100 protein-coding genes, 5 tRNA genes and 40 pseudogenes (1 of these 145 running past the window's edge) are annotated in these 115,343 nt (G+C 50.5%); 70 read left to right on the top strand and 75 right to left on the bottom strand.

Annotation, left to right across the window (positions count from 1 at the left end; genetic code table 11):
* The 3 genes in view from fliP to fliR are tightly spaced (at most 19 nt apart) and all read left to right on the top strand, a layout consistent with a single transcriptional unit that may run on beyond the window.
* Positions 1 to 112: the 3' end of a flagellar type III secretion system pore protein FliP gene (fliP, locus tag ACMZI0_RS12885; protein WP_415673242.1), read on the top strand. It extends 662 nt beyond the left edge of the window; 112 of the gene's 774 nt are visible here — the last part of the coding sequence; the start codon falls outside the window, past its left edge; it ends in the stop codon at positions 110 to 112.
* Between the two features lie 19 nt (positions 113 to 131).
* Positions 132 to 401: a flagellar biosynthesis protein FliQ gene (gene fliQ / locus ACMZI0_RS12880; protein ID WP_415673241.1), complete on the top strand. Its 270-nt coding sequence runs from the start codon at positions 132 to 134 to the stop codon at positions 399 to 401.
* 2 nt (positions 402 to 403) lie between these two features.
* Positions 404 to 1,192, top strand: coding sequence for a flagellar biosynthetic protein FliR (gene fliR / locus ACMZI0_RS12875; RefSeq protein WP_415673240.1), 789 nt, complete (start codon positions 404 to 406; stop codon positions 1,190 to 1,192).
* A 173-nt stretch (positions 1,193 to 1,365) separates the two neighbouring features.
* Here fliR and flgL read toward each other — a convergent pair whose 3' ends face one another.
* From flgL to flgB, 11 genes are all read right to left on the bottom strand, one after another.
* On the bottom strand, positions 1,366 to 2,328 hold the full coding sequence (flgL, locus tag ACMZI0_RS12870; RefSeq protein WP_415673239.1) for a flagellar hook-associated protein FlgL: 963 nt from the start codon (positions 2,326 to 2,328) through the stop codon (positions 1,366 to 1,368).
* A 30-nt stretch (positions 2,329 to 2,358) separates the two neighbouring features.
* On the bottom strand, positions 2,359 to 4,047 hold the full coding sequence (flgK, locus tag ACMZI0_RS12865; RefSeq protein ID WP_415673238.1) for a flagellar hook-associated protein FlgK: 1,689 nt from the start codon (positions 4,045 to 4,047) through the stop codon (positions 2,359 to 2,361).
* 119 nt (positions 4,048 to 4,166) lie between these two features.
* Entirely contained in the window at positions 4,167 to 5,126 is a 960-nt protein-coding gene (gene flgJ / locus ACMZI0_RS12860; RefSeq protein ID WP_415673237.1) for a flagellar assembly peptidoglycan hydrolase FlgJ, read from the bottom strand.
* Positions 5,126 to 6,235 carry a flagellar basal body P-ring protein FlgI gene (locus ACMZI0_RS12855; protein WP_415673236.1) on the bottom strand — a complete coding sequence of 370 codons (1,110 nt, stop codon included), beginning with the start codon at positions 6,233 to 6,235 and terminating at the stop codon, positions 5,126 to 5,128. Before ACMZI0_RS12855 ends, flgJ begins: the two co-directional genes overlap by 1 nt.
* A gap of 20 nt (positions 6,236 to 6,255) precedes the next feature.
* On the bottom strand, positions 6,256 to 6,969 hold the full coding sequence (locus tag ACMZI0_RS12850; protein ID WP_415673436.1) for a flagellar basal body L-ring protein FlgH: 714 nt from the start codon (positions 6,967 to 6,969) through the stop codon (positions 6,256 to 6,258).
* Positions 6,970 to 7,098: 129 nt separating this feature from the next.
* On the bottom strand, positions 7,099 to 7,881 hold the full coding sequence (flgG, locus tag ACMZI0_RS12845) for a flagellar basal-body rod protein FlgG (RefSeq protein ID WP_415673235.1): 783 nt from the start codon (positions 7,879 to 7,881) through the stop codon (positions 7,099 to 7,101).
* Positions 7,882 to 7,909: 28 nt separating this feature from the next.
* Complete coding sequence (locus ACMZI0_RS12840) at positions 7,910 to 8,662, bottom strand: flagellar basal body rod protein FlgF (protein WP_415673234.1); 753 nt, start codon at positions 8,660 to 8,662, stop codon at positions 7,910 to 7,912.
* 20 nt (positions 8,663 to 8,682) lie between these two features.
* Complete coding sequence (gene flgE, locus ACMZI0_RS12835; RefSeq protein ID WP_415673233.1) at positions 8,683 to 9,906, bottom strand: flagellar hook protein FlgE; 1,224 nt, start codon at positions 9,904 to 9,906, stop codon at positions 8,683 to 8,685.
* An 85-nt stretch (positions 9,907 to 9,991) separates the two neighbouring features.
* Positions 9,992 to 10,669 carry a flagellar hook assembly protein FlgD gene (gene flgD / locus ACMZI0_RS12830; protein WP_415673232.1) on the bottom strand — a complete coding sequence of 226 codons (678 nt, stop codon included), beginning with the start codon at positions 10,667 to 10,669 and terminating at the stop codon, positions 9,992 to 9,994.
* Positions 10,670 to 10,686: 17 nt separating this feature from the next.
* Entirely contained in the window at positions 10,687 to 11,091 is a 405-nt protein-coding gene (gene flgC / locus ACMZI0_RS12825; RefSeq protein WP_222157446.1) for a flagellar basal body rod protein FlgC, read from the bottom strand.
* Positions 11,092 to 11,119: 28 nt separating this feature from the next.
* Positions 11,120 to 11,539, bottom strand: coding sequence for a flagellar basal body rod protein FlgB (gene flgB / locus ACMZI0_RS12820; RefSeq protein WP_415673231.1), 420 nt, complete (start codon positions 11,537 to 11,539; stop codon positions 11,120 to 11,122).
* A gap of 158 nt (positions 11,540 to 11,697) precedes the next feature.
* Between flgB and flgA the strand changes: the two genes are divergently transcribed.
* From flgA to ACMZI0_RS12805, 3 genes are all read left to right on the top strand, one after another.
* Positions 11,698 to 12,357, top strand: a complete 660-nt coding sequence (gene flgA, locus ACMZI0_RS12815) for a flagellar basal body P-ring formation chaperone FlgA (RefSeq protein ID WP_415673230.1) — start codon at positions 11,698 to 11,700, stop codon at positions 12,355 to 12,357.
* A 150-nt stretch (positions 12,358 to 12,507) separates the two neighbouring features.
* On the top strand, positions 12,508 to 12,804 hold the full coding sequence (gene flgM / locus ACMZI0_RS12810) for a flagellar biosynthesis anti-sigma factor FlgM (protein ID WP_415673229.1): 297 nt from the start codon (positions 12,508 to 12,510) through the stop codon (positions 12,802 to 12,804).
* 5 nt (positions 12,805 to 12,809) lie between these two features.
* Positions 12,810 to 13,247, top strand: a complete 438-nt coding sequence (locus tag ACMZI0_RS12805) for a flagella synthesis protein FlgN (protein ID WP_415673228.1) — start codon at positions 12,810 to 12,812, stop codon at positions 13,245 to 13,247.
* 23 nt (positions 13,248 to 13,270) lie between these two features.
* Here ACMZI0_RS12805 and ACMZI0_RS12800 read toward each other — a convergent pair whose 3' ends face one another.
* The 15 genes and pseudogenes from ACMZI0_RS12800 to flhD form a co-directional block, all read right to left on the bottom strand.
* Positions 13,271 to 13,684, bottom strand: a complete 414-nt coding sequence (locus ACMZI0_RS12800) for a flagellar protein FlhE (RefSeq protein ID WP_415673227.1) — start codon at positions 13,682 to 13,684, stop codon at positions 13,271 to 13,273.
* On the bottom strand, positions 13,684 to 15,762 hold the full coding sequence (gene flhA, locus ACMZI0_RS12795) for a flagellar biosynthesis protein FlhA (protein WP_415673226.1): 2,079 nt from the start codon (positions 15,760 to 15,762) through the stop codon (positions 13,684 to 13,686). Before flhA ends, ACMZI0_RS12800 begins: the two co-directional genes overlap by 1 nt.
* The gene (gene flhB / locus ACMZI0_RS12790) at positions 15,755 to 16,915 is read right to left on the bottom strand and encodes a flagellar biosynthesis protein FlhB (protein ID WP_415673225.1); all 1,161 of its coding nucleotides are present in this window, start codon (positions 16,913 to 16,915) and stop codon (positions 15,755 to 15,757) included. Before flhB ends, flhA begins: the two co-directional genes overlap by 8 nt.
* 219 nt (positions 16,916 to 17,134) lie before the next feature.
* Positions 17,135 to 17,782, bottom strand: a pseudogene (gene cheZ / locus ACMZI0_RS12785) (protein phosphatase CheZ).
* Between the two features lie 9 nt (positions 17,783 to 17,791).
* The gene (cheY, locus tag ACMZI0_RS12780; RefSeq protein WP_415673224.1) at positions 17,792 to 18,181 is read right to left on the bottom strand and encodes a chemotaxis response regulator CheY; all 390 of its coding nucleotides are present in this window, start codon (positions 18,179 to 18,181) and stop codon (positions 17,792 to 17,794) included.
* Between the two features lie 41 nt (positions 18,182 to 18,222).
* Entirely contained in the window at positions 18,223 to 19,275 is a 1,053-nt protein-coding gene (locus tag ACMZI0_RS12775) for a protein-glutamate methylesterase/protein-glutamine glutaminase (RefSeq protein WP_415673223.1), read from the bottom strand.
* Positions 19,275 to 20,147, bottom strand: coding sequence for a protein-glutamate O-methyltransferase CheR (cheR, locus tag ACMZI0_RS12770; protein ID WP_415673222.1), 873 nt, complete (start codon positions 20,145 to 20,147; stop codon positions 19,275 to 19,277). The genes ACMZI0_RS12775 and cheR overlap by 1 nt, the downstream gene beginning before the upstream one ends.
* Before the next feature lie 39 nt (positions 20,148 to 20,186).
* Positions 20,187 to 21,774, bottom strand: a pseudogene (locus ACMZI0_RS12765) (methyl-accepting chemotaxis protein).
* Positions 21,775 to 21,885: 111 nt separating this feature from the next.
* Positions 21,886 to 23,583 carry a methyl-accepting chemotaxis protein gene (locus ACMZI0_RS12760; RefSeq protein ID WP_415673221.1) on the bottom strand — a complete coding sequence of 566 codons (1,698 nt, stop codon included), beginning with the start codon at positions 23,581 to 23,583 and terminating at the stop codon, positions 21,886 to 21,888.
* Between the two features lie 130 nt (positions 23,584 to 23,713).
* Complete coding sequence (cheW, locus tag ACMZI0_RS12755; protein WP_415673220.1) at positions 23,714 to 24,211, bottom strand: chemotaxis protein CheW; 498 nt, start codon at positions 24,209 to 24,211, stop codon at positions 23,714 to 23,716.
* 35 nt (positions 24,212 to 24,246) lie between these two features.
* Entirely contained in the window at positions 24,247 to 26,274 is a 2,028-nt protein-coding gene (gene cheA, locus ACMZI0_RS12750; protein WP_415673219.1) for a chemotaxis protein CheA, read from the bottom strand.
* Positions 26,275 to 26,290: 16 nt separating this feature from the next.
* Positions 26,291 to 27,445: a flagellar motor protein MotB gene (motB, locus tag ACMZI0_RS12745; protein WP_415673218.1), complete on the bottom strand. Its 1,155-nt coding sequence runs from the start codon at positions 27,443 to 27,445 to the stop codon at positions 26,291 to 26,293.
* Entirely contained in the window at positions 27,445 to 28,329 is an 885-nt protein-coding gene (motA, locus tag ACMZI0_RS12740; protein WP_415673217.1) for a flagellar motor stator protein MotA, read from the bottom strand. Before motA ends, motB begins: the two co-directional genes overlap by 1 nt.
* 131 nt (positions 28,330 to 28,460) lie before the next feature.
* Positions 28,461 to 29,039, bottom strand: a complete 579-nt coding sequence (flhC, locus tag ACMZI0_RS12735; RefSeq protein WP_415673216.1) for a flagellar transcriptional regulator FlhC — start codon at positions 29,037 to 29,039, stop codon at positions 28,461 to 28,463.
* 2 nt (positions 29,040 to 29,041) lie between these two features.
* A complete protein-coding gene (gene flhD, locus ACMZI0_RS12730; protein WP_264627492.1) occupies positions 29,042 to 29,392 on the bottom strand; it encodes a flagellar transcriptional regulator FlhD in 351 nt (116 codons plus the stop codon).
* 649 nt (positions 29,393 to 30,041) lie between these two features.
* Between flhD and ACMZI0_RS12725 the strand changes: the two are divergent.
* Positions 30,042 to 31,178 (top strand): annotated as a pseudogene (locus tag ACMZI0_RS12725) (iron-containing alcohol dehydrogenase).
* Between the two features lie 38 nt (positions 31,179 to 31,216).
* Here the strand turns inward: ACMZI0_RS12725 and ACMZI0_RS12720 are convergent.
* A pseudogene (locus tag ACMZI0_RS12720) lies at positions 31,217 to 31,396 on the bottom strand (EamA/RhaT family transporter); the annotation flags it as partial.
* Between the two features lie 6 nt (positions 31,397 to 31,402).
* Here ACMZI0_RS12720 and ACMZI0_RS12715 point away from each other — a divergent pair.
* Positions 31,403 to 32,480 (top strand): annotated as a pseudogene (locus ACMZI0_RS12715) (methyl-accepting chemotaxis protein); the annotation flags it as partial.
* Here ACMZI0_RS12715 and dsrB read toward each other — a convergent pair.
* Positions 32,477 to 32,725: a protein DsrB gene (dsrB, locus tag ACMZI0_RS12710; protein WP_415673215.1), complete on the bottom strand. Its 249-nt coding sequence runs from the start codon at positions 32,723 to 32,725 to the stop codon at positions 32,477 to 32,479. The pseudogene ACMZI0_RS12715 and the gene dsrB overlap by 4 nt on opposite strands.
* A 23-nt stretch (positions 32,726 to 32,748) precedes the next feature.
* Positions 32,749 to 33,153: a winged helix-turn-helix transcriptional regulator gene (locus ACMZI0_RS12705; protein ID WP_415673214.1), complete on the bottom strand. Its 405-nt coding sequence runs from the start codon at positions 33,151 to 33,153 to the stop codon at positions 32,749 to 32,751.
* A gap of 155 nt (positions 33,154 to 33,308) precedes the next feature.
* Here ACMZI0_RS12705 and ACMZI0_RS12700 point away from each other — a divergent pair, with 155 nt between their 5' ends.
* The 3 genes and pseudogenes from ACMZI0_RS12700 to ACMZI0_RS12690 all read left to right on the top strand — a co-directional run bounded on the left by ACMZI0_RS12700 (position 33,309) and on the right by ACMZI0_RS12690 (position 35,320).
* Complete coding sequence (locus tag ACMZI0_RS12700) at positions 33,309 to 33,863, top strand: flavodoxin family protein (RefSeq protein WP_415673213.1); 555 nt, start codon at positions 33,309 to 33,311, stop codon at positions 33,861 to 33,863.
* Positions 33,864 to 34,049: 186 nt separating this feature from the next.
* The gene (locus ACMZI0_RS12695; RefSeq protein ID WP_415673212.1) at positions 34,050 to 34,217 is read left to right on the top strand and encodes a hypothetical protein; all 168 of its coding nucleotides are present in this window, start codon (positions 34,050 to 34,052) and stop codon (positions 34,215 to 34,217) included.
* A 350-nt stretch (positions 34,218 to 34,567) separates the two neighbouring features.
* Positions 34,568 to 35,320 (top strand): annotated as a pseudogene (locus ACMZI0_RS12690) (DNA/RNA non-specific endonuclease).
* A gap of 107 nt (positions 35,321 to 35,427) precedes the next feature.
* Here ACMZI0_RS12690 and ACMZI0_RS12685 read toward each other — a convergent pair.
* From ACMZI0_RS12685 to ACMZI0_RS12650, 8 genes and pseudogenes are all read right to left on the bottom strand, one after another.
* Positions 35,428 to 35,766, bottom strand: a complete 339-nt coding sequence (locus tag ACMZI0_RS12685) for a fimbrial protein (RefSeq protein ID WP_415673211.1) — start codon at positions 35,764 to 35,766, stop codon at positions 35,428 to 35,430.
* 118 nt (positions 35,767 to 35,884) lie between these two features.
* Positions 35,885 to 36,571, bottom strand: coding sequence for a hypothetical protein (locus tag ACMZI0_RS12680; RefSeq protein ID WP_415673210.1), 687 nt, complete (start codon positions 36,569 to 36,571; stop codon positions 35,885 to 35,887).
* Between the two features lie 56 nt (positions 36,572 to 36,627).
* Positions 36,628 to 37,020, bottom strand: coding sequence for a FimD/PapC C-terminal domain-containing protein (locus ACMZI0_RS12675; RefSeq protein WP_415673209.1), 393 nt, complete (start codon positions 37,018 to 37,020; stop codon positions 36,628 to 36,630).
* Positions 37,017 to 38,778 (bottom strand): annotated as a pseudogene (locus tag ACMZI0_RS12670) (fimbria/pilus outer membrane usher protein). The gene ACMZI0_RS12675 and the pseudogene ACMZI0_RS12670 overlap by 4 nt, the downstream one beginning before the upstream one ends.
* Complete coding sequence (locus tag ACMZI0_RS12665; RefSeq protein ID WP_415673435.1) at positions 38,676 to 39,155, bottom strand: FimD/PapC N-terminal domain-containing protein; 480 nt, start codon at positions 39,153 to 39,155, stop codon at positions 38,676 to 38,678. Before ACMZI0_RS12665 ends, ACMZI0_RS12670 begins: the two are co-directional and overlap by 103 nt.
* A gap of 10 nt (positions 39,156 to 39,165) precedes the next feature.
* Positions 39,166 to 39,324, bottom strand: coding sequence for a hypothetical protein (locus ACMZI0_RS12660; RefSeq protein WP_415673208.1), 159 nt, complete (start codon positions 39,322 to 39,324; stop codon positions 39,166 to 39,168).
* Positions 39,325 to 39,382: 58 nt separating this feature from the next.
* Positions 39,383 to 40,081 (bottom strand): molecular chaperone, encoded by a 699-nt coding sequence (locus ACMZI0_RS12655; protein WP_415673207.1) that lies wholly within the window; start codon positions 40,079 to 40,081, stop codon positions 39,383 to 39,385.
* Positions 40,082 to 40,133: 52 nt separating this feature from the next.
* Complete coding sequence (locus ACMZI0_RS12650) at positions 40,134 to 40,673, bottom strand: fimbrial protein (RefSeq protein ID WP_415673206.1); 540 nt, start codon at positions 40,671 to 40,673, stop codon at positions 40,134 to 40,136.
* A 370-nt stretch (positions 40,674 to 41,043) separates the two neighbouring features.
* Here ACMZI0_RS12650 and ACMZI0_RS12645 point away from each other — a divergent pair, with 370 nt between their 5' ends.
* From ACMZI0_RS12645 to ACMZI0_RS12615, 7 genes and pseudogenes are all read left to right on the top strand, one after another.
* Positions 41,044 to 42,252, top strand: a complete 1,209-nt coding sequence (locus ACMZI0_RS12645; RefSeq protein WP_415673205.1) for a LysR substrate-binding domain-containing protein — start codon at positions 41,044 to 41,046, stop codon at positions 42,250 to 42,252.
* Positions 42,253 to 42,415: 163 nt separating this feature from the next.
* Positions 42,416 to 42,802: a LysR family transcriptional regulator gene (locus ACMZI0_RS12640; protein ID WP_415673204.1), complete on the top strand. Its 387-nt coding sequence runs from the start codon at positions 42,416 to 42,418 to the stop codon at positions 42,800 to 42,802.
* A gap of 8 nt (positions 42,803 to 42,810) precedes the next feature.
* Positions 42,811 to 43,146 (top strand): hypothetical protein, encoded by a 336-nt coding sequence (locus tag ACMZI0_RS12635; RefSeq protein ID WP_415673203.1) that lies wholly within the window; start codon positions 42,811 to 42,813, stop codon positions 43,144 to 43,146.
* Between the two features lie 22 nt (positions 43,147 to 43,168).
* Complete coding sequence (locus ACMZI0_RS12630) at positions 43,169 to 43,309, top strand: hypothetical protein (RefSeq protein WP_415673202.1); 141 nt, start codon at positions 43,169 to 43,171, stop codon at positions 43,307 to 43,309.
* Between the two features lie 161 nt (positions 43,310 to 43,470).
* Positions 43,471 to 44,469 (top strand): annotated as a pseudogene (locus tag ACMZI0_RS12625) (LacI family DNA-binding transcriptional regulator).
* Positions 44,470 to 44,624: 155 nt separating this feature from the next.
* Entirely contained in the window at positions 44,625 to 46,058 is a 1,434-nt protein-coding gene (gene nhaC / locus ACMZI0_RS12620; RefSeq protein WP_415673201.1) for a Na+/H+ antiporter NhaC, read from the top strand.
* 691 nt (positions 46,059 to 46,749) lie between these two features.
* Complete coding sequence (locus tag ACMZI0_RS12615; protein ID WP_415673200.1) at positions 46,750 to 47,331, top strand: hypothetical protein; 582 nt, start codon at positions 46,750 to 46,752, stop codon at positions 47,329 to 47,331.
* A 158-nt stretch (positions 47,332 to 47,489) separates the two neighbouring features.
* Here ACMZI0_RS12615 and ACMZI0_RS12610 read toward each other — a convergent pair.
* The 5 genes and pseudogenes from ACMZI0_RS12610 to ACMZI0_RS12590 form a co-directional block, all read right to left on the bottom strand.
* Positions 47,490 to 48,063: pseudogene (locus tag ACMZI0_RS12610) on the bottom strand (integrase arm-type DNA-binding domain-containing protein); the annotation flags it as partial.
* Positions 48,064 to 48,448: 385 nt separating this feature from the next.
* Positions 48,449 to 49,447, bottom strand: a pseudogene (locus tag ACMZI0_RS12605) (tyrosine-type recombinase/integrase).
* 26 nt (positions 49,448 to 49,473) lie between these two features.
* Entirely contained in the window at positions 49,474 to 50,310 is an 837-nt protein-coding gene (locus tag ACMZI0_RS12600) for a DUF4393 domain-containing protein (RefSeq protein WP_415673199.1), read from the bottom strand.
* Positions 50,311 to 50,511: 201 nt separating this feature from the next.
* A complete protein-coding gene (locus tag ACMZI0_RS12595; protein WP_415673198.1) occupies positions 50,512 to 50,856 on the bottom strand; it encodes a hypothetical protein in 345 nt (114 codons plus the stop codon).
* Between the two features lie 127 nt (positions 50,857 to 50,983).
* Positions 50,984 to 51,397, bottom strand: coding sequence for a helix-turn-helix domain-containing protein (locus ACMZI0_RS12590; protein WP_415673197.1), 414 nt, complete (start codon positions 51,395 to 51,397; stop codon positions 50,984 to 50,986).
* Between the two features lie 266 nt (positions 51,398 to 51,663).
* On the opposite strand from ACMZI0_RS12590, the gene ACMZI0_RS12585 reads away from it, so the two are divergent.
* The 17 genes and pseudogenes from ACMZI0_RS12585 (at position 51,664) to ACMZI0_RS12505 (ending at position 60,610) form a co-directional block, all read left to right on the top strand.
* Entirely contained in the window at positions 51,664 to 51,876 is a 213-nt protein-coding gene (locus ACMZI0_RS12585; RefSeq protein ID WP_415673196.1) for a DNA-binding protein, read from the top strand.
* Between the two features lie 32 nt (positions 51,877 to 51,908).
* Positions 51,909 to 52,097: a DUF4761 domain-containing protein gene (locus ACMZI0_RS12580; RefSeq protein ID WP_415673195.1), complete on the top strand. Its 189-nt coding sequence runs from the start codon at positions 51,909 to 51,911 to the stop codon at positions 52,095 to 52,097.
* Positions 52,098 to 52,324: 227 nt separating this feature from the next.
* The gene (locus ACMZI0_RS12575) at positions 52,325 to 52,666 is read left to right on the top strand and encodes a DUF5347 family protein (protein WP_415673194.1); all 342 of its coding nucleotides are present in this window, start codon (positions 52,325 to 52,327) and stop codon (positions 52,664 to 52,666) included.
* A gap of 63 nt (positions 52,667 to 52,729) precedes the next feature.
* Positions 52,730 to 52,963 carry a DUF2732 family protein gene (locus ACMZI0_RS12570; protein WP_415673193.1) on the top strand — a complete coding sequence of 78 codons (234 nt, stop codon included), beginning with the start codon at positions 52,730 to 52,732 and terminating at the stop codon, positions 52,961 to 52,963.
* 49 nt (positions 52,964 to 53,012) lie between these two features.
* Positions 53,013 to 53,432, top strand: coding sequence for a 3'-5' exoribonuclease domain-containing protein (locus ACMZI0_RS12565; protein ID WP_415673434.1), 420 nt, complete (start codon positions 53,013 to 53,015; stop codon positions 53,430 to 53,432).
* Between the two features lie 2 nt (positions 53,433 to 53,434).
* Entirely contained in the window at positions 53,435 to 54,367 is a 933-nt protein-coding gene (locus ACMZI0_RS12560; RefSeq protein WP_415673433.1) for a DNA adenine methylase, read from the top strand.
* 63 nt (positions 54,368 to 54,430) lie between these two features.
* Positions 54,431 to 54,643 carry a hypothetical protein gene (locus ACMZI0_RS12555; protein WP_415673192.1) on the top strand — a complete coding sequence of 71 codons (213 nt, stop codon included), beginning with the start codon at positions 54,431 to 54,433 and terminating at the stop codon, positions 54,641 to 54,643.
* Positions 54,643 to 55,652, top strand: a pseudogene (locus tag ACMZI0_RS12550) (DNA cytosine methyltransferase). Before ACMZI0_RS12555 ends, ACMZI0_RS12550 begins: the two are co-directional and overlap by 1 nt.
* On the top strand, positions 55,649 to 56,764 hold the full coding sequence (locus tag ACMZI0_RS12545; RefSeq protein ID WP_415673191.1) for a replication endonuclease: 1,116 nt from the start codon (positions 55,649 to 55,651) through the stop codon (positions 56,762 to 56,764). The pseudogene ACMZI0_RS12550 and the gene ACMZI0_RS12545 overlap by 4 nt, the downstream one beginning before the upstream one ends.
* Positions 56,761 to 57,213, top strand: a complete 453-nt coding sequence (locus ACMZI0_RS12540; protein WP_415673190.1) for a replication endonuclease — start codon at positions 56,761 to 56,763, stop codon at positions 57,211 to 57,213. Before ACMZI0_RS12545 ends, ACMZI0_RS12540 begins: the two co-directional genes overlap by 4 nt.
* A 108-nt stretch (positions 57,214 to 57,321) precedes the next feature.
* On the top strand, positions 57,322 to 58,116 hold the full coding sequence (locus tag ACMZI0_RS12535) for a hypothetical protein (protein ID WP_415673189.1): 795 nt from the start codon (positions 57,322 to 57,324) through the stop codon (positions 58,114 to 58,116).
* A gap of 191 nt (positions 58,117 to 58,307) precedes the next feature.
* Positions 58,308 to 58,511, top strand: a complete 204-nt coding sequence (locus ACMZI0_RS12530; protein WP_415673188.1) for a hypothetical protein — start codon at positions 58,308 to 58,310, stop codon at positions 58,509 to 58,511.
* Between the two features lie 86 nt (positions 58,512 to 58,597).
* Positions 58,598 to 58,747 (top strand): ClpX C4-type zinc finger protein, encoded by a 150-nt coding sequence (locus tag ACMZI0_RS12525; protein ID WP_415673187.1) that lies wholly within the window; start codon positions 58,598 to 58,600, stop codon positions 58,745 to 58,747.
* A pseudogene (locus tag ACMZI0_RS12520) lies at positions 58,747 to 59,419 on the top strand (DNA adenine methylase). The gene ACMZI0_RS12525 and the pseudogene ACMZI0_RS12520 overlap by 1 nt, the downstream one beginning before the upstream one ends.
* A gap of 87 nt (positions 59,420 to 59,506) precedes the next feature.
* Positions 59,507 to 59,686 carry a type II toxin-antitoxin system HicA family toxin gene (locus ACMZI0_RS12515; RefSeq protein WP_415673186.1) on the top strand — a complete coding sequence of 60 codons (180 nt, stop codon included), beginning with the start codon at positions 59,507 to 59,509 and terminating at the stop codon, positions 59,684 to 59,686.
* 26 nt (positions 59,687 to 59,712) lie between these two features.
* On the top strand, positions 59,713 to 60,123 hold the full coding sequence (locus ACMZI0_RS12510; protein WP_415673185.1) for a type II toxin-antitoxin system HicB family antitoxin: 411 nt from the start codon (positions 59,713 to 59,715) through the stop codon (positions 60,121 to 60,123).
* A gap of 241 nt (positions 60,124 to 60,364) precedes the next feature.
* Positions 60,365 to 60,610 (top strand): hypothetical protein, encoded by a 246-nt coding sequence (locus ACMZI0_RS12505; protein ID WP_415673184.1) that lies wholly within the window; start codon positions 60,365 to 60,367, stop codon positions 60,608 to 60,610.
* Here the strand turns inward: ACMZI0_RS12505 and ACMZI0_RS12500 are convergent.
* Positions 60,579 to 61,625 (bottom strand): annotated as a pseudogene (locus tag ACMZI0_RS12500) (phage portal protein). The gene ACMZI0_RS12505 and the pseudogene ACMZI0_RS12500 overlap by 32 nt on opposite strands.
* Positions 61,625 to 63,353: pseudogene (locus tag ACMZI0_RS12495) on the bottom strand (terminase large subunit domain-containing protein). Before ACMZI0_RS12495 ends, ACMZI0_RS12500 begins: the two co-directional pseudogenes overlap by 1 nt.
* 157 nt (positions 63,354 to 63,510) lie before the next feature.
* Here ACMZI0_RS12495 and ACMZI0_RS12490 point away from each other — a divergent pair.
* The 17 genes and pseudogenes from ACMZI0_RS12490 (at position 63,511) to ACMZI0_RS12410 (ending at position 72,842) form a co-directional block, all read left to right on the top strand.
* A pseudogene (locus ACMZI0_RS12490) lies at positions 63,511 to 64,351 on the top strand (GPO family capsid scaffolding protein).
* Between the two features lie 25 nt (positions 64,352 to 64,376).
* Positions 64,377 to 65,438, top strand: a pseudogene (locus ACMZI0_RS12485) (phage major capsid protein, P2 family).
* Positions 65,439 to 65,479: 41 nt separating this feature from the next.
* Complete coding sequence (gene gpM, locus ACMZI0_RS12480; RefSeq protein ID WP_415673183.1) at positions 65,480 to 66,391, top strand: phage terminase small subunit; 912 nt, start codon at positions 65,480 to 65,482, stop codon at positions 66,389 to 66,391.
* Positions 66,392 to 66,488: 97 nt separating this feature from the next.
* A pseudogene (locus tag ACMZI0_RS12475) lies at positions 66,489 to 66,981 on the top strand (head completion/stabilization protein).
* Positions 66,981 to 67,183 (top strand): annotated as a pseudogene (locus tag ACMZI0_RS12470) (tail protein X). Before ACMZI0_RS12475 ends, ACMZI0_RS12470 begins: the two co-directional pseudogenes overlap by 1 nt.
* A complete protein-coding gene (locus ACMZI0_RS12465) occupies positions 67,174 to 67,476 on the top strand; it encodes a phage tail protein (protein ID WP_415673182.1) in 303 nt (100 codons plus the stop codon). The pseudogene ACMZI0_RS12470 and the gene ACMZI0_RS12465 overlap by 10 nt, the downstream one beginning before the upstream one ends.
* Positions 67,460 to 67,989 (top strand): annotated as a pseudogene (locus tag ACMZI0_RS12460) (lysozyme). The gene ACMZI0_RS12465 and the pseudogene ACMZI0_RS12460 overlap by 17 nt, the downstream one beginning before the upstream one ends.
* Entirely contained in the window at positions 67,986 to 68,423 is a 438-nt protein-coding gene (locus ACMZI0_RS12455) for a DUF2570 domain-containing protein (RefSeq protein WP_415673181.1), read from the top strand. Before ACMZI0_RS12460 ends, ACMZI0_RS12455 begins: the two are co-directional and overlap by 4 nt.
* Positions 68,424 to 68,541: 118 nt before the next feature.
* Complete coding sequence (locus ACMZI0_RS12450; RefSeq protein WP_415673180.1) at positions 68,542 to 69,000, top strand: phage tail protein; 459 nt, start codon at positions 68,542 to 68,544, stop codon at positions 68,998 to 69,000.
* A pseudogene (locus ACMZI0_RS12445) lies at positions 68,997 to 69,458 on the top strand (phage virion morphogenesis protein); the annotation flags it as partial. The gene ACMZI0_RS12450 and the pseudogene ACMZI0_RS12445, both read left to right, overlap by 4 nt.
* 5 nt (positions 69,459 to 69,463) lie before the next feature.
* Positions 69,464 to 69,965: pseudogene (locus ACMZI0_RS12440) on the top strand (phage baseplate assembly protein V).
* Positions 69,946 to 70,721: pseudogene (locus ACMZI0_RS12435) on the top strand (baseplate J/gp47 family protein); the annotation flags it as partial. The pseudogenes ACMZI0_RS12440 and ACMZI0_RS12435, both read left to right, overlap by 20 nt.
* Positions 70,714 to 71,312: pseudogene (locus ACMZI0_RS12430) on the top strand (phage tail protein I). The pseudogenes ACMZI0_RS12435 and ACMZI0_RS12430, both read left to right, overlap by 8 nt.
* Positions 71,309 to 71,926 (top strand): annotated as a pseudogene (locus tag ACMZI0_RS12425) (phage tail protein); the annotation flags it as partial. The pseudogenes ACMZI0_RS12430 and ACMZI0_RS12425, both read left to right, overlap by 4 nt.
* Positions 71,927 to 71,952: 26 nt before the next feature.
* Positions 71,953 to 72,144: pseudogene (locus tag ACMZI0_RS12420) on the top strand (phage tail protein); the annotation flags it as partial.
* Positions 72,124 to 72,414, top strand: coding sequence for a gp53-like domain-containing protein (locus ACMZI0_RS12415; protein ID WP_415673432.1), 291 nt, complete (start codon positions 72,124 to 72,126; stop codon positions 72,412 to 72,414). The pseudogene ACMZI0_RS12420 and the gene ACMZI0_RS12415, both read left to right, overlap by 21 nt.
* 194 nt (positions 72,415 to 72,608) lie before the next feature.
* Positions 72,609 to 72,842 (top strand): tail fiber assembly protein, encoded by a 234-nt coding sequence (locus ACMZI0_RS12410; RefSeq protein WP_415673431.1) that lies wholly within the window; start codon positions 72,609 to 72,611, stop codon positions 72,840 to 72,842.
* Between the two features lie 108 nt (positions 72,843 to 72,950).
* Here ACMZI0_RS12410 and ACMZI0_RS12405 read toward each other — a convergent pair whose 3' ends face one another.
* The 7 genes and pseudogenes from ACMZI0_RS12405 to ACMZI0_RS12375 all read right to left on the bottom strand — a co-directional run bounded on the left by ACMZI0_RS12405 (position 72,951) and on the right by ACMZI0_RS12375 (position 77,045).
* A complete protein-coding gene (locus ACMZI0_RS12405) occupies positions 72,951 to 73,463 on the bottom strand; it encodes a phage tail tape measure protein (protein ID WP_415673179.1) in 513 nt (170 codons plus the stop codon).
* Positions 73,411 to 74,685, bottom strand: a complete 1,275-nt coding sequence (locus tag ACMZI0_RS12400; protein WP_415673178.1) for a phage tail tape measure protein — start codon at positions 74,683 to 74,685, stop codon at positions 73,411 to 73,413. Before ACMZI0_RS12400 ends, ACMZI0_RS12405 begins: the two co-directional genes overlap by 53 nt.
* Positions 74,631 to 74,855 carry a hypothetical protein gene (locus tag ACMZI0_RS12395; RefSeq protein WP_415673177.1) on the bottom strand — a complete coding sequence of 75 codons (225 nt, stop codon included), beginning with the start codon at positions 74,853 to 74,855 and terminating at the stop codon, positions 74,631 to 74,633. Before ACMZI0_RS12395 ends, ACMZI0_RS12400 begins: the two co-directional genes overlap by 55 nt.
* A complete protein-coding gene (locus ACMZI0_RS12390) occupies positions 74,842 to 74,997 on the bottom strand; it encodes a GpE family phage tail protein (protein ID WP_415673176.1) in 156 nt (51 codons plus the stop codon). Before ACMZI0_RS12390 ends, ACMZI0_RS12395 begins: the two co-directional genes overlap by 14 nt.
* Positions 74,998 to 75,002: 5 nt before the next feature.
* Positions 75,003 to 75,321 (bottom strand): annotated as a pseudogene (locus ACMZI0_RS12385) (phage tail assembly protein).
* 46 nt (positions 75,322 to 75,367) lie between these two features.
* Positions 75,368 to 75,883: pseudogene (locus ACMZI0_RS12380) on the bottom strand (phage major tail tube protein).
* Positions 75,883 to 77,045: pseudogene (locus ACMZI0_RS12375) on the bottom strand (phage tail sheath subtilisin-like domain-containing protein). The pseudogenes ACMZI0_RS12380 and ACMZI0_RS12375 overlap by 1 nt, the downstream one beginning before the upstream one ends.
* A gap of 152 nt (positions 77,046 to 77,197) precedes the next feature.
* Here ACMZI0_RS12375 and ACMZI0_RS12370 point away from each other — a divergent pair.
* Both ACMZI0_RS12370 and ACMZI0_RS12365 read left to right on the top strand, forming a co-directional pair.
* A pseudogene (locus ACMZI0_RS12370) lies at positions 77,198 to 78,336 on the top strand (phage late control D family protein).
* A 37-nt stretch (positions 78,337 to 78,373) separates the two neighbouring features.
* Positions 78,374 to 78,622: an ogr/Delta-like zinc finger family protein gene (locus ACMZI0_RS12365; protein ID WP_415673175.1), complete on the top strand. Its 249-nt coding sequence runs from the start codon at positions 78,374 to 78,376 to the stop codon at positions 78,620 to 78,622.
* 233 nt (positions 78,623 to 78,855) lie between these two features.
* Here ACMZI0_RS12365 and ACMZI0_RS12360 read toward each other — a convergent pair.
* From ACMZI0_RS12360 to ACMZI0_RS12330, 7 genes and pseudogenes are all read right to left on the bottom strand, one after another.
* Positions 78,856 to 78,942, bottom strand: a tRNA-Leu gene (locus ACMZI0_RS12360).
* A gap of 6 nt (positions 78,943 to 78,948) precedes the next feature.
* Positions 78,949 to 79,022, bottom strand: a tRNA-Cys gene (locus ACMZI0_RS12355).
* Positions 79,023 to 79,233: 211 nt separating this feature from the next.
* Entirely contained in the window at positions 79,234 to 80,088 is an 855-nt protein-coding gene (gene cobA, locus ACMZI0_RS12350) for a uroporphyrinogen-III C-methyltransferase (protein ID WP_415673174.1), read from the bottom strand.
* 17 nt (positions 80,089 to 80,105) lie between these two features.
* Complete coding sequence (locus ACMZI0_RS12345) at positions 80,106 to 82,760, bottom strand: molybdopterin-dependent oxidoreductase (RefSeq protein WP_415673173.1); 2,655 nt, start codon at positions 82,758 to 82,760, stop codon at positions 80,106 to 80,108.
* Positions 82,757 to 85,295 (bottom strand): annotated as a pseudogene (nirB, locus tag ACMZI0_RS12340) (nitrite reductase large subunit NirB); the annotation flags it as partial. The pseudogene nirB and the gene ACMZI0_RS12345, both read right to left, overlap by 4 nt.
* Positions 85,288 to 85,551: pseudogene (locus ACMZI0_RS12335) on the bottom strand (ABC transporter substrate-binding protein); the annotation flags it as partial. The pseudogenes nirB and ACMZI0_RS12335, both read right to left, overlap by 8 nt.
* A gap of 438 nt (positions 85,552 to 85,989) precedes the next feature.
* Positions 85,990 to 87,271: pseudogene (locus ACMZI0_RS12330) on the bottom strand (nitrate- and nitrite sensing domain-containing protein).
* Between the two features lie 204 nt (positions 87,272 to 87,475).
* Between ACMZI0_RS12330 and ACMZI0_RS12325 the strand changes: the two are divergent.
* The 3 genes and pseudogenes from ACMZI0_RS12325 (at position 87,476) to ACMZI0_RS12315 (ending at position 90,067) form a co-directional block, all read left to right on the top strand.
* Positions 87,476 to 87,831: pseudogene (locus ACMZI0_RS12325) on the top strand (YdiL family protein).
* Between the two features lie 9 nt (positions 87,832 to 87,840).
* Positions 87,841 to 88,365: a shikimate kinase AroL gene (gene aroL / locus ACMZI0_RS12320; protein ID WP_415673172.1), complete on the top strand. Its 525-nt coding sequence runs from the start codon at positions 87,841 to 87,843 to the stop codon at positions 88,363 to 88,365.
* 454 nt (positions 88,366 to 88,819) lie between these two features.
* Positions 88,820 to 90,067, top strand: coding sequence for an MFS transporter (locus ACMZI0_RS12315; protein WP_415673171.1), 1,248 nt, complete (start codon positions 88,820 to 88,822; stop codon positions 90,065 to 90,067).
* Positions 90,068 to 90,107: 40 nt separating this feature from the next.
* On the opposite strand, the pseudogene ACMZI0_RS12310 reads toward ACMZI0_RS12315, so the two are convergent.
* Positions 90,108 to 91,014 (bottom strand): annotated as a pseudogene (locus ACMZI0_RS12310) (LysR family transcriptional regulator).
* Between the two features lie 622 nt (positions 91,015 to 91,636).
* On the opposite strand from ACMZI0_RS12310, the gene ACMZI0_RS12305 reads away from it, so the two are divergent.
* The 5 genes and pseudogenes from ACMZI0_RS12305 to ACMZI0_RS12285 form a co-directional block, all read left to right on the top strand.
* Positions 91,637 to 92,890 carry an MFS transporter gene (locus ACMZI0_RS12305; RefSeq protein ID WP_415673170.1) on the top strand — a complete coding sequence of 418 codons (1,254 nt, stop codon included), beginning with the start codon at positions 91,637 to 91,639 and terminating at the stop codon, positions 92,888 to 92,890.
* 113 nt (positions 92,891 to 93,003) lie between these two features.
* Entirely contained in the window at positions 93,004 to 93,897 is an 894-nt protein-coding gene (ydiB, locus tag ACMZI0_RS12300; RefSeq protein ID WP_415673169.1) for a quinate/shikimate dehydrogenase, read from the top strand.
* 25 nt (positions 93,898 to 93,922) lie between these two features.
* Positions 93,923 to 94,681: a type I 3-dehydroquinate dehydratase gene (gene aroD / locus ACMZI0_RS12295; protein WP_415673168.1), complete on the top strand. Its 759-nt coding sequence runs from the start codon at positions 93,923 to 93,925 to the stop codon at positions 94,679 to 94,681.
* Positions 94,682 to 94,750: 69 nt separating this feature from the next.
* Positions 94,751 to 96,346, top strand: a complete 1,596-nt coding sequence (locus ACMZI0_RS12290) for an acyl CoA:acetate/3-ketoacid CoA transferase (RefSeq protein ID WP_415673167.1) — start codon at positions 94,751 to 94,753, stop codon at positions 96,344 to 96,346.
* A 14-nt stretch (positions 96,347 to 96,360) separates the two neighbouring features.
* Positions 96,361 to 96,528: pseudogene (locus ACMZI0_RS12285) on the top strand (acyl-CoA dehydrogenase); the annotation flags it as partial.
* A 142-nt stretch (positions 96,529 to 96,670) separates the two neighbouring features.
* Here the strand turns inward: ACMZI0_RS12285 and ACMZI0_RS12280 are convergent.
* Complete coding sequence (locus ACMZI0_RS12280) at positions 96,671 to 97,582, bottom strand: AraC family transcriptional regulator (RefSeq protein WP_415673166.1); 912 nt, start codon at positions 97,580 to 97,582, stop codon at positions 96,671 to 96,673.
* 589 nt (positions 97,583 to 98,171) lie between these two features.
* Here ACMZI0_RS12280 and ACMZI0_RS12275 point away from each other — a divergent pair.
* From ACMZI0_RS12275 to fadK, 4 genes and pseudogenes are all read left to right on the top strand, one after another.
* Positions 98,172 to 98,315 (top strand): annotated as a pseudogene (locus ACMZI0_RS12275) (electron transfer flavoprotein); the annotation flags it as partial.
* Positions 98,292 to 99,518 (top strand): annotated as a pseudogene (locus ACMZI0_RS12270) (FAD-dependent oxidoreductase). The pseudogenes ACMZI0_RS12275 and ACMZI0_RS12270, both read left to right, overlap by 24 nt.
* Positions 99,515 to 99,808 (top strand): ferredoxin family protein, encoded by a 294-nt coding sequence (locus ACMZI0_RS12265; RefSeq protein ID WP_415673165.1) that lies wholly within the window; start codon positions 99,515 to 99,517, stop codon positions 99,806 to 99,808. The pseudogene ACMZI0_RS12270 and the gene ACMZI0_RS12265 overlap by 4 nt, the downstream one beginning before the upstream one ends.
* A gap of 59 nt (positions 99,809 to 99,867) precedes the next feature.
* A pseudogene (gene fadK, locus ACMZI0_RS12260) lies at positions 99,868 to 101,456 on the top strand (medium-chain fatty-acid--CoA ligase).
* Positions 101,457 to 101,533: 77 nt separating this feature from the next.
* On the opposite strand, the gene ACMZI0_RS12255 reads toward fadK, so the two are convergent.
* From ACMZI0_RS12255 to ACMZI0_RS12230, 6 genes are all read right to left on the bottom strand, one after another.
* On the bottom strand, positions 101,534 to 101,920 hold the full coding sequence (locus tag ACMZI0_RS12255; protein ID WP_415673164.1) for a helix-turn-helix domain-containing protein: 387 nt from the start codon (positions 101,918 to 101,920) through the stop codon (positions 101,534 to 101,536).
* The gene (locus ACMZI0_RS12250; RefSeq protein ID WP_415673163.1) at positions 101,895 to 102,098 is read right to left on the bottom strand and encodes a hypothetical protein; all 204 of its coding nucleotides are present in this window, start codon (positions 102,096 to 102,098) and stop codon (positions 101,895 to 101,897) included. The genes ACMZI0_RS12255 and ACMZI0_RS12250 overlap by 26 nt, the downstream gene beginning before the upstream one ends.
* On the bottom strand, positions 102,079 to 102,501 hold the full coding sequence (locus ACMZI0_RS12245) for an AraC family ligand binding domain-containing protein (protein ID WP_415673162.1): 423 nt from the start codon (positions 102,499 to 102,501) through the stop codon (positions 102,079 to 102,081). The genes ACMZI0_RS12250 and ACMZI0_RS12245 overlap by 20 nt, the downstream gene beginning before the upstream one ends.
* Before the next feature lie 12 nt (positions 102,502 to 102,513).
* Positions 102,514 to 103,812: an MFS transporter gene (locus ACMZI0_RS12240; protein ID WP_415673161.1), complete on the bottom strand. Its 1,299-nt coding sequence runs from the start codon at positions 103,810 to 103,812 to the stop codon at positions 102,514 to 102,516.
* A gap of 70 nt (positions 103,813 to 103,882) precedes the next feature.
* Positions 103,883 to 104,098, bottom strand: a complete 216-nt coding sequence (locus ACMZI0_RS12235; RefSeq protein WP_415673160.1) for an acyl-CoA dehydrogenase family protein — start codon at positions 104,096 to 104,098, stop codon at positions 103,883 to 103,885.
* A gap of 154 nt (positions 104,099 to 104,252) precedes the next feature.
* Positions 104,253 to 104,867, bottom strand: coding sequence for an acyl-CoA dehydrogenase family protein (locus ACMZI0_RS12230; protein WP_415673159.1), 615 nt, complete (start codon positions 104,865 to 104,867; stop codon positions 104,253 to 104,255).
* 524 nt (positions 104,868 to 105,391) lie between these two features.
* On the opposite strand from ACMZI0_RS12230, the gene ACMZI0_RS12225 reads away from it, so the two are divergent.
* On the top strand, positions 105,392 to 105,742 hold the full coding sequence (locus tag ACMZI0_RS12225) for a desulfoferrodoxin family protein (RefSeq protein ID WP_415673158.1): 351 nt from the start codon (positions 105,392 to 105,394) through the stop codon (positions 105,740 to 105,742).
* A gap of 11 nt (positions 105,743 to 105,753) precedes the next feature.
* Here ACMZI0_RS12225 and ACMZI0_RS12220 read toward each other — a convergent pair whose 3' ends face one another.
* The 5 genes from ACMZI0_RS12220 to uvrY all read right to left on the bottom strand — a co-directional run bounded on the left by ACMZI0_RS12220 (position 105,754) and on the right by uvrY (position 110,072).
* Entirely contained in the window at positions 105,754 to 106,560 is an 807-nt protein-coding gene (locus ACMZI0_RS12220) for an NAD(P)H-dependent oxidoreductase (RefSeq protein ID WP_415673157.1), read from the bottom strand.
* Between the two features lie 163 nt (positions 106,561 to 106,723).
* A tRNA-Gly gene (locus ACMZI0_RS12215) sits at positions 106,724 to 106,799 on the bottom strand.
* A gap of 159 nt (positions 106,800 to 106,958) precedes the next feature.
* Positions 106,959 to 107,507: a CDP-diacylglycerol--glycerol-3-phosphate 3-phosphatidyltransferase gene (pgsA, locus tag ACMZI0_RS12210; RefSeq protein WP_415673156.1), complete on the bottom strand. Its 549-nt coding sequence runs from the start codon at positions 107,505 to 107,507 to the stop codon at positions 106,959 to 106,961.
* Between the two features lie 54 nt (positions 107,508 to 107,561).
* Positions 107,562 to 109,394 (bottom strand): excinuclease ABC subunit UvrC, encoded by a 1,833-nt coding sequence (uvrC, locus tag ACMZI0_RS12205; RefSeq protein ID WP_415673155.1) that lies wholly within the window; start codon positions 109,392 to 109,394, stop codon positions 107,562 to 107,564.
* Positions 109,395 to 109,418: 24 nt separating this feature from the next.
* A complete protein-coding gene (gene uvrY, locus ACMZI0_RS12200) occupies positions 109,419 to 110,072 on the bottom strand; it encodes a UvrY/SirA/GacA family response regulator transcription factor (protein ID WP_415673154.1) in 654 nt (217 codons plus the stop codon).
* An 854-nt stretch (positions 110,073 to 110,926) separates the two neighbouring features.
* On the opposite strand from uvrY, the gene ACMZI0_RS12195 reads away from it, so the two are divergent.
* Positions 110,927 to 111,151, top strand: a complete 225-nt coding sequence (locus ACMZI0_RS12195) for a DUF2594 family protein (protein ID WP_415673153.1) — start codon at positions 110,927 to 110,929, stop codon at positions 111,149 to 111,151.
* Between the two features lie 88 nt (positions 111,152 to 111,239).
* On the opposite strand, the gene ACMZI0_RS12190 is transcribed toward ACMZI0_RS12195, so the two are convergent.
* On the bottom strand, positions 111,240 to 111,524 hold the full coding sequence (locus ACMZI0_RS12190; protein WP_415673152.1) for a hypothetical protein: 285 nt from the start codon (positions 111,522 to 111,524) through the stop codon (positions 111,240 to 111,242).
* 392 nt (positions 111,525 to 111,916) lie between these two features.
* Positions 111,917 to 111,992, bottom strand: a tRNA-Lys gene (locus tag ACMZI0_RS12185).
* A gap of 354 nt (positions 111,993 to 112,346) precedes the next feature.
* Here ACMZI0_RS12185 and cycA point away from each other — a divergent pair.
* Positions 112,347 to 113,732, top strand: a pseudogene (cycA, locus tag ACMZI0_RS12180) (D-serine/D-alanine/glycine transporter).
* Between the two features lie 188 nt (positions 113,733 to 113,920).
* Here cycA and ACMZI0_RS12175 read toward each other — a convergent pair.
* Both ACMZI0_RS12175 and ACMZI0_RS12170 read right to left on the bottom strand, forming a co-directional pair.
* Positions 113,921 to 114,181 (bottom strand): sigma-S stabilization anti-adapter protein IraP, encoded by a 261-nt coding sequence (locus ACMZI0_RS12175; RefSeq protein WP_415673151.1) that lies wholly within the window; start codon positions 114,179 to 114,181, stop codon positions 113,921 to 113,923.
* Positions 114,182 to 114,456: 275 nt separating this feature from the next.
* Positions 114,457 to 114,717: pseudogene (locus ACMZI0_RS12170) on the bottom strand (LysR family transcriptional regulator); the annotation flags it as partial.
* A 386-nt stretch (positions 114,718 to 115,103) separates the two neighbouring features.
* On the opposite strand from ACMZI0_RS12170, the gene ACMZI0_RS12165 reads away from it, so the two are divergent.
* Positions 115,104 to 115,179, top strand: a tRNA-Asn gene (locus tag ACMZI0_RS12165).
* The last annotated feature ends 164 nt before the right edge of the window (positions 115,180 to 115,343 follow it).

Below are 115,343 nucleotides of genomic sequence, written 5' to 3'. Positions count from 1 at the left end.
GATGATGGTGCCACCGGCGACCATTTCGTTACCGTTCAAGCTGATGCTGTTTGTTCTGGTTGACGGGTGGCAATTGTTGCTCGGTTCACTTGCACAAAGTTTTTACAGTTAATTCCTACTGAGGTTGCCCGATGACGCCAGAATCCGTAATGGCTTTAGGCTATGAAGCAATGAAGATCGCACTGGCGCTTGCGGCCCCTCCCTTGCTCTCAGCGCTGTTCAGCGGGTTAATCATCAGTTTGTTACAGGCCGCAACCCAGATTAACGAAATGACGCTGTCATTTATTCCCAAAATTCTGACGGTGTTCTTCACACTGGTGATCGCAGGGCCCTGGATGCTCAGCCTGATGCTGAATTATATGCGCACGTTGTTCGGCCAGTTGCCGACGATCATTGGCTAACCATGCTGACGCTTGATAGCACACAGTGGGATCTCTGGGTCAACCAGTTCCTGTTGCCCTTGATACGTATTTTGGCTTTAATCACCACCTGCCCTGTGTTTAATGAGCGCGCCGTTCCAGCCCAGGTGAAAATCTGTCTAGGGCTCGTGATTACCCTGCTGGTAGCGCCCTATTTACCCGTTAATACCACGCCTTTATTCTCTATTGGCGGCGTCTGGATTATTCTCCAACAGTTATTGATCGGTGCCGCACTAGGTTTCACCATGCAATTGGCTTTTGCTGCTGTCAGGTTATCGGGCGAGCTGATTGGTATGCAGATGGGGTTGGCGTTTGCCACCTTTTTTGACCCCACCGGCGGGCCAAACATGCAGGTACTGGCGCGTTTTCTCAACATCATGGCTATGTTGCTCTTTATGGCGTTCAATGGTCATTTATGGATGATATCGCTGATAGCCGACAGCTTTTATACCCTGCCAATCAGCACGGCACCGCTTAGCGGTGATGGATTCCTGGGGCTGGCCCGGGCGGGGAGCTTGCTATTTATTAACGGAGTCATGCTGGCACTGCCGTTAATTACTTTGCTGCTGGCGCTTAATATCTCTCTGGGCTTGCTGAACCGCGTTGCACCGCAGCTCACCGTTTTTGTCATTGGTTTCCCATTAACTTTGACCGTAGGCATCATGACGCTCGGTATGCTGCTTTTTCTGCTGGCTCCATTCACCAAACATTTGTTCAGCGAAATCTTCAATGTTCTTGCTGACGTGTTGACTCGACTAACCAGAACCCCTTGATAGCATTATCCGAAACTGATCGAGGCCAGTGCATTTTACGCTGCTTGCAGGGAAAATTGCGGGTTCAGAAAGGAAAGGAATAAAACAAAAAACGGCACATCATTTAAGAAATGACATGCCCAAAGAATACGCCCGGTTTAAGCGCATTCAAATCTGTGCTGCATCACCGTCCGTTACTTATTAATCTGGAACAGTGACATACCCCGCATATTTTGATACGTGGTATAAGCAGCCTGTAACGAGGCTTGCTGCATGATATAAGTAGAGATTGATGACACCCAATCCGTATCCACCAACGCACTCTTAGTCTGTGAGTTAGCCATTTTGCGGTCTGCACCAATTGTATCAAGCTGATCCAACTCTTGAGATTGGATACCAATCGCCGATTCGACCGAGGATACGTTATTCAGTGAGTTACGTAACCCACGGTTCGCTGTAGCCAATGCAGCCTGAAGCGCTTCTTGTGCTGCTGTGTCACCGTCCGCAATGGGTGTTTTCAGCGTGTTAATGGCGATATCCAAGGTGGCAAACAGATCTTTCTGAATTGAGCCATCCGGTTCCTTTACTGCATCGCCAATAGCACTATTGAATACCTGTGGTCCGATATTGCTCACCGTCATGGTGCGGCTAGAATCAACCTGCTGTGAAATTGCGGTGAATCCACCAACATAACTCACTACTTTGGTCGTGGGATCCTGCACATAAGGTGCAGTAGTCGTCTGATAGCCAGCAAAGATATAGTTGCCATTCCCATCCGTCGTATTGGCAATGTTCAACAACTGCTCTTTGAGCCCTTCCAATACTTTGGCCTGAGTATTCCGATCGTCATCACTTTTTACACTGCCTGCACTGATGACTTCGGTCGAAGCCGACGTTACCGCTGTAACAATACTCCCCAGCACCGACAATTCTAACGACATGCTCTGGCGAGAAAAAGTTCTGGCTAAGGTATATTGGTCGGTCTCCGCCTGCGCCTGACCGATCATGATAGCCTGAGAAGCAGCAATAGGATTATCTGAAGGTGTCGTTACCTTGGTGCCACTGGCCAGCTGCTCTCCCGCTTTCTGCCAAATGGACTGACCATTCAGAATACCATTCATATTCTGCTGATATATCATGCTGGTGCTTAAACGCATGGTATAAATTCCTCTTTATTCGATCGCCAATCAGCTGCGCATAGAGAGCAGCGCGTCAAAAAGTGCCTGTGCAGTTTGAATCACCTGAGCATTCGCCATGTAATACTGTTGGTAGCGCATCAGGTCGCCATATTCTTCGTCCAGGTTTACACCTGACACGGACTTCTGCTCAGCGGTTAGCTGTTTCACCACGTTCTGTTGTGATGTGTTATTGATTTTCAGCGCGCTGGTCTGGTTACCGATCTCACCCACGATACCCGCGTAAGCTCCAGTGAAGGTGGCCGTGCCGCCAACAATCTTCTGGTTCTGCAAGGCCAACATCGCCTTGGCATTGGTATTATCATTCGGCCCACCGGACTCGCCGGGCACTTCGTTCCCATCTTCATCCAACTTGGTCGATGCTGCCGCCACTTTATTCGGATCGCTAATAGCCACTTTCATATCAATAATGACGTCACTCACTGGCTTGAGCAGATACGTATCACCAGCAACCAAAGGCGTACTTCCCGCAGTAACCGTTACTTCGAGGCCATCAAAGGTGAGCTTGCCATCAGCATCCGGCGTCAAACCCGTTATTGTTGTATTGGTTGCTGTACGGGTGACATCCCATGACGTGCCGTTATAGCGCATTGAGTAGTCCGTTGCCTGTACCGCTTTGGTATCTTTATAGGCCGCACTCAGCACCGCATTACCGGTATTTTTACTGTTTTCGTATACGACTGGACCGCCAAATTCAAAGAAATCAACGCCTGGCGTACCGTTATAGTCATACCCTTCTTTATGTTGGGTATTGAACGCGTCAGCAAATGCCAGCGCCAATTGGTTAACCTGATTGCGTGTGGTATCGAGGGTAGCGCTTCTGAACGAGATGAACCCTCCCAGTTTGCCACCGGATATGCTACTTTCGCGAAGCTCGCTGACGCCTACGGTCGGATCGTCATACCCTACCGCCACACGCTGTGGATCGCTGCTAGAGGGAACAGTCACCAAATTAAAGCTGCGCGTCCCCTGTACCAGGTTCATGCCATTCTTGAGCGACACGTTATAAATGGTACCATCTTGAACCGCAACGTCCACGCCCACCAGTTTATTGAGTTCATCCACCAACAGATCGCGCTGATCGAGCAGATCGTTGGGTTGCGCCCCTTGGTTAGCACCCAGCAGACGCGTAATTTCTTTGTTCAGATTTGCGATCTGGCTAGTGTAGGTATTTACCTGACCAATCACACTCTGGATTTCACTGTTAATGCTGGAATCCATGTCGCGCAGATATTTGTCGGTGACCTGAAACTGGTTAACCAGTCCTTGTGCTTTACCGATCATGGTTTGACGCGCAGAAGAATCCCCTGCGTTATTCGCGACGTTCTGCAGGTTGGTGAAAAATTCCTGCAAGGATGAAGAGAGATTGGTAGTACTGCTTGCCAGCAAGTTATCAATTTTCGATATCTGTTCGTAGCTGGTCGTTACTGAACTACTGGTGGTTTGCGCTGAACGCAGTTGGGTGGCGATAAATTCGTTATAATCCCGATTGATTGAAACCAAATTTACACCGTTACCAATGTAGGCATTGCCGATCTTCGTGCCCGCCGCTTGTTCAAGCAGTGCGGTCTGTCGGCTATATCCCGTCACCGCCTGGTTACTAATATTGTTGCTGACCGCGCTCAATGCTGCCTGCGCGGCCTTCAGCCCACTCATCGCAGTATTTACCAAATTGGCCATGAAACCTCCTTTCCACGGGCGTGAATGCCATACAAATAGACAAGATACAGAAAGTGATTGACCCACTTTCATCGCTAATACCAGTTATCGGCAAGACAGCGAAAACCTTCAGAAAAAAATCAAAACAGTTGGCTTAAATCATGGGTGTACGCTTTAACTGCTTTCTCACTGGTATTCTTCATCTGCTGAATCATGCTGATCAGTTTCTGCGCATACTGCGGGTCGGTAGCATAGCCGGCACGCTGCAAAGCGTGAGCGGCTTGTTCCGCACTTCCTGCCGCTGCAACATTGCTATAGCGCGGGTTATTGGTCAGCAGTTTGACGTAATCGCCCAACGCATCCATGTAGGAGTCGTAAACGCGGAAGCTGGCCTTGACCTTTTTCGCCACGCCATCTTCATACTCGGTGGTGGTGATCTCGGTGACCGGGCCATCCCAGTTACTGCCCGCCTTAATACCAAACAGGTTGTGGCTTGGGCGGCCATCCGCCGTGGGGATTTCACTCTGTCCCCAACCGGATTCCAACGCTGCCTGAGCCATAATAAGGTGATGGGGAATGCCGCTTTGCTGGCTGGCTATCTGTGCAGGCACGGCGAGTTGCGAAACAAAATTGCTGCTGGAAAGCGGCAACGCTGAGCCGCTGGCGGGTAATTTAGGTACGGCTTTACGCACCATTTGCTCTACTTCGGCTGTCGGCATCGTTCTGAGCAAGGCTCCGTCAAAACGCAACGTGCTCTCCTCTGCCGCAGCAGAGGAAGGGATGTCCGCGTTCTGCGTCGCCGTCAGTTGCTTGACCATGACATCTGCCAACCCCAGTCCTTTTCCTGAAGCAATTTTCTGCCCCACCTGCTGGTCATACATCGAAGTATACAGCTTAGTTTGCTCGTTGTTTAGCAGCCCATCTTCCATCGTTGCCGAACGCATGCTTTTCATCATCAGTTGGACAAAAATACCTTCCATCTGGCGCGCAACCGCTCGAATTCCCTCTTTACTTTGCGGATCGGTAGAGACTTCACGCTTGAGTGAATTTAATGACTGCGCGTCATACGCAGCATTATGGAGCGACTGAATATCGGCCATTAGATGATTTCCAGTTTAGCGCGCAGGCAGTCTGCACTTTGCATCGCTTGTAAAATCGACATCAGCTCCATCGGTGTCGCGCCTAAGGAGTTCAACGCACGCACCACATTGTTCAGGTTGGCACTGGCATTAACGCGCTGCAATGCACCGCCTCCTTGCTGGAGCGAAATTTCGGTCTGCGGTGTCACTACCGTTTGCCCACCCGCTAACGGCGTATCCGGCTGACTGACAACATTTTGCTGATTGATAGTGACAGAAAGATTACCCTGCGCGATGGCACAGCTTTGCAAGGTGACTTCGCGGTTCATCACCACGGAGCCGGTACGAGAGTTAACGATAACCTTGGCATCCTGAAGACCAACGTTAACATCAAGGTTCTGTACGTCCGCCAAAAAACGTACCTGCGAACTGTTGCCACGCGGTGCAATCACCTGAATGGTGCGCGAGTCAACGGGTGTCGCACTGCCGCCTAAACCTGAGCGGTTAATCGCATCGCTGACACGCTGCGCCATGGAAAAATCATCCTGCTTGAGTTGCAGCATTATCAGATTAGACGAGCCAAAGGTAGAAGGCAGTTCCCGCTCAATCACCGCGCCGTTGGTAATACGCCCACCCGCCAACTGGTTGACCTGCACGCTGCTACCACCGGCGGCGGCACCCGCGCCACCGACCAGTACGTTACCTTGCGCCAGCGCGTAAACCTGGTTGTCCACACCTTTCAGCGGCGTCATCAACAGCGTACCGCCGCGCAAGCTTTTGGCATTCCCCATTGAAGAGACAACAACATCAATAGATTGCCCCGCACGACCAAAGGCAGGAAGTTTGGCCGTCACCATCACCGCCGCCACGTTTTTCAACTGCATATTGGTACCTGCCGGCACGGTGATACCTAACTGTGACAGCATGTTCGTCAACGTTTGTGTGGTAAAGGGGGTTTGCATCGTCTGGTCACCCGACCCGTCTAGCCCCACCACCAAACCATAACCAATCAAAGAGTTTTCCCGCATGCCTTGTATATCAACAAGGTCACGGATCCTGTCGGCCTGCGACGACGCAGGCAGGAAAGCCACCAGGGCTAACATCAGGCTAAGAAACGACGCGATCCGCATTCTGTACCTCTTCACTTAGCTTAGAACGGAGAAACGTTGAGGAAGAAACGCTGCAACCAGCCCATGTTTTGCGCTTCATTGATATACCCGTTGCCAACATATTCGATACGGGCATCTGCCACCTGGGTGGAAGGCACAGAGTTAGCGCCACTGATGGTTCGTGGATTCACAACGCCAGAAAAGCGGATAAATTCAGTCCCCTGATTGATGGCAATCTGCTTCTCGCCCACCACATGCAGGTTACCGTTAGCTAACACCTGCCCCACCGTTACAGTAATAGTACCACTGAAGGTGTTATTGGCATTGGCACCGCCTTTGCTGGCAAAGTCATTTTTACCCTGTGCTTCTAGGTCAGCACGATTATTGCCCAACGGCCCTTCCAGATAGCGCGGCGCGGTTATTACACCGAATGATGAGGAACCATCCCGACTGGCAGACGCAGATGAGCTCTTGCTGGCGCTGACGTTTTCCTGCAAAACGATGGTCAGGATATCACCGACATTTCTCGGCCGCCGGTCTTCAAACATCGGCTGGTAGCCATAATTCATCGGCTGAACCGCCTGGAAAATGGATCCATTTGGCGCTGCGGCTGAAGGCGGTGCGGGCTGTGCCGAGGTGGGACCGGTAACCACTTTATCATGAGGAATATAGGCGCAACCGCTTAGCGCCAACATCACGACCAACGCCAGCGAACGCGGCTGGCACAACGGTTTGATAACCGGCTTTTGCATCATCATCACTACGGATATCGCCTTATAAAGGTTGCCCATTTATTCATGCTCAACGGGGCAATGACAAGGATAAAGCGGGAAACTGACACATCACCGTTTTATCCTTGTCATCGCCCCGTCAATCGCCCGGTTTTACAACTGGGTCAGTTTCTGCAACATCTGATCGGAAGAGGAGATCGCCTTACTGTTGATCTCATAGGCACGCTGAGTCTGGATCATCGAGACCAACTCCTCCGCCACGTTGACGTTAGAAGTTTCTACAAATTTTTGATACAGCAATCCTGCACCGTTCAACCCAGGGTTAGTTTCATTTGGCGCGCCGGAACTGGTGGTTTCCAGATAGAGATTTTCACCAATGCTTTCCAAACCGCTGTCATTGATGAAAGTAGCCAGCGTCAACTGACCAATCTGGTTCATCGCTGTCTGGCCCTGCAATTTGACACTGACGATACCGTCACGACCGATTGAAAGTTCGGTGGCATTAGCAGGAATAGTAATTGCCGGCTGTACCAGATAGCCGCTTGAAGTGACCAACTGGCCGTTTCCATCCAGTTGAAATGCGCCATCACGAGTATAGGCGGTGGTACCATCAGGCATCTGTACCTGGAAGAAACCTTGCCCACGAATCGCAACGTCCTTGGAGTTACCGGTTTCAGACATACCACCTTGCGTATGAATACGCTCTGTCGACACAGGACGTACCCCCATCCCTAATTGCAGCCCGGAAGGTAAGGTAGTTTGCTCAGAGGACTGAGCGCCCGGTTGGCGAATGGTTTGGTACAGCAAATCTTCAAACACGGCGCGCTGGCGTTTAAAACCATTGGTGCTGACGTTCGCCAGGTTGTTGGAAATAACGTCCATATTGGTTTGCTGTGCGTTCAAACCGGTTTTTGCAATCCATAACGAACGGATCATAAAGCAACTCCTTCACGAAAATAGCGTGTTAGCTTATCGCCAATAACTGATTGGCACTCTGGGCATTAGTGTCGGCACTGCTAATCACTTTCATCTGCATGTCGAAGCGGCGTGAGTTAGCAATCATATCCACCAGGGCACCAACCGAATCGACGTTGCTGCCTTCGAGTACGCCAGGCATGACGCGCACGGTGGGATCGTTCTGTAATACATTGCCGCGCTGCTGCTGGGCTGCCGGCGTCAAACGGAACAGGCCATCGTCGGAACGCGTTACTTCTTGTCCTGTCGCTTTCACCAGCTTCAAGCGCCCTAACTGAGCAATGGTATTGGGCGCATCACCAGCATTCAGCGAGGAAATAGTACCATCGGCAGAGATACTGATTTGTGCATTGGGCGGAATTTCAATCGGACCACCATCGCCCACCACAATGCGCCCCTGGATGGTCAACTGTCCATCGGCATTGATTTCCATATTCCCATTACGGGTATAGGCTTCTCCGTTTGCGGTTTGCACTGCCAACCAACTCTCTTTAGGCAGTGCAACATCCATGGAACGTCCGGTGTAATCTATGACACCTTCCAACATATCCGCTCCCGGCGTAGAGGCCACAACCAATGTCCGGGTTTGGTTGGTCGGTCCATTGATGGGCACTGCACGCAGCGCAGCTAATTGTGACTTAAAACCCGGTGTTGATGCATTGGCCAGGTTGTTGGTCGTAATCGCCTGCTTTTCAAGTGACTGGCTGGCGCCACCCATCGCTGTATAAATCACGTGATCCATGGAGTTTCTCCGCTAAACGATTAACGCATGCTGACAAGCGTTTGCAGGATGGAGTCCTGCGTTTTAATGGTTTGCGCGTTAGACTGGTAGAAACGTTGAGCAACGATCATATCCACCAACTCTTTACTCATGTCCACGTTTGAGCTTTCTGTCATATTGCCAAGCAACGTACCCAGGCTACCGATACCTGCTTGACCGATAACCGGTTGACCGGATTTCTCGGTGCTGGACCATACGTTATCGACCTCAATTGACAGCCCTTCCGGATTAGAGAAACTGGCCAGTGCAATCTGCCCCAGAGGCTGTGTTCTGTCGTTGGAGTATTTGCCGGTTATGACACCGCCATCGCTAACGCTATAACCGATCAGGCTACCCGACCTATAACCGTTCTGAGTTGGGGTTTTGTTGCTGTTTGAACCAAAGTTCTGTTGCACGCTACCAGCAAAATCAAGAGTAAACGAAGATGCCAGAGAGCCATTCAGCGACTGCAGCGGGATGGTACTCGCCCCCGTGACAGTAGCGGTGCCCGTTACCTGCGTCTGTGATTTCAACGCGCCGCTTTCCGTAAACTCCAGTGCAATTTTAGTGAAAGCAGAACCTGCGACTGAGCCATCCTGAACGTTTACGGTCCACTTGTTATCGCCCGTTTTTTCGAAATACAGACCGATGTTATGGGGGTTACCCAGTGTATCGTAGACGGTGATCGAACCCTTGTAGTTCGCCGTTTCGGGATTAGCCGGATCAAAAACTTTAACAGCATCAGAAGAGTTCAGGTTGGCAATAATTGAAGCAACTGTCGTCTGTTGGGCAGCCATCGCCGTTTCAGGGATAGTCAACGGCACCGGAGCAGCCCCTTGCTGAATAGTCGGCGGAGTACCGATAACCGGGTATCCCGTCAGCAACATGCCTTGCATGTTAACGATATTGAGGGTAGCGCCATCCAGAGTAAACTGGCCATTACGGCTAAAATACACTGAACCACTGCTATCCTGCATGCGGAAGAAGCCATTGCCGCTGATCGCAACATCCAGCGCACGTGTACTAGAGTTCGGAGGACCATCACCGAAATCCTGCAATGTGGAAGCGACCTTTGTCCCTAAGCCCGTACCACCCGTAAACATATCTGCAAACGCAATAGTGCCCGTTTTAAAACCCACGGTTGACGAGTTGGCAATGTTGTTGCCAATAACGTCCAGTTGTTTCGCTGCGGCATTCAAGCCGCTGACCGCTTGATAAAAACTCATGGTGCTCTCCGGATGAATCGCTTAAATGATGCTTCAGAAACGGTTTCAAGGTCAGCCAGATTCCGTGCGCAACTCTATCTTTCAGTTACAAAATCTGCCGCACGTCGTCCAACGTCGCTTTGCCTTGTAGCCCCAGATCCAACTGGGCACCAGAGTCATTGCGAACCACCCCATTAACCAGGGCATAACGTAATGGCTGTATAGTTTGTTGGGCACCATTGGTACTAGCCGCAACAGTAAAGGCGTATGAACCATCAGGAGCAGCCGTGCCATCTGTCACCTTGCAATCCCAACCCCAAGAGTGCACGCCAGCAGTAAGTGCGCCAAGTTCCAGACTGCGCACCACCTTACCCGTACTGTCAGTGATGGTGACAGTGACGTTTTCCGCAGCACTTTCAAGCTCAAGTCCAAACGGAGTGCTGGTCTCTTTGCCCACCAAAATCTCGTTCCCCGGCACCATCACGCCATGACCAATCAAGGTGGTAGCCTGTATCGATTGGTTATTGTTGATTTGCCCAGAAATGGAACCCAGCGTGGTGTTCAGCTTCTCAATCCCACTTACCGTGTTCAACTGCGCCAACTGACTGACCAGTTGATTGTTGTCCATGGGATTGGTGGGATCCTGGTTTTTTAACTGTGCGACCAGCAGCGTCAAAAATTGATTCTGTAGATCGGCACTGGTGTTTGCCGCTACAGAATTTGACGAGCTGCTGGAGCTGCTTGTCTTGCTGGCGGAAGTACTATCATTAATCGTGACTGACATTTGCACGTGTCTCCCGGTTATTGCCCGATAGTCAATGTTTTCAGCATCATCGTTTTAGTAGTATTAAGCACCTCAACGTTAGCCTGATAACTGCGTGAAGCAGAAATGGTGTTTACCATCTCGGCAACCGGATCCACGTTTGGCATACGCACATAACCTTGCCCATCTGCCAACGGATTACCGGGTTCATAAACCAGACGCGCGGGCGAAGTATCTTCAATGACATTGGCGACGCGTACGCCCCCTGTCGCCTGCCCTGCGGGTGCAGCCACTTCAAAAACAACCTGTTTGGCACGATAAGGTTGCCCGTCAGGGCCGGTCACACTGTCTGCGTTCGCCAGGTTACTGGCACTGACGTTCAAACGCTGAGATTGCGCTGAGAGCGCGGAGCCGGAAATATCAAATATGCTTAGCAGTGACATAACGCCTTAGCCTCCTCTTTCATCATTCTCAGGAAGAACCTGATTGCAGTACTGACATCATGCCTTTGATCTGACCACTTAATACGGTAAGACTGGTTTGATATTTCAGGCTGTTGTCGGCAAAATTGGTACGTTCACGATCCATATCGACTGTGTTGCCATCAAGGGCGGGTTGATCGGGAACGCGATACAACAAATCAAGTTCTGGCGGCTGAAAATTCTGTGCCGGGATATGGCGAGTGGAGGTGGTTTTCAACGCAATCCCCGTGCCGCTCACTCGGCCTTGCTCCATCACTTTGTTGAGCTGGCCGGCAAAATCGATATCACGCGCCTGATAACCCGGCGTGTCAGCATTGGCGATATTCGCTGCCAGGATTTCTTGTCGTTGGGCACGCAGATTCAACACTTCCTGTTGAAACCGGAATGAGGCGTCAAGTTTGTCGAGCATGCTCCCTCCGCAAATGAGAATTTAGAGTTGGTAGGATAATTCCGATGCTGATAACGCCATCGCGAGAATAAGCGCAAAATGCAACGCTATTTGTTGCCTTAACGCGCGCCCAAGACCCTTACACTAGGCAAGGCAGTGATTAGCAAGAGGTGAAGTCAGTGAAAACCAAGTTTTACCCCATTTTGTTTGCGCTACTGACCAGCCTGATAGGGAATGTGCATGCCGCCGATTTGCAGGCTCAGCTTGAGCAATTTTTTCACGCCCGCTTTCCAGACAAACACAACAGCGTGACCGTCGTGATTAAAACACCGCAGGAACAATGGCCGCAGTGCAAAGTGCCACTGCTGACATTGCCCCATACGCGCGTATGGGGCAATGTCAGCATCTCCGTTCGTTGTGGCGAGCAGCGGCGCTTCATCCAGGCGGAAGTGCAGGTAACGGGAAATTATCTGGTCAGTGCCCGGCAGTTGCGTCGCGGCGTGACGCTGGCGGCGGCAGATGTGCGTCAATCCACAGGGCGGTTGGATCTACTGCCGCCGCCAGCGCTGTTGCTCGCCAAAGAAGCATTGGGTGCCGTGTTATTGCGCGATCTCCCGCCAGGGCAACCCCTCACCAGCGCGATGCTGCGGCACGCATGGGTGGTAAAATCAGGACAAACCGTGCAAGTGCTGGCGCAAGGGGTGGGTTTTAGCATCAACAGCGAAGGTAAAGCGACGAGCAACGCCGCTGCCGGACAATCCGTGCGCGTACGCATAGCGTCTGGCCAAATCGTCAATGGTGTTGCAGGAGAAGACGGTGTTATTTATATTGCGCAATAATAAATTAAAGTATTTGCCATTGTTGCCGATAATAGCTTCAGAGTAAATTTTGCGTCGCCCCTTCCTTTCGTGCGGCGTTTATGTAAATAAACCTGAGTGGAATCAGGTTATTATTTAACCTTTTGACACCTCATTTTAGAGGGTAACATTATGAGCATTGAACGCACCCAGCCGCTGAAGCCCGTTAGTCAAGTACAGTCTCGCGACGTCAGTGAAGCGACGAAGCAAAAGCGTGTACAGACACCCGTACAAAGCGAAGTGGCAGGGACCCAGGTCAAGTTAAGCGATGCGCAAGCACGTTTAATGCAGCCTGGCACTCAGGATATCGATATGAACCGTGTCGAGACGCTGAAGCAGGCCATCCGTGATGGCTCTTTGCAAATCGACGCAGGTAAAATCGCTGATGCACTGATCAAAGATACTCAAGACTTCTTAGCGAATAATTGATACTTATGGAAAAATTGCAAGCAACGCTCGATGCGGTACTCGATACCCTAAACCAGTTGGGCAGTATTTTATCAGAAGAGCAAACCCTGCTCTGTGCTGGTCATATTAACAGCATTGCTTTACAGAAGGTCACTGATACCAAAAGTGCCACCTTAGCTACTGTGCAATATCTCGATAAGAACCGGCAAGAGATTGAAGCGCGTTTGCAGCTTCAGGCGCCTTATGAATCAGACACCGAACTGTTCGAGCGTTGGCAAGCGATTCAAACATTAACTGCCCGCCTGCATGATATGAATAAACACAACGGTCTGTTGTTGAACCAGCATATCACTTATACTAACGAAGCCATTGCGATACTGAAACCCCGCCACGGTCAGAGTCTTTATGGCCCTGATGGACAATCATCGGGATTAGTGGTTGGCGGCAGGAAAATCAATCTATAGCGCGATGTTGTGCGCACGTCGAATCACTCATAATTAACGGCGATTTCAACTTGCCGTATGTCTATTGGGCGATAAACACACCCTTTACCTTCCAAAAAATAGGTAAATCGAAACTCGCTGGTGGCTGGCAAACCACGGAAAGCTTGGGTCTGCCCACTGCCGCCTTCAATTTCAGCGCAGCGTTGTACCGTACACAGTTTAACGCGCAAGCCAGGATCATAGACCCCGTCGACGGTATAACGCCAATAAACCACAGTAATCACATTGTCAGTTTTAACACCCTGCGCCGGCGTTGGTGCCAAGGGGGATGAATTAAACAGTTGACCACGATACGTCAACATCACTCCAGATTTGCTGGCATTCCACCCGCCTTGTGCCGCGTAGACCGTCAAGGGAGCAAGCACCAATAATAGTGCAGAGAGTCGTTTCACATTCATTATGCCTCTCCGATCATCGCCGTCATTCTTATCTGCCGACTGTCACTGATTTCAAGATTGGATAGCACTGCCATCTGCGGCAAGCTGCGGTGTAGAAAGCGCGCAAGTAAACCACGGAGAGCATGGTTAACTAACAGCACAGGCGGTGCCCCCAGCATTTCCTGACGACTTAGCGCCTGCTTGGCCTGAACCAAAAGTCGATCGGCCAGCCCCGGCTCCAGCCCGCTGCCGCCTTGCAAAGCTTGCAGCAAAATTCGCTCAAGCGAGCTGTCCAGGCCTATAACTTGCAACTCGCCGCCACCCGGGAACCATTGCTGAGTGATTGCCCGGCCCAACGCAACGCGCACGACCGTCGTTAGCTCATAAGGATCGGGTTGAACGGGTGCATGTTCAGCAAGTGTTTCAACGATGGTACGCATATCGCGAATAGAAACTTTCTCTTTCAGCAGGTTTTGCAACACCTTGTGCAAGGTCGTCAGAGTCACAACGCCCGGAATCAAATCTTCGGTCAGCTTGGGCATTTCCTGCGTGACACGATCCATAAGTTGCTGCGCTTCCTGACGGCCAAACAGTTCGCTCGCATAGAGACCAATCAGGTGATTAAGGTGGGTCACAACGACGGTGCTGGCTTCCACTACCGTATAGCCTTGCGTTTGCGCTTGCTCTTTCAATACCCCTTCAATCCACACCGCAGGCAAACCAAATGCCGGATCTTGCGTCTTATCACCCGGCAACTCGCCAAACGCATTTCCAGGGTTAATCGCCATCCAGCGGCCGGGATAGGCTTCGCCATGCCCCACTTCAACCCCTTTCATCAGAATACGGTAGCTTGCAGGCGGCAATTCCATATTGTCCCGAATGTGCACCACTGGCGGCAGGAAGCCCATCTCTTGTGCGAACTTTTTGCGAATACTGCGAATTCGCCCCAGCAATTCACCGTCCTGCTGATGATCAACCATGGGAATCAGTCGGTAGCCAACTTCCATTCCCAGCGAATCTTCTAATTGCACATCAGACCAGGTCGCCTCTATCACTTTCGGTTTTTCATGCAGTTGCGGTTCTACCCCTGCAGCAGGAACAACGCTTTCGCGTTTTTTCATCCAATAGGCCAAGCCCAGCAGCCCTGCGGTGAACAGCAAAAACACAAAGTTGGGCATCCCCGGCACCAGGCCGATCAACCCCAGCACTGCGGCACTAAGGATCATCACGCGCGGATTGTTGAACAGTTGGGTGACCATTTGCTGGCCAACATCCTGGTCAGTGCTGACACGGGTAACGATCACACCAGCCGCGGTAGAAATAACCAACGCGGGTATCTGCGCAACCAGACCATCACCGATGGTCAGCAACGTGTAGCTTTCTGCCGCTTGTCCCATCGGCATATTGTGTTGTACAACCCCAACCAACAAACCACCGACAATGTTGATCACCATAATGATCAAACCGGCGATGGCGTCACCTCGCACAAACTTACTGGCACCGTCCATTGAACCGTAAAAATCGGCTTCTTGTGTCACTTCCGCACGGCGCTTTTTCGCTTCATCTTCACCGATCAATCCGGCGTTTAAATCCGCATCAATCGCCATCTGTTTACCTGGCATCCCATCGAGGACGAAACGGGCTCCCACCTCAGCAATACGTCCGGCACCCTTGGTGATAACCATAAAGTTGATCAGCACCAGAATAATGAACACCACGATACCGATAGCAAAATTACCGCCCACCAAAAAGTGACCGAATGCTTCTACTACGCGTCCCGCTGCCGCACTGCCCGTGTGACCTTCAAGCAAAATAATACGCGTCGATGCAACGTTCAACGACAGACGTAACAATGTGGAGAACAGCAAAATGGTTGGAAAGGCGGCAAAATCCAGCGTGCGCTGGGTAAACATCGCGACCAACAACACCATGATCGAGAGCGCAATATTAAAGGTAAAGAGCAGATCCAGAATGAAGGGAGGCAGCGGCAACACCATCATGGAGAGGATCAACATGATAAGAACCGGGCCAGCCAAAATTTGCCACTGGGTATTTTTAAATGTGGTCGGTAGACGCAGTAAAGAGGCCAAATCAGGCATCGGTATTCATCTCTTCATTATTGGGTACAAAATCAAGCGCTTTCGGGACAGGAAGATTTTTGGGTTTACGTGGGATGAGTCCCCCCTCACGCCGCCAGCGCCTTAACTGGTAAACCCATGCCAATACTTCTGCCACGGCAGCATACAGTGTTGCCGGAATATGTCCGCCTATTTCTGCATGGCGAAACAGGGCTCTCGCCAACGGTGGAGCCTCCAAAACAGGAATGCGATGTTCAGCACCAAGTTCCCGAATACGCAATGCAATCTCTCCGGCACCTTTTGCCAACACCTTGGGCGCATTCATTTTTTTATCATCATATTGCAAAGCAACCGAGTAATGCGTCGGGTTGGTAACGATCACATCCGCCTTTGGCACATCGGCCATCATACGCCGCTGGGCCAGCGCGCGCTGTTGTTGTCGTATCCGCCCTTTCACATGCGGATCGCCTTCACTCTGTTTATGTTCATCACGGATGTCCTGCTTGCTCATCCGCAATTTTTTAAAATGGCTCCAGAGCTGCCAGAAAACGTCAAAAGCCACCATGGGTGCGAGTCCCACGATGACAAAGAATGCACATATTGCCACCAGTTCCAGGGCATCTCCCAACGCTGCAATCGGCGGTTCAGAGACCAAATGGAGCATCTTCGGCCAGTTATGCAATAAGAACCAACCCGCAATCGACCCCACTAATATAGATTTGAGGATGGCTTTGAACAGCTCGGCCAACACTTGTGAGGAAAATATGCGCTTAAGACCACTGATTGGGTTTAGCTTTGTCAGGTTGAATTTTATGGAATTTAGACTGAATAACACGCCCCCCAGTAACATCGGAGCACCAATAGCTACCAGTACCGCGCCCAACATCAGGGGAACCAACGCCGAAACGCCCTGCATCAACAAGGATCCTAAATGGCGCAATAGCAGCTTGTCATCACTAATCAAGCCGGGATCGAAGTGGAGCCCTTGCGCCACCATGGCAGAAAGCTTTTGCGCCATCGCACTACCGCCAAACCACAAGAGCGCCAGTCCTGAAATCAGCATTAACAAAGACGTCAGTTCGCGCGAACGCGGAACCTGTCCCTCTTCCCTCGCCTTCTCTTGTCGGTGGGGTGTGGGGGCCTCTGTTTTTTCCAGGTCGCTATCTTCAGCCACAGCCGTGTTCCGATCGCATTCTGTCAGGTTGAGGAATAACGCTTAGCATGACAAATGTCAGCAATCCTTATGGCTTGAACAACGAAACAAACCTATAGCTTATTCAGGGATAGGGTAAACCCAATAGAAACACCGTGACTGACCAACAGATCAATCACGGTGTCAATGAAGGGGGCATCAGCGGGAGGTTTAAGGTTCCCCCCTCTCCCACTGATTACATCAAAAGCCCAGGATATCGAGCAAGTCATCTACCTGATCCTGACTGGACACCACGCTGGCGGCGGTTTTATCCATCTGAGGGCCGTTGAGCAAGCTGTCATTTGGCCGTTTCTTCTCAGCCGATTGCTCTGGCATGTTTTCCAACAACACCATCAGCAATTGTTTTTCGATTTCCTGAATCACCGTCATCATGCGTTTGATAACCTGACCGGTAAGACCCTGGAAATCTTGTGCCATCATGATTTCCAACAACTGTGCATTGGTAAAAGAGGTGTGCTGTGGTACATCATTCAAATAATTACGCGTATCCGTGACCAGTTCTTTTGCTTCTGCCAGTTCAATCGGATTTTCGAACTATTGATCCCAACGTGCCTTCAGCGACTTGGCTTCAGACTCAAGTTGGTTTTGTACTAGCTGGGCGGCTTCAACGCTGCTTAGTGCACGTTCTGCCGCTTGCGCCGTCATTTGCGCCACATAGTCCAGACGATCGCGTGCATCGGGAATCGCTTCCGCGGCTTCAGCAATCGCCTGATCCAAACCCAGTTCGCGCAAGCTGTCACGCAGCATACGTGTCAATTGGCCAATACGGGAAATGATCTCCGTTGCTGAAGCAGTATCATTCACCGGTGGCATAGGATGTGACGTCATACGATCCCCTTACATGCCTAATTTTTCGAAAATCTTATTAAGTTTTTCTTCCAGGGTCGCTGCAGTGAACGGCTTGACAACATAGCCGCTAGCACCCGCCTGAGCGGCAGCGATGATGTTCTCTTTTTTCGCTTCCGCCGTGACCATCAGCACAGGCAGGCTAGAAAGTGAACCATCAGCACGGATCGTTTGCAGCAGCTCCAGACCATCCATATTGGGCATATTCCAGTCGGAAATCACAAAATCAAAACCGCCGGCGCGCAATTTGTTCAACGCGTCAGCGCCATCTCCTGCTTCTTCCACATTATTAAATCCCAGTTCATTCAGTTGGTTACGAACAATTCGGCGCATAGTCGAAAAGTCGTCCACTACCAAAAATCTGAGTTCTTTATCGGCCATACCTACTCCTAATTTTTATTGCTCCCTTGGAGCTGCTGTTGCTATATACGTAATGCCTGTCCGGTAGAAATTTGTGCCAGCATACGCTGGCTCACCTGGCTTAAATCTACCACTTCATCGACGCCCCCCATCGCAATGGCTTCGCGCGGCATACCAAACACCACACAGCTTGCCTCATTTTGCGCCAGGGTGTAAGCGCCAGCCTGATGCATTGCCAGCATCCCGGCCGCGCCGTCGTTTCCCATCCCAGTGAGGATAACCCCCACCGCATTTCGCCCGGCATACTGCGCGACCGAACGAAACAACACGTCTACCGATGGGCGATGCCGATTTACCGGCGGCCCGTCATTCAAGAGTACCTGATAGTTGGCACCGCTTTTCACTAACTCCAGATGGCGAGCTACCGGTGCAATATACGCATGTCCCGGCAAAACACGCTCGCCGTCTTCCGCTTCTTTCACCGTAATCTGACACAGTTTATTCAAGCGCTCAGCAAAAGATTTGGTGAAACCCGGCGGCATATGCTGTGTGATCAGCAATGCCGGGCTCGTTGCCGACAGTGGTTGCAGTACCTGACGAATCGCCTCGGTACCGCCCGTCGACGCGCCGATGGCGATCAACTTCTCACTGCCCAGTATCGGCGTGTACTGAATAATTTTGGTTGGTTCGCTGGACGTACTGCGCTGCGGCAGGCGCGCCTTGGCCGCCATGCGAATTTTCTCAGCGATCATCTCGCTGTAGGCCAACATCCCTTCGCGAATACCCAACTGCGGCTTGGTAACAAAATCAAGGGCCCCCAACTCCAGAGCACGTAACGTCACTTCAGAGCCTTTACCGGTGAGCGACGAAACCATCACCACAGGCATGGGCCGCAAACGCATCAGTTTTTCCAAAAAGTCCAATCCTTCCATGCGCGGCATTTCCACATCCAGCGTCAATACCTGCGGATTAAACTTTTTGATCAAATCGCGGGCAACCAGCGGATCAGGCGCGGTGGCAACCACTTCCATATCCGGATGACTGTTAATAATTTCCGTCATGATCTGGCGCATAAGCGCCGAGTCATCTACACAAAGTACTTTAATCTTGCTCATTATCTTTCCTTAGCCAACCCATAGACCGTCTGCCCGCGCCAGTAGAACTCCCGACTGATCTGGCTGAAGTTTTCTGAATGGCTGGCAAATAATAACCCACCCGGCTTAAGCATAGGAACAAAGCGACGCAAAATGCGCCCCTGCGTCTCTTTATCAAAGTAAATCATTATATTACGGCAGAAGATAGCATCAAATGGCGCAGGGACATCCCACGTTGGTGCCAACAGGTTCAACTGCTGGAAATGGGCCATCGCGGCCAGTTCAGGCCGTACGCGCACCAAACCGCTATGGGGCCCGGTCCCGCGTAAAAAGAATTTCTGCAATTGCTGTGGAGAAAGCGTGCGCAGCTCCTCTTGGCGGTAAATACCCGCCGTGGCTTTTTCCAACACTTGCGTATCGATATCACTGGCCCAGACCTGACAGCCACTGACGCGGTTGCCCAACACCTCAGCCAGCGTGATCGCCAATGAGTAGGGTTCTTCACCGGTTGATGCCGCTGTACTCCAGACGGTATAGCCGTTCGGCCTGGAGCGCGCATGCTCGGCAAGAATCGGAAAGTGATGCGCCTCGCGAAAAAACGCCGTCAGGTTTGTCGTCAGGGAGTTAACAAACGCCTGCCATTCAGGGCTGTTGACATCCGCTTCCAACAACGCCAGATATTGCCCGAAATCATTAAGCCCCAGGGTGCGTAACCGCCTCACCAGGCGGTTGTAAACCATTTCACGTTTATGATCGGTCAGCACGATACCGGCGCGCTGGTAAATCAACTGACTGATACGCCGGAAATGCGTATCTGACAACGGCAATCTATCGACCATCTGCGTCAGGATAGACGCAGATTCAAGGCGATTTGGCGATGGGTTATTTTTCATATCAAACCGCTCAAACATCAATTAAGGTTATAGAGTTATTCAATCCAGCCTTTCCTTTAACGCAAGTGCAGGTGTTGCTTTGTAAGTATTAGTCGATATTTCATCGTCGGCCACGTCAAGACGGAAAACTGAAACTGCATCCGTCAACATCATCGCTTGCGCTTCCAATGCCTGAACAGCAGATGATGCTTCTTCCACCAAAGCAGCGTTTTGCTGCGTTGCGCTGTCCATTTCTGTAACAGCTTGAGCAACCTGCTCAATTCCCCTGCTCTGCTCATCTGAAGCAGAGGCAATTTCCCCCATGATGTCTGTCACGCGTTTTACCGCGGTGACAATATCATCCATGGTAGTACCCGCATCTTTCACCAATACAGAGCCTTGCTCTACGCGCCCGACAGATTCCTCTATCAACGCTTTAATCTCTTTTGCTGCCTGAGCGCTACGCTGCGCCAGACTGCGGACTTCGCCCGCCACTACGGCAAAACCACGCCCTTGTTCACCGGCACGCGCCGCTTCAACGGCGGCATTCAGCGCCAGGATATTGGTCTGGAAAGCAATGCCGTCAATCACGCCGGTGATGTCACTGATTTTACGTGAACTCACGGCGATGTCTTGCATCGTTTTCACCACGCCGCTGGTAATTTCTCCCCCTTTATGGGCAGTGCGGGTTGTCTCCTGCGCCAGTTTAGAAGCCTGATGCGCATTGTCGGCATTTTGCTTCACAATAGCGGTCAATTGTTCCATGCTGGCGGCGGTCTGCTCTAACGCGGACGCCTGTGATTCGGTACGCGATGACAAATCTACGTTGCCAGATGAAATCTCACGCACGCCAAGCAGCATCCATTGGCCCCTTGCCGAACGGTATGTACCGTGGTGGCCAGCGAGGTCTGCATATGTTGCAGCGCCGTAAACATCACCCCAATTTCATTTTGGCCGTAGTCAGCAATTTTTACCGTCAAGTGGCCTTGCGCAATGTGCTCAAAATGCTCGCGCATAATCATCAGTGGCGTCAGAATGATTTTCCGCAGCCAGACGACGGCAACGGCAACCAAGGCCAATGAAACGACGACAATGCCAAACGACCAGGTTGAGTGGTTGTAGGAATCACGGCTTGCCTGACCAGCCTGCTGCAAATGCGTTTGTACATAGCTCAGATAGGCAGAAAAACTCTTCTCAAAATTATCCTGAAATGACTGGGTAGGCTGATCGAAGGAAGGGTTGCAACTGGCCTTTATCCAGGAAACCAATCAGTTCTGCCAAGGCGCCATTAAGCTTGTCGTAACTCGCTTTGGTGCTCTCTGCCAGACGCTGCCCTTCATCCGTCAGCTGCGTGGTGGCAACGAACTGTTTGAAATAGACATCCGCCTGCGCCAGCGAGGCTCGCGCACTGTTCATCAGCACTGACACCTGTTCTTGCGGCACGGTTCAGCGTATCGCGCGTTTGCAATAGCGCGACCCAACTCTGGCTTAAGCTGTCGCGCTGCTGGCTTACCGTCCCCACGCGCGTGAAGTTCTGATAATCCGTTTTGAACGCCGTGAACGATAAGCTGCTGGATACCAATTGCACAGCACAAAACACAAACAACAAGATAAACAAACCGATAGAAACACGAATCCGCGTCAACATACTGCCTCCAACCTGTGCGATCGGTCGGCACGAGGCCGACACGATCGATACGTTCTTGTTTTAAACTGCTTCTTTTAAGTCACCGTGTTAAAAATAGATTCGGTAGTTTGGTTAAAAAGTTTCCCAGTTATCGGAGGCTCCTGCCTCTGCTGTTTTTTTACTGCCCGCTGACGCCGTCGGTAGCAATACGGGTCGCGTTGTATTTTCTACTCGGGCCGTTGCTGTCGGTGCGACCAGAGGTCGACCTCCCTGCACAGGCAGTTGGAATACCGCCACCGCCTGATTCAACGCGATCACCTGTTGCTCAAGTGCGGCTGCCGCTGCAGCTGATTCCTCAACCAATGCAGAGTTCTGCTGTGTCACCCGATCCATTTCTGTAACAGCAACCCCAACCTGACCAATGCCTTTGCTCTGCTCGTCAGGAGCAGAGGCGATTTCTCCCATGATGTCGGTAACGCGTGTCACCGAGCTGAGAATTTCGCCCATGGTTTCGCCCGCACTTTCTACTAATACAGATCCTTCATCGACACGATTTACAGAATCTTCAATCAAACTTTTAATTTCTTTAGCCGCCTGGGCGCTACGCTGTGCCAAATTGCGCACTTCTCCAGCCACGACGGCGAAGCCACGACCCTGCTCTCCTGCACGCGCCGCTTCAATGGCCGCATTCAATGCCAGAATATTGGTCTGGAAAGCGATGCCATCAATAACGCTGGTGATATCAGCGATTTTCTGTGAGCTACCGGCAATGTTGTGCATGGTTTTCACGACATTGTCGACCACTTTGCCGCCACGCTGCGCAGTCTCGGAGGCACTTAAGGCCAACTGGCTCGCCTGGCGCGCATTTTCCGCATTCTGTCGTACCGTTGCGGTCAGTTGCTCCATGCTCGCCGCCGTTTGTTCCAATGACGATGCCTGCTCTTCAGTGCGCGATGAGAGGTCGTTATTCCCGGCACTGATTTCCGATGCGCCGGTGTAGATAGCATCGGCACTGTGACGCACGGCGCTGACCGTACTGATCAATTCAGCCTGCATATGGCGCATGCTGTCAGCCAGTATCCCAATTTCATTGCGGCTACGATAATTCATATTCTGTGTCAGATCGCCACACGCAATGTGCTGCGTGTGTTCCACAATATTATTCAGCGGATGAATTAGTATACGTTGGATACCGAACCAGACAAGTAATATCAAGGCGACGACAACCAAAATGACGGCACCCAGAATCCATAAGGCAGATTGATAAGCGCTCTCGTTGCGAGAGATTTCTATATTATATAACTTTTCACTTTCTGCTTTATAAGCATTGTACGCTTTTTCAAATCCATCCTGATAGCTCTGCGTTGGCTGATCAATAAACTTTTTTATCTCTCCCGCTGAAAGTAATTGAATTAACTCTGTCAGCGCCGCATTCAGCGTTGTGTAATTCTGTTTGACATCTTGCGCGATAGCATTGCTTTGCTGCGCGCCGCGCGCGACTTTTTCATAGTCTGCGAAGTATTTGTTTGCACTGATTAATTGCCGTTGCGCGTCCTCCAGCAATGCTTTTACCGACGACCCCGTGCCAGCACCCGTGGTATCGAGCGCAAAACGACTTCCTGTCCGATTGAGGGTATTTCGCGTTTGTAATAAATATGACCAGCTTGCATCAAGCGTGGATTTTTGATTATTGATAATTAGCGTATTGCCAAATACCTCTTTATCATTTTTCAGTGCATTGAAAAATAGTCCACTGGAAACGAGTTGCAGCAAACCAAATAGCAGCAGCACACAAAGTAGCGCTGTAACAATTTTAATACGATTTAGCATATGACGCCTTTATAAGTAAACGAAAAGCCGGAAAACCGGCATCAGCATGGAATGTGTTCCAGATAACCTAAATAGAGAAAAGAGCAAGAAAGGTCAGAGCCATCAAAAAACGATGGCTCTGAAAAAAAGATTATGCTTTTGCAACGATGTCGACCAGCGCCATTTCTTCACTGCTGAGCAGTTTTTCGATATCTACCAGAATAAGCATTCTCTCGCCCAGTGAACCGAGACCGGTCAGGTATTCGGTAGACAGGGTTACAGCGAATTCCGGCGCAGGGCGAATCTGATCTGCCGTCAATGACAACACGTCAGACACGCCGTCAACCACAATCCCAACAACGCGCTGGCCCAGGTTGAGCACGATGACCACCGTGTTGTCATCGTAATCCACTTCTTGCTGGGCAAACTTGATGCGCAAATCGACGATCGGAACGATAACACCACGCAGGTTGGTCACCCCTTTGATAAACGATGGCGTGTTAGCAATACGTGTGACCTGCTCGTAGCCCCGGATCTCTTGCACCTTAAGAATGTCGACGCCGTACTCCTCGTCGCCCAGTGTGAAAATCAGGAACTCCTGTCCCACGGTTTCACCGGCTATTTTTGTGACGTTGGCAAGTCCAGTCATGTTTTTCACCTTAATTATTCACGTTCTATGTGTTATTACGCCGCGGTCTCAACAACGCGCTTTTCACGGTTCAATGCCTGCAACGCCGAAACGTCGACAATCAACGCCACGCTACCGTCACCTAAAATGGTAGCGGCGGAAACACCCGGCACTTTGCGATAGTTGCTTTCCAGATTCTTCACTACGACCTGATGTTGACCAATCAATTGATCAACCAGCAAGGCATAACGACGACCAACGCTCTGAAGAATGACGACGATACCCTGAGTGGCGTCTGTCTTCGCGCCTTCAACATCAAAAATGTGGAACAGCTCAACCAGCGGCAAATATTCACCACGCACTTGCAGCACCCGCTCCCCACCTGCCAGCGGATAAATACCCTCAGCTCGAGGTTGTAACGACTCCATCACCGCGCCCAAAGGCAGGATAAAGACTTCGTCACTGACCTTGACGGACATGCCATCGAGTATGGCCAGCGTGAGGGGGAGCAGAATACGGATAGTGGTACCCTTGCCTGCCTGGAAGTGAATATCTACGTGCCCACCCATCTCCTGGATGTTACGTTTTACTACATCCATGCCAACACCGCGTCCAGAAACGTCAGTCACTTTTTCGGCTGTCGAGAAGCCCGGCGCAAAAATCAGCATGCCGACGTCTTCATCAGACATGTTGTCATTCACCGCCAACCCTTGAGACAGCGCTTTCGCCAGAATACGTTCGCGGTTCAAACCTGCACCGTCGTCGATAACTTCGATACAGATATTTCCGCCCTGATGTTCCGCAGACAGCGTCAGGTTACCCACTGGCGATTTTCCCGCAGCAACACGTTTCTCAGGGGATTCAATACCGTGATCGAGGCTATTACGCACCAGGTGAGTAAGAGGATCGATAATGCGTTCAATCAGGCTCTTATCCAACTCGGTGGAGCTGCCGATCTGGGTCAGCTCTACCTGTTTGTCCAGTTTGGCCGCCAAATCACGCACCAGACGCGGGAAGCGGCTGAACACATACTCCATCGGCATCATACGAATGGACATCACCGATTCTTGCAAATCGCGCGCATTCCTCTCCAACTGGCCCATACTGTTCAACAGGTCGGCGTGTACCACCGGGTCGAGCGCTGTGGAGCGCTGTGCCAGCATGGATTGCGTGATCACCAGTTCACCAACCAGGTTAATCAATTGGTCAACTTTCTCTACCGCTACGCGAATACTGGTATCGCCCGTTTTAGGACGGTTTTTGTTGGCATCGTGCGCAGGTTGAGCCGGTTGCGCCTTGGCAGCCGCCAGGGTAACAGGCGCTTCAACCTTCGCTTCAACAACCGGCTGGGGCGCCGCCAGCACCACGGCCAGCTCTGGTGCTGATGCAGGAACGGCAGTTGGCGCGGGTGCCGAGGCACCAAAATGAATCTGCTTAGGTTCGAGCGCAAAGCAGAGCACCGCGCTGATATCGTCTTCACTTTCTGACGTGACCAGCGTGACATCCAGACTGGTATCGGTCTGGTGGGGATCTTTCACCGTCCCCAGATTGCCCAGTTCTTCGAGCATTTGCGGAATTTCTTGCGCTTTGAGCCCCGTGAGCGAAATACGCATTTCGCCGTTTCCAGCCTGAGCAGGCGTTGATGCAGCAGCAACGGGCGCACTTTCAGCAGCAGCGGGAGCAGCAGGCGCGCTGCCTTCTCCTTTAGCATCTAGCGCCAGTTGGCGCAGTGCCTGACAGATATACTCAAAGCTCTCGGCATTGGGTTCCTGTGCGGTTTTATAAGCGTCCAACTGATCCTGCATAATATCTTTTGTTTCCAAAAACAGGTTGATGATATCGGTACTTAAACGCATTTCTCCGCGTCGTGCACCATCAAGCAGGTTTTCCATCAAGTGCGTGGTTTCCTGCAATACGGTAAAACCGAAAGTTCCTGCACCGCCTTTAATCGAGTGGGCGGCACGGAAGATGGCATTCATTTGCCCGGTATCAGGGGCTTCTGGATCTAACAACAACAGATGTTGTTCCATATCCGCCAGTAATTCATCTGCTTCATCAAAAAAAGTTTGATAAAAAGCACTCATGTCCATGCTCACGTGATCACCTCTGCTGCGAATCGTGGCTTATTGATGAAGGTGTTGCCTGGCTGTCCGGGGCGGCTGGCAACGCGGTGGTCGGTTGCTGGCGCCCTGAAGCAGGTACTCCATTCCCTGTCTGCGGCGATGACGCACCGCTGTTATTTCTGGTATTGGGAGGCGCGCTGTTAGTTGACTCCGTGTTCATGGCTCCCCCTAATACTGGAACATTGTTTGCACCGTTATTGCTATTGTCGGCAGCGGGCTCATCAGGTTTAGCGTTCTCAGCGGGCAAATTTTGCAAACTTTCCGCTTTATCAATATCGATCGCGCGACTTTCGCTGTTCTCTTGCTCAATGGCACGTTGCGCATCACGGTTGAGCACTAACAGGCTGATGCGCCGGTTGATGGCATCATTTTTGTTAACCGCCCGCTTTAAACTCATGGTATCGGCCATGCCCACCACGCGCAAAACCTTGCCATCAGAGAGGCCGCCGGCAATCAACTCGCGCCGATACGCATTGGCACGATCGGCAGACAGTTCCCAGTTACTGTAACCGCGCTGGCCTTGCGCGTATTGCGCATCATCGGTATGCCCTGACAGGCTTATTTTGTTAGGGATATCATTCAGAATAGGGGCTATCGCACGCAGGATATGGCTCATATAGGGTTCAACCTGCGCACTGCCAGTTTTGAACATAGGCCGGTTTTGGCTATCGATAATCTGGATACGCAACCCCTCATCCACCATTTCAATCAGCAAATGCGGCCGTAATGCTCTGAGGCGCGGATCAGACTCAATCAACTGTTCCAACTGTTCGCGCAGTTTATTCAAACGGATATCATCAAGCCGATCGCGCTGATTGGCTTCTGGAGGAATCTCGGGTTCACGCTTGACCACGCCTTCCTGCTGGGTGTAATCATTGCCTCCGCCAGGGATCGGGCTGCTGTCTTCACTGACGCGGGAACCAGACGTTAACGCCACTTTGAGCGGAGTACGAAAATATTCAGCAATCTGCGTCAATTGCGAAGGGCTGGCGATGGCGATAAGCCACATCACCAAAAACAACGCCATCATGGCGGTCATAAAGTCAGCATAAGCTATTTTCCACGAGCCGCCATGGTGCGCCGCGTGGCTAGACTTCCGTTTCTTGCGTATTATCGGATGCTGATGTTTCATTAGTCACTTTCCGAAGCCTGCTGAGCCGGTGCTTTCACACGACTAATATGTTCTTCCATCTCAGTGAAGGTAGGACGGACTGTGGAATACAGCGTTTTGCGTCCAAACTCGACGGCAATCTGAGGCGCATAACCGTTCAGGCTAGAAAGCAGCGTCACCTTGATGCATTGCAGGACTTTTACCTTTTCCGCATTCTTTTGCCGCAGCAGCGAGGCCAATGGCGAAACGAAGCCGTAAGCCAGCAAGATACCCAGGAATGTCCCCACCATGGCGTGCGCGATCATCATCCCAAGTTCCGCAGCGGGACGATCCACATAGGCCAGTGAGTGCACCACCCCCATTACCGCTGCAACAATACCAAATGCCGGAAGGCCATCGCCCATCAGGTTCAGACTCATTGCCGGCACTTCAAGTTCGTGCTCAAGCGTTTCAATTTCTTCGTCCATCAAAGTTTCAATTTCGAACGCATTCATGTTGCCGCTGATCATCAGCCGCATGTAGTCCGTAATGAATTCAATGATGTGACTGTCTGCAATCACGCGAGGATAGCTGGAGAAAATCTCGCTTTCACACGGACTGTCGATATCACCTTCCAGAGAAAGCATCCCCTGCTGACGTGATTTCGCCATCAGACGAAACAGCAGCGCCATCAGATCCATATAGAGATCGCGACTGTATTTGGATCCCTTGAACAGTTGTGGGAATGCGCGAACCGTACCCTTGATGGCTTTGGCATTGTTACCGACGATAAATGCGCCGAGAGCCGAACCACCGATAATCAGCAGTTCCGAGGGCTGATACAACGCGCCCAGCACTCCGCCAACCATGAGGTAACCACCCAGTATCGAACCCACTATTACGAGATAACCCAATATAACAAGCACAAGAATTCCTTATAACAAATCGCGGGTGGAAGTTGAGGTAAAAAACATGCGTCGAGCAGGAATTACTTGAGGAGGGATGTACTCAGCCCGAAACAACACGGACTGAGACAGACTCACAACCGCCACCAGGCTCAGACAGCATGCTTTACCGGTTCATCCAGTAGTTGCGGTAGTATATCGGCAAGATTCGGTGAAAGTTTACGTCTTTTTACCGCTCTGGAGGGAGGCTGACACAAGCTGCAAACAAAGCTGTTTTTTGGCTGGTGCGCATGGGTAATAAACATTCCATTACAACAATTGCACGATGATAACTGCAACATACCGCTATCCACGAAACGTACCAGTGTCCAGGCACGCGTCAAGGCAAGTAACGGAGAGTCATTATTGGGCGCGCACTGTTCAAGATAAAGACGGTATGCTTTTATAACGGCTTCAACGCCGTTGCAGTGACTGTTCTTTAACAAAAAGGCGTACGCATTATAGAACATGGAAGAATGAATATTCTGTTCCCAGGTCATGAACCAGTCCGTGGAAAATGGCAACATTCCTTTTGGAGGTGGGCTCCCCCTCAGCTCTTTATAAAGTTTAATTAAACGCCCACGACTTAATTGTGTTTCGCTTTCTAACATCTGCAATCGAGCACCCAGAGAGATCAAGTCCATCGCTAGCTGGATGTCTTTTGCTTCCTGAACAATACTCTTTTCCGTCATTATTATGCCCTTTTCTTAGGCAAATTATCGTCTTTCGAAGATAACTGGTTTAATAAGTGACTCGACAGCAAAATTCCAGTATGGATTTGTTGTAAATCATCCACGCGGGATTCTTGTGTTAATAGCTTGATCGTGTTGTGATCGTCAAAACGAAAATGACAAATCAGTTGATTAGTTTCCGCCAGTTTAACCATCTGAGGCAGTGTGAGCTGCATCAAGGTGTCCGCCATTGTTTCATCAATACCTAAACGGAACATAGCAGAGGCTTTTTCGTCATTGATTAAGCGTTGTGCCAGTAACAGATAAGACAGATTTATGTCATAAATGTGCTTGAGTAATTCAGAGGTACCCATATTTCTCATCTCGACAGGCTATGTTCAAAGCATAAGTTGGGGGATAGAGGCTATCGCCCGGTTAAAAAATCACTCTCCATTGATGGCATGAAAGCATTCGGTGCCAGAGACTATCTTTTGCTACTCTACTTTTCTTATTATGACAATCACGTGCTACTGCCAACTTCTTTTGCTGCCCAATCCGCTTATCCTTTAACCCCGTATGACAACCTAAACGACCACATCAGGAAGCATAGGATTATTCCTAAATCTTCGCAACTGTACCGCCTAATCCCTCAGACACACAACGCGACCAGAGAATCATTTTAGTAATTATGTGACACACATTACATAATTGGAAGGTATTCTCACGAAAAGTCATGTGGTAAGAACTCTTACCAGATCGTTTATTGCCCATTTTTTCCAAAGAAACGTTTCGCTTCCCCGAAGCAAACACGATTATTCATTTTTGAAATGATTTTATCTTAATGATAGATATATAAAAAAATGTAACAAGCGCGTCCATGCATCAACGGACTTAACGTCCATGTGCTATTGCGATAAGTGTAGGAGAGGATAACCGTTATGTCTCAACCAAATGTCACTCTCCCTGACTTTGAAGTAGTATCAAAGCCGTTTTTTGTTATTTTGAATCTGGGGTGACCATAAAATATACAATTTTAGTTATTTTAACCCAACACGGATCGTGTTTGGTCAGGGAAGAATTGCAGAAATTGGCCAACATATCCCCGCCAACGCACGCGTGTTGATAACCTACGGCGGGCAAAGTGCGGAAAAATTCGGCACGCTGGCAGTAAGTAAGACAAGCACTTGGCCAGCGCGAATACGTGGAGTTTGGCGGTATTGAAGCCAATCCACACTATGAAACCTTGATGAAGGCCACGCAGTTGGCAAAAGAGAAGAATGTCGATTATCTGCTGGCCGTCGGTGGCGGTTCAGTGGTTGATGGCACCAAGTTTATTGCTGCTGCTTATTACCATGAAGATGTGTGGGATCACTGGGTTAACAAAACGCCCTTGAAACAAGCGCTACCGATGGGCTGCGTCATGACGTTGCCGGCCACAGGATCGGAGATGAATGCCACATCAGTGGTATCCCATATCGCGCCAGGCGCCAAAGTCGGTTTTAACCATCCGCTGTTGTTTCCTCAATTTGCCGTTCTCGATCCTGAGAAATCTTATACCCTGCCAGTTCGGCAGGTCGCCAACGGCGTGGTGGATGCTTTTGTTCATGTTATCGAGCAATATCTCACTTTCCCTGTCTATGGCAAACTGAAGGGTTACTGCTTACCCTGTTGGAAGAGGGTCCCAAGGCGCTTACGCAACCGGATAATTACGATGTGCGTGCCACCATTACCTGGAGCGCCACACTGGCGCTAAACGGCCTTATTGGCGCAGGCGTACCACAAGATTGGGCGACGCACCGTATCGGCCATCAGTTAACCTCACTTTACGGTTTGGACCATGCGCAAACGCTCGCCGTGTTACTTCCTTCTTTATTATATGTACAGCGGAATAATAAGCATGAAAAGCTTTTGCAATATGCCACGCGTATTTGGCAAATAACCGAAGGTGATGATGAGACCCGCATTTCCCAGGCGATTACAAAAACGATTGATTTCTTTGAACAAATTGGCATCAAGACACGCATGCGCGATTATGGACTAACACTCGATGCGGTAGAGGCGATAATCCAAAATCTGAAAGCGTTTAATCTTTTACCGCAAGGTGAAAGACAGGATATTGATGAAGCAATGGCAAGAGAAATTCTAACACTTAGCTATTAAATACTGCCCCCTCAGTGGTTACACGAGGGGATATCCGCTTATTTTGTCTGGGGAACCCGATTAACCAATCCGATCCCCAGGCACACCATCACCAGCGCCGCTGCATAGCGCCACTCGAGGATGCTCTCATCAAGAAACAGTGCGGAGAGCACTGCTCCCGCAATCGGGATCAAGAAATTAAAGGGGGCAACAGTACCTACTTTGTTATATTTCAGCAGCTGGCCAGCTTCGCGATTGCCATGCTGCTCTCCTTACTGACCTTCACGTTCCTACGCGGTGCACTCATCAAGCCCCTGAACGCGCTGGTCGCGCGCATTCAGCGTATTGCCCAGGGCGATCTCACGCAACACGCTGTTAGCTATGGCTCAAATGAGATTGGCACGTTAGGTAACAATGTGCAGCAGATGCAAGCATCGTTGGTTAATACCGTCGCTACCGTGCGTGAAAGTGTCGATTCCATCTATCAGGGCTCAACCGAAACTTCTTCTGGCAACACCGATCTCTCATCGCGTACCGAACAGCAAGCCGCTGCGTTAGAACAAACGGCCGCCAGTATGGAGCAATTGACGACGACCGTTAAGCAGAACTCAGAAAACGCGCACCATGCCAGCCAGCTGGCTGCAAATGCCTCCAATAAAGCGAAGCAAGGTGGCAATATCGTTTCTAATGTTATCGAAACGATGGATAGCATTTCCGGCAGTTCGCGCAAGATTTCTGAAATCACTAACGTGATTAACAGTATTGCTTTCCAGACCAACATTCTGGCGTTGAACGCAGCAGTCGAAGCAGCACGTGCCGGTGAGCAAGGCCGTGGTTTCGCCGTAGTGGCGAGCGAAGTTCGCAGTTTGGCGCAGCGCACAGGCGGCAAAAGAGATTGAAACATTAATCTCTGAATCGGTATCGCTGGTCAGTAGCGGTTCGACGCTCGTCGATCAAGCCGGGCAAATCATGAAAGAGATTGTCGATGCCGTCACCAATGTGACCGACATCATGGGAGAGATCGCTTCCGCCTCCGATGAACAAAGCCGCGGTATTGGTCAGGTGGGGCAAGCCATTGCCGAGATGGACAGCGTCACGCAGCAAAACGCCGCGCTGGTACAAGAAGCGTCTGCCGCTGCGGCTTCACTGGAAGAGCAAGCGGCACTTCTGACACGGGCTGTGGCCGTGTTCAAACTGATCGAACAGCGGGCCACCGCAGCACCTGCTTCTTACGCATTGGCGTCAGCCAAGAACACCCCGGCGGCACTGCCATTGGGTAACAAGAAAGCCACCAACAGTAACGAGCATTGGGAAACATTCTAATCGCTGAGCAACCTCGTAGGTCCGCCCGTCAGACCTGCGTTACTTGAGTGCCGGCCTTCCTGTTTCAGCTCGACAAATATCCCTTCCGGGTTTTCCTCTTCATTAAAAAACCAGATTCCCGCAGGATAATCCGACAACGCAACGAGATACATCGTCCCTTCCAGAAACGGCTCCACCGCGAGCACCGTACCTTCCCTTCTCTCAGCGCCATCGGTTTTCACAGTAACAATATCATTCACTTTCACGGCGTATGCCCTCAACGTCGTCTTTAGCTGCTCGTCACACCGTGTAAACGGTCATACTGTTCCTGTGCCAAACGCACCGATTCAATATTAGACTCTGCCCAGTGCGCCAAACTTTCGAAAGTTTCCACCAACGTCAGTCCGACTGGCGTCAGAGAATACTCTACGGTAACGGGAACCGTGGCAAACACACGACAGACAACCAATCCATTGCGCTCCAGTTTTTTCAACGTTTGCGACAGCACTTTCTGGGTGATGCCTTCGATATCCCGTCGTAATTGATTAAAACGCGTCTCACCTAACTTTAAGCGGCCGATAATCAGTATGGTCCACTTGTCCGCCAGACGCTCCAAAAACTGTCGCGCCGGGCAGTGCGATGAATAAACGCTGTAGCCAGATGCAATGTCGTCCTGCGTCTGGCTCGTTTGCATAGTATCCTCCAGGTAACCTGGTATCGTTCAGGTGCCTTCTTGTCAACGTAGTATACCATATATACTATCTTTCCATTGAAAACTGATGGTTTCTTCAATCTCTTACAAAACCATTGCATCCGTCCCTGTTATTGCTGACGAAAAGATAAGTGAAGATGAGTAAGGCAGTTGTTGTTTATTTCTCAGGATATGGTCACACGCAGCGCGTCGCAGAGTATGTTGCGCAAGGCGCTAATGCAACGCGTATCGCCGTGGATGAAAATGGCGATATTACGGCTGATGAATGGGAAACGCTGAACGCGGCGGATGCCATCATTTTGGGCGCGCCAACCTACATGGGCTCAGTACTGTGGCAATTTAAAAAATTCGCGGATGCCTCTTCTAAAGCCTGGTTCACTCGAGCCTGGCAGGATAAGGTTTTTGGCGGCTTTACCAACAGCGCCAGCCTCAATAGTGACAAGCAGGTTAGCCTGATTTGGATGCAAACCCTGGCTTCCCAACATGGTGGCCTGTGGGTAAGCCTGGGCTTACTGCCCTCTAACACCAAAACGGCTACACGCGAAGATGTTAATAGCCTCGGGGGCTCCGTGGGTCTTCTGGTGCAATCCCCTTCCGATGGCCCGGCAGATGATATTCCTTCCGGTGATTTGGAAACTGCAAAGCAATATGGCGCGCGCGTTGCCGCCGTTGCATCACGCCTGCACGGGTAAACTATCTCCCCCCCCGCTTTACCACAGGTTTTCAAGCCAGCGACTCGCTGGCTTTTTTATTTAACACGCATTGTCCATCTCCTCGTCATCATAGTGTCATCATTCATACACATAATGATGAAACGGCCATCAGGAGATTAAAAAATGATAGCCATCCATGCAAAAAGCACCTCAGAAGCGGAATAATTGCTGTCATCCGGCACCGCCAGCAAAGTGCTTCTTGATTATTCCGTGACCACCGACGATTTTTTCAGAATTGCTGATGCATGGTGTGCACAAGGCGCAAAGATCAGCAAAAAAGCCGGGATGTTTGTTATTTCGTTGAAGGGATTCCGCATACCGCCAAATGATTAATGCGCTGACTAAGCAAGAATAATGCCACTGTCTCGCTAATTTCATCGCCGGTAACAACGCATGAGGGTGTTGCAGCAAAAATTATTCCAACAAGGAATACACCTCTCAATATCGTAATTTACTCTCTTTTCACTGATGGATATTAAACCGCCGTTTAATACATCCATGTCACTTTATCCTCGCGCGACGGTTTTCTATTGGGGCGCATTTATCCCTATATCCCGATTTTGTCAGCGATAGGACGAAGCCATGAAAGTTAAATTTTTCGACTGCTACCAGTCATTTTTCTTGCTGCCTGTACCACAACAAAACAGCCTGAAGCCACTGTAACGCCAAGCGCGTTCTCGCCGATGAGCGTATCGGTAGAAGAGCCAGAAATTGATAATTGTAGGGTGGGATGTCCTACGGGGGGGGGGGGAGTCATCAAACAGTGATACGCGAAGCGTACACATTGAATAATAATCGCAATACCCGATTTGCCAATTGGGTAGCCTATAAAGTCACACACGACAGTATTGCCAGTGGCGGAACCAGAAACTGGAGGCGCGACCCGGTTCTACCAGAATCGGATACCCTCTCACCAGCGGCTTACACTGGCGCGAATACTGCGTTGTCCATCGATCGCGGACATCAGGCGCCGCTCGCAGGGCTGGCAGGCTCTTCCGATTGGCAATCTCTGAATTATTTGTCGAATATCACACCACAGATGTCAGCGCTAAACCAAGGCCCGTGGGGCCCGTTTAGAGTTGCAAGAGCGCTTGCTGGCAAACCGCTCAGATTCATCCCCCATTTACGTGGTTACTGGCCCCTTATTTACGCGCAAGATAGCAACGCTACCGGCAGCCCCTGACGTCGAGATACCAAGCGGTTACTGGAAGGTTATCTTCACCGGCAACAGCCCGGAAACAGGAGAATTTGCCTCGTTTATTATGGATCAGAATACGCCACGAGCAGCCAATATCTGTAACTATCAGGTCACTATTAATGAGATAGAAGCCAAAACCAAACCACATTTGAATATCTGGCCCTATTTGCCTAAAGATGTGGCCGCTAAACTCAAATCACGCAAAGGGAAGTTAGCGAAAGCAATGGGATGTTTATAACCAATGCATTGCGTACTGCAACGCCCTTTATTTTACAATGGCTACGATAGCCAGACTGGCGTTTACATGGATGCATTCCTGATGGGTATGCATCCAATGAACAGCGGCTAGTAATAGTTAATGGTAAACACAACTTTGCCATCGGCTTTACCCGCAGTCGCAGCGGTGCCAGTTTGGATATAGCGTGCTGATAGCGGAACTCGGATCGTGGGGCTGCCATCTTTCGGCAACGTCATGGCTTGCTCTGCCGAGAAATTAAACGGTGTAGGTGTTTGGCTATTCAACCCCCAACCGATCTGGATCCCCGAAGCCGCACCGGGCACCGAAGAGTCAATGGCCATGATCCCGTTGGCAGCATCTTTAACTGCCGTTGTTGGCGTCAATCGCACCCCAATGCTGTTATTGATTGATGACGTCGCTGTTGCATTCCCGATATTGAAATCCATCAGTGTCGTAGTATTCGTTTGATTATAAAACCCATGAAACATTGGGCAATTTTGCAGAGAGATAGAGGCATCAATCCACGGCGTAGTTGAATTGGACCCCCTGAAATGTTCTCGTATATCATACGCACCCATCGCCACATTGACGTCCGGTGTGGTGCCGGTTTGCGCTGTTACCGTGAGATTTCCGGTAAACGTGATGCGATTTAATTGAAGAGGTAACCCTTGGCTCCCCAGAACGAGAGTTCACCATGTTATCACTTGCCGTAGGGAAACTGGATGCCGAGATAGCATAGCTCCCTGGCGTCAGCGGACCGATTTTAATCAGCGAGATATAACGTGTAGCGGCTCCCAGCGTCACACCACCATGTGGTTTAATGTCTTCATTACGATAGCCAAACACGCCAAGCGTTGCAGCAGCGCTTTCGCTATGACGTGATATCGCTACCCCAATCCCCGGAATATTGGTTTGATATACTGCTCCGGCAAACGGGCCGGTATTCAATCCACTCAGCGGCAGTGGCGCTTGCTCGATGCCGACCGCCCAGTTGAAGGGAAACCCGCCGCTAGGTGATTGGCACTCAATCCCCACAACGGGTGCATTCATCCAACGCCCCTGATAAATAATGGTGCCTATCGGTATATCCGCACCGGCCGATATGATCGGCGGACTTAACGGCACGCTAAGCGGGGACGAGCTGAAACCTGCCTGATAGCTACAGGATATTGCAGCCCAACTGTGGCTACTGACCATGGCTAGCAGCATCGTGCCGAGCAGCGTAAAAAAAGGGTTGTTCGAATACTTCATACTATTTCTCCACCTTCCGGCATTGGCCAAAAAGGACAGGCTGTATGTAACCGCCATTACGTGTTGTGGGCGCTCGTGAATGTGCTGCTTTTAGCCAATCTGGCTTCTGCCGGCGCAGAAGCCACCGCAGGTTTGCACTCAGAATTGAATTGCTGAATCTGGCGCTGTTCATTCCCTTTCGCCATTGGCACCAGCAAGTAGCCGACCGTACACGACATATCCGGGTCTTCTCCCCATTTCACACGCAACTGTCCTTTATCTTGTGAAACACGCGCATACAGTTGACCACCCTGCCCGACTGCACCAACGCTGTTGCCTTGGCTGTCAAAGATATCTGCACCAAAAGGCACGGGTTCTCCCCGATAGGTCGCATTCACCAGAATCGGTGTACCGCTCTTGGCGTTGTATTTCACCTTCACCACTGCACCGGAATGCGGGGCCACTTTCATGCTGGTATTATCCAGTTCCAGATTCGCTGACGCGCCTTTAGGATCAGATTCGCTGACGCGCCTTTAGGATCAATGTTGATCTCGTTCATCTGGTACGGGTTCAAATACGGCACCACTGCATAGCCGCGTGAATCAATACTCACCCCCGGGTAAGATGACACGCTAGCACCTTCTGCTCCTTTGGCCTCCACCAACGTAAAGGTATCCGAGGAGTACGGCGTGAAGGTCACACCGCCAGCATGCCCGATAACCGTGCCGTTCATCCCGGCAGAAGCACTGTGATATCCCTTACCTGTGCTGTAAGCCCCACTCAACGCTGTCGCCGAGTTACGGTAGCTACCACTCACAGAACCACTGGACCCCACATTCTGATTGGCATGCATCGCCGTCACCGCATAGCTAAGTGGGTTGTCTGCCCCCACAGAGCCAGACACACTTGCCTGCTGACCATAACGACCGCTGCTGTCGTGAGACAGGTCCATACGTAGATAGGGCGTATGGGAAGTATCGTTTCAGCCCAGTGGCATGCTGAAACTCAACAGATAGTTAGTCTGCGCAGCACCCAGACTGGAGAAGCTGCGATTAACGCTAAAGCCGTAAGAGAGATTTTTATAACGGTTGTTATAGCCCATCTGGTACTGCTTTTCGCTGCCCGCTTTATTCCAGTAATTCTGCAATGATCCGCTGAGATACAGTTGCCCCCAATTCTCTGGCAGGCCCTGTCCAGCAGTGACCGTGACGCGATTCTTCGCCCTTGAAATCGCTTGCGGTGAATATCCCTCAGCCAGAGAGTTGCGTGTGCGCATTGCCGTCATAAAATCCATGTAACCATCAGTCGAAAACCGATACGCCGCCAGCGACAGGTCGCTGTTGGTTTCACTGATAAGTTTACTGTAGCTTACGCGATAGCTTTGCCCATTAAAGGTATTCCCCGCTTGATAACGGCTTTCCGTATTAGCGTGACTATCCAGTTGCGTGCGCGCCTGGGTGGCATCAAATGCCAGCGCCCCGACGGCGTGCCTACCGCCGCCCCCACCTGCAACGCAGAGTAATGCTCATTGTCCTGTACACCGCCATAACCGGTGATAGCGTTGGTTAAGCCGCGTTGATATGTCGCCTGATAGAGTGATGGCTTATCGCGCAGACTATCGTTACGCACTTCTCCACCCGTGATCGCATAGCGTGATGAACCTAGACGCAACAACTGCACCACCGACGCATAGGGCACACTGAACGTTTGCTCGGTACCATCAGACTCACGCACCGTGACATTCAGATCGCCACCGTAACCGGTAGGATAAAGATCGTTGATCAGGAACTCCCCGGGGCTGACCGTGGTTTCGTACAAAATCTGCCCCCCTGCCGCACCGTTACTCGCGCATTGGTTCGCGCGATACCGCGGATCTCAGGCGCATAGCCGCGCAGGGATTCAGGCAACATCCGCTCATCAGTCATCAACTGCGCGCCAGTAAAAGGAAGCGTATCGAATAGCTGCCCAACCGTATTTGATTGTCCTACAAGCATCCGCGCTTTCAACGTCGGAATATCACGCTGAAGATAGGTGTTGATACTGCTGTACTTACTGGGCCCGTTATCCATATGGGTATAAGAGCCGTTATGGCGTAGATACCAAGGTCCAACGTTTAGCCCGGCGTTCAGCCCGGCAAACAGCGAATTAAACGTCTCACCATGAGATTCACTGGTGTAGCCATTGACGTTATAACCCAGTAGAGTAACGCAGAAATACCATCGTCCCACAGTTCCGGGCTTACCGAACCACGTGCTGTGTTCTGCATGTAAATCTGGGGGATCGCGATATCCAATCTTTGTTCGTTACTGTCGTAATTCACCTGAGCGTCAGGGAGTTTTTGCTGTAAATCGACACATTGTCCGCTCGCATTTTTTGAACCCCAAAAATCCGATGGCAATTTATCATAATTAAACGCAATATCTTTAATCAGGTCTATTGGGAGACAGGGGTAGACTGTTTTATCTGCACGCGTTGTGAACTCAATATCCACATTGCTGACCAATTGCTCATTAATATAGACCGCCGTTTTATATATTCCCGGCAGAACAGTCGCGCCATCGGCAAAGCGGCTGAGATCGACCTGAGCCCCATGATCAACATTCAGGAAAGAAGCATCAAATTCCAGGTTTTTTTACAATTTCCTGAGGTGTACCAGGTGTCATGTCAGCATTAACATCGCCCATGAATAGCGCTGACAAAATAGCAATGCTTAATAAAGATAGCTTATTTTGGGGTTCTGATTGTAAATACTTTGACATAATAAGTCCTGTCAACACCCTTTTCCTGAATGATGATTGGTATAAATTAAATAGATGTATTACGCGGAAATAACTATTTCGCGACAGATTCAAATGCATGCACTGCGCCATAATCATTAACAAAACTGCCGCTAATTTTATTCCCTACATTAGCCGATAACTCCAATGCCATGGAGCTGCGTGGCGGGATCATTGCATAATCAAGTTTTTTACCATTTACCGCTATATTTACCAAAGAGACATAATACGGTGTCGGATTGGTTGCCTGAATGCGATTCCCCTGGGCATTCCAGGTGACGGCTTTTGCCGCTTCATTGGCATTGCCTTCAAGACCGACCGGGCGATAAAACAGTTTAATTCGTGAGCGAAAAGCCATCTGCAAACGGTTCTCTTCACTTTTTGCCTGAGATTTTGCAGGCACTTCCAATACGTTGAGCCAAAATACGGATTCTCTGTCTGGTGGCAGTGCATCACCGGTATAGCTGATGCGCAACGTTTGCCCCTTGCCCGGTTCGACGCAGTTCATTGGCGGTGTCAATACAAACGGCACTTTAATTGCGGATGGCTTAGCGTTGACATCGCCGTTATCGATCCAGCTTTGCAGCAAAACGGGAGACGGACCACCATTATTAATTTTCACGCTCACTTCGTTGGCATCAGCGGGATATATCACCCGAGTACCGCTAATGACAACACTAGCCTGTCCTGTCGCGCTAAACAGGGCAACGGCAAGCAGGCAAATCCGCCGCAGATTGAAAGAAAGCAATTTCATACGATACTCCTGACCGGCAAACTGGGAGGGAATTTCCCCCTCCCGCAGACCATTACTGATACTGAATAGAATAGACAACGTTGCTGACAACCGTACCCGCAGTAGTCGCACCTTCCGCAAAGTAGCGCACGATGTAAGGCAGGTTGGCACTGCCCGCTGAAATGTTTACATAGGCGTTACCGTTAACCTGACTCTGATTACCGGCTTCAATCACTGCACGAGACGGACTGGAGCCATCAAGTAATTGCAGGCTGACATTGGTCGCAGTCCCGATGTTATTCAAACGTCCCGTCACAGAATCTACGGTAGCCCCTGCTTCGAAAAATGCGGATACGGTTTGCAATGTGCCAGCACAGTTGTTCAATGCCATGGTAAAGCCGGTATCACCCGCAGTTTGGCCTGTGGTAGACAACTGGTTCGTTCCAATAGTGGGCAGCACAACTGTTGCATCTGCTGCCTGACCATCAACCACAATATCACAGGTATTAGAATTCAATTGTCCATTAAAAGTGATCGTGCCGGTTGAAGCAGCGTGTGCCAGGCCAACAGACATCATTGCGACGGCAACTGAAGAGAAAACGATTTTTTTCATTTACATATACCTTACCTGGTTATAACTCGTAATTTTTGATACTTAAGGATTACCTTGATATTTACATGGTTATTATTTAAACATCTTTATTGAAAGGAGTAGGCGTCTTCCATAAAAAGGAAAAACGTTTATTTAGTCACCTGGGGGAGTTTTCAATAGACGTCCAGAGAAATAAAACAGCCAAAAAAACCACACCAACATTGACTAGCGGAGTGCACTATAAAGCCCGTCAGATAATTCGGTAAAGAAAGTAATTTTTATCAGTGATAAAAAATACTTTATTCACAATCGCCAGGTATAATTTTATAATGCGCCTTTATCGTTCCCTGAAGAAAAAACTAACATTCATCGTTTTTTTACGCACACCTTTATGGTTGTAAATTTTTATTTTCAACTTTATCTCCCTTACAATTTTATACGCATTGGGATTAAACACTCTGCCGTGGCATACCTTTATCTCGGCTCTTGCCGCTGCCATGTGCGCTGTTTTCCATTCAATAAGGAAAATTTATTAATTCGATATAACGAAAATTTTTTAACTAAACGCGGACTGCTTATTTTATCGATTGCGAGATGTATGGCACCGAAAATCAAGGATAGCGAAAGTAAAATTATATTTATGAGACATTTTCCCAAACCGAATCAGTTAAAAATATTCCAAACAATATTGGAGCATAGCAGCTTTCGAGCAGCAGCCAAGGCGTTGTATCAAACTCAGCCAGCCCTTACCCAGTCGATGAATGAGCTAGAGAAAATGCTAGGAACCCCACTATTGATTCGTAGTCCACGCGGTGTGGCGTTAACCGAAGCTGGGAAGCTTTTTGAACCTCGAGCACAGTTAATTCTGAAAGAACTGGAACGTGCCGTAAGTGAAGTCAGAAAATTCAATACGTTATCCTGGGGTACTATTGAAATGGGAAGTTCATCTCTGCCCTTTTTGACCATGCTACCCTCTGCAATACAACGTTTTCAGACACGCTTTCCACACGTCAATGTCAATCTTACGGAAGGGCATCTCTCCGCGCTGTTACCCGCACTTCGGATGGGAAAATTAGATTTTATTATTGGTGAGACATCCCCCGAGAGCGCACTCTCCAGCGAATTTATTAAAGAACCTTTTTTTACTGCTCCTTTTTGCATACTTGCACGCCGCAGACATCCTCTTGCACAGTGCACATCATTAAGCCAGCTCAATGGGGCCAAGTGGTATTTACCGACAGCAAAGATTGGCTACTATAACCAACTGGACAAGTGGCTGTTTCCCTCGGGCCAGCAACCCGCAAATATGATAGTTAGGGGTGATGCGGCCATCATGGCACAACAAATGGTATTACATGCAGATTTCCTGACTGTAGCCGCCAAAGAGGTCATGCAGGTGCCTTATCTCGGCAGACTGTTTTGTATGGTACCAATTAAAGAACCGTTACCTGATGCCCACTTCAGTTTTATTTATTCCCAGCATTCACCGTTGACACAGGTTGCCAGAAGGATGATCGATAAACTGCGTTGGGAATGTAATAACTATCCCTGGCAAAGTGAATCCGAATCCCATTCACCGCTCGTCAAAGAAGGAGGATAGATGGCGACAAAACAGTGACGCCAATTGTCTGTGGTATTTAATATTTAATGATGTGTCTTGTGCCTACGACGGTGAATAAAACCGTTTTTTCAATGGGTTGTTGCCAACAATCAAAATCCTTCTACCTTAAAAAAGACGCTTCCAATAATGCTGATGGTGACCCATGAAAGAGCTTCCCAAAATTAATCAACTAAGGAATTTTCAGGCAATCATTCGCTATGGGAGTATCAGAACCGCATCACAAGCGCTGTTTCAAACTCAACCGGCCATGACGCGCAGTATTCAGGAGTTGGAAAGAATATTGGGTGTCACCTTGCTAGCCAGAGGGCCTCAAGGAATGGTATTAACCAAGATGGGACATATTTTTGAACCCAGAGTAGATATGCTGCTTAACGATCTGGAAAGGGCCGTTGATGAACTACACCAGGCGAGCCAAATGTCACAAGGCTCCGTTGTGTTTGATTGTTCACATTTGCCAGCCTTCAGCATCATGCCGGCCTTGATCAACAAATTTCAAAAAGAACATCCGACAGCCACGATTACCATATAGAAGGGCAATTGTCTGAACTTATCACGTCGTTACGCTTAGGGAGAATAGACTTCTATCTCGGCATTGCTTCACCGGAAATATCCATGAACGAGTTTTTTATCGAGAATTCTATCAAGACAGAGTTTTGCATTATGGCACGGCATGGACATCCGTTAGCCAACAGCACCACACTCAGCCAATTGCAAGGGTGCAAATGGTATTTTCCCAATGGCAAGCAGGATAACTGCAGCATCATTTATGGCGATTCAATGACGATTGGCGAACAGCTGGTGACAAATGAGGATTATCTGTTTATTGGTCCCAAGGCGATTCTCAGCGTTGATCACATCGATTCTCAGCGTTGATCACATCAAAGATATCGTATCGATGGTTGATGTCAAAGAAAAGCTGCCTGATGCCGAGTATACGTTGATCTACAAACAGCAGTTGGGGCTGACACCCTTGGCCAAACAGTTGATGGACGAAATCAACGCGGCCTGCACAGCATTTCTTACCAACGCGGTATAGGCGCGCCGCTGCCCCTATTTTCTCCTAAAGCATCAAGAGCCTTGCTGGGTAAATAATAACAAAAACTCAATAAGAGATGAAAAATCATAGAGTATGATCTTGGGATCACGCAATTAACTATGATAACAAAGAACCTCTCGAATCAATGACAGGGAGTTGTCATGGCTACAATGAAGGATGTGGCTCGCTATGCGGGCGTTTCTGCGGCGACAGTATGCAGGGTGATAACAATACCGTTTATGTTAAACCTGTTACCCGCGAACGGGTTGAGATGGCGATGCGTGAGTTCAACTATCATCGCAATGTTGCTGCACTCGCTATGACGAAAAGAAGCGGTAAGATGCTCGGGCTGCTTACTGGCAATCTGGACGATCCGTTCTTCTCGCGTATGGCTCGGGGAATTGAAGATACCACGCGCAAAGCCAGAGTACAGTTGGTAGTTTGCAGCGGTGGACATCGCACTGAGTTGGAAAAAGAAGGTCTGGAATTACTCATCAATCAGGGGGGCGAAGCCATTGTCGCCCACCTCCCCCGCATGAACGAAGACGATATATTACGCTACGCAGCCCATACCCCAGCATTGGTGGTGATAAACCGCTATTTACCGGTCATCGCCAATCGCTGCGTGTGGTTGGATAATACCAGTGCCGCTGAAGCTGCGACCAATCAGCTTATTCAACACAGTCATCGCAAAATAGCCTGTATCGCAGCAGATATTCCTATCGACGAGAGAAAACATCGCGTAGAAAGGTTACCGCAAAGCCATGGCTAATGCCGGGCTCCCGGTTGCAGATGAGTGGATCATCAACGTTCCCTTTAATGAACAAGGGGGCGAGCAGGCCGCAGAAAAACTATTGCACGCAGGGCTCACCTTCACGGCTCTGGTAACATTCAATGATGTAATGGCTGCTGGCATCATGCGCACTTTCCACCACAGACAGATTAAGAGTCCAGACGACATCTCCATGGTCGGTTTTGATGACATTGCCTGGGCCAAATATCTGCATCCTGCGTTGACGACCATGCATAATCCCATTGAGAAAATGGCGCGCCATGCCGCGACGTTAGCGTTACAACTCAACGCAGGGATAGTCGGGCCACCGCAAAATAACTGCTATTCCGCTGAGCTTATCCCACGTGCATCAGTAAAGTTTCTTTAATTCTTCCCTATTCGTCCAATTCAAGACCAAAAAGCGCGAGTGACTTCGCAACAATTCAGTCAATGAAACCGGTTACACACAGTTGCCAAGGATCACATTTATGTTGCAAACCATTTAATACGCTTGGCCCTTTCAATGCCTAACAGGAGAGACAAATGAACGCCAAAAAGGACCTTAATCTAGGATTGGCATTGCTGCCCATTATTGCCATGATCGTGTTGCTCGTTATTAGTTATGGTCAGCTAAAATTGCCCATCGAGTCGTTATTGCTTGTTTCTGCTTCCGTTTCTGCTGCCGTCGCCTATTGGCAAGGCTACCGCTGGATTGACATCATGAACGCGATAGTGAATAAGCTAGCGAAGGCTATGCCAGTGATCCTGATATTAATTTGCGTTGGTGGAATGATCAGCTCCTGGATGTTGAGTGGCACAATTCCTTACATGGTGTATTGGGGGCTGAAACTGGTCAGCCCTCAATATATCGTTATCACGTCTTTTCTCATTACCTGCGCAACGTCAGTATGCACAGGCACTTCCTGGGGAACCGCGGGCACCGTAGGTGTCGCATTAATGGGCGTAGCTGCTGGACCCGATGTCTCTCTGGCCGCCACGGCCGGTGCGGTGGTCTCAGGGGCATATTTTGGTGACAAGTTGTCACCGTTGTCTGACTCTACTAATTTCGCCGCTATCGTCGCAGAGACCGATCTTTATAGCCATATCCGCCACCTCATGTATACCACCCTTCCGAGCTTTGGTTTAGCTGCGGCGGTCTACCTGTGTTTCGGGTACACCACCCCCTCCAGTCACGCAGCGAATCTGGGCAAAGTGAATCAGTTCGTGACATCCATAGAGAATCTGTATCACTTTAACATGCTACTGCTCCTCCCCCCCATACTCGTGTTAGGGGGTGCCATGACTAAACTCTCGGTCATCCCGCTTATGCTCGCGGCGTCCGTTCTGGCGATTGACCTCGGCATAATCCTGCAGGGATTCACATTACAACAAGGGTTTATTTCACTGATACACGGTTTCAACATGTCAATGTTTACTGCTCAGGGTACAGATGTAGCCGGCCTGCTGGACGACATTCCTCGCTTACTCGATCGCGGAGGTATGTTTTCAATAATGAGCACGATTCTTTTGGTTCTCTGCACGTTTTCCTTTGCTGGCGCATTAACCCTGACTGGCGCGCTGACTGTCATCATTAATCGGTTGTTGAAGATGATTAAAGGTGTGGGCCAGTTGATTGCCGCCACAGTGGCCACAACCCTGCTGGTCACGGGTGCTACCAGTGATGGGAAGTTGGCGTTACTTATTCCCGCTGAATTGTTTAGAGAATCTTACCAGCGTATGGAGCTGGATAATAAAAACCTGTCACGGACTGTGGAAGATGCGGGCACTGTGACTGAGCCCTTACTCCCCTGGACATCGGCTGGCGTGTATATGGCCAGCACTCTGGGAGTGAGCACGTTGGATTTTGTACCCTGGGCAATCCAATGCTACGCCGCCATCATCTTCGCGCTTATTTACGGCTTTACCGGTTTTGGTATTGCCAGATTGCCTTCTACCACAACACAAGCAAATCCATAGTGACTCCGATGACGTTAAACGCCTAATTACCCAGGTGGTTCAAAGCCTGATTTACCGTAGTGAGCCATCTGATTTCTCCACGTTTATCACTGTTACTCACATGAGTACTCGTACTGTCATTAAACAATCCGATCAGTGCATTACCAGTCGGCAGCAGTACTCATCGCTGTAATGGCTTCAAACGCTTCATGCCCTACACTATGTGGCCTCCCTCCATGAATAACCAAGCATTGCCGATTAAAACGCTCGACAATAGTTAGTGTCTGGCTCCGGCCCCCCATTATTGTGAAGCATACGCGATAAAATCATTTTAGATGCACATAACGCTAAAAATTTTTGAAAAATAACCGTTAATAGTTTATGGATAGATGTAATTTTACCTGCATGTGGCAGAGTGCAACCCCTGCCAACAGAACAATATACCTTTGTAGGGCAACAATGTCATACGACATAACATTATGACACACAGGATAAAAAGGTATTATGGATAGCATATCGACATTAACGCCATACACCGCGACATATTCAGGGCAAAGTAGCCGAACGGTAAGCAGTCAATCTGAACAACAGAATACCGAGAGCAGTAATTCTGTGTTGGTTGAAGAAAAAATCCACCTTCAGACTGTGCATATAAAGCCAGGAAGCTCTCGCTAAATTTCAGGCGTATAGTGAAACGCAAAAAGTGGACAATATGGCAGCTAATCCGCTAAGAACCGCTGAAGGTTCAGCGGCTGCCCAACTAGGGCCCGTTAGTGAAGAAGGGCAAGCCAGACAGACACAGGCCTTGGAGACTGACAAAAAGAACAGTTTGACCGAATATTTAAGAGTATCAGATGAGGCTTGGACAAACCTTTCTGCAGTAACTCAACAGATTGACCAAACTTATTCATCTTTTCTGGAGCAACTTGCCGAAGACAACCCTGATTTGAAGGGCGCATTTTTTGGATTTAGTGTGAATAAAGATGGAACACTTTTTGTCTCGTACTCTGAAGATCTTAATAAAGAACAAATTGATCGTTTGAATAAGGCGTTGAATGACGATGAGGGATTAGTCGCCTTGGCTAATGACTTAGCGGATGCACAAATTGCAGTATTTAATGCTCATGATGGATTCAACAAGCAGAAGGCGCTTAATCGAGATAACTACGGTCAATCCATTGATATGGGCATTGATATTCTGACAAGACACCTCGCGCGTTCCGCTCCTCATGATGGATCGGCGTCATCCATTCATCAAAGCAACTGGAATAGCAACTGGTATAACCAAATATAATTACGAATCTATAATACCTCGAGTTGCAAGATACTTAGGTTCCTATTACTGCCCATATATAGCGGCACGGGCGGTACGGCACTGATTTTTTCCATATGAGCAGAGGTGATATGATCATCTCAAAACAACACAATGTAAGTATCCCGCTCACCTCTCTATTTTTTAAGGATCGCCAGTGCCTGCCGACTTAGTGGGACAAGATGTGGCGTGTGCATTTTTGAGCCTCGCTCAGAGAACTTCACACCGGGAATCGGTTTACGCTCTGGAGGGATCGTCCACAAAGCACGTTCAAAATCGATTTCCGGCCAGCGTGCAAAACGGGGCTCACTGGAACGGATAAAAATCAGTAGGGAGAGATTAATGACCCACTTGGTAAACTCACGGCCTTTGTAACCATCGATACGGCCCAGAATTTCATGCAAACGTTCGAGTTCCAACGCCGGGCGATGCTCTACCTTGCCGGGCATAATCGCCCCTGCCATATCGTGTGCCGGATTATAGTCAATCAAGCCGTTTTGTACGGTATAGATCATGATGACACTAACACGTTGCTTTAAGCGTTTAGCCACTTCTAAGCGCCATGAGATGTTGCTTACCGCCAAAGCGAAAACGCAGCCGCCAGTATTTGGATCCATTGGGGTGAACCAACAGAAGCATCCCACCACCGTCAGTCAGTGAATACTGTTTTTCTTCTGGTTTTGCCGTGCGCACTTTGATATCAGTCAGGGCCATCATCAATGTCCTCATAGGTGCTTACGGTGAGTATACAGAGCAAAATTGAACCAACGGATATACTCAGCTGTATACTCGCAAGCAAGTTGATGTCGGTTAAATTGTGTTGACGCTGGGAGAGTAAGGAATGAAGGAAAAGCCTGTAAGCCGTAGATTTTAGACAAAAAAATAGACGTCTGTTGACGTCCATTGATATGGTGATGGTGCCGGGGCAGGACTTGAACCCGCACAGCGCGTACGCCGAGGGATTTTAAAAAGTTACACCACAGTAAGTAAAACGATAGGTTATTTGATATCAAAGAGTTATATTTACGGAATTGTACGTAATTCTATGCTATGCCCGTTTCTGCTGCCACCGAATCACATAGTTCAGTGGCAGCGATTATTAATCTAGGGTTAATGAGTCGAACGGATTTAAGGTAACAGCCGCATCCAGGTGATCCGGTGCGAAATGTGCGTAACGCATCGTGATCGTGCTGTGGCCTAAAATCTGTTGCAGCACCAGAATGTTTCCGCCATTCATCATGAAGTGTGAAGCAAATGTGTGGCGTAAAACGTGGGTAAGTTGACCGCTCGGTAATTCAATACCAGCTCGCTTAATGGCGTACTTAAATGACTCGTAAGCTGGGGTGAAAAGCGCTCCACGTTTTTTAGGTAGCAGATTGCGCACCTTGTCCGATATCGGAACAGTTCTGTTCTTGTTCCCTTTCGTCCTGGTAAACGTAACACGATTTGGCAAGATTTGAGATTGTCTCAAGTCTTGTGCCTCACTCCATCTAGCTCCTGTAGCTAAACACAGGCGAACGATGGTACCTAAATCCTTATTGTCAGATTCATCACACGCAGTTAGTAAGCGCTTTATTTCATCAGGGTAGAGAAATGCCAACTCCTGATCGCGTTCTTTGAACTGGCGTATGCCATCAAGCGGGTTTTCTTTATCCCACTCTCCCATTCTTTTCAGCTCGGAAAACACCGCCCGTAAATATGAATATTCACGGTTGACCGTTGCTTCCTTCAAAACAGTTTTCCCCTTCGGATTCCACTCACCTTTTAGCCGTCGTTCTCGATAGACTACGAACATGTTTTTATCGACGTCAATAGCGAATGGATCGCCTAAACGCTCACAGATGGCAAGTAATTTTGCGTAGCGGGAATCGCCAGACGATAGTGTTTTGCCATGCATGTCATACCAGCGCTGAACTAAATCTTTCAGTGTGATGTTGCTGGTCGTGGTATCAACGCCTTTTTTATCGGCCATAAGGCGACGCTCATATGAAAGCGCCTCCCCGCGTGTGGCAAACTATTTACGTATGCGTTTGCCATCGCGGCCATAAGGGAAACACTGGCAAAGCCATTTCCCCGAGGGGAGTTTACTTACAGTCATAATAACAGTTCCCCATTGACATCTGTTTAACTTTCACGGATACAGACGTCGGAAAAGTATTTCCCATAAATTGTAAAATCAAAGCACTTATATTTTATCTCGGCTTTACCATCATACGAACTGTTTATCTTGTTAACCATTTCAATCACACAAGGTTGTTTTAAAACAAGCTCATACCTCTCCTTTGACGTATAAGAAAGACCACTGGGAACTTCACATAAACCAAGCCTACATAAATTATCTACATACATAGATAGTTTTTTGTGATCATTAATACCAGCTTCCACATCGATTAAAGAATAGTTTCTTATAAGCACTGAAAGGCCACCAGAATTTTTCATTTTTATACATACATCAACTGATGGAGTAGAGAATCCATGATGCATATATTTTATTATTTTCGCTTCATCAGAGCTAAGTTGCTTTATTATCTCGACAAATCCAGAATGAGTATTGTCAGCCATAGACTTATTCATAGCTGACGCTAAAAAGCCCGCAAACAGGTCACTCAAAGACTCATCATGTGCCATATATCGCAGTGCTCCAATGGTTGGAACAGCTATATTTGGTTTCGGTGTGATAATATCGTCCAGCTTAGTATCTTTTAATTTTTCAGCCACTTTAGGAATGAACTGTTCCTTAATTTTATCATATCCCCAAACCATGACACTTAATGGCGAAAGAGCAACATTTACTGATTTAGCAATAACAGCAAGGCTTTTGCCTAGTTCTCTTGCTGCAGGCTGTATCAAATCTTGATAAACAGGCACAGATTGAGTAAGCCCTGTTACTGCATTGATAGTTTCCGCAACTTTGTTATTCCCAGAGAACTTATCGCTTTCAGAGGTATTTTCATCCATCATTATTAGCTCGCTAATATAATTAGACTTTTATTCATAGGGACTCTGATATCAATGCGACAGTAATACACCTAACACAATTCCTATCGCAAGAACTGTACCGAAAAGCCGTGGCTCCGCTTTTAGGATGTTTATCGCATCTTGCCACGTCTGCACTTTGGACGCTGATGGTTTGGGTCTACTCCTACCCTGCTGCTCATCAAGTCATCCCATCGCCTGCTGAAGCTGCGGGCGAGTTAAATCAATTAACCGACTCGAACCAAAATTGATATGGCAAAATCGTGTAAGCTGTTCACGTAACTCTATCTGCTGTATATCTTTTAATAATTGATGCACTAACACATTGTTTGCATCTTTTTCTCGGCTGCGATCATGTAATGCATTCAAGAAACTCAACGCCGTGGAATACTGACTGACGGTAACTTCTTCAATACTATTGACGCCGAGTTCAGCATGCAACCGACGCCAAACAAAACGCGCATCTTCACGTCCTGCTTCCGCAATATCCTTCACCAATTGATTTAATTGGGAACGTTGTGCATTTACCAAATGGGCGTAAATCTTCTTTTGGATACGGAATGCTAACGTTTATATTTTTTTCATAATAATCGCGCCCTGCGGCCCGATTATTATCGCCTTGAGCCTCTACACTCATCTACAGCATCCTTGGTTCTTGCTACTTTTTCTCTTCGTGATAGTCCCTACCAGCCACGCGTTGGCCACTCCCCGTTACGTTTATCGAGCCCGTTGCAGAACTACCCGCCGTCAATGCGGCAAGTGCAGCGGCTTTTACGGCCAGCGGTGCGGCACGATAAATTTTGATCAGTTCTAATTCGTCATTAGAAATGTCACCAAGATCGGGAGTTCTCTTTCCGGTAAGGATATACAAAGTATCCATACCATACTTTGCGTTGAGGAAAGCCAGCGTTGCACCATCAGGTGCAGTTTCACCGCGCTCGTATTTTCCCCAAGTCCTTGTTGTTGTACCTAATTCTTCGGCAATGGCACTCTGACTTTTACCGATCGTTTCCCGCTCTTCGCGCAAACGCCCACCAATAAGGAATAAAAATTCCTCTTTCGAAGTTGACATAGGAATTTTTCTTCACTATATTGTGTTGAACAGGAACTTAGTGGATCACAACATACCATTATGACACAAGAAAATCATGCTCAGAAATCGCGTTTACCACGAGGTATCGCGTCCAAGAACCCTACCCCAATGCGCTTATCAGACGATGAGCGTGACAAGTTAGCGGCACTGGCAGCACAAGAAAGTCGCTCACTTTCAAGCATGGCCCATCTGGTATTTCTGCGGGGGCTGGAATCTTTTAACGTTCAAGGATAGCAGGTGGTTAAATGGCTAAAGCATTAAACATTAATATCACCGTCCCTACCCCATATGTTTCATTAAAAACATATTCAGAAATGACGGGCATCCCATTGCGTACCTGCGAAGGAATGGTTTCTGATGGGCGGATAATCATTCGCCCGAAAAAAGCGCGAATGGAAAAAGTAGAGGTTAATTTAGTTGCCATGCTGCGCGATGCCATAGCAAACAGCGAAATATAGTCGAAAAGAAACATCAATAAACAGGGATTATCATGGCGCTAGTTCAATTAAATAGCAAAGCCTCGCTTTATCGCGGATTCACTATTTTGAAACTACCGCGAAAAAATCCCTATGAGGTGGTGCGTTATCAAATAACACGCGGAAGCGATTATTTAGGTTTGGATTTTTCTTTATCAGAAGCTTGTAAAACAATTGATGCGATTCTTAATCATGCAAAATGAGCCGGTAATTAGCGTTGCGCCTTTTCTCAAATATCAATCACCCGCGCCGAAGCAGAGCGTTTACGCGACATGCCGTAATGCCGGATGGTTTGAACATTCTAACGGGCGTCGTTGCTCACCAAAGCCCCAGCAAGTTTATTTTCATCCACAAAGCAACAAGCCATACATACCTGAAAGAAAGCGCAGCAGTTGGGTTGCGCACCTGATAGGTATTAAGGCGTAGAGCCATGGCTAATACAGAACCCGCCCGCGCCATTGAGATTGGCATAAGCGCCAGGGTTGAGGGACTAAACCATATTGCGGCGTTACGGGGTAAATACTTTCCGGCAAATGGTGAAAAAGATATGTGCCGCTTTATCGATGATATGCGAGATAAATACGAGCCAGGTTATCACGATAACATTCGTGTTCTGTCAGCCCTGTTTGATTTGGCTGATATTGATAAGGAATGGCAGAGTTTGAAATTTAATGAACTGACAACTGATGAGAAAGAAAGGCTGATTAAAGCAATGAATAATCTCAAGGCAGTTGTGAGTTTATTCCCCAGGAATCTAATTCTACCACTGTAATAAATCCGTTTTTAAAGGCGTAAACCCGCCGGGACTTCTATTACCTGAAAAAAGGACATCACGATGAGAAATGCAGAAGTTAAACAAATACGAGTGGCAGATAACAACGCGCTCATTGGGTTGTTAGCCAAAGCTCGTCTTGAGGAAAAAAAAGACCAGCACTTAGCCTTTTCGATTCGCCTTGCGGCCCTGTCTATCCACGCACAGCAAAAAGAGTATTCCGCAGTAGAGATCATTGAACTGCTGCGCAAAGAGGCTGAACGGTTTGAACACTCTGCTCAGGAGATCATTGCATGAACCACGTAATGATAGCAGTTGAGGCCATGGGTAAAAAACGAGTGCGCCTCTGATGGCTGTTGGCGCTGTTTTCTTTGATCCAGTGACCTGTTCGCTAGGCGAGCAATTTTACACCCGAGTGAACATTGAAGATTGCATTATCAAAGGGGCAATTCCCGAAGGGGGCGTAATTAAATATTGCCTGGGATTGTGCAGCGATGAGAGGGCAAAGTTAATTAGCGATAACAACCCAAACTTATGGGATGCCGGAGAAAAATTTTCTGACTGGTTGACTGGCAACGCTGATGACTTAGCAACTCTTGGCGCATGGTCAAGAAAACCAAGCCTTGAGTTTGCCATTTTAAGACGTTCTTTGGGTTTGTCTTTTGAGGGCATTCCATGGGCGCGAGATCGGGAATGGGGGAGTTATCGCGCTAGGGATGCATTTTGGCATAGATCCGCTATCAACTTACCCAAAGGGCAATATTGAAAATGCAATTGCCTTATATAGAGCCATTCATCAAGTGCATTTGTTGTTCGCTGCACAGCGCGCAATTGCTCAAGGGGACAAGTTATGATCCGCCCGTTCATCAAATGGGCGGGGGGGGGGGGGGTAAAACCCGCGGCCTGCCTGATTTGCTGCCGCACTTGCCGAAAGCCGATCGCCTGTTTGAACCATTTGTCGGTGGTGCTTCGGTATTCCTGAATACCGACTATCCCCGGTACGTGCTGGCCGATATAAATGCCGATCTTATTAATACTTACCTGATGGCCCGTGATGCCACCAACACATTTATCGGAGTTGCAAAAGAGCTATTCGAAAACGGCAATAGCCCGATCGCGTTTTATCGTAACCGCGACATGTTCAACGCTATATCAGATGATGAATGCTTGCTAAAAGCTGCTTTATTCCTATATCTCAATCGCCATTGCTTTAATGGCATTTGTCGCTACAACAACGCCGGTTTTTTTAATGTCCCATTTGGGGGGTATAAAAAACCTTACTTCCCAGAAGCCGAGATAAAGCTTTTTGCGGAAAAAGCTAACGACACAAAAACCGCTCTTGTAGTTGCAGATTTCAGCAAGACCCTGAAAGCGAAAGCGATAAACGAAAGCAGTGTTATCTATTGCGATCCGCCGTATCTTCCCGCCAGTGATACAGCGAATTTCACGCAATATCATCATGCTGCCTTTACGCACGAACATCACCTCCAATTGGCTAAGTGCTTACTGCACGTTCGTTACGAAACTGATGCAGCGGTAGTTATCTCAAATAGCGACACCCCCGCCACGCGCGAAATTTACCAGCACTATCTATTTCATGAAGTCAGCGTGAGCCGTTCGCTGGGCGCTGCCGTTGCATCAAGGAAAAAGGCCGGGGAAGTGATTGGCGTGCTGAATGCAGGGAGGTTACGCCATGCGTAAAACCCCTACAAAAATGCCAGAAGGGTTAACCCGCCCAGATTGCCCCCATCGCCACCAATGACGATGTTGGCATTAGAAAATACAGATAGAGCGCAGGCTTTAGCTATCGAGATATCGCTGAATGAGCAGAGCAAAGAGGACTTAACCCAATTAGTTCTTTGCGAAATCAGTGATTTTTTTGCAAGACTCGAACAGCCCGGCGCGCCAGAAACACTGGAAGAGATGCAAGCGGTTCTGATGGCGCGTGTTCAGTCCGTTTTAATCGGCGGTGCCTGATGCGTAAAGGAGCTTACTACAACGAGATTGATCCCTTTGCAGCCCAATGGCTGCGTAACCTTATCGCCGCCGGCCATATTGCGCCGGGTGATGTTGATGAACGCTCGATCGAGGATATTACTCCCGATGACTTACAAAACTACACGCAATGTCATTTCTTCGCTGGGATTGGCGTCCGGTCATACTCCCTGCGTCGCGCCGGATGGCCCGACAAAAACCCCGTATGGACAGGCTCATGTCCTTGCCAACCATTCGGCGCAGCAGGCAAAAAATCAGGGTTTGACGACAAGCGGCACCTCTGGCCCGCATGGTTTCGTCTTATATCTCAGTGCTGCCCTGGAATCGTGGTTGCAAGCAAATACGGCCTTTCTTGGCTCGACTTTGTACGCCTTGACATGGAAACAGCGGAGTACGCCTTCGCGGCTGTTGATTTATGCGCTGTGGGCGTCGGTGCCCCGCACATTCGGCAGCGGCTTTTTTGGGTGGCCGACGCCGACGGCATGGGACGGCTCGGGAGGGGGGCAGCAGCCATAGCGATGAATCCAGCAAGTCAGTCGCATTTGAGGGATGTCGCTCATCTAGCAGGATGGCCCACTGTCACAACCATCGACAACAACCAGGTACGCGGACAGGGTGCGGCAGCGAATGCGCCACAACGGGGGACGACGCTGGGCGGAGCGGCAAGGCTAGCCACCTGGCCGACACCCAGCGCACAGGATTCAGACCATCATCCCCGGAATGTATTGGCGCGAGTCAATTCGAGCAGCAAGCGTCAGTTGATGTTAGCGCATGCGGCGGGGCTGACCGGGCCTTGCAGGTTAACAGTTTTTGGCGTGATGCAGATGGGCTCTTCTGCCGAGATGGAAAGTGGCGGCTAGTTGAACCCGGCACATTCCCATTGGCTTATGGGATTACCAATCGAGTGGGACGACTGCGCGCCTACGGCAACGCGATAAACGCCGAGATAGCCACAGCTTTCATAAGCGCCTATATGGATGCGGGGCAATGACCACCGCCACTAATGGGCGTCGCGCCCCAACACCGCCCCCACCGTATCCGGGTAGCGCACCAGACGCCACCCGGTACGATTACGAATGGCAGAAGCCAAAAACCGCCATTTTTATTGATAAGACTCCCGTTGTTGATCTCGCTGAGCTGGGTCAAGAACAAGAGTTTTTGGCGTGGGTAAAACGCACCCTATCGCCACTGCCTCGCTTCATCCGCCTGCGTCTAACGTCGCGCATCGACAGTATTTACACCATGAAAGGCAGACACATAGCCCGCCTGTCACTGCGCGATATTATTCGCAGGGATCTGCCTCACATCAGCATGGTCAATGAGCAATACGCGATTGCGGTAAAATATGATACGATATCTCAAAACAATAACGTATTCAGTGAGCTAAACCCGCTTCACCATACGTTTAATACCCTTCACGGATTGGTTGAGCGCTTTAACCGCCTGCCGGACTTCACCCCGGAAGATGTTGAATTGCTGGCGCAGGATGTTGCTATCTACATGCGTGCGGTATTGAGCGAAGTTAATGAAACCGTGTCAGCGTTAGATGATCGTCAGTGCGCGAAATACCTTTACACCGAAGCGGCAAACCTCGCGCGGCTTTTCTTCCTCGCGCCACCAAGTTGGGGGAAGTACTGCCGAGGCAAACTGTTTATTGATGATGCCGCATCAGGTATCAGCAAGATGCTGGATGAAGGCTACTGGCACCGTAATCTTAAAAAATACGCTATGCGCTGGCGTGAACATCTGCATATTGCTTTTGGTGATGTGAAACGGGGGGCAGCACCCTATTGCAGTAAGCATCATGTCGAAAAATGGGACGCCAGACGTAAACGCAGCCGCGCGATCATGGCGCGCCTGGAGCTGGAAGATCAGGACACAAAAGAGCGTATTTCACTGATTGAGCAGATCGATAAGAGCATATCTAACCCGGCGTTACGTCGCGTGGAGCTTATGACCCGTATTGGGGGATTTGAGAAAGTTGCCAACGATAGCGGTTTTTCTGGTCAATTTTTTACGTTGACCGCCCCGTCCAAATATCACGCCTATACCATGTTCGGGCATCGTAACACCCTAAGTGGAACGGTGCCAGCCCCAGAATGACGCAGCGCTATCTTAATCGGGTTTGGCAACAGATCCGTGCAGAATTGGCCCGCCGTGAAATCCCGGTATTTGGCCTGCGTGTGGCGGAATCTCATCACGATGGAACACCACACTGGCACGGACTACTGTTCTCATTGCCCGAGCATGCCAGCGAGTTGCTGGAAGTGATGCAGGACTATGCCACCCGCGAGGATGCGGAAGAATTGCAGGGGAAACACGGCAAGCAGCCACGTTTTGAAATGAAGCCTATCGATCAGGAGATCGGCAGTGCTACCGGCTACGTGGTGAAGTACATCAGTAAAAATATTGATGGCTACGCACTCGATGGTGAAACCGACGACGAAAGCGGCAAGCCGCTAAAAGAAACCTCAAAGCACGCCACCGCCTGGGCTTCATGCTGGGGCATTCGTCAGTTTCAGTTTTTAGGCGGCGCTCCTGTTTCTGTCTAGCGCGAGTTGCGCCGGTTTCGCAATCAGACATTGGCAGACAAGATAAACCCACTGTTTGCTGAATTGCACCACGCTGCCGATGGCGGCGACTGGCAGGAATACACCCTGTTGCAGGGCGGTGCGCTGGTTGTCCGGCGCAATCTGCCGCTACGCATCTGGTATCAACAAAAAGATAAGCCTAATGCTTACGGCGAGTATCACCATCTTATCAAGGGGTTGGTGATGCCTGCCGCTCATATCCCCCTCATTGAAACCCGTTTGCATACCTATCGCATCGTGAAGAAGAAATCGGCGATTTCAGACGACGTAGGCCAGGCCGTTGACGTTGCTTTTGACCTTCGGGGCTCGTCCGCACCCTCTAGGACTCGCGTCAATAACTGTACCGAGGTCAAAAAACAGACAGAATCGGCGGCAAAAAAATCACCACCGGATGAGCCTGAACAGTTCGAAATCGGCCAAATGACCCGCGAACAGAAAAAACAGCTTGCCGAAAGCCTGCGACACCACAGACCAATACGAAAGAAATCACCAGCTGATGAATTTGAAACGCTGACACACGTTATCACATTGGGCGATTGCACGGATTATGACCGGCGAAGAGCGGAAAGCTACCTTAAAGCGGCGCACGAAATCAGGCGGCAAGAGAAAGCGATGAAGCCGGAAGGGATAAAACTGGCTGAACAAATTCAAGTGTGGGCACGGATTAAGAATATTCAAATCAGCAAAGTTCAGGCAGATCGGCTTGCGTGCGGTGAAGAGGTTACCGCGCTGGATACTGTATATCGTGCTCATCCAGTGACCGGGGAATTGATTGCAACTGATATCAATTTACCGTGGCGCAAAATCCTGGCGCGCCATAAGACCAGCAACCTCATCAATCGTTGGCGGTTGGCAGTGAAATAACTTGCCGTCCATGTATGGCGCTATTGCATCGCGTCATCGTATTGCGACACATGGTGGCACAGTCATAACCGGCGATGTTTGCCGTAATGAACAGACAGAAATGTCTGTTCTGGCCATACATAGATCACAGTCAGAAATGACGTAGCTGCAGCACAGATAAAAACATCTATGTGATACCACAAGGGGGAATTATGGCATTCCCAACAGGTAAAGAAGTGCCTAAATACACTAATAAAGACCTGAAAATAATGGGGATCTCATCGCGATTACAAACCATCATGATTAACGAAAACATCACAGTTGGTGAGCTTGTGGGGTGCGCCGAATCCGTTAGGAATAGCTATCAAGCTTTGAAACGTGAAGGGATGACCGCTGTTAACGGTGAATTACGGTGAATTACGGTGAATTACGGTGAATTACGGTGAATTACGGTGAATTACGGTGAATTACGGTGAATTACGGTGAATTACGGTGAATTACGGTGAATTACGGTGAATTACGGTGCTCATTCTGTAATGTACCGAGGGCGGAAGCCAAGAAAATCATTGTCGGGCCGGGGAGTGTGTGTATCTGTGATCAGTGCGTTGAGCTTTGTGTCGTAATACTAAAACCAGATGCGGAGGCAAAATAATGGGATATCTGGGGAGCAAGGCGGCACCTGGTGCATACCAGAAAATCATTGCCAATATGCCGCCGCATGATGTGTACATAGAAACGCACTTAGGTGGCGGAGCGGTGATGCGGCGGAACGTCGGGATCGATATCGACGAAGAGGCATTGAGAAATTTCGCTATCGGGCATTCTATCGGGGCGGGCCAGTTGCAGCACGTCAGCTTGATAGGCGGCGATGCCGTGGAATACCTGCGCCTGCTCGACTTTTCCCGCATGGGCCGGGTATTGATTTACGCCGATCCGCCCTATCTGCCCGAAACGCGCACCAGTCGGAACCGCTACCGTTACGAATACACCGAAGATGATCACCGAATACTAATTGCCGCGCTGCGCCGTGTCCCGGCCAGCGTGATGATCTCCGGCTATCCCTCTGCACTTTATGATGAACTGCTGTCCGATTGGCGCTCTATTACCTTTCAGGTAATGACTCGCGGCGGGCCGCCGCACAGAAAAGCTATGGATGAATTACCCAGACAACGCAGCGTACAGCGCGGCTTTTGCGGGTAAAGACTACATCGATCGGCAGCGTATCAAACGCAAAGCGGAGCGGTGGAAATCTAAATATGCCGCGTTACCGCCTGCTGGAAGGTTGGCAATCATGACGGCATTAAGCGAAGTAGATTCCAAATAAAAAAATAACTCCAATAACTCTAAAAAGGTTGCAATTTGGGGTTATTGGGGTTATTATTATTTCATTGGATGGCGACAGGGTAAAAGGATGGACAGACGGACGTTAATAGCAGAAATCAAAGCCGACGGGTGGGAACTGGTAAGAGTTAACGGAAGTCATCACCATTTCACACACCCTGACAAACCGGGATTAGTGACAATCCCACACCCTAAGAAGGATTTACCGATAGGCACGGTAAAAAGTATCAGGAAACAAGCGGGGATTTAATCCCCGCCACTTGAAGAGGATGAATTATGTTTTATCCAGTGGCAATCGAAGCGGGCGATGATACTCATGCATACGGCGTGACAGTGCCGGATCTGCCGGGGTGTTTTTCTGCCGGTGATACACTTGATGAGGCAATCGCGAATGTCAAAGAAGCGATAACCGGACATATCGAATTGTTGATCGAAATGGGCCAGGATATACCCGCCGTATCGTCTGTGGGGGAGTTGGCGAAAACGGCGGAATACTCCGGTTATACCTGGGCTGTAGTCGATATTGACGTTACGCGACTGATGGGCGGCGCAGAAAAAATTAACGTCACCTTACCCAAATCCCTGATTGACCGTATCGATCGCTGTGTGGCGAGTAACCCCGAATTTAAAAGCCGCTCGGGCTTTCTCGCACAGGCAGCGATAGAACGCATTTCCTCTATCCGATAAACTGTTTCTATCACATCTGTAAGCCCGCTTGTCGGGCTTTCTTTTCCCTCAATGCGCGTTGCACAATGCTGCACAATTTTGCACAAATATGTTGATGCTATTTTTACCCTTTCCACCCTGTCCCCGTGCCGTTTTGGTTGGGATCTGCAAGTGCACAAAAACACGCAGGTTTGCTGCGCGCAGGTGACGGGGGAAAAGCCCCCGCGAAGGGGGTAGGTAGGGGTCGGCTTGATTCATCAAAATGTCGCCCGATTTCTGCCGTTCTGCGTGGTTGTCATGCGTTTGGCAAGGCCGTTCGCAGGCGAACGCCATCGCCTCACAGCATGGCGTTGAAGCGCGTTTGTGTGCGGGTATTCTGTGGGTGAAATGCCGGGTGCTTCAACGGGATTGCGTGATCGGTGGCATGAATACTTTTGAAGAAAAACCGCCGCAGGACGCGGCGGCGAAGTGGATGGCTATTCGGCTTTCAGCAAGGCGTAAGGGTTGAAGCGGATCCCAGCCAGTCATTAATATGCTTAAGCTCTTCCATGACGGGCATCAGTTCGTTGATGGCAAACACGCGCGCGGCTTTCTCAACGTCACCGAATGAGCCATTGCCCTCCGGCATGGCGCCCATCAGTTGCGGCGGTACACGGTGCGCGGCAAGGATATCGTCGCGGGTAACAGATTTGATATTTAAAAACTCATCCTTGGCAGATATCTGGCTGAACGGGATGATTTGCACCCCCTTCTCGCCCCCGCCTGGCGCGTGCAACAGCAAATACCCCTTTGCCGCGCGCTTCCGTCAGAGTCTTTTTCACGTTCTCCATGCTCTTTTCATCAACCTGCGCCTCACCGATGTAGATAATGCACCCGGCATGCGATCCGTTGTCGTAGTAGAGTTTGCGGAACATGTCGGCGGAGTGTGACAGGCTGGCTGACAGCATGGCCCCGATGTACTCCGGCATACCGTAGATCTCCTGGTGAATATCGGGGTTGATCACATGGTACACGCTGCCGGTATCAAACTGGTGTTCGTCTTTCCACTGACGGATAAACCAATAGGTTTCCAGGTCACTCCCGCGCCGGGTGTACTTGGCCGGGACATGGCGCAATGACAGCACACCGCCGAGGCGGTTTGTTCTGCGCTCAAGGTAGCCATTGCCAAACACGAACCAGTCCAGCACAAAGGCGGAGAACTCCTGCCGCGATAATAACGGGTGCGGAATAAAACACCCGATCAGTGCATTGCGTTTGAAATAGAGTGCTGACTGATGCCATGACGCGCTACCGAATGAACGCGCCAGCCCATACCAGTCAATTGGGGTTTCGTAGTAGCGCCCGTTATCCGCGCAATACATATTGTCCAGCAGATCATAACTGTCGCGCACCGGATAAGGGCCGTCGAACGTGAACGCGCTTAAACCGGGTTCGTTTTTTAGTGCGGTAGCAACATCCGGTTGCGTTGCAGTGTTGGAAGTGGCTGTGTTGGCCATCCGTGTGTAGTGCTGTTTCTTGCTCATCAGAACTCCATAGCAAAACCGCCGCCACCTTGTTCCTGGCCGAGCGGCTCATTGATGATGGCCAGCATGGTGGCCCAGGCCAGATCGCCGTGATTTGAACCGCGCATGCGGTCTGAGTCATAGGTAATAATGCCGCCGGGGGTTTTAACACGGCGCACGGTGTTAAAGGCTTTGATAAGGGCTTGTTCGCTGCGGTCATACTCCCAGCGGCCCGCTCGGATCACCTGCAACATTTTCAACACCAGGGCGCGCTTGGAAGATACCGACATCAGGTAACACACGGCGGCCGGAAAGAATTTTTTCACCAACCGATAGACCGCTTCCCCTATGCCGGTGCCGTCAATCGCGATGTGCTGTACGTTGTATTTGAAAGTCAACGCTTCGATCACTTTGGCCTGTTCTTCAAACTCAAGCCCGCGTATCTGCTGGGTTTCGATGGTGCGGAATTTCCCCCCCGGCCACGAGTGGCGGAACGTTCACCGAAATGGCACCGCTGTCGCCGTTACCGCTGCTGCCGTTGGCGTCATAGCCAATCCACACACCGCGATCGGCCATGGGGCGAGAAGCAAACGGCTTCCAGTCGAACCATTCATCGTAACCGTCGGCGCCGCAACTGAACAGCAAATTAAGATTAAAGGCGCTCTCCCCGTCACGCACAAACTCGCAGCAACAAAGGTTTTGATATTCGTCCGGGCTGTTCTCATCCTTGATTTCTTCAAGGTCGGTGTATTCCCATCCGTGATCGATAGCGTCTTGCAAGGTGACGATCTGACGCCAGGTTTTATCCGGGCACAGCAAGCCGCTGTTAAGCGTTTTCCATGACACATCAAAATCAATTTTCTGCGCCTTGCTGCGCTTTTCGTTCCAGCGCGCGCCCGTCCAGAACGGGTACGCTTCATGGGTTTCACTGGATGGCGTAGAGAAATAGGTACGGGTGAGCCCTTTTTCAGGGTTGCCATGGCCCCGGCGACTTTGCGCAGGTTGGCAAAGTTGCTTGTCCAAAAGAACTCATCAAAGAACAGGTTGCCGGTATAAGACTGTACGGTAGCGGCTGATGTGCCGAGAAAATGCAGCTCTGCACCATTACTCAGCACAATTTTATCGCCGCCTTTTAATTCAATATCGACCTCTTGCGCCACCTGCTGAATAAAGCCCCGGAACTGGTGCGCCTGACGGCGCGACGCCGACAAAAAAATTTGATTGCGCTGAATAGCCATATTTCACATCATCACGCAGCGCTTGCAACAGGGCTTCACGGGCAAAATACCAGGTCGCCCCAATCTGGCGCGACTTCAGGATCATACGGTTACGGCGTGCACGCTCTGCATACCAACCCGTTTGATGCCAGGCCAGTGAACCGAGGATTTTTTCACGTAATGCGGCGATCTGCGCTTCCGTAAAGTGGTTCTTGGCTTTGCACTGGCGCGGTTTCCTGCCGCCTGCGGCTTCTGCTGGCTAGCCGTCGTTGAGCTTTTTCAACTGCCGCGTCAAGGCGTCCATTTCTTTCAGGTCGCCGGTCTTATTCGGTTTTTGCGCAAGCTGGCACAGACGCGTATCAATGGATTGACTGACGCGCTGGATCGTCGGCGTCTCGTCCCATTCGTCACGTTTCTTCCAGGCATACACCGTATTTTGATTGATACCCATCAGGCGTGAGATTTCCGCCGGTGGGTAACCCTGCCAGTAAAGTTGCTTTGCTCTTTTCCTTACAAACGCGTCCTGGATCATGCGCTTTCCCCCTTTGCCGGGAGGATTACCGCGCGCGCGATCCTGTCTGCGCTGCCTTTCGGGTCTGGTGCGCCTCTGACAACAAAACCGCGTTAAGACAGCAAGTTACGCTCTGCCATCATGATGCCACTGACACCACATGACAGGACAAACAGGCATGAGCGCAACAACCAAACCCGCCCGTAAAAAATTCCGGGTCGCTGTCTCCGGCTCGACCGTTGACGGGCGCGAAATCAGCCCCGAGCACTTGCGCGACGCGGCCGCCAGTTACCGCACTGATGTGTATGGCGCACGCGTCAACGTTGAACACTACCTTTCACCGCTGCCCGGTAGCGAATTTGGCGCGATGGGGGATGTGACCGCGTTAAGCACGGAAGATATTACCGAAGGGCCGCTTGCCGGGCGCACCGCACTCTATGCGGAAATCGAACTGACACCGCGCATGAAGCAACTGACCGATGAAGGCAAGAAGGTGTATTCCAGTATTGAATTGCATCCTCAGTTTGCGCTCAACGGCAAGGCGTATGTTGTGGGGCTCGCCATGACAGACACCCTGGCCAGCCTCGGCACTGAGCGCCTCAAGTTTGCCAGCCAGCAACGTGCACAAATCCAGGCATTCAACAATCAGCAAGGCGAAACGCCGCTGTTTTCTGACGCTATCGAGGCTGAAATCATTGAACTTGCCACCCAAAACAGCGATGAGGGGAAACAGTGGTTTTCTCGCGTGATGGGGATCATTGGCAAGGGCCGCAAATCAGACAGCGAACAATTCATCCAGGTACGTGAAGCGGTGGAGAACGTCGCGCAATCCCATGCTGACCTGCTGGATAAGTTCAACGATCTGACGGCACAGCGCCAGCACGGACGGCCAGACCATTCAGAAGCTGAATACCGAACTGGCCGCACTCAGGCAAACGCTGGCTACGCAGGATAACAGTTACACCCAACGCCCAGCGGCCCCCGGAGCAACCAGCGGCACACAGTTGGCTGATTTTTAAGCCCCGTTAAGCGAGAAAAGCGAACATGCAAAATAACACCCGTAAACTTTACAACGAGTACCGCGCCCGTCAGGCACAGCTTAACGGTGTGCAACCTGGTGATCTTGCGGCAACCTTCAGTGTTGAACCGTCGGAGCAACAGCGTTGGAAAAGGCATCACAGGAAAGTGATGAGTTTCTGAAAAAAAATTAACGTGTTTGGCGTCAACGACCAGGAAGGGCAAAAAATCCTGATCGGCAGCAAAGGGCCCATTACTAACACCAACAATAGCAGCGACGGCACTTCACGCCGCAATCCGGCAGATAATCATTCCAAAGAACCGAGCGATTACCATTGCCGCAAAGTTAACTATGATTCGGCACTCGGTTATGCCCAGCTTGATGCCTGGTCACAGCAGTCTAATTTTCAGACGATAATCAGTCAGGCGAATGCGCAGCAAATTAGTCTTAACCGCATCATGATCGGTTTTAACGGCACCCTCTATGCCGAAAAATCTGATCGTGCGGCCAATCCGTTATTGCAGGATTGCGGCGTCGGTTGGCTGCAAAAAATCCGCAATGAAGCATCCCATCGCATTATCAAAGACGTCACGCTCACCTCGCGTAATGAAGATAACAAAGTGATTGCCAAAGGCACCTACGGCAATCTTGATACCGCCGTTTATGATGCCAAAAACAGCCTGCTGGATCCCTGGCACCGCAAGGCGCCTGATCTGGTTGTCATCATGGCGTCCGGCCTGCTGACCGCAAGCAACTTCCCCAAACTTAACGCGCTAAGCCAAAGCAATCCCAGTACGGAATTGCTGGCCGGCCAGTTGATTGTCAGTCAGGAACGCGTTGGCGGATTGCCGACCTTCTTCGCTCCCTATTTCCCGTCGGATGGAGTGTTAATTACCTCCTTCAAAAACCTGTCGCTTTACTACCAGTTGGGTGGACTGCGCCGCAGCATGATTGAAGAGCCGCAGTACAACCTCATTGCGACCTATCAATCCTCTAACGACGACTTTGTGGTGGAGGATTACGGCAAGACGGCATTTATCGACGGCATTCAGTTTGCGCAGGCGCAAGCACAAAACGGCGGCGAGTAACAGCACAGCGGGGGAACCCCGCCCTAACGGGAGATTACGCAATGCTGACACCAGCACAGCGACATTTTCAGCGGGTAATGGCCGAGCGGCGCGGGCAGGTTGATGAGCAATCCGACATCGCGCGCACGGCCCATGAAGAGATCCTGCACCGCCTACGCCTTGATATGGCTCCACTAAGCCGAGTGCAGTCGGACGTCACCAAAGCCGACATGAAAAAGGCCATGTTGCCCGCCTATGAGGGCTGGATTGACGGCACTATCGAGGGTGACAGTGGGCGTCAGGATGAAGTGATCGCCACGTTGATGGTATGGGCGATTGACTGCCAGGACAGCGCGCTTGCGCTGAAGCTGGGGCTCTATGTCGTTAAACATGGCCTGTCTTTGCCTGCCGACAAGTTCCGCCGCGATGCGGTAACGGTACTGGCTGAGGAAGTAAGCAACCCTGTGCTGACGCTGGCAACCACTGACGCAGAGGCCGATCTGTCCGGTTATACCGCGATGCTGGATGAGGTAGCGGAGATTGTTGCCGGAAAGGATATGCCTGATGAAGTGCGCGCCAAACTGTGCAAAGCCCGTGCGTTCTCTCGGCGCGCAACCTGCGATGCCGAAACCAAAGGCGAAGCGCTGAAACTGTTCCGTGAAGCTATCAGCCTCAACCCTAACGCCGGTGTGAAAAAAGAGATTGCCGCGCTGGCGCGTGAGCTAAAGAAGCTGATGCCAGCCAGTAACCAAACGGCGGTGGATGAAACGGCAGAGGATGGCGCAGGCCAGGAAGGCGCAGCGGTAACAGATACCGTTGATGCCTCCGGCGTACCGCCAACGGCAGCAAGTGAAAACACGGCGAAGGTCAGCGCGCCCACTCCGGCGGCCAAACGCACCACGGCGCGTAAAGGTACGCGCAAAACGGGAACGGGAAAAACACCCCGGCCCCGTAAAACCACCAAACAGAATTAACGACTTCGGCCCCGTCCGACAGGCGGCGCACGTGGTGATCTGCCCGTTACGGTCTTTTGACCGCGCGCCCACCGCCTGACTTTTGGGAGATCTGATCATGAGCCTGGTAGCAACCAAGCGCGTTACCCCTGCTGGCAGTGACGTGGCAGATATTGACGATGGCGAGGCAAGCGTGAGCGCCGGTGATTTCTGGCCGCTTGTCTTGCTGCGTGAATTGCGTCTTGCGGTTCGTATTACGGGCGGTATTACCTCCACGCGCCTGATGCATGCTGCCACGGAAGCCGTGATACACGTCACCGATCAGTTGGCTGACTGGCAGCAAGCGCAGGAATCCGCCGGTTATCGCACGTTGCAATCCGTGCCCGTGCGTCTGGTCAATAACGAAAGCGAAGGTATACCGCTACAAGAGCGCGGTTTATGCCCTCAGTCACGCGGCATTGCTGGAGCGTCATCGCGATGTGGATAGCACGCCCAAAGGCGGCAAGGAAACAGACACATTCGAGAAACAGGTTGACGATCTGTGGCGTGATGCGCGCTGGAGCATTGCCGATATCCGTGACGCACAACGCCTTTTTGCCGAGTTGTGCTGATGATCGTTAACGCACTTCAGGGCGATACGGTGGACTTGCTGTGTTACCGCCATTATGGCACGTCACAGGGGGGGTTACCGAGCAGGTGATCGCCGCAAATCCGGGCCTGAGCCGACAGATATTCCTTAACGCCGGTCAGGCCGTGGAGTTACCGGAAATTACCCGTAAAGCAGAACAGGAAACGGTGCAGTTATGGGATTAAGTGATTTGCAGCGCCTTAATGATTGGGTGACGTTCGCCATGTCAGCCATGGTAACCGGCATTGGCGTGATGACCGTCAGTGAAAAAGTGGCGCTAGCCGGTCTGATTGTTGGCGTGGTCACCGCCTGGCGCGCCTGGCTGTTCCGGCGTCGTATCGAGCGAGCACAAAGCCGCCGCAATGACCTGATTGAGCAGATATTACGCCAGGCCGAACACCGTGCCATGACGGAATCTGAGCGTCGTGCCGTTGCCATTTTGCATCAGGGAGACGTTGACGATGAAAGCCGTCATTAAGCGTTGCTCTATCGCCCTGATCGTTGTGCTTGGTGCCTCCCCCGCCCCTGGCTCGTTACGCACCTCGCCGGAGGCGCAGCAAAAAACCGCCCGTTGGGAGGATTGCCGCCAGTCGGCCTATTACTGCCCGGCAGGCGTGCTGACGGTGGGGATTGGCTCTACCGGCAATGTGCAAAAACGCGAGTACAGCAACGAGGAGATTGCACGGCGCTGGATGAACGATATGCAGCGGGCAGAAAACTGCATCAACAGCAATTTTGAGGGGCAAGCGATGCCTCAATCCCCCTTTGATGCGATGACCGATACGGCGTTTAACGTGGGGTGTACCGGTCTGATGTGGTTTACCAACGCGCAAGGCAGCAAGCAGCGCACCACAATTTGGAAGCATGCGCAGGCGCATGAGTGGGGGGTAATGTGTGGCCGGTTAACCGACTTCGTTAACAGCGGTGGCAAGCGTTCCACAGGCCCGACTTTAAAGCCTGGTGCCTGTGTGATGTGAGCACGACGCCATGAAGCTGGTTGCCACGCTTGCCGTGTTGCTGGCATTGGCCGTTGCGGGTTTGCTGTGGCAGACGTACCAGCGCGGTATTGATAGCGCCACCCGTGAGGCGTTGACGACCAGCGCTAACCAGCAACGGGAAGTATTGGCAGAAGTACGGGCACTGAATACGGACACGCAAAAGATGCTGGCCGAGATACGAACCCGTGACCAACAACGCAATGCACAAGGGGAGGAACGCCGTGAAAAGATGCGTGCTGATATGCAAGCCGATGCATGTGCTAACACTGTTGTGCCTGCTGCTGTCAGTGACAGCCTGCAAAAACGTGCCGCACTCCCCAGCGATCAGCATCGTGGCGGAGCCGATACCGGAAAGTCTGACAAACCCGACGCCGACGCCAGCACTGCGCACGCCAGTGACCTGGGGCGGGATCGCGCTGTGGAGTGATCAGTTGCGTGACGCGCTGGACACCTGCAACGACGATAAAGCCGCGATCAGCGATCTGTATCTGCGCCGCTTGCAACGTATCAACGCCGCCGCACAAAGCGCCCAATAGGAGAAAGCCATGCTGAAAATTGATTCACTGCGCGATGCGCTGACCACGGCTAACACCTGGTGCCGTGCCAATCCTGAAGGGTTTACCGTCTTTGTCGAAGAGGGTGGCATTGAAACCACGGGCGAAACACCGTCATTCGCCTATCGCTACTCACTGGTGCTGTTTGTGATGAATTTCACCGGCGATATTGACGATTTTGTTTTGCCGCTGATGGCTTGGCTGTGGCACAACCAGCCTGATTTGCTGCTTAACCCGGAAAAAAACCGCGATGTGAAATTCACGACGCTCATCAACAACGACGACAGCACAGACATTCTCTTTGAAATCCCGGTGCGCAAGCGGGTAAAAGTGGTGCGCGCCGCTGATGGCACCTTAAAGGCGGAGCATTTGCCTGAACCACGTCCGAGACTTGTTGGCGGTGAGTGGGATGCGGTACTTCAGGATGTGACCTGGAGCGATCCGGTATGACAGACAATCGCTTTCACGCACTGGATGCCGTCTTTGATGACATTCTCTCGGGGGTGTCCGCCGCTGGCCGTCAAAGAACGGCGCGCCAGATAGGCCAGGCGCTTCGCCGCAGCCAGCAACAGCGCATCAAGGCGCAACAAAACCCGGACGGCTCCGCCTATCCCGCTCGCCGCCGCAAGGTGCTACGTGCCCAGCAAGGGATTTCGTTTGTCTGGGAAGGACAGGTTCGTCACCTGAAAAACTGGCACGGCGCGCGTGGCAAATATGGCCGTACCCTGACCGGGTTTGATACTGACCGCAATGATATTCGCACCTTCTACCGTAGCGACATTGAACGCTATATCGAAATCAATATGCGGTCAGTACGACAAACAACGGGCAAAAAATCCCCCATGTTCCAGAAGTTACGCGGCTATCGCTTTCTCAAGATGCGCGCTGATAGCAATGGGACGGGCGTTGCCACATGAGTGCCGAATTGATGCGCCTGCTGGCGAATATTTTGCGCGTTGGCGTGGTGGCTGAAGTAAACCCGATAACCTGGCGCGTGCGCGTCAGAAGCGGGGAATTGGTCACCGACTGGTTGCGCTGGAATACCCAACGCGCCGGTGCGTTCAAGGTCTAGATCCCGCCTGTGGTGGGGGAGCAAGTCTGGTTAGGCTGTCTCGGTGGCAACCTGGAAACCGCTGTCATTATCGGCAGCCTCTACAGCGACGATAATCCCGCGCCGGGTAGCACTCCGCAAGAGATGGTGATTACCGCCCCGGACGGCGCCCTCTTTACGCTATGACGCTGCCGCCGGTGCGCTGGAAGCCGTCGGCATGAAAACCGCACGGGTTAGTGCTGAAACCCGTATCACACTGGATACGCCGGAAGTGATTTGTACTAACAAGCTGACGACAGGCACGCTGGAAGTGCAAAAAGGCGGAGAAATGCGCGGCAACATTGAGCACAGCGGCGGCGCTTGAACTGGAATCCGAGCCGTTAAACGTGATCGCTCAGGTCATTGCCTATCGCGAAATGATGTTACGCCAGCGGATTAACGAAGGGGCCGCCGCGTGCATGCTCAGCCATGCTGTAGCGTCAGATCTGGATAATCTGGCCGTGAATCTCAACACTCAGCGCCTCACCATCACAGAAGCAACAGAGATACCGCAGACGCGGTGGTGGAAAGCGACAGCGCATTCCGTCTGCGTGCGCAGTCTGCCTTTGAAGGGTTAAGCGTGGCGGGCCCGACGGGTGCCTATGAATATTTTGCCAGGAGTGCCAGCGGCCAGGTGGCTGACGCCAAAGCGATTAGCCCATCACCGGCCACGGTAGTGGTATCGGTACTTTCGACTGAAGGGGATGGCACCGCTTCGGAAACGTTGTTAACTCAGGTCAACGCGGCACTCTCTGCGGAAGATAAACGCCCGGTGGCTGACAGGCTGACGGTGCAGAGCGCGGAGATCGTCAGTTACGCGATAAACGCGCGGCTCTACCTCTACCCCGGCCCGGAATCAGAGCCCATCACCAAGGCCGCACAGGATTCACTGCGCAACTGGATCGGCAATCAGGGCAAGATTGGGCGTGATGTGGCTCGTTCGGCCATTATGGCCGCCTTGCATGTGCAAGGTGTTCAGCGCGTTGAAATCATTGAACCCGCACAGGACATTGTGATCGGTGACACTCAGGCGGCGTCTTGCACGGGTTTCACCCTGTTGGAAGGGGGTATGGATGAATAACGACCTGTTACCCCCGTCTGCCAGTGACTTTATGCGCAATGTTGCGGCGGCCAGCCAAATCCTGACCGAGATGGCGGTTGATCTGAATACCCTGTGGGATGCGGAAAAATGCCCGGTAGACCTGCTGCCCTTTCTGGCCTGGGCGCTGTCCGTTGACCGCTGGGATAAACGCTGGTCAGAGCAAACCAAGCGCCAGGTGATTAAATCTGCCTGGTTGATACACCGCCAGAAAGGCACCATTGCCGCGCTGCACCGGGTGGTTGAGCCGTTTGGTTACTTGCTGCGCGTGATCGAATGGTGGGCGTGCCGGGAACCTTTCACCTTGATATCGGCGTGCAAGACAGCGGCATTACCGAAGAAACCTTTTTAGAGATTGAGCGGCTGATTGCTGACGCCAAGCCGCTTAGCCGTCACTTACTGGGGCTTAATATCACGCTGGATACGCAAGGCGCGGCCTATGTCGCTGCCAGCGTCTACGGCGGCGATGATTTGACCGTATACCCCTATTTCCCTGAGACCATCACCGTGATTTCGCCGGACAGTACCGGCGCAGGCATTCACTTGATTGATACGATGAGCGTAACCGTATGAGTATAAAATTTTTTGCCCTGTTAACCAATATTGGCGCGGCCAAGCTGGCAAACGCGACGGCACTCGGTTCACGTCTGGATATCACCCAGATGGCCGTGGGCGATGGCGGCGGCGCACTGCCGACGCCGAACCCGGCACAGACCAGGCTGATTAACGAGAAACGCCGCGCGGCCATCAATAGCCTGAGTGTCGATCCCGACAACACCAATCAGATTATTGCCGAGCAGGTGATCCCCGAAAATGAGGGGGGATTCTGGATCCGTGAAATCGGCCTGTTTGATGCCGAGGGGAATCTGATTGCGGTTGCCAACTGTGCCGAAACCTATAAGCCACAGTTGCAGGAAGGAAGCGGACGCATTCAGACCGTGCGCATGATTTTGATTGTATCCAGCACAGAAACGGTATCACTCAAAATTGATCCAACGGTCGTGCTGGCAACGAGTGGCTATGTGGATGAGGCCATCGCCACCCATGAGAAAAGCCGTAAACATCCAGACGCGACGCTTGAGGCAAAAGGCTTTGTGCAACTGAGCAGTGCGACTGATAGTGCCAGCGAAACCCAGGCCGCTACACCCAAAGCGGTGAAAGCGGCAATGGATAATGCAAATAGCCGATTACCATCGGGAGGGACAGCGGTACGACAGCCCGTACCATTGGCGGCGTAGCATTTGATGGGACGGCCAATATCAATCTCCCCGGTGTGAATGCCACAGGGAGTCAGAACACCACGGGTAATGCAGCCACAGCCACAAAACTGGCAACCGCGCGGAAAATTAACGGTGTGCCTTTTGATGGTACTGCTGACATTAATTTGACCCCACAAAACCTTGGTTTTGGAGAATCACTGCTTTCAGAAAACGGTTTTCAGCCGCTGCCTGGTGGTTTTCTCATGCAATGGGGGGTAGTGAACGAAAACAACACAGGAACGTTCCCTATTCCATTTCCGAATAAATGTTTTGTCATTAATGCCACGTTGTGTCAAAACGGCGCGCCATGGGATGGTTCGGTGACCTCTGCATATATTTTAGATAACCGTCAATTTAAGGCAGCATGTGGGCAATTGACGGGAAACCTGATTTATTGGACGGCTATAGGGTATTGATATGCAATATGTATACAGCACATCTAAAAACAGTTTTTACCCTGTTGATTTAAAAGAGCGTTATCAAGTTGCGGGAACATGGCCCGATGATGGTATTGACGGGATGAGTGTGTTTTCGCGGAGTTCTCAGCAAAAGCGGCCCCCCTTAATATGGTGCGTGCTGCTGGTAATGACGGGTTACCCTGTTGGGAAAAATGCCACCCGCCTCAATATCGGAAATAGTTCAGGCGGCTGAGCAACAAAAAGCAAGGTTACTTATCTCGGCTAATGCGGCTATTTCGCCCTTAGTTGACGCAGTTGATTTAGGCATTGCTACAGATGAAGAGCAATTATCGCTAGCAGCATGGAAAACCTATCGTGTGATGTTGAACCGTATCGACATCAGTACTGCTCCTGATATCGACTGGCCACCAGTGCCACAAAAATAATCTATCTCACACAAAAGCCCGCCACTATCGGCGGGCTTTGTTTATCGAGTACAGTTATTTTTATCTATGCATGCCGTAACGCACAGTCAATACTAACTGTGTTGGCCATCAAAATAACCCTTTCAGGGTGTTTATCGCAGAGTTAGCGCTGCTACGTGCATTTTCCATCAAATCACTGAATGACGAGGATTGTAGCCGCTCGCGCAAATCTTCATCGCATCGCTGAAAGCTCAGTGAAAACTCTATCTTTTTCGCCTTGCCATAGCGGTCAAGCTCTGTACGCGTTGTTTGCATGCCGGTCAGTAACGTAAAGCCTAATTGCAGTTTTGCAAGCGGGCCCAGCAACAAGCCCGCAGCCAGCGAGGTGGCACCAATCGCCGCCGTTAGTGCTAGTGCGCTGCCACCCGCAATCACCAGTGTACGGGCTAGTTCCGGATTAGCCTGTACCCATCCACGCAACTGATTAACCCATTGCGTCGCCGTCTGTGTCAGACCGCGCAAACCATCCGTGATCCCGCTAAATACGTCCGTACGCAAACCGGACAGCGCACCGACCAATTTATCAAGATCACCTGACAGGTTGTTCCCTAAGCGTGTCGCCCATTTGGTCAGCTTTGCCACGCACGTCGCCAAGACGGTCAGACGTGTTCGCAAACGCCAACAGAAACGCGGGGATTTGATCGACGGATAAATCCTCTATTGGGGTGCCGAACAGTCTGATCGCCGCATTTGCCCGCTCTGCCGGGTCACGAATGGCCAGCAGCCCCCTGGCGGTTTTCTGCATAGCCGTGCGCGCGGGCGCTCCGCCACGGGCTATGGCAGAGGACATGGTGTCGGCACTCAGCCCGATTTGCTTGTAGGCCTCGACGCTCTTTTTCGACATGTCGGAGCCACGGATGCTGAACTCCTTGATCGCGTCCCCGGTTTTGTCCAGGGCAAATTTACCCTGCTGCGACATGCCAACCAGCAGCGACATGGCTTCCCGACCGGTGAAACCCATATTGCGAAAATGGGTGGAATATTCATGAAGAATTTCTGGCAACTCGCCGCGCATGCTAGCACTCATTTTCTTCATGCCTGTCGTCATCAGATCGAATGCCTCATCACTGCTGATGACGAGTTTATTTTTCATCAGGATTGCGGCGGTCTGAATCCCTTCCGCAAGGTCAGTCTTAAAGACCTTCTGCATGTCCAGTGTTTTGCGCGTGATACGTGACAATTCGTTATCACCCACATCACCGAGGTATCCTAGTGCGCTGCGTACAATGGACAGCGCCTCAGACGCCATTTCTAGATTATGGCTGACCCCGCTACTGTTGAGATCCTGAATGAGATGGGTATAGCGTCCACCGGCGGCAGCGTTCTCGCCACTCTGCGCTGCAATCACCGCACCACTACCCTCTGCCTGTACCTGTGGGGCTAGCACCCGCGTACTGGCATACATCCCGGCAGTAGCGGTGGCTATGGCAACTGTCCCACTATTACGCAGCTTTCCGGCGATTTGCTGCATGCGGTCATAGCGTGCGCGTGCCTGCGTTACGGCGGCCAGTTGTAGCCGCTCTCGCTCTAAAGTTTGGTTGTATTGTTCAGTGCGCCGGATAGCACTTTGAATGGTGGCAGTGCTTCCTGCCAGCGATACGCCATGCCCGCGCAACGCCTGGGCACTGGCACGCAGTTTGACCATTTCCTGATCGCGTGTCGCGTTAAGACGTTCCATTTTTGCCGCCAGGGCGGCCATGTGTTCGCGCTGTTTGTCAGTCAGCACGGTGCCATTGCGCTGGGCCTTGTTCAGCCCTTCCAGAGAACGGCCCGCCTCGTCAATCTGGCGCGAGGTTTTTTGCACGCTATCGCGCAGGCGGTTAAAGGTTTTGACTGTTTGTCCAGATCGTTAATGGCGGCCTGGGTTTTTTTGAGGGATTCAGACAGGCCGCCCGCACCCTGGCGGGCGGCATTGACCGGGCGGGTTAAACGGTCTATCACGCTGAAAGCAAAGCGGATATCAAGGCTTTTCATCGTCACTGGCTCCACTGCGGATAGCCTCCCGCTCGCGCCAGGCTATCACCTCACCCAGATCCATGCTGAAGAGTTCAGAAGGCGGCCAGTTAAAAACAACGGCAATATCGGCGACCAGATCATCAATCTGGTCAAACTGCAACAGGGTTACTCTGTCTCCGTCTCCGCCTCGTTCGATTCGCCAGGCTCCACCAGGTGCCAAAAAAGGCGTTAACGCCTCCGCCAGTCTGACAAAATCGCGTGTATCCATGGTGTTGATTTCGGCAAGTTTCAGTTTGGGAGACGTGACACGGGTTAACAGCGTGGTGACTGAATCCGCATCCATATTCAGCACGTTAACTAGACGCAAGCCACGCAGCGAACCGGCCTGTTTGATCTCGTCGGTAATAGCCACGCAGGTGATCGTCTCAGCACCTCGCGCAATGGGGGTAATCAGTGTTACGGCGTTATCGTTTTTCTTACTCATCTTTAGTTCTCCAGGCGGCCAGATTGACCGCCATCAGTGCAGTTAATCAGCTACCGAGGCCCAGCGTAGAGGTAATGCGATCCGGGTAAATGTTTTTGCCGTCTTTCTTGTAGATAAAGTTCAGCCAATCAATTTCGATAATCGGTTAATCGTCAATCGACAGCTTGTAGTAGGTGTTTTTCAGCGCATAGGTAACAGAGGTGTCATCGCCTTGTTTGGCTTCACCGCTGTCAATTTCAGTAACACGCCCGCGCATTTCGACTTCCACTAACAGACTTTCTCCGTCGGTGTAATATTCACCGGCAAAGCGCAACCGGGTTTCATCAATACCGCCGCCGTATTCCTGCAACAGCTTCTTGACCATACCGCCGACCACCATTGACGCGTCCAGTGCGCCAGAATCTAGACCGAGATCGGCGGCCGCAGAGCCAATCATGCCGCCGCCCTGAAAATATTCCGTCTTGCGGGTCAGTTTGGGCAGCGTGACAGAAACCACTTTGCCAATTTGGTTATTGCCGTTCACAAAGGCGGTGAACAGGCGCAATTTATGCGGGATTGCCATTATTCACCTCCCAGCGATGCAAACGCGGAGGGCAAAGTATTCATCCGTGAAGGTCTGGTGCAGCGTCAGATCTTCCAGCGGTGGCACTGGCGTGTAGTTTGTAGCGCACGCGCACTTGCCCCTGACGCAGCCCCGGAGTGGGGTTGTCCACGATGTCAAACCAGCAATCCGCGCCAATCAGTTGCCCTTTCGTCACAAGCGAACTGAGTTTGCCTGCAATACCGCTAACCACGTCTTTTACGTTGGCCGGGGTAAGCGGTTCATCCACGCTTTCAAATTGTGCCTCGGCAATGCTGTCAGCAAGAATTTGCGCCGTGCGGGTATACACCTCAAAGATGTATTCACTGGTTTCAGTGGTGCGGTTGCCCCAGAAGCGAAAGCCGTTGCGCTTGATCAGCGTAGTGATCTCTTTACTGTTCAGTTCGTTGGCGTCGCTATCTTCCGCCTGAAGTGACCAGAACACATCACGCGAAATCCCCAGCACGTTATTCACTGGCACGTTTGGCAGTGACTTGTGCCAGCCCTGATCGTTATCGATGGCAGCGCGTAAACCGCACGCATACGCCGGGGCCGGGAAGGTTCCATTCTCACCGGTCAACGAGTTATAGGCGATAAAGTCCGGCCAAATCAGCATTAACTCGCGATAGGCGATGGCCTCCGCCATTGTCGTGCAGCCATGGCACCCGGCATAAACGAATGCCCGCAGGTTCTGAGCAATCCCGCATAGCGCCGCGGTCACTTCCTCGGTGCCGTAGTCGGGAACGGCCAGTACACGCTGGCGATAGTCAACTTTTGCTTCCGCTGTCAGTAAGGCATACATGCCGGTATAGCTGCCGTCAGCCAGCGTGCCGCCCATAATTAACTGAGATTGCGTCTTTTCGCCGTCTTCCGTTGCTGCCGCGACACGCACCACAATGACTTTGGGGCTGGTCTGGTCAGAAATGGCTTTCAGAGTTTTGTGCAGGGAGCCGGTTTTACCCGCCTTGCCAAGTACACTTTTAACCCGCGGCAGTAGCACGGGGGTATTCAGGGGAAAGGTGTCCGGGTTTTCGTCATCCGCCATACACACCACGCCAATCACACTGAAATCAATGTCATTGATCGCGGTAACGAGGTCGGTATTCTCGCGAACGCGTGCACCGTGGAAACGTGTCTCTGACATGTTAACCACCATTACGTTATTGAGTTCGTGGTGATAATCCCCCATGTCTCACCGCGACTCACGCCCTTTACGGTCTGACAAACTGGCGACAACAAAAAGCCATTTTTCCCCGCTCGCGCGCGTGAAATCATGCGACAAAACAAGGGGGCGATATGACACTTTCAGGATTAGCAGACACGTTGAGCAGTAAGGTCACGGATTACAACAACACGCTTACTGATGCGGTAAAAGTCCCGGCGTTTAACGTGACGTTGGGCGGGAAATCGCTTAAAGAATTGAGCGTTCGTGTAATGTCACTTTCACTTACCGATAATCGCGGGTTTGATGCTGACCAGTTCACGATCTCACTAGATGACACTGATGGCCTGATTGCTCTGCCATCGCGTGGCGCAGAGATTGCCCTGTCCATAGGCTGGCTGGGTGAGCCATTGATTTACAAGGGGCTGTATACCGTTGATGAAGTCGCCCATGAAGGTCCGCCGGATGTGCTTAACATCACAGCCCGCAGCGCGGATTTTCGCGACGAATTTAACGTGAAGCGTGAGGTGTCCTGGCACGATGTTACCGTCGAACGTGTGGCGTCGGCTATCGCGCATCGCTACGGGTTGAAAGCGCAAATCAGCGAAATGCTGATGAACATTGAGATCGACCACGCCGACCAGACACAAGAAAGCAACATGTCGTTTTTAACCCGAATGGCTGAAATGTTGGGCGCGATTGCCACGGTTAAAAATGGGGCATTGTTATTTATTCTGCCTGGCGGTGGGGTAACGGCATCAGGCAAGGCTCTGCCCTCAGCCAGTATTACCCGCAGCAGCGGTGACGGGCACCGCTTTCGTATTGCTGATCGTGATGCCTATACTGGTGTGCGTGCCTACTGGCTGGATCCCAACTTTGGCAAAAAAAGAAAGTCAGCGTAAAACGGCGCAGAACCAAGGCCAAGCCGAAAAAGGAGAAAAGCAGTAGCCGTGAGGGTGAATACATGGAAGGGGCCGACGGCAACGTGTATGTGCTGCGTAAAACCTACCAAAATGAAACCGCCGCCAAACGCGCAACAGCGGCAAAATGGCAACAGCTTCAGCGGGGTGCGGCCGAGTTCTCTATCACCCTGGCGCGCGGCCGCGCTGACCTGTACCCGGAAATGCACGTTACTGTGGCCGGCTTTAAAGCAGAAATTGATAATCAGGAATGGATTATTTCACGCGCGGAGCATGTGATTGACGGTAGCGGCTTTACCACACGTCTGGAACTGGAAGCGAAAATATCTGACTGGATTGCAGAAAGTGAATAGAATAACAGTGAGTTCAACTCCCGCGGGGGAGATCATTATGTTTACCTGTCCGTTTTGCGGCGCTGTGGCCCGCACCCGTACCAGTCGCCGCCTAAGCGACATGACAATCCGTCAGTATCATCAGTGTCAAAATCTGGAATACAGCGAGACTTTTACCACGCTTAATACCGTAGAACGCCGGGTTTCAAAGCGCGCTCGGGAAGAACCGTTGCCGCCTGACTTTATCCCCCAGGATGCTTTTCCAGCATCGCATTACGGGCGGGATCAACTGAACTTAGCGCTTTAATCAAAAAGCCCCTCAATCATCAATTGCGGGGCTTTTGCTGTTTGAAATTGTTCATGGTGACTTAATAATAAGCCCTACTCTGTTTAAGTGCGCTTGTTCTACACAAAAACGGCGCTGCCACTCTGCTGCCATTTTGCTGCCACTAGCAGAAGCAGATCTCAGATAACAAAAAACCGCCTCTCGGCGGTTAATGACATTGCACATAAGTGCTTATTTTAATTCATTTTATTCAATGGTGCCCAGGGCGGGACTTGAACCCGCACAGCGCGTACGCCGAGGGATTTTAAATCCCTTGTGTCTACCGATTTCACCACCCGGGCGAAAATTGGAGGCGCGTCCCGGAGTCGAACCGAGATAGGCGGATTTGCAATCCGCTGCATGACCACTCTGCCAACGCGCCTTTATTTTGCCTGCTGACCTGATAACTCTGGTCATATCAACAAGTTTTTAGTTATAACCCATTGATTAAAATCTAATTTTTCATTTCCGTTTCAGGAATGGACGCTATTATGGACTGGTTACGCGCCGATGGCAAGCCCTTTGTCGCTGGGATAAAACTGAACGCTCAAAAGCTCGCCACGGTAGTCTATTATTTATAATTCTCGCTTCATTTAGCAGCAAGATGGTTGTTTAGTCGGCACATGTTCCTGTGTCCACGCAGCATTTACGTCGCCATCCTGGCCAACCGTCAATGCTGGATAGCGGCAAAAGCGTACAACATCGCCCACCACCAGTAAACCTGGCGACTGAGGTTGATACAGCGCCAGTAGTCTCGGCAATGTCGCTAGCGTTGCTGTCAGTAACCGTTGCTGTGGCTGAGTGCCACGTTCAATAATCGCTAACGGTGTAGTGCCGACCATGCCATGCGTGATGAGTTGCTGAGAGAGTCGATTGGCATGACTTAATCCCATATAGAACACTAACGTCTGTTCACCTCGCGCCAACATCGGCCAGTCAAGTTCAGCCTCCCCCTCTCGGCTGTGCCCGGTGATAAAGCGCACAGACTTGGCACAGTCGCGGTGTGTTAACGGTAGCCCTACCGCTGCGGCGCAGCCCGTAGCGGCCGTGATGCCCGGCACAATACAGCAGCGAATACCTTGCTGCTGCAAGAAATCCATCTCTTCACCGCCGCGCCCAAAAATGGAGGGATCACCGCCCTTTAGCCGCACCACACGTTGCTGAGCTTGCGCCAACTCCGCCAGCAGTTGGTTGATCTGGGTTTGCGACAGTGGGTGACGACCACGGAACTTGCCAACGTCAATACACAGTGCAGTGGCAGGTATCAGCGCCATAATCTGCGCAGAAACCAACCGGTCATGCACAATAACATCTGCCTGCTGGATCACCCGCAACGCTTTCAACGTTAACAGTTCTGCGTCTCCAGGCCCGGCACCAACGAGCCACACATCGCTAGGGTTAACTGCCTCCCCTGCCAGAACAGGGTGGTTTTTCGTTACTTTTCTCATAGATTATCTTTATCCCGTTATCCAGCGTGCCGCAAAGCGATGGTTTCACCGTGTTGTCGTATCAATGCTTTAAGTTCAGGAATACATGAACTGCAGTTGGTGCCGCATTTGAGCTGAGCGCCCAGTGCCGCCTCAGTCTGGCAGCCACCGCGTATCGCCTGCAAAATCGCATGCTCTCCTACCCCGAAGCAACTGCATACGGTTGCCCCCGTCGCGTCCTGTTCTGTGCAGGCTCCGCCAGACAGTAAAATCCGGCTGCGCTCAGCAAGCGGCACCTCGTCATTCAAAAAAACCGCATGGATCACCGCACTCTCTAGCACCCGCGGTTCACGTTGCGCATAAAACGCAATCATGGCCTGCTGTTCTTTCCAACCAACGGCATAGAACAGTCCATCGCCACTCTGTGCCCACTGATAGGTCAGCCCCTGAAATGCTTTCCCCATCGATGCCGTAGCACGCATCAGCCATTGTCGGCCATCATCGAGAGGCTCACGTTCCGCTATGCGGTAATGGCTGATACCCATTGCCGTTATTTTGCTCCAGTAACCACAACGAGGCGGAGCCTGTTCCCCCAGCAGAAAAATCTCACCAAACCAGCGTGCGGACCACGGCTGTACACGTATGCACGCATGTTTGTTCTCCAGCTGTCCTGAATGAGGATCGGTCACCGGCGCAATCAGGCTCCCAACTCGCGCTTGTCCGCTGAACTGCTGATTCCAATGCATCGGGACAAAAACGCTACCGCGCGGCTGCCCGCTGTCCAAGTGAGCCTTGGCCAACAGCGAACTCAATCGCACAATCTCATCGGCGTGTATGCCGTTGTCAATAGCATCCTGCGGGTGCATCTCACAATAGGGTTCAGAAAGGTGGCGCAGCAACCGCGCTACTTTTCCCGTTCGAGTCATAGTGTGCCACTGATCGCGAATACGCCCGGTATTGAGCACCAACGGATATTGGCGGTCGGGAGCTGCAGCAGGCAGGACAGGTACGATCGGGATCAACCGCGCACGCCTATCTGGATGCCAGCAACGACCATCACTGAATAATCGCGCCGTTCCTTGAGCCGCATCCGCTGTCACCGGCCATTGGACAGGCGTTAACGCGTGCCATTGAGCATCACTCAATGTCGCCAACGCGCTGATATCAAAAGCACGCGCGCCATGATTTTCAAAGCCGGACAGCGCCGCATGTTCGCGAAAAATCTGAGCCGGATGGCTATAGGGAAATGCGGCGGTGAAACCGAGGCGCTGAGCAACCTGAGTGAGTATCCACCAATCCGCGCACGCCTCGCCGGGCACAGGCAGAAAGGCCCGCTGGCGCGAAATACGCCGCTCTGAATTAGTAATTGTTCCGTCCTTTTCCCCCCACGCTAATGCGGGAAGCAGCACTCGCGCGCATGCCGTGGTGTCGGTATGGAGCATCACATCAGAGACGATCACCAACGGGCAGCGCTGTAACGCCCGCCGTACGCGATCGGCATCCGATAATGAGACCACCGGGTTGGTCCCCATAATCCATACCGCTTTCACCTGCCCCTGTTCAATCGCCTGAAATAGCGGAACAGCGTTTAACCCAGAGTGTTGTGCCACTCGGGTGGTGCCCCAAAAACGCCCGACACGATCGATGTCCTGCGGCGTAAATCCCATGTGGGCCGCCAGTTGGTTGGCAAGGCCGCCGACTTCCCGCCCCCCCATCGCATTCGGTTGACCGGTTATCGAAAACGGGCCACTGCCGGGATAACCCAGCTTGCCTCTGAAAAGATGCGTGTTGATGATGGCATTGCATTTATCACTGCCTGAGGAAGATTGGTTGATCCCTTGCGAATACACCGTCACCACGTTGTCAGTGTCGGTGAACCAGCGGTAAAACAACGCAATGTCTTGCTGTGACAACGCGCAAAAATCGGCGACCTTATCAGATGTCCAGCTCTCCGCATGACTTAACGCCGTCTCGACATCGGTCAGGTCGAGACGACCTTGGTGCTTTTGCTGTGCCAGATAGCGCAATAACCCGTTAAACAATCCCGCATCGCTGCCGGGACGCAGTGGCAAATGCAAATCGGCAATATCGCAGGTTGCAGTTCGACGTGGATCGATAACGACAACACGGAGTGCTGGCCGCTGTTGCTTAGCGTGTAACAGTCGTTGATACACCACTGGATGGGCCCAGGTAGTGTTGGATCCCACCAACACTACCATGTCCGCCTGTTCGATATCCTCATAACTGCACGGAACCGCATCCGCACCAAAGGCGCGTTTATAGCCAATCACCGCCGATGCCATACACAGCCGAGAGTTGGTATCCATATTGGCGCTACCGATAAATCCCTTCATCAGCTTGTTTGCCACATAGTAATCTTCGGTCAGCAGTTGACCTGACCCATAGAAAGCCACCGCCTGCGGACCGTATTGGTCGATGATCGCGCGCAGCTCATTCGCTACCGTATCCAGCGCGTTGTCCCAGGCGACGCGTTTACCGTCGATCATCGGCCAAAGCAAACGGCCTGCCAGATCGAGCGTGTCCCCCAGCACCGCACCTTTGACGCACAGTCGGCCAAGATTCGCCGGGTGCGTTTTGTCACCGCTGATGGCGACCTGCCCTTCGGCTGTCACCTCTGCCAGCACACCACACTCTACGCCGCAGTAGGGGCACGTGGTACGGCAGGTGTTCATGATGCCTCCGCGACAGGCGAAAACTGTGTCATCGCACGATGTGCCACCCAGATTTTTCCCTGTTCGACCTTCACCGGCCAAGCGCGAACACGCAAGCTGTCATCATCAGGGTTGATACCATCTTCAAGCCGAATGCGTCGTTTATAGAGCGGCGAAATGACAACGGGCACACCGTCAACATCACCAACGATGCCGCGATACAATACGTTTGCCGAGCTCCCCGGTTCATGGTTGTCCAACGCATAGATGTGTGGTACATGCCCCGCCAGGTGAAACAGGGCAATTTGCCGTTCCCCTACGCGTGCCGCCATGCCTGCGTTGGGCGGAATATCCGCCACAGTGCCGACGCAAGTCCAGCCTTCTGTGGTCAAAGCCGATTCGGCCATGTTAATCGGCAGCGCATCGAGCAGTGCCGGGCGAAGCTGCCCGCGCTCAACAACCTGCACCACGCCTTCATCTGGCGTGTCACTATTGATAAAACCACGGAACAGTGCCAGGCGATCGGGACTTTCCAGCATGGTGCGCCATTCGCATTGATAACTATCCACCACCCGTTGCATGTCACTTTCCAACGTGTCGGCTACGCCCAGCACGTCATTAATGACGACCTCGCGCAGGTAGTCGATACCGCCTTCAAGATTATCCATCCAGGTACTGGTGCGTTGCAGGCGATCGCCAGTGCGGATGTAAAACATCAACAAGCGATCAATAAAGCGGATCAAGATTTCAGTATCCAAATCACTGGCAAATAAATCCGCATGGCGTGGCTTCATACCGCCGTTACCGCATACGTAGAGATTCCAGCCCTTATCAGTGGCAATAACGCCAATGTCTTTGCTCTGCGCCTCAGCACATTCACGCGTACAACCGGACACAGCCATTTTAATCTTGTGCGGCGCACCGCAATCCTTTGTAACGGTTCTCCAACTGGATCGCCAGTGCAGTAGAATCCTGCACACCGTAACGGCACCAGGTTGATCCGACACAGGATTTCACCGTACGCAGCGATTTGCCGTAGGCGTGACCTGTCTCAAACCCGGCGTCGAGCAGCTCCTGCCAGATGGCAGGCAACTGTTCGACCCTGGCCCCGAACAGATCGACCCGCTGGCCGCCGGTTATCTTGGTGTAGAGCTGATAACGCTGCGCCACCTGCCCAATGGCGATCAGCGCCTCGGGCGTAATCTCTCCAGCAGGAATGCGCGGCACCACCGAGTAGGTGCCGTCTTTCTGAATGTTGGCAAAGAAACGATCGTTGGTATCCTGCAAAGACAGATGCTGTGGTTGCAGCAGATAGTCGTTCCAGCAGGAAGCGAGTATCGAGCCCACCAGCGGTTTGCATATTTCGCAGCCACGCCCTTGCCCATAGTGGGCAATCAGGTCATCAAAGGTGCGAATGTCGTTGATGAACGCCTGGCGGTCATATGCAAAGTGCTCGCAGATGTCCTTTTTAACCTCAACCCCGGACTGCAACAGCTCGTGCTCCATGACCTGTTTAACCAGTGGCACGCAGCCACCGCAGCCGGTTCCCGCTTTGGTGCAGCTTTTTATCGCGCCCAACTCATGGCAACCGCTCGCCACTGCCGCGCAAATATCCGCTGACATTATGGCAGGAGCAAATCTGTGCCGTTGCAGGCAAGGCGGCCACCCCCATTCGCCGGTGCGCCTTCATGTGCGGGAAGAATAAGGTGTCTCTGGATGCGTGGGTAGCGTCATGTCGTTGAGCTTCATTTGCAGCAGCGTGCTGTAGTCACTGCTGTCACCTACCAACACCGCCCCCAGCAAGCGCTTGCCGTCCTGCGACACCACAATGCTTTTATAGACTTCACGCGGACCATCGTGCCATTGATAGTGCTGGCTACCGGCCGTTTTCCCGTGATCATAACCGATAGACGCCACCTCGACGCCGAGCAATTTCAATTTGGTACTCATATCGGCACCGGTAAACGGTTGGTTCTGCCCGGCGAGTCTGACCGCCACGCTACGTGCCATCTTGTAGCCGGGTGCGACCAGCCCGAACACTTGCTGTTGCCAGCAGGAGCATTCACCAATGGCGTAAATGTTGGCGTCAGACGTTTGCCCAAAATCGTCAATCACAATGCCGCCGCGCACACCGATCTCCAGCCCCGCGTCGCGGGCCAGTTGGTCACGAGGCCGAATGCCTGCGGAGAACAGCACCAGATCGCTCTCCAATTCACTTCCATCGGCAAAACACAGGCGATGCCGCGCCGCTGAGCCATCCACAATAGCCTGCGTCGCTTTCCCGGTATGCACTTGCACACCTAATGCCTCAATTTTACGCCGCAGCATCGCGGCACCGCCGTCATCCAGTTGCACAGCCATTAAACGCGGCGCGAATTCCACCACATGCGTTTCCAGTCCCAGTTGTCGCAGTGCATTGGCTGCTTCCAGCCCCAATAATCCTCCGCCTATAACCACCCCACTGTGCGATTGCACGGCGCAGCCCGCGATGGCATCAAGATCGTCCAGAGTACGATAAACCAGACATCTGGCACGATCGCTGCCCGCTAACGGCGGCCCAACTCGCCTCTTTGCTGGGCACAATGCTGATACCGTATTTCTTATCGAAGCCTTTTTCATCTGCAATGACGACCGAGGCGCAATCCGTCAGAGGGATAAAACCGACGCGGATCGTGGTTTTCTCCGGTGCGTCAGAACCGGCTGCCCAAACGCTATTCATTAACCCCGGTAATAAAAAGCTTCCGCCAAGTGCAGCACTTCCCGCTAAAAACTGGCGGCGGGAAAATGATTTGTTGTTTTTCGTCTCACTCATCAATGCGACCCTTACGTCAACAGCCGGTAGGACTGTAAAAAACAAAAAGGCGTCCATAAGCCATGCGCGAACGCATGCTGATGGACGCCTTTGCCCGTGTTCCCCCGCTACCGCCGTTGGCAAAAGAGGAACACTTAATAATGTTCAGTGGATGAACCCGTTGCGCTACCCGTTGTTTCGCAATGACTCATCGCTACGCATGTATAAAGCAACAACTATACCAACATCATTGCAACACAATAAAAATCAATGAAAGTGTGTAGCCAAGCACAATTAACACGATAATTTGCAGGGAAATAACAATCAGAACGATAGCGGAAGGAACATTGTCAGCGATCGGACGATCGGCATTCAGGCCGCGAAATAACGCGCAGGATTGCACTCTAATCTGGCAACGCGCGCACGATTAGTGTGCATATCAAGCCTGTTTCGGCCGCGTCAGGGATTGCTTTGGAACACATCCTCCACCGCTAGCATAGCAGTGGCAATCTCCACCAGCTTTTTATTTTGACTCATCGCCAGGCTACGCAGCGTTTTATACGCTTCATCCTCCGTCATGCCGTGATGCTGCATCAACATGCCTTTGGCACGATCGATTTGCTTGCGTTCGGTTAAAGAAGCACGCATTTCTGTCAGCGCACTGTCCAACAGCTGTAACCGGCGTGATTGCGCCTGCACCAGCGATAACAAGGAGCGCCCCAACTGTGGACAAACGCCATCGCTGCTGATCCACTGGGTTGCATTTTGTGATGCCGCCATCTCGTCACCCGGCATAAACACCGAATAACCATGCGTATGGTTCTGCTGCTGTTCAAGCAAACTTTCAACGCTGGCAGCCTGGTCGCGACAGGCTTCTTCTGCGGCGGTAATACGCTGCTGGCACAATGCCATCAACGTCTGCTCCAGTGCATCTTCCAGTTGCTTCATGCCATCAATACGCTCTGTTGCCAGCGCAAACCAACGCATGCTTTCTCCTGCGCTCAGAGCGCCTGATGCAGTGCGTGTGCAAGCAATACGCCGTAAGCGTTCAAATGGTGCCCAGTTGCTGCCAGCGCACTTTGTTTTCGTCATCGGCAAAATCGACAAAGGTATCGAAGCAACATTCTTGCCGTTCGATCAAATCCAGCAATGCCTGCTGGCGCTCGGGAGTAAACGCGCCCGTTGCAAAGGCCGTTGCGCCTAACGCACGCTCTTGCCCGGCAAATTCTTTTCCCTGCATAAAGCTGGACATCGCAATCAATGCCCGCGCAATGCCCAGCTCCGCAGCGGTATCAGACACTTCGAAAACCAGCGCCAACAGGTGGCGAATGGTGTCGTTGAATGCAGTCATCACGTCTGGCTACGCCAGACTGCGCTGCTTTATCTTATGGCGCAATGCAGGTAACAAACTGAGACTGTAGACCACACTGGCTGCCCGGCTGAATAGACGGCTCGCCTGCGGCAACAGATCGGCGCGTTGTTCCAGTTGCAACAGATGAGCCATCACCTGAGCTTCCGCCAGACCGACATCCTGCTCATGCAATGCCAACTCATCAGGTGTAACGCCCCCTTGTGCGCACAAAAACAGGTTTGAGGTTCCATGTTCTCGTTGCAGCATATGTACCAGTTGGCTGATCTTGCCGACCAACTCACCGCTTTGCAGCAGGCAGCGCAAGCTATTCAGTTCACACTGCCGCGAGGTCATCAAAAATTGCAGGGAGGTTTCAGGGTTCGCTACCATCAGCTTACTTCTCGCACAGGCCTTCTCATCGGGCACGCCGATCTCACAGCGATGACCGACTTCCATGCAAAGATCAAGCCAACCAACATGGTAATGTAAATAAACAATATTGCACAAAATAGTGTGACAATAATCAAGCCGATAAATAAGCAATAATGTTATTTACTGACAGGATAATTCGTTGCATTTGGGAGCCGTAATAGGATGAACCATTTAGAGCTACAAGCCTTGCGTCAGCTTTTTTTATGAGTATCGATGAAGCAGCCACCTATATTGCAAACGGTGCTGACAATGATGCCTGGCGTTTATGGGAAAACGGCACACACCCCATTCCGGCTGAGATTGTTGATACATTAACCGCAATGAATAAAAAACGTAAGCAACGGCTCAATGCGATCATCGAAAAAATTAATAACCGGATTGGAAATAACACCATGCGTTTTTTCCCTGACTATGCCGATTTACTCGCTGTTTATACCGAAGGCGATTATATCGAGTGGAAAATATATCAATCGGTTGCCGCTGAACTTTACGCACACAATTTGGAACGGTTATGTTAAGGATAATAAATGACGCACACGATTATTTTGGTCGGTCCGCGCGCATCCGGTAAAACTACCGTTGGAAAAATGCTGGCAGCCCGGTTAAATCGGCACTTCATTGACACTGACGATGTCGTGCAGAAAAAAACCAATAAAACCATTGCACAAATCGTTGATGAGCAAGGGTGGGAACGTTTTCGCGAAATCGAAAGCCAAATTCTTAAAGAAGTCATGCTGAGCGATGCGGTGGTTGCCACCGGCGGCGGCATGGTGATATCAGAAAAAAATCGTCACCAGATGAAAAATAACGGCATTGTGTTTTATCTCGCCACCTCTGCCGAAACCGTGGTGGCGCGCCTAAAATCAAACCCAGCGGTAAGCCAGCGCCCATCGCTCACTGGTCTATCTATTACCGAAGAGATTACCGGAATTATTGAAGAGCGTGATCCTCTTTATCTGGAAAGTGCACATTACGTTATTGATGCCAATGATGCCAATAAGGATAAAGCAGAAGTGTTACAGCAAATTTACGCTATCTGCGTTCCGTTATAATGTGCAAAAACGACAAGGAGATCCCTGTGTTTTTACCACACTCGGTTTCACCTTGAGAGATAAATCACAGATCAGGCATTTTATTATTTTGCTGGGCTCTACGAATAGTCACAGTGTAAATTAATTACTGCAAAATATTCTGGGGAATGTTACATATTCGTTTCTTTCTCATGGAGCGAATAGAAAGACATAGCGGATTTTAAACATGAATATTAACATCAATAACATTTATTTGGTGTGTCGATAGAAACAATCTATGAATTGATAAAAAAAGGAATTATTCATTTTTCGGTGGGATTGTTAGCATCAAAACATCTTAAAAATCGGCTGTAAATCTGTAGGTTATACCAATTTTAAACGGCAGGGTACCAGGGTAAGGCCGGTATTATGCATCGGGGCAGAAAAACGACAGGATTTCTTTTTTAACCTGCGTGTTTTTCTCACAAGGCTAACTATGAAAAACAAATATATACCAACCGCCTTCGGATTGTATCTCAACTATCTGGTGCATGGCATGGGCGTGATATCAATCAGCCTGAACATGCCTCACCTGGAACAACAGTGGCAGACCGACGCAGTAGGGGTTTCGGTCGTCATTTCATCGCTGGGCATTGGCAGGCTGAGTTTGCTGCTACTGGCGGGCATGCTCTCCGATCGTTTTGGGCGTAAGCCGTTCGTGTATCTGGGGATGATATGCTATCTCGGCTTTTTCTTTGGCATTCTCGGCTCACAAAGCATTGCTGCTGCCTATCGCTTTGGCTTTCTCGCCGGGATGGCAAACAGCTTCCTCGATTCCGGCACCTACCCGTCGTTGATGGAGGCCTTCCCCTCCTCCCCTAGCACGGCCAACATTTTAATCAAAGCCTTTGTCTCTAGCGGACAGTTTCTTCTGCCCATGATCATCAGCCTGTTGGTATGGGCGGATTTGTGGTTTGGCTGGTTATTTATCATCGCGGCAGGCATTATGCTGCTCAACGGCATTTGCCTGTTCCGCTATCCTTTTCCGGCACATCCGGGGAAACCGATACGCGAAGAACCACCTGCTGAAACCCCAGTGGTACGCACCGCCACACGATACGCTTGTTCTCTGGTAGACCTCACCAGCTATACGCTGTATGGCTACATCGCCATGGCGACGTTTTATCTTATCAGCCAATGGCTGGCACAATACGGCCAGTTCGTGGCGGGCATGAGCTACACCCAGTCAATAAAACTGCTCAGTATCTACACTATCGGTTCTCTGCTGTGTGTGGTGATCTCCGCCGTTTTAGTGCGAAAAACCGTCAGTTCCACATCGCTGCTGATGCTCTACACTTTTATTTCGTTCGTGGCGCTGCTTGGTGTGTGCCTGTATCCCAGCCCAAATACCGTTATCGTGTTTTCTTTCGTGATTGGCTTCTCCGCAGCGGGGGGCGTGCTGCAACTCGGGCTGACGCTGATGGCAGTGCGATTTCCCCATGCCAAGGGCAAAGCCACTGCTATTTACTACAGCGCAGGCAGTATCGCCACCTTCACAATCCCCCTCATCACCGCCAGACTTTCGCAAACCAGCATTGCCAGCATTATGTGGTTTGATACCGGGGTTGCTGCCGTAGGCTTTCTACTGGCGCTGTTTATCGGCTACCGTAATCGTAAAACCCGTGACAACCTTCTGACAGAAGATGCACCGCACGTTGACGGCGCACTGCGCCGCCAATCCTGAGAAACACCCTCTGTGCCTTTTGGCACAGAGGGGTCAAACGCTAAAATTGCAGGGTCTGGCAGGCCGTGAAAACAAATTTTTTAAACCCCTGCGCTGCGGCTGACAGCATTTTGTCTTTGCGGGTAGCCAGATAGATATAGCGAGTGGGGCCTGGATCGCGAATACGCATCACATGCAGATCAGAGCGAGAAAGCGTGCTGATACGCGGCATCACGGCAATGCCATAGTTGACGCTGACCAATCCCACCATCGCCGTATCTTCTTCAACGTAGCAAGCAATTTCCGGAATCAGTTTTTTCTGCATAAACATCTTATCTCTTATCGATAAATTGGCTCAGCCCGCTTTTTGGTGAAAACAAGATGAACGGGTAGGCAATAGCCTCTTCCAGTGAAACCTCCTCATTTCCTTGCTGCGCCAACGGATGCTGGCAGGAGGTCACTAGCACCAGTTCCTGGCTTATCAGCGGCAGAAACTCTATTTCGCCCTCATCCGCCACCAACGAACAGATAGCCATATCGTATTTATCCGCTTTCAGATCTTCCACCAACGATGACGTAGTGCCCTGATAAAAGCAGAAGCGCTTCTTGTCGTTACCGGGCAGGTGGACAAAACGATCTACCAGGCGCGGTGCCACGGTTTCGCCCATGGTGTAGATAAATGCCAGACTGATCACGTCATCCTGTGGGCCACACATCTGACGCAGCACCAGGCGGCCATTTTCCAGTTCCAGCAGCGCATTCTCCACATAGGGTAAAAACAGCTTGCCCGCATGGGTGATACGCACATTCCTGCCAGATTTTTCAAACAGCATAACACCCAGTTCTTTCTCAAGTTCTGCAATGGCGTGGCTAAGCGATGGCTGAGTGATAAAGAGGCTTGAAGCGGCCTCGGTGTAATGCTGCTTTTCAGCCAGACGTTTAAAGTAGTGGAGCGGTTTTAAATTCATGACCGGCCTCTTGGCATGGATATCACGGCATTCCTGCGCACCGTGATGTCGGTGGAATTCTATTGCCAGCATATCCCGCTTTTACCGTTGCGACTGCCTGTTAAACCGGGCTAATGCAACATTGTTTCGGAGCTATGCAATATAAGCTGTGCGCATGTCTGCAAAAGAAAAACTCACTGCGTAACACAATTGTTAAAGAGTAAAAACATAAATCGGACAGGAATGACACTGTATTATAGCATATATACGCCATCTGATAAATTGGGAAAGAAATACTGTCTACCAGATCACAAAACAGATTATCACTGCAAACACATTGTGATTCACACCTGCTTCCCCCCATTATTTTGTTGTATGTCATTTGTGAAATAAAAACAATTTATCAACATCCCTTACGCAGCGTTTCTCACATTGCACAGCAATAAAGTTGGAAACTAAAACGGCATATTACGTATTTATTATCGTACACGTTTAATACATTACATAGCGATAATAAAACATATCTCACGCAGCACCGCTCATTATTGAAATACAAAAATGTCAGGAAAAACGAAAACCGCTACCCCTGGTTATGAAAAATATCAACAACAAGCAGAATCATTAACAAAATGCGGAGAAAAGCATGAGCCAGAATAAGGCCTTCAATGCGCCCTTCTTATTAGCCGTCGTCGGTATCTATCTCAGTTATTTTTTACATGGCGTCAGCGTTATCACGCTGGCACAAAATATGACATCCCTTGCGGAAAAATTTGGCACTGACAATGCGGGTATTGCTTACCTGATTTCGGGTATTGGCTTAGGCCGATTGGTCAGTATTCTCTTCTTTGGGGTAATCTCAGATAAATTTGGCCGCCGTTCTGTCATCCTCCTTGGTGTCAGTTTATATATTTTGTTCTTCTTTGGTATTCCCGCCAGCCCAAATCTGATTGTCGCTTTCGGCCTGGCCGTGTGCGTCGGCGTTGCCAATGCAGCGCTGGATACCGGTGGCTATCCGGCGCTGATGGAGTGTTATCCCAAAACATCAGGGTCAGCCGTCATTTTATTAAAAGCCATGATCTCCTTCGGCCAGATGTTATACCCGATGCTGGTCAGCTACCTGCTACTCAGTCACATCTGGTATGGCTATGCAATGATCATCCCCGGTGTTCTCTTTGTACTGGTGTCGTTGCTGCTGCTGAAAAGCAAGTTCCCCAGCCAATTGGTGGATGCAGCCATCGCCAAAGAATTACCGCAGATGAACAGCAAGCCGCTCGCCTGGTTGGAAGGGGTTGCCTCTATCATTTTTGGCGTTGCGGCGTTTTCCACTTTTTACGTTATTGTAGTCTGGATGCCCCAATATGCTATGGCCTTTGCCGGTATGGCGGAAGCCGATGCGCTGAAAACCATCTCTTATTACAGTATGGGTTCACTGGTGTGCGTCTTTATTTTCGCCCTGCTGTTAAAAAGCATGGTGCGTCCGGTGTGGGCCAATGTTTTTAACACCGGAGTTTCCGTCATTACAGCCACGATTATTTATCTCTATCCCTCGCCGCTGGTGTGTAACGTGGGCGCCTTTATTATTGGCTTTTCTGCCGCGGGCGGGATATTGCAACTCGGTGTTTCCGTGATGTCAGAATTTTTCCCAAAAAGCAAAGCCAAAGTCACCAGCGTTTACATGATGATGGGTGGCCTGGCTAACTTCTTAATTCCGCTAATCACCGGATATCTGTCAAAAATCGGCCTGCAACACATTATTTTGCTGGATATCGCTTTCGCCCTGTTGGCCTTTGTTACTGCCATCGTTGTTTTTATTCGCTACTACAAAGTGTTCAAAATTCCGCGAAGCGATTTACGTTTCGGTGAGAGTTTTTTCAATAACAACGCCACAACCATTTGAATATCGATATTAAAACCTGAACAGAACGGCAATCGACAGTCTGCGCGATAAGCGCCCACTTATTGCCTGAATAACTGCACGACCTATTATTACCCTTGTGTAAGGAGTTTAGAATGGATGTTACCGCAAAATATGAACTGATTGGATTAATGGCTTATCCCATCAGACACAGCCCCTCGCCGGAAATGCAAAACAAAGCGTTGGAAAAAGCGGGTCTGCCTTTCACCTATATGGCATTCGAAGTGGACAACACCACCTTTAGCAAAGCCATTGAAGGCCTCAAGGCATTGAAAATGCGCGGTACCGGCGTCTCTATGCCAAATAAACAATTAGCTTGTCAATATGTGGATGAATTAACACCTGCCGCCAAGTTAGTCGGTGCCATTAATACCATTGTTAACGACAACGGGTATTTGCGTGGTTATAACACCGATGGTACCGGGCATATTCGCGCCATCAAAGAAAGTGGTTTTGATATTCAGGGAAAAACCATGGTTTTGGTCGGGTCAGGCGGTGCATCAACGGCGATTGGTGCCCAGGCAGCGATTGAAGGCATCAAAGAGATCAAACTGTTCAACCGTAAAGATGAATTTTACGAACAGGCTCTCGCGTTCGCCAAACGTGTCAATGACAACACCGATTGCACCATCACCGTCAACGATTTGGCTAACCAGAAAGCCTTCGCCGACGCCATTGCTCACGCCGATATTCTGACCAACGGCACCAAAGTCGGCATGAAGCCGCTGGAAAACGAGTGTGTGGTAAGCGACATAGCCATGCTGCGCCCAGAACTGTTGGTCACCGAGTGCGTATATAACCCGCACATCACCAAACTGCTGCAAATGGCCATGGACGCAGGCTGCAAGACCATTGATGGCTACGGCATGTTGCTATGGCAAGGGGCTGAGCAGTTCAAGCTATGGGCCGGTAAAGAGTTTCCTCTGGAACACATCAAAAAAGTGATGGGCTTTAACGCCCAAGACACGCCGCGTTATTGGCCTGTGTAGCAAAAGATGACGTAAAGGGAAAAGCATGAAAACCGTAACCGTAAAAAATCGGGTGTTTGGCGAAGGCGCACCAAAAATTATCGTCACCCTGATGGGCAAAGACATCGCCGCCATCAAATCTGAAGCCCACCATTATCAGGACGGCGACGTCGATGTTCTGGAATGGCACGCCGATCATTTCGATGACGTGACCTCCACCGCCGGCGTATTGGATGCCGTGCGCACGCTGCGCGATTGCATCCCCGATAAACCACTGTTGTTTACCTTTCGCAGCAAGCAGGAAGGCGGCGAAAAAGCGCTCTCCGCTGAGGCCTACATTGCGTTGAACAAAGCTGTAGTGGAGAGCGGTCTGGTGGACATGATCGATCTGGAGCTGTTTACCGGTGATGCGCTGGTGAAAGATACCGTGGCTTTTGCTCATGCACGCGGGGTGAAAACCATCATGTCCAACCACGATTTCCACAAGACGCCGCCAAAGGAAGAGATCGTCAAACGGCTGTGCAAGATGCAGGAATTGGGCGCAGATATCCCGAAAATCGCCCTGATGCCGCAGAACAAAGACGATATGCTCACCCTGTTGGCCGCCACGCTGGAAATGCATGAGAAGCACGCTGACCGCCCAATTATCACCATGTCCATGTCGAAAACCGGTGTTATTTCCCGTCTTTCCAGCGAGCTGTTTGGTTCAGCCGCCACCTCCGGCTCCCTGAAAAAGGCCTCCGCTCCGGGGCAGATCGCCGTTAAAGATTTGCGCACCGTATTGACGGTATTACATCAATCCTGAGTAGCGATGACAGAGCCTTTGCGTTGTCGAGAACAGCGCCCGTCCATTCTCTTATCACGAGGAGTTGCAATGAAACTGGAAAAACCTAAAAGAATTAATGGCCGAGTGCCGGTGCTTTCCGCACAGGACGCGGTCAATTACATCCCTGATGAAGCCACGCTGTGCGTATTGGGGGCCGGCGGTGGTATTCTGGAAGCCACCTCTCTGATCACCGCCCTCGCCGACCACTATAAAACCACGCAGTCACCACGCAATTTGTCATTGATCAGCCCAACGGGGTTAGGTGACCGCGCCGAGCGAGGCATCAGCCCACTGGCACAGGAAGGCCTGGTCAAATGGGCGTTGTGCGGCCACTGGGGACAGTCACCGCGTATTTCCTATCTGGCAGAACAAAACAAGATCGTCGCCTATAACTACCCGCAAGGGGTGCTCACTCAGGCGATCCGCGCCTCTGCCGCTCACCAGCCAGGTATTCTGAGTAATATCGGCATTGGCACCTTTGTCGACCCGTGTCAACAAGGCGGCAAGCTGAATGAAGTGACCAAAGACGAGCTGATCAAGCTGGTCGAAATCGATAATCAGGAATACCTGTTCTACAAGGCCATTGCCCCCAATGTCGCCTTTATCCGCGCCACGACCTGCGATAGCGAAGGTTACGCCTCTTTCGAAGATGAAGTGATGTATCTCGATGCGTTGGTGATTGCACAAGCGGTACACAACAACGGCGGTATCGTGATGATGCAAGTGCAGAAGATGGTTAAAAAGGCCACGCTGCACCCTAAATCCGTGCGTATTCCCGGCTATCTGGTCGACATCGTGGTTGTTGATTCAACGCAAACCCAGCTGTACGGCGGTGCGCCCGTCAACCGTTTTATCTCCGGTGATTTCGTGCTGGATGACAGCGCCAAAATGGCAATCCCACTTAACCAACGCAAGCTGGTAGCACGCCTCGCACTGTTCGAAATGCGCAAAGGCGCTGTCGGTAACATGGGTGTCGGTATCGCCGACGGCATCGGTCTGGTGGCTCGCGAAGAGGGCTGTGCCGATGACTTCGTGCTAACGGTGGAAACCGGCCCCATCGGCGGGATCACAACACAAGGTGTGGCCTTCGGTGCCAACGTCAATACCCGCGCCATTCTGGACATGACCTCTCAGTTCGATTTTTACCACGGCGGTGGGTTGGATGTGTGCTACCTGAGCTTTGCTGAAATCGACCGACACGGCAACGTTGGCATGCATAAATTCAACGGCAAGATCATGGGCACGGGCGGGTTTATCGATATCAGTGCCACCTCGAAGAAGATCATCTTCTGCGGCACCCTGACAGCCGGCAGTTTAAAAACCGACGTCGGCGACGGTAAGTTGACGATTGCGCAGGAAGGGAAAGTCAAAAAATTTATCCAGGAAATACCGGAAATCACGTTCAGCGGAAAAATCGCGCTCGAACGCGGGTTGGATGTGCGTTACATCACCGAGCGCGCCGTCTTTACCTTAAAAGCGGACGGTTTGCACTTGGTTGAGATCGCTCCCGGTGTCGATCTGGAAAAAGACATTCTGGCACAGATGGATTTTACCCCGGTCATTTCACCCGACTTAAAACCGATGGATACACGCCTATTTTTCGATGACGTGATGGGCTTTGTATTGCCTGACGCTGAACAATAACAGGAGTAAAACGTATGGACTTTTCCTTAACCGAAGAGCAAGAGCTGCTGCTCGCCAGTATTCGGGAATTGATTACCAGTGATTTCCCGGAAGAGTATTTTAGAACCTGCGACCAGACCGGTACATACCCGAAAGAATTTATGAGGGCGCTTGCTGATAACGGCATTTCTCTGCTGGGCGTGACGTACGCTGTGAGAGAATTGGCGGCGGTACCGATGAAATCATGATTTATATTGCCGGACGGCAGATCCTGAAAGATTATCAAAGTAAATAACTAACTGATGGTGACTCCCGTCCCACGGGAGTCACCACTGGATATATCCTTCACATCAGCAATTCTGAGCTCTCACCAAACTCCGTTATATACTCCAACCCATTAAGACTATTCTTGAACTGCTTACGGTATTCGCTGGGTGAGCAGCCAACATGGCGCATGAATAATTTGACGAAGTGATCAACATTGTCATACCCCACGCGAATGGCAATTTCATTCAAACTACACTCGGTGTTGGTCAGAGCAAATTTTGCCTCGGTGATCCTGCGTTTAATCACATAGTTGATAGGAGAAATATGATATTCCTTGGTAAATTCATGACAGATGTAGCTAACACTGGCGCGGAATTTTTTAGCGAGCTGTTCCAGGGTTATTTTTTCACGATAATTGTTATTCAGATAAACCAGAATATCTTTCACTAATACTTCTTTACGAATATAACCGGATTCAGAACGGTAGGCATTTTTAAAGTTTTCATAAAACAGTGCAGTCAATGCATAGCCGAAAGCATCGTAGACTTGCGAGGATAAAAGATTTTTTTGCTGTGGTAACATCACTCCCAGTTCGTGAAATATACTTTTTATGACCTCTTTTCCTTTCACCACGGAAACTACCGGGCAGGAATTGAACCGCATGATCTGATTCTCATCCCGATCGCGGAATTTAAATCCGTAAACGGCGCAGGTATAGGTGGTTGCCGGGGATGCATTATCGGATGCGACAGCATGCAATTGGCCACGCTCCACCACCACAATATCACCGGTCTGTGCAACATAATTGGACGAATCGATGATGAGCCGGGCTACGCCACTTTTTACATAGATCAGCTCCGTTTCAGCATCATACACGTGGTGTCCGGACTCCCAGTTTGGGTCATCACTGATCACAAAACGGGACAATTTGGGCGTCATTCCCTTCTCAAACAAGGTATCGGTATTATTGTCAAACCAGCGCTGATACATGACAACCTCCACGGGAAGCAGTAAGGTGTGAGCCAATTATTTAGGGGTAAAGTAGCGCAACGACGAGTACTATATATCACGATTTTTACCGCGCAAAACAAGATTGTTTGCATATCATGCAAGATCACACCGCCCGATTGTTCCGCCAGAAAAGAGACGTTTTTTACCGCATAATCCTGTGTTTTTTCTCATTAAAAACACGCATTGCCTACATACAAAAACATCGCATTCACAATCCACTGAAATTTTCATTATTCAGTGAGCGTGTTAATAATTCCAATTAAAAAAAGCCTCGCATTTATGATGCTCGTCACATCTTATTTTTACCCATCGTTTCCAGCGTTAATACGCTGTAGCGTGATTTACCTTAATGTTTAAAGATAACACCACATAGGAATATGTCAGAAAATATATTTACCTGCCGCCGCGCACAATTTTTTTGCAAGATTGTTGGTAACTAAAACATATTATCATGTCGTTTTTTACCCCTATCCCCCGCACACTATTTCCATCAAATTTTTATATCTCTCTGAGGCACATCGATATTACTTCTCGATGCAAAGCCTGCGAGCGACCAATAGGAGACGCCATGAAAATAATAACCTGCTTTAAGCTGGTGCCCGAAGAGCAAGACATTGTGGTTACCGCCCAACGTACGCTCAATTTCGACCGCGCCGATGCAAAAATCAGCCAGTTTGATTTAAACGCCATCGAGGCCGCCACCCAGTTGGCCGGTGTTGCGGGCTGCGTCGCCGGTTATATCATGGCACAAGCCGGGCTTGATGTATTAGTCATTGAGCGCGGTAATAGCGAAGGCAGTAAAAATATGACCGGTGGACGCCTCTACGCGCACAGCCTGGAGAGCATCATGCCCGGGTTTGCGCAACAGGCCCCCGTTGAACGCAAAGTCACGCGAGAAAAAATTTCTTTTCTCACCGACGAAAGCGCCGTCACGATGGATTACCACAGCGAGCAGCCGGATATCCCCGCCAAAGCCTCGTATACCGTGTTGCGTAACCGATTCGATCCCTAGCTAATGGAGAAAGCCGAAGAGGCTGGCGTGCAGTTTATTCCCGGCGTGCAGGCAGGCGAAGATGCGTTGGAAGCGAACGTGGTGATTCTGGCCGATGGTGTGAACTCGCTGCTCGGCCGTTCTATCGGTTTGGCCCCCCCGTCTCCCCATCACTATGCGGTAGGCGTGAAAGAACTGATCGCCCAGCCCTCATCGCAAATCGAAGATCGGTTTAACCTGTCACCGGGAGAAGGCGCGGCTTGGCTCTTTGCGGGTTCGCCTTCCAACGGGTTGATGGGCGGCGGTTTTCTCTACACCAACAAAGACTCTATCTCCCTTGGGTTAGTCTGCGGTCTGAGCGATATCGCGCACGCCAGCAAAAGCGTACCGCAGATGCTGGAAGATTTTAAACAACACCCGACGATCCGTCCGCTGATTCAGGGGGGAGAACTGCTGGAATACCCTGCGCACATGGTACCTGAAGGCGGGCTGGAGATGGTACCCAGCCTGGTGGATGACGGCGTGATGATCGTAGGCGATGCTGCCGGTCTGTGCCTCAATCTGGGATACACAGTGCGCGGTATGGATCTGGCGATCGCCTCGGCACAGGCAGCAGCCAACACCGCAATTGCCGCAAAACAGCGTCAGGACTTCTCATCCGGCAGCCTGATGGAATACAAACGCGCATTGGAACACAGCTTCGTGCTGCGCGATATGCACCATTATCGCAAGGTGCCGGCCATGATGGAGAACCCACGTATGTTCACCCAGTACCCGCGTATGGTGGCCGATATTATGAGCGATCTGTTTATTATTGATGGCGGCCCGAACGTGCCGGTGCGGGCAAAAATCATGAAGCGCGCCAAGCAGGTTGGCCTGATAAATCTGCTGAAAGACGGCATCAAGGGAGCGACAGCGCTATGAGTAACGACAACAGCGTCAATGTGGACGTCAAACTGGGCGTCAACAAGTTCCATGTGGATGAAGGCCATCCGCACACTATTCTGGCCGACAACCCCGATATGGCCGAGTTTCGCAAATTGCTCAAGGCCTGCCCGGCAGGGCTCTACAAGCAGGATGAGGCAGGGAATATTCATTTCGACTCTGCCGGTTGTCTGGAGTGCGGTACCTGCCGGGTACTGTGCGGCGAACCCATTCTGGAACAATGGGAATATCCGCAGGGTACGTTCGGTATCGAATTCCGCTTTGGTTGATCCCCCGCAAAAGTGTTTAACGGCCGCGATGTGGCCGTTAAACACTGAGACAAAAACACATGACCGTTTCAATAGCATTTAACGCTGAACGTCGGGCGTTATATCGTCAACAAGGGTTCTGGGGAGACGCCTCACTCGCCGACTATTGGCATCAAACACAACGCGCCATGCCGGACAAGGTTGCCGTGGTTGACAATCAGGGGACGTCTTACACCTATGCAGTTAGACCGCGCCTCGGGCAGTCTCGCGACCTTTTACTCACCTGTGGCGTGGAACCCGGCGATCGCGTCGCTTTTCAGCTTCCAGGCTGGTGCGAGTTCACGGTTGTCTATCTGGCATGCCTGAAAGTGGGTGCCGTATCCGTGCCGCTACTCCCAGCCTACCGTGAAACTGAACTGGTGTGGATCCTCAATAAGTGTCAGGCAAAAGTGCTGTTCGCCCCCACCTTGTTCAAAAATACTCAGCCCATCGACAGGATTATCCCACTGCGTGAACAATTGCCTCACTTACGCCAGGTGGTCGCCGTGGATAAACTGGCTCCCGCCAACACCGCCACGCTGGCACTCAGTCAACTATTGCAGGCCTTTACACCGTTGGATACGCCGATCCGCGTCCATGGAGATGCATTGGCCGCCGTGCTTTTTACCTCCGGCACGGAGGGGGTGCCCAAAGGGGTGATGCTGACGCACAACAACATTCTTGCCAGCGAGCGTGCCTACTGTGCGCGGCTTAATCTGACCTGGCTGGACACCATTTTAATGCCCGCGCCGCTGGGCCATGCCATCGGCTTTTTACACGGTGTTACCGCACCTTTTATTATCGGTGCACGTAGCGTACTGCTGGATATTTTTAATCCGACAGACTGTCTTGAACTGCTACAGCAGGAGCGATGTACCTGCGTGCTGGGGGCTACGCCGTTCGTCTATGACCTGTTGTGCTGCGTGCAGCAGAAACCTTACGATCTGTCATCGCTGCGCTTTTTCTTGTGCGGCGGTACCACAATTCCCAAGAAGATCACCCGTGATTGTATGCAAATGGGCATAAAACTGCTCAGAGTATATGGTTCCACGGAAAGTTCACCGCACGCGGTGGTGATGCTCGATGATCCTACGTCGCGAATTGTTAACACCGATGGGCGGGCAGCACCGGGCGTCGAAATCAAAGTGGTCGACAAAGCACGGAACGTGGTTGATTGCGGTGAAGAAGCCTCGCGTGGCCCGAACGTGTTTATAGGATATCTGGATGAGCCGGAATTGACGGCGCGCGCGCTGGATGAAAATGGCTGGTATTACAGTGGTGATCTGTGCCGCATGGATCCAGACGGCTACATCAAAATCACCGGGCGCAAGAAAGATATCATCGTGCGCGGCGGTCGTGGTCGCCATGCCCGATGAACGTTTGGGAGAGCGCTCGCGCCTATGTGGTGTTTAAAGCCCCCTACCACACGCTGACGCTAGAAGATGTGATTGCCTTTTTCAGCCGCAAACGCGTGGCAAAGTACAAGTACCCCGAGCATCTGGTAATCGTCGAGAGCTTGCCGCGAACCGCATCAGGGAAAATCAAGAAATACCTGCTGCGACAAGATATTCTGCAACGTCTGGGGCTGGATGAACACCAACAAGCCCACCACTCCCTGTTCTCCGCCTGATCCTAAAACCTAAGGCTCTCGATAAGAGAGCCTGCTTATTATGTCAATAATACGTCACCAGCCTCACAGGTTGTCGCTTACGCCAACGCTTCCCAACAGGCAGCCTCACTCAATGGGCAGTCGCACTCTTGCTGTGCGGCATCCGCAACCATCTGCTTTACCGCCAATTCACGAAACTGTGTTGGGCTGACGCCGACGTGTTTGTGAAAGAATCGGGTGAAATAGGCTTCATCGTTAAAACCTAACGTGGCGGCCAGTTGTTTGATGGTTTTGGCGGTATAGACCAACTCCCGCTGCGCTTCCTGAATCACCCGGCGGTTGATCACATCCAGACTGGACATCCCGAGCGTCAAGCGGCACAGGCGAGAAAGATGGCCGGGAGACATCCCCATGTGTTGCGCATAGCTGTTCACCGCCAGCAGCTGGCGAAAGCGTTCTTCAACCAGAGCCAGAAACTTGTTCACTTGCCGCCGTCTTGCGCGAACACACTTCATAGGTTTGCGGCTCACTGGCCCGCCCGCTAATGCGCGCAATGTTCGACAGCAAAGACGTCAGCAGCGATATGCCCATGGCCGTCTGCGTCGAGCTCGGCGTATGCCATTCGCGTAACAGTAACAGCGCCTCAAAAGCCTCCTGCACCACCGAGCGTTCCTCCGGCATCTGAGCCAGAGAAAACATACAGGGTGTTGCCAGCAGCTTTATCACATGGGGGGGCCAGCAACTTGATCACCGACTCCAGTGGCTTTTGCGAAACCGTCACCGTCAGCCCCCCTGAATCTGGCGTGTAGGCCAGACAATGCACGGTTTGCGCGGGTACCAAAATCAGGCAGGGCGCTTGCGAGGTAAAATGGCTGTAATTGAGCAACAGATCGACACTGCCGCGCTCGATAAACAGCAGTTGCAACAACGTTTCATGCACGTGGGGAGAGACTTTCCAGTTCAGCGCGCGGGAGCGGAACGAAATCTGCTCTACATTGAAGAAATTCTCCCAACTTAGCGCCGTTTGCTCGCCATAGAGCGTATAGACAGTAATGGTGGTTGCCATAACAGACTCCCCTTAACGCACCGGGTGGGCAGCATGAGCAGATGTTGGCTCACGGCTGACAATGGGTTGAATACGCGCAATCAACATAAACAACGCGCCGCATATGGCAATGATTGCCCTCAAGTACATGGCGTACTCATATTGGCCGGTAATATCGATGATCACCCCTGAAAATACCGGTGCCAAAATACCCGCTGTCGTACCGAATACCCCGTTCAGCCCCACCAGTAGCCCGGTATTTCTCTGCGAGAACGTCATCGGAATGGAGAAATGTGCACCCATCGTAAAGCAGAGGAAAAAATTGGAAGCAGAAATTAACGTGGCCGCCGCGCCCAGACTGTTAGCACGTGTGCCCAGAATCAAAAACATCCCCGCCAGCAGCAGTCCCAACATCGGCGTAAACTTGCGGCCTGCGTTTTGTCCCATCCTACGTACCGCCCAATCCGTGACAATCCCTCCTAAAGGATAGGCGATGATAGCGACCAAATAGGGCAACATGGAAAATATCGCACTTTGTTTTAAATGAATGCCACGCCCTAGCGCGAAATAGGTCGGAAGCCAGGTCATAAACAGGAAAAACAGGTAATTAGTACAGAAATAACACAGCGCACGGCACCACACGGAAGGGGTTGAAAAAATATCGCGCCGGCTCAATGGCAGCCTATCTTGCGTCAGCTTCTCCCCCTGTTGGCCCGCATAGATATAATCGCGCTCCGCCTGGCTAACAGCCTTATCTTCCTGTGGACGATTCGCTCCCCAACGCCACCATAGCAAGCACCACAACAGCCCCGGTAACGCCAGAATCCTAAAGACTTGTTGCCAGCCCCAGAGTTGCACGATAGCGGCGGCAACCATCATTGCAACAGAGATCCCGGCCGGGCATCCCACCTGTAACCACCCGGTGGCCTTGCCCGTTTCGCTTTTTGGCACCCAGTGGGCTAACAGAGAAAAGTTGGCTGGCACCAGCAACCCCTGCCCAAACCCAACCAGGATACGTAACGCCATCATTGCCCCCAGCGTCTCGCCTAACGGGGTAAGAAAGGTGAAAAGTGCCCACCACAGCGTGCCCGTAACCAGCACCACGCCGCCCCACGAACGATCGGCAAACATACCGGCGGGCAACATGGTTATGGCGTAGCCGATAAAGAATGCAGTGGAAATCCAACCGAACTCGGTGGCACTCCAGCCAAACTGTTGCATTAACTCAGGCCCGCACATGGACATGCTGCTACGGGCTACAAACATAACAAAGTAATCGATAATCAGCAGGGCAATTATGCCCCAGCGTCTGTTTCCAATAGATGCGTTCATGATGACTCCCGGAGGGGACCGCCGCAGGAAGTGCCTTGCGGCGGTCACTATGGCAGGATGTAGGGCGTTATCACAAAATGACGCCGCGGCTTTCAATCAACGGACTGGCGATGGTTAGACGCTGCACCGTACGTGGCCCTTCCTCAAACCACAGCGCGCGTGCATCACGGTACATTTTCTCTACCGGGCCATAGGGGTTATCTTCGAAATAGCCAATACCGCCAAAGATTTCCAGGCAACTGTCAGAGACCGTGCGTACTGTGTCGATGCCGTGCAGTTTGCACATCGCGGATACCATATTTCAATATCTTCACCGCGATCATCGCGCGGGAATGCGCCAGGGCATTCATAAAGATATCCAGCCCATCGCCTTCCTGGTCCATGATGTTATGTGCTGGCACTTCGCAATTTTCAAAGCACAAATAAGAGTGCCCCGCCCCTCAACATCCCATCATGTGCGGCATCGGATCGATGTAGTAGCCAGGGGTATTGGTTTCAATAAAGAATGCGGTGAGGCCGCCTTTTTTCCGTTTGGCTTCATCAGTAACCGCAATCACGTAAGAAGCATCGGAAATATCGGTATGAGAAATCAGCGTCTTACTACCATTAAGTATGTATTTATCCCCCTTTCTTACCGCCGTAGTACGAATATCAGCCCCCGAACCGCAGTCGGCCTCCGTCAAAGCAAAGTTGATATAGGCATCTTTATTTGCCAGTTTTGGCAACCATTTTGCGCGCAGATCCTCGGCACCATGATCGTGGAGAATCCGCCAATTCAGGCCATTGGCATGGTACAGATTCATTCTCATCCCACCTGGGCCACGACAAAATTCCTTCATTACAGCAAAGAATTGCTCGCAGTTAAATCCCATGCCGCCATATGCCTCAGGGATGGCCAGACGAAACAGATCGTTTCTGCGGCAAACATCATAATAGGCATCGGGAAAAACATTGGTTCTTTCCACTTCCAACTGTAATTCTTCCAAATCGTTTTCCGTCACACGGCGAACTTTTTCTTTCAATGCAGCCAATGCCTGCTCTGATAATAGGGTCATGATATTACTCCACTTAGAATGAGTAGATTTATTGTGTGTTCCCGTTTCTAAAGTGAGTATAGATTTTGCTTTGATTATCCAACCAGCGACATTTAAAACACAAAATTGGACAAATCAAACACAAAGAAAAATATCATCTAAAACCAATGCATAAAAAAAATTAAAGAAGGAAGTAGTACTAGAACATCATATAACCGATTATTCAATATCATTATTAACTTCAGGATCGATCCGTCCAGGTAAATAAGTAAATTATCTATGGCGTTATTTTTTCTTCACACTATTTTAATGAAAATGTTTATCGCAAAATATGGCATACAGAGGTTATTAATGGTGTTATTATCCCATATGCAAAAAAGCCTTAAACCCACAGCGGCACAGCGCGCAATACGCCACAAAAATAGCACCAAGCCGTCTTTTTATTGCCGGTACCGCAATTCTACCTGTGTGAGTACTATCGGCGCCTGATAATCGACGTTGCTGCCAACAATACGTCGCAACCCCCTGATTGCTGCGGTCACGCAATGAAACAACTTCTCCCACAGACACCTGATGTTACTCATCATCTCATCTTCACGGTAAGAGGCGGTTTCGAGAGCAATAGCCTTAGCGTCACTATCGGGCAGCCAGCACACCCAATGACGCCACAACATCACATTGCCTGGGTGTACCTGTATACCTTTCAGGGCGGACAGTTGAAATTTCTTGCTCCAGGGGAAGAGAGTAAAGCGATGTTTGCCTTGGCAGATAAAGATGCCTACGTTTATTGCGATCGAGCCGTGTGCAAAGGGCGCGACTGCAAATTCAACTGTAAGCGCGGGTTCGGTATATGGGCATATTGTAACCAGCATGGATTGTGGCATTACAGCCTTTAATCTCTATTCGGTTACAGATTTGCCAAATGTTGCCGCAATCGCATTTTATCCTGACTGATCTGCGGCGCTTTAATTACATCGAATGAACCGAACACCGGTAATATATCAAAACCACAGAATTTATAGACGGAGGTGGTTGAGGAAAACAAGTCTTCCAGAGAGCGCCCGGCATAGAGCCGTTGGGCTGGGTCATCAAAGGCCTCTTTCGGCGTGTTCATGGTCAGCGATAACAGGAATTTTTTACCGTGCAGTTTTCCACCCTCTCTATATTGCTTGCTCAGATCATTCGCTATACGGCCATCGTCGATCAAGAAACTTTGCTGACTCATCCCTGCCGTGAAGATTTCATCAACATATTTCTTGTATATCCAGGGAGTACCAAACCAAAACACCGGCGACTGGGTAATGATAATATCCGCCCAAAGGTGTTTCTGCACTTCCTCATTAATGTCATAGCCCTTTTCAATATACGTTTGCCGGGTGCGATACCCTTTTTTATCCATTTCACTCTTGATCAGAGCAACATACTCTCGATTAAGCCTCCCTTCGCTAAGGCCTGGGTAAGTCTGACGTGCATTGATGATAAACACATTTTTTACGTGAGGCTGGATTGCCCCTATTGCCCCAGTGGCAAAAGCAGGCAATACCGCAGCGGCGGTGACCGCCAACCCTGCTTTGATAAATTCACGGCGTTCTCGAGCCACAGCGCCGTCGGAGTCGATTTGTTTACTAAAGGATTTACCGCAAGGGAACCGCCTGTCCTTGTCCATCATGTGAATTCCTTTTGTCATTTTATAAAGAAAATCCCAATAGCCCACGATGGCTAGAATAAGGGGATATAGCTAACGAGGATCACAACGGTAAGGCACTTTTTGGCGTTGGGGATGGACAAAACAGAAACAGCTGACCAGAGAGAGTTATCAATCGGGGGGATTAACATTACACAGAAACAAAAAAAGAACCTTTCGGTTCTTCAAATGTTGGAGCGGGAAACGAGACTCGAACTCGCGACCCCGACCTTGGCAAGGTCGTGCTCTACCAACTGAGCTATTCCCGCATCACACTATAAATACTGGACATTGCAACATTATATACTATTACGCAGTTAGCGTTGGCCACCAACCTGTCCAATGCGGGCATTTTACTAACCTGCCCTGACGAGTCAATAAAATTATCCCTTAACGCTCACCAATTGCTGTTTTTTACGACGCTGCGGTCAGGAATCCAACAAATCGCGCCACGCCGCGCTCAAATACTGAAACATAGACCAGAAGGTCAGTACCGCCGCGATATACAGAGCAATGATGCCAGCCCCTTCAACCATACGCTCTGGGCGCCAGAGCAATCCAACCAGCGCGAGCATTTGTGCAGTGGTTTTCACCTTACCCACCCAGGAGACCGCAACATGGCTGCGTTTACCAATCTCAGCCATCCATTCACGTAGTGCAGAAATAATGATTTCACGCGCAATCATCGTCGCAGCAGGCAGTGTGATCCACCAAACGTGGTAATGCTCTGCCACCAGCACCAACGCCACTGCAACCATCACCTTGTCAGCCACCGGATCGAGAAACGCCCCAAAACGGGTGGTTTGCTTCAAACGGCGCGCCAAAAAACCATCAAACCAGTCAGTGACCGCAGCAACCACGAAAATAAAGGCACACAGCAGCGGTGCCCAGGCAAAAGGAAGATAAAACGCCAGCACAAAGAAAGGGATAAGGACAACACGAAACAGAGTCAGCAATGTTGGTATGTTCAATTGCATAGGGATTGGCTACTTTGGCTGGTGTGGGTTGGTGGATATGTTGCTACATTGTCCCTAGTGTTTCAATGCATGAAAGATTTTTTCTGCCAATGCATGTGAAATTCCCGGCACATTTGCAATTTCGTCGATGCTGGCATTTAACAGTGGCTGCATACCGCCTAAGTATTTCAGCAGCATTTGCCGACGTTTTGGCCCAACCCCTTCGATCAGTTCCAGCGAACTGGTGTTTTTCACTTTTGCACGCTTTTTGCGGTGCCCGGCGATAGCGTGGTCGTGCGAGTCATCGCGAATATGCTGGATGACATGCAGCGCGGGTGAATCCGTAGGCAGAGCGATCCCTTCACCGGTCGCTTCGAAAAACAGCGTTTCCAGCCCTGCCTTACGCTCTGTGCCTTTCGCCACTCCGAGCAGCAACGGTTTGTGCTTATCCCACGGCACCTCAAGCTCATCAAACACCGCGAGCGCCTGCCCCAATTGGCCCTTACCGCCATCGATAACAATCACATCAGGGATTTTGCTCTCTTCTAACGCCTTGCCATAGCGACGTTTCAGAACCTGATTCATGGCCGCGTAGTCATCCCCCGGCGTAATGCCACTGATGTTGTAACGGCGATACTCCGAACGCAGCGGCCCATTGGCATCTAATACCACGCAGGACGCTACCGTCTGCTCGCCCATGGTATGGCTAATATCGAAGCACTCCATACGTTCGATTTTTTCCAGATGAAGCACGTCTGCCAGTGCCGCCAAGCGCTGATGAACAGTGGACTGCTGCGAGAGTTTGGTTACCAGCGCCGTGGCTGCATTGGTGCGCGCCAGTTTCAAATAGCGGGCGCGATCGCCACGCGGTTTGGTTTGAATATGAATACGACGCCCCGCCACCTCAGACAGCGATTCCGCCAATACCTCTTTATCAGGCAAAGCGAAATCCAACAAGATTTCGGTCGGCAGCGTGCGAGATAAGCTGCCTTGCAGATAAAATTGCCCCACGAACGTCTGTACCACTTCCGCCAGTTCTGTTCCTGCGGGCACCTTCGGGAAATAGCTGCGGCTACCCAGCACTTTGCCTTGACGGATAAAGAGTACATGCACACAGGCCATACTGGCATCAAACGAAACACCAATAACATCCAGGTCTTCGCCATCCCCAGAAACAAACTGTTTCTCGGTGACACGGCGCACCGCCTGGATCTGATCGCGAATGCGCGCCGCTTCTTCAAAATCCAACTGGCGGCTGGCTGTTTCCATCCGCGCCACCAGTTGATTGAGCACCTGCTGATCTTTGCCGGACAGAAAGAGCCGCACATACTCCACCTGCTGGCGGTAGTCTTCTTCACTTACCAGACCTGCGACACACGGCCCCAGACAACGCCCGATCTGATACTGGAGACAGGGACGTGAGCGGTTTTGATACACACTGTTTTCGCACTGACGAATAGGAAAAAGCTTTTGCAGCAGCACCAGGGTTTCACGCACGGCATTGCCGTTTGGAAAAGGACCGAAATATTCCCCTTTTGCGTGCTTGGCCCCGCGATGGACTGCCAGCCTCTGGTGATTATCGCCGCTAAGAAAGATCATCGGGTACGATTTATCATCACGCAGCAATACGTTATAGCGTGGCTGATAGAGCTTGATGTAGTTGTGCTCAAGCAACAGCGCTTCAGTTTCTGTATGGGTGATGGTGACATCAATCTGGTGAATGGCCTTCACCAGTGCTTCCGTCTTGCGACTGGCGACATTGCTGCGAAAATAGCTGGCAAGGCGTTTTTTTAAATCTTTTGCTTTACCGACGTAGATGACCGTATTGCTCTCATCGTACATACGGTATACACCAGGCTGGTTGGTAACGGTTTTTAAAAACGCGGGGGAATCGAAATGTTCACTCACTACTTAACCTTCGCTCACTGCCTTTCACTGCTCATGGACGGCCCCCGCATTAAACAGTCCATGACGGATAGCCAAATGTGTCAACTCGACATCACCGCTCACATTCAGCTTGCTGAACATGCGATAACGGTAACTGTTTACCGTCTTAGGGCTCAAACTTAAACGTTCGGAAATTTCCGTGACTTTTTGCCCTTGGGTGATCATCATCATAATTTGTAATTCGCGTTCAGACAAACACGCCAGCGGGGTTTCTGTATGAGGAGCCAATTGGCTCAGCGCCATACGTTGTGCAATATCAGAGGCAATATAACGGTTACCCGCATGCACAGCACGGATAGCACAAATCACTTCCTGCGGCGCAGCGCCCTTGCTGAGGTAACCCGTGGCACCTGCTTGCATGACTTTAGCAGGTAATGGATTCTCGGTATAAATAGTTAGCATGATAATTTTAATTGCAGGGGCAAAACGCGCAATCTTACGCGTGGCTTCAAGACCACCGATACCCGGCATATTCATGTCCATTAACACAAGATCGACAGGATGCTGACGGCACCACTTGACGGCATCTTCACCACACTGCGCCTCGCCAACCACTTTTAATCCTTTAGTGTCGTCGAGAATGTGCCTTATCCCTGCCCGCACCAGTTCATGGTCATCCACAAGAAAAATGCTAATCAAAAATTATTCTCCAAAAAGGGTGTAACGCTGAACGCCTGGCAACCGCAGATGGAAGCGACAATCTTTTGAGAAAATTATAAAATGGCGATATTTCAGATATTTCACATTTATACCCTAAATAACTCGTGTCACAGGGCGGCAAAAAACGAGAGAAAAATCTGTTTGTTACAGATTCGAACAGCGACTGCACTTGCCCAAAAGATGCACCTCAGAAAGGAAGTTCATTAATCCCGGCGCTTACTCAGGTAAGTGATTCGGGTGAGCAAATGTAGCCATCGCACATGCAACTTGCAGTATGATGGGTATATTGACATATATGGCAACAATAACCCCGTGCCGCTGAGTCAGAGCAACAAAATACCTAAAACATCATGATACACATCAGTCACAGCCATGCCACATAAATTTGATGTTTCAGCGGTAAGAGAGTGGTTTTATTCGTTATTCAGTGGATTGAACATACTATGTTCATTGGCATGACATTGGACTCTAACTATTTAAGTCAATAAAAATTGAGTACATGAGTTAATTTAAACATCATTTACACTTTCTTTTCATCACGCTGTCATCACCTATTTTCATCCCAGTGTCACTTTGATGGCATATGCAATTGAAATGAAATGTATCGCTCGCAACATTTACAATACATAATGCGTGGCTCGTCGGTTAAAAAAGATAAAAAAGTCGCATAACGAACAGAAAAACACCATTACTTCCCTGACATTATCAATCCAACGCCACCACAGCACACACTATGCTATACTCTCGCGCATTCTAAAGCCCCTCTGCGTGAATGAGCCATGTTCAGCGCAGAATAAGACGTTCCACGATATGGTGTTTGTTAAGGAGAGCGCATGAGCAACGTAGATTTTTCTACTGGCAAATCCGTTGAAACACTGGCAGACGAAGTAACCTGTTTAAAAGCAATGATTACGCTGCTGCTAAAAGCCATCGGCCAGGCTGATGCTGGAAAAGTGATCATCAATATGGAAAAACAGATCGCTCTAATTGACGATCCCGCTCAAGCGGAAGTTTTTTCCACCACATTGAAACAGATCAAACACGCTTATCGTCAGTAATGACAGCAGGTTAAGTCTGGCGGCCAGATCCCTCTGGCCGTTTCTGTCACGGCACACCGTCTCATGGCACAGTTGTTACATCTGACGTTCACGCATCAGCGTTTGCAAACTTGAGCAACAGCGCGTGTTCCATCGATTTATAGTGCGTTAAATCCAGAACATAAACCTTATCAAACAGGCGTTTTCGGGAGAGTTGCTTGATCTCATCGACCAGCGATTTTAACTCACTGTAACACCCATTAATTTTGTACTCCGACGACTGCTCCGTACAGATAATCTCATGGATCACCTGGCTCAGCGCCGAAAGTGGGATAACGGAATTGAGATCCTGGTAACTTGTTTCAACCACTACCAAGAGTTTCTCTATCCCCATGAACCCCTCCTGATTGAATGAAGTTGTTGCATGACAGACCTGGATCACTACGCTACGCATCAAGGCCAACGGTGCTTGAAGTCGTGCAAGCCGTAGTGGGAAAAGTATAGCAGGTCTACATCAAACAGGAGGAATAAGACAATCAGCAAGTGATCCCTGTCTCCGCGGGAAAGACACATTTATTGCGCAACCATTAGACCATCATGCAAGGGAATCCATTACTTAGGCGCAGAGTAATTATTTAATAACAGGGAGAGTATAAACGAGATGTAAATAACGAGGAAGAAATTGTTTTGGATATAACAAAATAACGGATAAAAAACACTAATCAGCCAACAATCATTATTGTAAATATCATATTTTAATCGCGAGCAATTAAGCAAAATTGATGTTGGTGGGTCGTGCAGGATTCGAACCTGCGACCAATTGATTAAGAGTCAACTGCTCTACCAACTGAGCTAACGACCCAAAGCTGTGAATTATTCCCCTGTTACCTGCTGCTGTCAAACGGTTAATTTGATTTTTTTCTTTTCGCTTCCAGCCACGAAAATCAGATTGTCGACAAAAGCCGATTTTGTTAGTCTTGCCCGCGCTTATATCCGTCATCTCAATTCCTAGCATGCCTAGCTTTATCCGAACAGAAAATACACAGACGTAAAACGTGCGAATGTTCACCTTATCTATGCCATGTCCTCGGTATCATGCGCGGCATTGCCAGGTTGGTTTAACAGGATCTATTTTTACCTATCACTATCATCAGAGAGCCATTCAAGAGCTCAACACAACATCACCGACAAAAACAGGAAATTTAACACATGGTAGATAACGTCAAAGAGGTCGACGACCCATGATGAAGGCCTAAGGCGCAACCTGACCAACCGGCATATTCAACTTATTGCTATCGGTGGCGCTATCGGCACCGGTTTATTCATGGGTTCGGGTAAAACCATCAGCCTGGCAGGCCCTTCGATCATCTTTGTTTATATGATCATCGGGTTTATGTTGTTCTTCGTTATGCGGGCAATGGGCGAGCTGCTGCTTTCCAATTTGGAATACAAATCGTTCAGCGATTTCGCTGCCGACCTGCTGGGCCCATGAGCAGGTTTTTTCACTGGATGGACTTACTGGTTCTGCTGGGTGGTGACGAGCATCGCTGATGTGGTCGCCATTAGCGCCTATACCCAATTCTGGTTTCCAGAGCTCTCGCAGTGGGTGTCTTCTTTATTATGCGTTCTGCTGCTACTGACGCTCAACCTCGCTACGGTCAAACTGTTCGGAGAAATGGAATTCTGGTTCGCCATGGTCAAGATTGTGGCGATTGTCGCCCTGATTATCCTGGGGGCGGTACTGGTCTTCATGCATTTCCCTTCCCCATCAGGTTCTGTCGCTTCCTTCACTAACCTGTGGGATCACGGAGGCATGTTCCCAAAAGGGATAAGCGGTTTTTTTGCCGGATTCCAGATAGCGGTCTTTGCATTTGTTGGGATCGAACTGGTCGGTACGACTGCAGCCGAAACCAAAAATCCTCAGGTGGTGTTACCGCGAGCAATTAATGCAATTCCTATTCGCATCATCATGTTCTACGTATTCTCGCTGATCATGATAATGTCAGTCACGCCATGGAACGCAATTGCCGCCGATCGCAGCCCCTTCGTTGAAATGTTTGTGCTGGTAGGGTTCCCTGCTGCCGCCAGCGTGATCAACTTTGTCGTGTTAACCTCAGCGGCCTCTTCCGCCAACAGCGGCGTCTTCTCTACCAGCCGGATGCTGTTCGGTCTGGCAAAGCAGGGCGATGCACCTGCAGCTTTCGCTCATCTGTCAAAACGCGCAGTCCCTGCGACAGGGTTGCTGTTTTCCTGCATCTGTCTGCTGAGCGGAGTGGTACTGATTTACCTGATTCCAAATGTGATGACGGTATTTACACTGGTAACAACCGTTTCCGCTATTCTGTTCATGTTTATCTGGAGCATTATCCTGTGCTCTTATCTTAAATATCGGAAAACCCGGCCACAGTTGCACGCCAATTCAACCTACAAAATGCCACTGGGTATCGTCATGTGCTGGGTATGCCTGGTCTTTTTTGCTGGCGCGATAATTCTGTTAACACTACAACCGGATACATTGCAGGCACTTCTCGTTACGCCGCTTTGGTTTATCCTGCTTGCAATTGCTTATCAATTCTTACGCAAGAAAAAACAGAGCGCCTAATTCCGCATAAAATCATTGCAGGCCTTCATACTAAAGACGCTTATTATTGGCGTCTTTAGTTTTTAATGCATATCCTTCGAAAGTAACACATCAATCAAAACAGCGTTAATAGCTCTAAACATAATTAAAGACAAAATGTGAAAATAGATTTTAATTTAGCAAATAGATGACGCTATAGAGCCTTTCAATCACTCTGGCGCATTTGCAGATGCCATACTGCTAATATTTCTCAGTAGCAGATACACATCGTCTTTTTCACCGGCAGGCATAGCTTCGCGCCTGACAAGCATATCGATTTCACTTTTTAGATTGATCAATTTATGATCATCCATAGTAGAAATAATCGCAGAGACCAGCATCTCAAGAGATGCGACGCGGGTCTGAAGCCGCTTCTCATCCGCCTCCTTTTGCGCCAGCTTGATTAGTAGTTGAGAAAGAAGAGTATTCATTTGAACTCCTTTGTCAATAATAATGCGCCTATGAGCAACCAAGTAAAAAGAGATATATGCCTGCGGAGAAAACAGGGATTGAGATTAATGTAACACTAGAATTGCTTCCTCTACCAGCACCAGAATAAAAACATTATTCAGTTAGCGCGTAGACTGGCAAATAAAATGTAAAGTGCCACGGTTACTCGCGATGGAATCCAACTGCGGTAAGTTAGCAAGAGAGATGACCAGCCATCATAACGATGTCTGGCGTTGCACGGTCAGATATTAACAGGCTGCCGCACACTATTGACGGCAGTTTTTGCCTGTTCACATTGGTGCAAGATAGTTTGTGCGTGTGAGTAAAGAATTTTCCCTGCTTCAGTCGGCGTAACGCCACGTCGGCTACGAACTAACAGTTGCTTTCCCAATTCACTTTCCAGCGTCGCCACCTGTTGGCTTAATGCCGGTTGTGCAATATGTAACAACTCGGCAGCCTGCGTCAGGCTACCAATATCAACGATTTTAACAAAATATTTGAGCCGCCTTAGATTCATTTTCGCCCCCTGAGTAGTTACCCTTTAGAGGTAGCAAGAAGCGCGCCAGTTTGTATTACTTTTCGATTCTCATATTGATTTTGTGAACACAGTTGCCCGTAAAATAAGGAAAAGAAATGGTTGGTGTGTTTTTTTGCAGCGCTGCCAATCTATGGAACGCAGAGGAAATCAAGAAGCCAATGCACCAGCATAAGGCAAAACATGCCATATCGAGGTGCAAACCCTTGTCACAGATGTATGGTTGCTCGCCCTATCGTTATAAAAGTGCTCATCAACACCATGATAATTCAATGAATTGACTATTAGATCAGCAATCGAGAAAGATTGTGCATCACACCCTTTGACAAGCCCATACGCTATCGCTATTATCCTCCGCACTCACCGATTCCTCTGTAGTTCAGTCGGTAGAACGGCGGACTGTTAATCCGTATGTCACTGGTTCGAGTCCAGTCAGAGGAGCCAAATTATTGTTCTTATGCATCCTTGCGAATCCCTATCTGTTTTAGGCTCAACAGGTTAGCGTGAAAACCTTTCCCGATGCGTTCTTATTTTTCCCTCCGCATCGGGAGAATTTGGTGGTCAGATTTGGGGTCTTTCCGGTTCGATAAAGGAGTGACCCGCATATG

Origin of the sequence: Symbiopectobacterium sp. (assembly GCF_047692315.1) — a bacterium.
GTDB lineage: Bacteria > Pseudomonadota > Gammaproteobacteria > Enterobacterales > Enterobacteriaceae > Symbiopectobacterium.
This window is presented reverse-complemented; position numbering and strand designations above follow the sequence as displayed.

Coding starts and splice junctions, on each gene's coding strand:
- ACMZI0_RS12235 (WP_415673160.1), bottom strand. CDS start 104,098: ATGTGCAAACTGCACGGCATCGACACAGTACGCACGGTCTCTGACAGT.
- ACMZI0_RS12700 (WP_415673213.1), top strand. CDS start 33,309: ATGAGTAAGGCAGTTGTTGTTTATTTCTCAGGATATGGTCACACGCAG.
- ACMZI0_RS12290 (WP_415673167.1), top strand. CDS start 94,751: ATGAAACTGGAAAAACCTAAAAGAATTAATGGCCGAGTGCCGGTGCTT.
- ydiB (WP_415673169.1), top strand. CDS start 93,004: ATGGATGTTACCGCAAAATATGAACTGATTGGATTAATGGCTTATCCC.
- ACMZI0_RS12650 (WP_415673206.1), bottom strand. CDS start 40,673: ATGAAAAAAATCGTTTTCTCTTCAGTTGCCGTCGCAATGATGTCTGTT.
- flgE (WP_415673233.1), bottom strand. CDS start 9,906: ATGAGTTTTTATCAAGCGGTCAGCGGCTTGAATGCCGCAGCGAAACAA.
- flgM (WP_415673229.1), top strand. CDS start 12,508: ATGAGCATTGAACGCACCCAGCCGCTGAAGCCCGTTAGTCAAGTACAG.
- ACMZI0_RS12705 (WP_415673214.1), bottom strand. CDS start 33,153: ATGCAAACGAGCCAGACGCAGGACGACATTGCATCTGGCTACAGCGTT.
- flgB (WP_415673231.1), bottom strand. CDS start 11,539: ATGCTCGACAAACTTGACGCCTCATTCCGGTTTCAACAGGAAGTGTTG.
- ACMZI0_RS12560 (WP_415673433.1), top strand. CDS start 53,435: ATGCAATTGCCTTATATAGAGCCATTCATCAAGTGCATTTGTTGTTCG.
- cheA (WP_415673219.1), bottom strand. CDS start 26,274: ATGAGTGCTTTTTATCAAACTTTTTTTGATGAAGCAGATGAATTACTG.
- ACMZI0_RS12240 (WP_415673161.1), bottom strand. CDS start 103,812: ATGAACGCATCTATTGGAAACAGACGCTGGGGCATAATTGCCCTGCTG.
- nhaC (WP_415673201.1), top strand. CDS start 44,625: ATGAACGCCAAAAAGGACCTTAATCTAGGATTGGCATTGCTGCCCATT.
- ACMZI0_RS12510 (WP_415673185.1), top strand. CDS start 59,713: ATGTTTTATCCAGTGGCAATCGAAGCGGGCGATGATACTCATGCATAC.
- ACMZI0_RS12775 (WP_415673223.1), bottom strand. CDS start 19,275: ATGAGCAAGATTAAAGTACTTTGTGTAGATGACTCGGCGCTTATGCGC.
- ACMZI0_RS12800 (WP_415673227.1), bottom strand. CDS start 13,684: ATGAATGTGAAACGACTCTCTGCACTATTATTGGTGCTTGCTCCCTTG.
- flhA (WP_415673226.1), bottom strand. CDS start 15,762: ATGCCTGATTTGGCCTCTTTACTGCGTCTACCGACCACATTTAAAAAT.
- motB (WP_415673218.1), bottom strand. CDS start 27,445: ATGAAACATCAGCATCCGATAATACGCAAGAAACGGAAGTCTAGCCAC.
- flgC (WP_222157446.1), bottom strand. CDS start 11,091: ATGTCACTGCTAAGCATATTTGATATTTCCGGCTCCGCGCTCTCAGCG.
- ACMZI0_RS12545 (WP_415673191.1), top strand. CDS start 55,649: ATGACCACCGCCACTAATGGGCGTCGCGCCCCAACACCGCCCCCACCG.
- ACMZI0_RS12305 (WP_415673170.1), top strand. CDS start 91,637: ATGAGCCAGAATAAGGCCTTCAATGCGCCCTTCTTATTAGCCGTCGTC.
- ACMZI0_RS12640 (WP_415673204.1), top strand. CDS start 42,416: ATGAAAGAGCTTCCCAAAATTAATCAACTAAGGAATTTTCAGGCAATC.
- ACMZI0_RS12585 (WP_415673196.1), top strand. CDS start 51,664: ATGGCTAAAGCATTAAACATTAATATCACCGTCCCTACCCCATATGTT.
- ACMZI0_RS12315 (WP_415673171.1), top strand. CDS start 88,820: ATGAAAAACAAATATATACCAACCGCCTTCGGATTGTATCTCAACTAT.
- ACMZI0_RS12570 (WP_415673193.1), top strand. CDS start 52,730: ATGAGAAATGCAGAAGTTAAACAAATACGAGTGGCAGATAACAACGCG.
- ACMZI0_RS12410 (WP_415673431.1), top strand. CDS start 72,609: ATGCCACCCGCCTCAATATCGGAAATAGTTCAGGCGGCTGAGCAACAA.
- ACMZI0_RS12190 (WP_415673152.1), bottom strand. CDS start 111,524: ATGGGGATAGAGAAACTCTTGGTAGTGGTTGAAACAAGTTACCAGGAT.
- ACMZI0_RS12395 (WP_415673177.1), bottom strand. CDS start 74,855: ATGAAAAGCCTTGATATCCGCTTTGCTTTCAGCGTGATAGACCGTTTA.
- ACMZI0_RS12515 (WP_415673186.1), top strand. CDS start 59,507: ATGGACAGACGGACGTTAATAGCAGAAATCAAAGCCGACGGGTGGGAA.
- aroD (WP_415673168.1), top strand. CDS start 93,923: ATGAAAACCGTAACCGTAAAAAATCGGGTGTTTGGCGAAGGCGCACCA.
- ACMZI0_RS12630 (WP_415673202.1), top strand. CDS start 43,169: ATGGTTGATGTCAAAGAAAAGCTGCCTGATGCCGAGTATACGTTGATC.
- ACMZI0_RS12615 (WP_415673200.1), top strand. CDS start 46,750: ATGGCAGCTAATCCGCTAAGAACCGCTGAAGGTTCAGCGGCTGCCCAA.
- ACMZI0_RS12675 (WP_415673209.1), bottom strand. CDS start 37,020: ATGAAAGTGGCCCCGCATTCCGGTGCAGTGGTGAAGGTGAAATACAAC.
- pgsA (WP_415673156.1), bottom strand. CDS start 107,507: ATGCAATTGAACATACCAACATTGCTGACTCTGTTTCGTGTTGTCCTT.
- cheY (WP_415673224.1), bottom strand. CDS start 18,181: ATGGCCGATAAAGAACTCAGATTTTTGGTAGTGGACGACTTTTCGACT.
- ACMZI0_RS12590 (WP_415673197.1), bottom strand. CDS start 51,397: ATGTCAACTTCGAAAGAGGAATTTTTATTCCTTATTGGTGGGCGTTTG.
- ACMZI0_RS12450 (WP_415673180.1), top strand. CDS start 68,542: ATGCTGAAAATTGATTCACTGCGCGATGCGCTGACCACGGCTAACACC.
- ACMZI0_RS12245 (WP_415673162.1), bottom strand. CDS start 102,501: ATGGCAACCACCATTACTGTCTATACGCTCTATGGCGAGCAAACGGCG.
- ACMZI0_RS12850 (WP_415673436.1), bottom strand. CDS start 6,969: ATGATGCAAAAGCCGGTTATCAAACCGTTGTGCCAGCCGCGTTCGCTG.
- flgL (WP_415673239.1), bottom strand. CDS start 2,328: ATGCGTTTAAGCACCAGCATGATATATCAGCAGAATATGAATGGTATT.
- cobA (WP_415673174.1), bottom strand. CDS start 80,088: ATGAGAAAAGTAACGAAAAACCACCCTGTTCTGGCAGGGGAGGCAGTT.
- ACMZI0_RS12345 (WP_415673173.1), bottom strand. CDS start 82,760: ATGAACACCTGCCGTACCACGTGCCCCTACTGCGGCGTAGAGTGTGGT.
- ACMZI0_RS12580 (WP_415673195.1), top strand. CDS start 51,909: ATGGCGCTAGTTCAATTAAATAGCAAAGCCTCGCTTTATCGCGGATTC.
- fliR (WP_415673240.1), top strand. CDS start 404: ATGCTGACGCTTGATAGCACACAGTGGGATCTCTGGGTCAACCAGTTC.
- ACMZI0_RS12680 (WP_415673210.1), bottom strand. CDS start 36,571: ATGAAGTATTCGAACAACCCTTTTTTTACGCTGCTCGGCACGATGCTG.
- ACMZI0_RS12685 (WP_415673211.1), bottom strand. CDS start 35,766: ATGGATTTCAATATCGGGAATGCAACAGCGACGTCATCAATCAATAAC.
- ACMZI0_RS12195 (WP_415673153.1), top strand. CDS start 110,927: ATGAGCAACGTAGATTTTTCTACTGGCAAATCCGTTGAAACACTGGCA.
- cheW (WP_415673220.1), bottom strand. CDS start 24,211: ATGACTGGACTTGCCAACGTCACAAAAATAGCCGGTGAAACCGTGGGA.
- ACMZI0_RS12855 (WP_415673236.1), bottom strand. CDS start 6,235: ATGCGGATCGCGTCGTTTCTTAGCCTGATGTTAGCCCTGGTGGCTTTC.
- flgD (WP_415673232.1), bottom strand. CDS start 10,669: ATGTCAGTCACGATTAATGATAGTACTTCCGCCAGCAAGACAAGCAGC.
- ACMZI0_RS12265 (WP_415673165.1), top strand. CDS start 99,515: ATGAGTAACGACAACAGCGTCAATGTGGACGTCAAACTGGGCGTCAAC.
- fliQ (WP_415673241.1), top strand. CDS start 132: ATGACGCCAGAATCCGTAATGGCTTTAGGCTATGAAGCAATGAAGATC.
- aroL (WP_415673172.1), top strand. CDS start 87,841: ATGACGCACACGATTATTTTGGTCGGTCCGCGCGCATCCGGTAAAACT.
- ACMZI0_RS12805 (WP_415673228.1), top strand. CDS start 12,810: ATGGAAAAATTGCAAGCAACGCTCGATGCGGTACTCGATACCCTAAAC.
- ACMZI0_RS12505 (WP_415673184.1), top strand. CDS start 60,365: ATGTCGCCCGATTTCTGCCGTTCTGCGTGGTTGTCATGCGTTTGGCAA.
- ACMZI0_RS12225 (WP_415673158.1), top strand. CDS start 105,392: ATGAAACAACTTCTCCCACAGACACCTGATGTTACTCATCATCTCATC.
- ACMZI0_RS12555 (WP_415673192.1), top strand. CDS start 54,431: ATGTTGGCATTAGAAAATACAGATAGAGCGCAGGCTTTAGCTATCGAG.
- ACMZI0_RS12455 (WP_415673181.1), top strand. CDS start 67,986: ATGAAGCTGGTTGCCACGCTTGCCGTGTTGCTGGCATTGGCCGTTGCG.
- gpM (WP_415673183.1), top strand. CDS start 65,480: ATGCTGACACCAGCACAGCGACATTTTCAGCGGGTAATGGCCGAGCGG.
- ACMZI0_RS12575 (WP_415673194.1), top strand. CDS start 52,325: ATGGCTAATACAGAACCCGCCCGCGCCATTGAGATTGGCATAAGCGCC.
- ACMZI0_RS12655 (WP_415673207.1), bottom strand. CDS start 40,081: ATGAAATTGCTTTCTTTCAATCTGCGGCGGATTTGCCTGCTTGCCGTT.
- ACMZI0_RS12840 (WP_415673234.1), bottom strand. CDS start 8,662: ATGGATCACGTGATTTATACAGCGATGGGTGGCGCCAGCCAGTCACTT.
- ACMZI0_RS12530 (WP_415673188.1), top strand. CDS start 58,308: ATGGCATTCCCAACAGGTAAAGAAGTGCCTAAATACACTAATAAAGAC.
- ACMZI0_RS12760 (WP_415673221.1), bottom strand. CDS start 23,583: ATGCTAAATCGTATTAAAATTGTTACAGCGCTACTTTGTGTGCTGCTG.
- ACMZI0_RS12175 (WP_415673151.1), bottom strand. CDS start 114,181: ATGAATACTCTTCTTTCTCAACTACTAATCAAGCTGGCGCAAAAGGAG.
- ACMZI0_RS12365 (WP_415673175.1), top strand. CDS start 78,374: ATGTTTACCTGTCCGTTTTGCGGCGCTGTGGCCCGCACCCGTACCAGT.
- flgJ (WP_415673237.1), bottom strand. CDS start 5,126: ATGGCCGATATTCAGTCGCTCCATAATGCTGCGTATGACGCGCAGTCA.
- ACMZI0_RS12600 (WP_415673199.1), bottom strand. CDS start 50,310: ATGATGGATGAAAATACCTCTGAAAGCGATAAGTTCTCTGGGAATAAC.
- flgG (WP_415673235.1), bottom strand. CDS start 7,881: ATGATCCGTTCGTTATGGATTGCAAAAACCGGTTTGAACGCACAGCAA.
- ACMZI0_RS12540 (WP_415673190.1), top strand. CDS start 56,761: ATGACGCAGCGCTATCTTAATCGGGTTTGGCAACAGATCCGTGCAGAA.
- ACMZI0_RS12645 (WP_415673205.1), top strand. CDS start 41,044: ATGGTTGTAAATTTTTATTTTCAACTTTATCTCCCTTACAATTTTATA.
- ACMZI0_RS12465 (WP_415673182.1), top strand. CDS start 67,174: ATGGGATTAAGTGATTTGCAGCGCCTTAATGATTGGGTGACGTTCGCC.
- flhC (WP_415673216.1), bottom strand. CDS start 29,039: ATGACGGAAAAGAGTATTGTTCAGGAAGCAAAAGACATCCAGCTAGCG.
- ACMZI0_RS12230 (WP_415673159.1), bottom strand. CDS start 104,867: ATGACCCTATTATCAGAGCAGGCATTGGCTGCATTGAAAGAAAAAGTT.
- ACMZI0_RS12280 (WP_415673166.1), bottom strand. CDS start 97,582: ATGTATCAGCGCTGGTTTGACAATAATACCGATACCTTGTTTGAGAAG.
- cheR (WP_415673222.1), bottom strand. CDS start 20,147: ATGAAAAATAACCCATCGCCAAATCGCCTTGAATCTGCGTCTATCCTG.
- flgK (WP_415673238.1), bottom strand. CDS start 4,047: ATGGCCAATTTGGTAAATACTGCGATGAGTGGGCTGAAGGCCGCGCAG.
- flhD (WP_264627492.1), bottom strand. CDS start 29,392: ATGGGTACCTCTGAATTACTCAAGCACATTTATGACATAAATCTGTCT.